We start from the raw sequence: 111,093 nt of genomic DNA, 5'->3' as shown, positions 1-111,093 counted from the left end.
CGTCGTGGCGCTCAGGAGCTCGCGGCTTTCCTCGTCGCTCAGGACGGTGATGAGTTGCTCGTCTTCCATATCTCCATCATGACCGCTCGAGGCGCGGCCCGCGCGACTTTTCCACAGGTGGATGCGCGGGTCCCCGCAGGAAACGCGGGACGGGCTGCTGCACAGCCCGCCCCGCATCCACTCAAGCCGAGACGAAGAAGAGGCGCTTGTTGGCGAACTCCCCGATGCCGATGGGGCCCATCTCGCGCCCGAATCCGGAGTTCTTGACCCCGCCGAACGGCAGCTCGGCGGCCTCGGCCGCGATCGTGTTCACGTGTGCCATGCCCACCTCGAGACGCTGCGCGACGCGAGTCGCGCGGGCCTCGTCCGTCGAGAAGACGGAGCCGCCGAGGCCAAGCGCGCAGTCGTTCGCGAGCTCGAGTGCCTCCTCGTCGCTGGAGACCCGGTACACGGTCGCGACGGGGCCGAAGATCTCGACGCCGTAGGACTCGGAGTCGCGCGGAACGCCAGTGAGCACGGCGGGCGAGTAGTAGGAGCCCGGCCCATCCGACAGCACGCCGCCGGCCTCGAGCGTCGCACCCTCCGCGACCGCCTTCTGCACCTGAGCGTCAACCGTCTCGGCGGCCGCTCGGCTCGACATGGGCGCAAACTCGCCGTCACCGAGATCCAGCTGGTCCCCAGGCACGAGGCCGGTCGCGAGCTTCTTCAGCTCCGCCACGAACTCGTCGTAGATGTCGTCCATGACGATGAGCCGCTTGTTCGAGTTGCAGACCTGGCCGACGTTGTAGACGCGGAAGTCCCACGCCTGCTTCGCGACGGATGCGACGTCGTCGGAGTCGAGCACCACCATCGGGTCGATGCCGCCGAGCTCGAGCACACACTTCTTCAGGTTGCTGCCCGCCTGCGCGCCGATGATGGCGCCCGCACGCTCCGAGCCCGTCAGCGAGATGCCCTGCACGCGGTCGTCCGCGATGAGCGTCGCGATCTGGTCGTGCGACGCGAAAATGTTCTGGTACCCGCCGACAGGAACACCCGCCTCCTCCATGATCTCCTGGATGGTCAGGGCGGACCGCGCGCAGATGTCGGCGTGCTTGAGCAGGATGGTGTTGCCGAGCACGAGGTTCGGGGCGGCGAAGCGGGCCACCTGGTAGTACGGGAAGTTCCACGGCATGACCCCGAGGAGCGTGCCCACCGGACGGTGCTCGATGAACGCCTTACCTGGAACCGTGCTCGGGATCTCGTAGTCGGTGATGAAGCTCGGGCCGTGGACGCCGTAGTAGTCGATGATCGATGCCGCGAACTCGACCTCGTCGATCGACTCCTGCACGGACTTGCCCATCTCGACCGCGATGAGGTTCGCGAGCTCGTCCTTGCGCTCGAGGAAAATCGCTGCGACGCGCCTCACGACGGCCGCGCGGTCCTGGACGCTGCGCTCCCGCCACTCACGGTAGACCGAGTCGGCACTCGCTACGGCCTGCTCGATCTGCGCATCCGTCGCGTCGTCGAAGGTCTCGACGACCTCGCCAGTTGCGGGATTCTGCACTCGGTACTTGGACATTTTGCTCCTCGGCTCGGTCGTGTTCTCCGTGCCAGTCTGACGCAAAACGTGTTGCCAGTTTGGTCGAATAGCGCCGAGCGCCTCTACAAAGCCGCCACTCGAGCGTCGGTGGCCGTCCGTAGTCTGACCTTGCTTCTGTTCAGCAGACACAGTCAGCCCCACCAGCCCAGCCCAGCTCAGCAAGCCCGAGGAGTATCACGTGGACTCTGCCCTTCCCACGATCCAGCACTGGATCGACGGCGCCCTCGCGACAGCGACCCCCACCCGCACTTCGCCCGTCTTCAACCCCGCGCTCGGTGTGGCCACCGCGCAGGTCGCGCTGGCGGAGCAGGCGGAGATCGACGCGGCCGTCGCCGCGGCGAAGGCCGCGTTCCCTGCTTGGTCGAACGCATCCGTCGCGAAGCGCCAGGGAGTGCTGTTCCGCTTCCGTGAGTTGCTGAACGAGCGGAAGTTCGAGCTCGCCCGCATCATCACGTCCGAGCACGGGAAGGTCGTCTCCGACGCCGCTGGCGAGATCCAGCGCGGCCTCGAGGTCGTGGAACTCGCGACCGGCTTCCCCCACATCATGAAGGGCGACTTCACCGAGAACGCCTCCACCGGCGTCGACGTGTTCTCCATCAAGCAAGCCCTCGGCGTGGTCGGCATCATCAGCCCCTTCAACTTCCCCGCCATGGTCCCCATGTGGTTCTTCCCCATCGCGATCGCCGTCGGCAACACCGTCGTCCTCAAGCCCTCCGAGAAGGACCCATCCGCCGCGATCTGGCTCGCCGAACTCTGGAAAGAAGCGGGCCTTCCCGACGGTGTCTTCAACGTCCTCCACGGCGATAAGCAAGCCGTCGATGGCCTCCTGAACCACGACGACGTCGCCGCGATCTCGTTCGTCGGCTCGACCCCGATCGCGCAGTACATCTACGAAACCGCGTCCAAGAACGGCAAACGCGTCCAGGCGCTCGGCGGCGCGAAGAACCACATGCTCGTGCTCCCAGACGCGGACCTCGACCTCGTCGCCGACCAGGCCATCAACGCCGGCTACGGGTCCGCGGGCGAGCGATGCATGGCCATCAGCGTGGTCCTCGCGATCGAACCCGTCGCCGACAAGCTCATCGAGAAAGTCACCGAGCGCATCGCGAAGCTCCGCATCGGTGACGGCACCCCCACCGACACCCACAAGGAACCCGACATGGGCCCCATCGTGTCGGAAGTACACCGCGACAAGATCGCCTCCTACATCCAGATCGCGAAAGACGACGGCGCCGACGTCCTCGTCGACGGCCGCACCATCCAGGCCGAAGGCGCGGACGGCGGGTTCTGGCTCGGACCGACCCTCATCGACAACCTCCCCACCACCAGCCGCGCCTACACGGAAGAGATCTTCGGCCCCGTCCTCGGCATCGTCCGCGTCAAGAGCTTCGAGGAAGGCGTTGAGCTCATCAACACCGGCCAGTTCGGCAACGGCACCGCGATCTTCACCAACGACGGCGGCGCCGCCCGCCGCTTCCAGAACGAGATCCAGGTCGGCATGATCGGCATCAACGTGCCCATCCCCGTCCCCGTCGCCTACTACTCCTTCGGCGGATGGAAAGACTCCGCCTTCGGCGACAGCAAGGCCTACGGCCTCCAAGGCTTCCACTTCTACACCCGCGAGAAAGCCGTCACCAGCCGCTGGCTCGACCCCGCCAAGCACGGCGGCATCAACCTCGGCTTCCCCGAAAACGACTAACCAGCCCAGCACGACTAGCCAGCTGGGGGCCCTGCGCCCCAGGGTTGTGGCGTTGTGTGGTTGGCCCGCGAGCCAACCGCACAACGCCACAACTATGACCAGCTGCTCGTGCAGGTGCCGTGCGGGAACGCGCGGGAGGATGCGTCCGTGCGCATCCTCCTGAAGCTCGAGCTCGACTGCCCCACCGAACTCCTCGCCGACGCCTTGCAGCGCCCCGAGGCGTTCCGGTCCGTCGCCGCTCCCCTCGCCGAGGTGCGCTCGCTCGAGCCCGGCGGCTTCCCGGAACGCTGGTCGCCAGACAGCCCGCACCGCGTCGAGATCAGTTTGCTCGGCGTCGTGCCGATCGGCACGCAGGTGATCGACGGCCAGTACCGCGAGCTGGGGAACGGGATGCACGAGCTCCGCGACCGCGGGTACCCCGAGTCAGGGCTGCTCGCCGTCATGACGACCTTCGAGCACACCATGGTGGTTGCGCCGCTGCCGGGCGGGCGCACCCTCTACCGCGACCAGCTCAAGGTGAGTGCCGGGCTCCTGACGCCATTCGTGTGGTTCGGGATGTGGACGTTCTGGCAGAAGCGGGCCATCAGCATGCGGCAGCTCGCGGCGAGACTCCGCGACGAGCGGTAGCCGCTGTCACGCAGTCACGCAGTCACGCAGTCACGCAGTCACGACGAAGCGCGTCACGCCTCGTCGAGGAGCCGCATCGCGGCCCACACCTCGGCGCGGCCGGCGAAGGTCTGCAGGTCGACGCCGAGGAGCTGCTCGGCCGTCGACACGCGGCTGCGCAGCGTGTGCCGGTGGATGCCAAGCGACTTCGCGACCGGATCCCACGCGCAGTTCCCCTCAGTCCAGGCCGCGAGCGTCTCCAGCAGCAGCAGCCCCTGTTCACCGTGCTCGAGCAGCGGCTGCAGGACCCGGCGGGCGGTGACCCGACCATCCGCGGCCTCGAGCGCCCCGAGCATCCCCGTCGTGGCGAGCTCTTCGAATCGCACCAACGGCCGAGTGGGGGTGCTGCGCTCTGCGGCCTTGCGCGCCTCGGACAGGAGACGGGGCAACTCGGGCCAACCGCCTGGCGCGGAAGCCCCAGCCGAGAAACCTGCGTCGTTCAACGCCTCGAAGAGGTTCGCACCGCCCGCCGCTGGCACGATCGCAATGAGCTCCTGCTCCCGCGCAGCGAAGAACAACGGCTCGCCGCCGGAACCCGCCAGTCGTTCGAGCCGGTCGAGGAGCGCCTGCCCCGGCTCGCCGCCTCGCACCTGAGTGACTCTGATCGGGGCCTCCGGCAGCTTTCCCCACACCGTCCCCGCCGTCCGCGTCGCGACCTCCATCTCACCCGCGAGCAGCAGCTCGAGCAGGCCAACCCGCAGGTGCCCGCGCGCCGCATCCAGTTCCCGGTTCTGCTCGAGCGCGATCGACGCGTGGCCGATGGCGCTCGCAACCAGGTCGTTGCCCGCGAGGTCGAGGGGCGCGCGTCCTCCGACCGCGAGCACCCCGCGCAGCTGTCCGTGCTGGCCGACCGTCTGCAGGGTCACGTCCCCACCCTCGCCGTGCAGCCGCGCGCCGGAACGGCCGCCGCGCGCGAGCAGGCTCTGCACCATCCGTTCGACTTCGGGGGCCTCGGTCTCCGGTACCTGGATGCGCGTCTGCGCCTCGACGCGGAGTCCGGTCGAGTCGTACAGCGCAACCCAGCTCTCCAACTGCCGTTCGAGCTCGACGAGAATCGCGCCGAGACCACCCGGCCTGAGCGCCGCCCTGGCGAGCTTGCGCTGCGCCTGCAGCGACCACTCGAGCCGCGCGCGCTGCTCGAGTGCACGCTGGTCGGCGAGGTAACGGATGATGCCGATGAACGGGGTGCGCTCGGTGACCTCGACGAGCGTCAGCCCGTGGCGCCGGCACGCAGCGACGAGGTCGGCGGGAACGGCCGCGTGGATGACCTCGGTCGCGAAGCCGAGCACCGCAACGTCGGCCTCTCGCAACCGCGCCACGTATGCGTCGAAGACGTCCTCGCTGGCGAGCGACTGGAAGCGAACCGTGGCGGTCGCGGAGACGGGAGAGCGCGAGCCAGCATCGGAGAGGTCCGTCGTGCCATCCGACCCCAGAGCCTCGGGCACCGCGAACTGCATCCCGTCGGTGAGCAGCAGTTGGCCTGCCTCGAGCCACGGGGTGGGGTCGACCAAGTCGGAGCTATGCGCCCAGACGAGCGGGCGGTCCAGCGCACCCCCGTCAGCGGCGTGCAGCACCCGCAGCTTGAACTCGGTCTCCTCCACAAGCTCGCGCAGCGTGACACTCATGACAGCCCCCTGTCCGCCAGAGCGTTCTGGCGCTTTTGTCGAGTCATGGCACCCATTCTCACCGATTTGCTGACCGACTCGGTGCATCCGCGGCTCCAAAGTGGATGCATGACCGCTTCAGCCCTCAGCACCTCCCTCAGCAACGCCGACGTCCGCGAGCGCGACCTCGCCTCGGTGTTCCACTCCTGGTCGGCCCAGGGGAAGATAACGCCGCTCCCCATCGCGCGCGGCGAGGGCGCGAAGCTGTGGGACTTCGACGGCAACGAGTACCTCGACTTCTCGAGCCAGCTCGTGAACGTCACCATCGGATACCAGCACCCGAAGGTCATCGCCGCCATCCAGGAGCAGGCGGCACAGCTCGTCACGATCGCACCGGCCCACGCCAACGAGACCAGGGCACGGGCCGCCAAGCTCATCCTGTCGCACGCCCCGGAGGGCTTCTCGAAGGTGTTCTTCACGAACGGCGGAGCGGATGCGATCGAGAACGCCATCCGCATGGCCCGCCTCTCGACGGGTCGCGACAAGGTCGTCTCGCTGTACCGCAGCTACCACGGCAACACGGGCTCGGCGATCGTCGCGACCGGCGACTGGCGCCGCATCCCGAACGAGTACGCGCGCGGCCACGTGCACGCGTTCGGGCCGTACCTGTACCGCTCGGAGTTCTGGGCGGAGACAGCCGAGCAGGAGAGCTCGCGCGCCCTGCACCACCTCGAGCGCGTTATCCAGGCGGAGGGGCCGGCCTCGGTCGCCGCGATCCTGATCGAGAGCATCCCGGGCACCGCCGGCGTGCTCCTGCCACCACCCGGCTACCTCGCGGGCGTGCGCGAGATCTGCGACCGCTATGGCGTGCGCCTGATCCTCGACGAGGTCATGGCCGGCTTCGGGCGAACGGGCGAGTGGTTCGCGTTCGACGCCTACGACGTTCGCCCAGACCTCATCACCTTCGCGAAGGGCGTCAACTCCGGCTACGTGCCGGTCGGCGGCGTTGTCATCTCCGAGGAGATCGCCGCGCACTTCGACGAGCAGGTCTTCCCCGGAGGCCTCACCTACTCGGGGCACCCGCTCGCAGCGGCCTCCATCGTCGCGACGCTCGAGACCATGGAAGAGGAGGGCATCGTCGAGAACGCGGCCCGCCTCGGCCGGGAGGTCATCGGCCCAGCACTGCACGACCTCGCCTCCCGCCACGACGTCGTCGGCGAGGTGCGCGGCAAGGGAGTCTTCTGGGCGGTCGAGCTCGTGAGCGACCCCGCGACGCGTGCCCCGCTCGCAGCCGCCGACATGGCGACCATCAAGTCGCAGCTCGTCGCCCGGGGGCTCCTGCCGTTCATCGCCGACAACCGCATCCACGTTGTCCCGCCCGCCGTCATCACCGACGCGGACGCACGCCGCGGCATGGCGATCATCGACGAGGTGCTCGCCGGCTTCTAGGCCTTCGGCCCGGCCCACCGCGCCGCCCGACGCGGATTCGGATGGCTTTCGCGCACGCAGAGGGGTTGCAAGCCATCTGCATGCGTGGAGGCCATCCGGAAACGCGCGGCGGTCACGGGCCCCGCGCTACTTGTCCTTGGGCGGCGGGATGAGCGCAAGCAGCGTCGTGAGACCGCTGATGACGAGGCCTGTCTTGGTATGTGCGGCGACGACCCCGCGCTCTGCCCGGCGCTCGCTGAACCTGTAGATGCCACGCTCGGCGGCAGCGATTCCGGCGGCCGTCGCGATCGCACCCGCGATGCCGAGGCCGCTCAGCCCCGCACGCCGTGCCGGCGTGAGCGAGAGCCAGAAGTCAGAGAACCCCTCCTGCGAGCCCGTGCCACCTCCGTCACGCCGACCCTCAGCCGGGTGCGGCTCGTCGTTCCGATCGCTCGGCCCGCCGATGAGCTCGCCGGGAGCCTGCGCCGCGGGCTGCGCGAGGAGGTCACCTCGCTGCACCGCCGCCTGCTTCTCGTCGCGGTACTCCAAAACTGCCAGCCCGGTGACGCCGAGCGTGATCGCCGTCTTCACGACACCGCGAGCCAACTTCGAAGGGATGAAGTCGGGGGTCGAGTAGTAGACGGCGGTCAGCACCCCCTGGCTGGTCGAGAGAATCGCGCGCTTGCCGAAGGCCTTGCTCTGAGCAGTCATTTGCCAAGTCTCGCGGTCGCACCTGACCGGCCCCTCTGCGCCGGAGCTGTCGGTTGTGCCTCCACCGACCGCACGGCACGGCCGGCGACCCCGAGTCGTGAGAACGGGAGGGACGCGAGCCCGGACGAGGCGGCGCGGGGACTACGCGGCGCCGCCGCCGGCTGCCATCCGCATGAGGTCGGAGTTGAGCTCGATGCCGAGCTCTGTTCCGCCAGCGCTGCCAAGCTCGTGCTGGTAGCCACCCCAGTTGTCGCCGCGGATCGTCTGCTCGATTCCGGCTTCCATGAGTGCGAGCAGCTCGACGGATGCACGCTCGATGCGGGAGCCGAGGCCGGAGTCCTGCCAGTCCTCGGTTGAGGCGAAGAGCGACGTCGGCACGGTCATGCTGCGCAGGTACGCGAACATCGACCGCATCTGCTCGTCGACGACAAGCGCGTGACGGGCGGTGCCGGCAGTTGCCGCGAGCACAACCGGCTTGGCGATGAGGAGGTCGTTGTCGAGGGTCTGGAAGAACGACGTGAAGAGACCGCTCGGCCCGGCCTTGTAGACGGGAGCCGCCGCGATGATGCCGTCCGCGTCGCGGAGCGCCGCGATCGCGCGCTCGAACTGGGGGCCGAAGCTCTGCGAGCCGAGGGCGGCGGGGAGCTCTGGCAAGAGGAGCCGTAGATCGATGTGCGTCGATACAACGTCGCGGCCTCGTGTGGCGGCGAGCTTCGCGACTCCGCGCTCGATGCGGTCTGCGAGGAGCTTGGTTGACGACGGGTCGCTGATGCCTGCGTTGACGACGACGACCCGGTAGGCGCCTTGTGCGTTGGTCATGGGAGTCCTTCCGAACGTGTGCGAGTCGAAGAGTGAGAAGACGAGCGGATGCGCGGGGCCAGCCAGCGGGGCCGGCCCCGCGCATCCACTTCGGGAGCTACGCGACGAGCTCGGTGTCTTGGTAGGGCGAGGAGCCGGTGACGTTGTCGCCGCGGTTCTCGTTGGGGCGAGGCTGGCGAGGAGCCGCGTCGCCGTACTTGGCGAGCACGAGCGACTCGTGCGTGGGGGCGTCCGGCACCTCGGCGGGGCGCAGCGCTTCGAGCTCGCGACGCAGCACGGGCACCACTTCGGAGCCGAGCAGCTCGAGCTGGTCGAGGACCATGCCGAGCGGCAGGCCCGCGTGGTCCATGAGGAACAGCTGGCGCTGGTAGTCGCCGAAGTGCTCGCGGAAGGTCAGCGTCTTGTCGATGACCTCCTGAGGGCTGCCAACCGACAGCGGGGTCTGCTGCATGAAGTCCTCCATGCGCGGGCCGTGGCCGTAGACGGGTGCCTCGTTGAAGTAGGGGCGGAACTGGTCCTTCGCGTCCTGCGAGTTCTTGGCGATGAACGCCTGCCCGCCGAGCCCGACGATCGCCTGCGACGCCTTGCCGTGGCCGTAGTGCTCGTAGCGCTGGCGGTAGAAGTCGATGAGGCGCATGTAGTGCTCCTTCGGCCAGAAGATGTTGTTCGCGAAGAAGCCGTCGCCGTAGAAGGCGGCCTGCTCGGCGATCTCCGGGGTGCGGATCGAACCGTGCCACACGAAGGGCGCCACGTCGTCGAGGGGGCGCGGCGTGGAGGTGAAGCCCTGCAGCGGCGTGCGGAACTTGCCCTCCCACTCGACGACGTCCTCGCGCCAGAGGCGGTGCAGCAGGTTGTAGTTCTCGAGGGCGAGGGGAAGCCCGGAGCGGATGTCCTTGCCGAACCACGGGTAGACAGGGGCGGTGTTGCCGCGGCCGAGCATGAGGTCCATGCGTCCCTTCGACAGGTGCTGCAGCATCGCGTACTCCTCGGCGATGCGCACGGGGTCGTTGGTCGTGATGAGGGTCGTCGACGTGGAGACGCGCAGCGTCTTCGTGAGCGCCGCGATGTGCGAGAGCAGCACGGCGGGCGAGGAGGAGAAGAACGGCGGGTTGTGGTGCTCGCCGATCGCGAAAACGTCGAGGCCGACCTCTTCGGTCTTCTGGGCGATCTTGACGATCGCGTCGATGCGCTCGGCCTCGCTCGGCGTCTCGCCGGTGACCGGGTTGCGCGTGATGTCGCTGACGGAGAAGATTCCGAACTGCATGATCAGCCCTTTCGTTGTGGATGCACGGGGCCGGTGGGTCCGGGAGGGGGAAGGATCCTGAGTCCCAACTCCATGCATATGCATACAACGTAGCGCGTGCGGATCTATTCCCGCGGTTTCGGAGCCGCCGGAACAACGGCCCCGGGCGCCTCGACATCGACCCGATTCCGCCGGCTCAGCGCGCGCATCCCTGGCATGCGCCCCTGGCTCGCGAGCACGCCGACCACGACAATGAGGCCGCCGAGCGGCTGGTTCCAGTGCACCGACTCGCCGAGCACCACGACACCGAGGACAACCCCGACCACCGGTGAAAGGTAGGTCACGGTGGATGCGCGCGCCGGGCCCCAGTCGCGCAGGATGCGGTTGTACCAGATGTAGGCGAACCCGGTCCCGAGCACCCCGAGACCGGCGACGGCCAGGAACACCGGCAGATCGATGGAGACCTCGCCCCGCGCGGTGAAGGGCGCGAGAAGCCAGACGATGACGGCAGCCAGGCCAATCTGGACGGTCGACAGCGTGATCGTGTCATAGCCCGAGTTGGTGAGGAACCGGCGCATGTAGAGTCCGGCGAAGCCGTAGGAGATGGTGGCACCGAGGCAGGCGAGCTGCGCGGGCAGCAGCTCTGGCGACTGGCCGACGCCGACGAGCTGCCAGGGCGCCGCGAGCACGACGACACCGCTGAGCCCCACGACGAGCCCGACAACCTGCGTGCGCGTGAGCCGCTCGCCGACGAGTACAAGCGGCATGAGCAGCAACGTCATGATGGGCGTCGTCGCGTTGTAGATGCTCGAGAGGCTGCTCGGCATGTACTGGCCCGCCCAGGCGAAGAGCGAGTAGGGCACAACCGCAAGCGCGAGGGACACGACAAGCATGTGCACCCAGATCGTCCGACCCCGTGGCCAGCGTCGGCGCGTGACCAGCATGATCGCAATGAGCGCTGCGGCCCCGAGCGTGAGGCGGCCGAGGACAAGCTGCGCGGGGCTCAGCCCCTCGAGCCCGACCTTCATGAAGAGGAAGCTCGCACCCCACACGAGCGACAGGACCACAAAGGCGGCGACGGTGCCGCGCGTGTTACCCGCGTCTCGGGTGTTGCCGGAAGGTCTCATGGGACTTATTGTTGGCCGCACCCCCGCATGAGGCAAATGCATTCGGCTCATTCCCACATGAAGAGAACTCATGACCGTCACCATCGCCCAGCTCCGCGCCCTTGTCACGGTCGTTGACCGTGCATCCTTTACAGATGCCGCCGCCGAGCTCGGCGTCGGGCAGTCGGCGATCTCGCACTCCGTGACCGGGCTCGAGAAGGCCGTCGGCGGTCGCGTCCTCCGACGCGACGGTGGGATCGCCCTCACCGCGCTCGGCCAGGGTGTCATCGAGCACGCGCGGGCGGCCCTCGCCTCCGTCTCCGCCCTGGAGAGCGCCGTGCGCCGGGACGAGACGCTGGCGGGCACCGTCCGACTCGGCGCGGTGGCCACCGTGTGCCAGGGGCTCGTGCCTGACCTGCTCGCCCTGTGGTCTGCGCGGCTGCCGGGCATCGCCGTGTCGATCTACGAGGGCGACGACGAGGAGATGCCGGAGTGGCTGGAGGCGGGACTCGTCGACGCCGCCGTCCTGGTCGAGCCGTCCCCCGTTCCGCCTGGAGGACTCCTCGTCGCGACGGATGAGTTCGCTGCGCTGGTACCTGCCGACCATCCGCTCGCGCAGCAGGACTCCATCCCGCTCGATGAGCTCGACGAGGACGGCCTCATCGTGTCGACCGGCGGGTGCGAGACGCACGTGAAGAAGATGCACGACGAGCTCGGTCTGCCCTACGTGTTCTCGCACCGAGTGCGCGAGATGAGCACGATGTTCCGCATGGTGCAGCAGGGCATGGGCGTCGCCGTCATCCCCTCACTGGGCCGCGGGATGCTCCCCGGCGACCTCCTGATGCGCCCACTCACGGCGCGTAGGCCGCGGCAGCTGGTGCTGTCCGGGCCGAACACGCGGCCGTGGCACCCACTCGTGGATGCGCTGGTCGATGCCACCGGCTCCGACTTCGCGAGCACGGTGAAGGTCGAGCTCTGACGGCGCGGCCTCAGGCCTCGGAATCTCCGGAGGGCGCGGGCCGCGCGAGGTACTCGGCGACCACATCCACGATCTCCGCGGGCGTTCCGGCCACGGGCACGACAACTCCGGCCTCCCACGGCGCGAGCGGCTCGAGCACCTCGAACTGGCTGTCGAGCAGGGTCGTCGGCATGAACTCGTGCTGCCGCGTCGCGAGGCGGGACGCGACGAGGTCGCGCTGACCGGCCAGGTGGATGAACTGCAGCTCTGGCACGCTCGAGCGCAGCAGCTCCCGGTACCAGCGCTTGAGCGCGGAACACGCGACGATCGTCGTGCGCCCCTCGGCGGCGTTCGCGACGATCGTCGCACCGACGATCTTGAGCCACGGCACGCGGTCTTCGTCCTCGAGTGGAGTGCCCGCCGCCATCTTGGCCTTGTTAGCGGGCGGATGCAGGTCGTCGCTGTCGATGAACGTCACGCCGAGCCGCTCCCCCAGCGCCGAGCCGATCGTCGTCTTCCCCGTGCCCTGCACGCCCATGACGATCATGGGCGGGTACGCGAGGGCGGGATGCGCGGCTGTGGTTGCGCGCGCCTGCCGCTCGGTCTGATCACAGCTCACGAGAGTGCCCCCTCTGCTGCCGGGCCGGTGCCCTCGGAAGCGAACGAGAGCAGCACCTTCGATGACTTCGACGCGTCGCCCGCGACGGCAAACGCGTCGAGCGCCTGCTCGACGGGGAACTCGTGCGTGAGTACGGCATCAACGACCAACGACCCGTCGGCGAGCGCCTCGATGACGGCGTCGATCTCGTCGCCGAAGCGGAACGAGCCGACGAGCGTGAGCTCGCGGGTGATCGCGAGCGAGAGCAGCGCCGGCACCTCGCCGCTGCGCTGCAGGCCGAGCAGGACAACCCGTCCCCCACGACCGGCGCCACGGATCGCGCTGGCGAGCCCCGGAACCGTGCCGGACGACTCGATGACGACGTCGGCATGCACTGCGGCGATCGCGTCGGCGTCTCGCGCGTTGATGACGCGGTGGGCCCCGAGCTCAGTCGCGATCGAGAGTGGCAGTTCGTGGAGGTCGCTCGCGATGATCTCGGCCGCGCCGTGGTGCTTCAGCACGGCGACGACAAGCGCGCCGATGGGACCAGCGCCGATGACAAGCACACGCTTGCCTCGCACGTCGCCCGCCTGTCCCACGCCGTGCCAGGCGACGGCGGCGGGCTCTGCGAGCGAGGCAAGCTTGAGGTCGAGGCCCTCCGGCAGCACGCGGAGCATGCGCGCCGGCAGGGCGACTCGACGCGCGAACGCTCCCTGCGTGTGCGGGATGCGCGCGGCCGAACCGAGGTAGGTACCGGCAGGCGAGAGGTTCGGCCGGTCGGCCGGGTAGGGCGTCACGCCGTCGTCGCCAGGCGTCGCGGGGTGGACCGCCACTCGCTGGCCGGCCGCGGGGCCGCTGCCGTCAGCCGCGGCTTCGAGAACGGTGCCGACGATCTCGTGGCCGAGGATGAGCGGGTCGCGGAGGATCGACTCCCCCGCGGCCCCGTGCATCCAGTAGTGCAGGTCGGACCCGCACACGCCGCCGTAGGCGATCGCGATGACGGCCTGGTCTGCAGTTGGCGCAGGCTCCGGCAGCCCGTCGAGCCGAAGGTCGCCCTTCCCGTGGGCAACAACCGCGAGATTCTCCTGGGTCACGACTGGCCTCCCTGTCGGTCCTGTCGGTCCTGCTTCACACGCACGATGTCCACACGCACGACGCTCACACGCACGGCGTGACCAGCGGCACACCGGCGACGGTGATCTCGATGAGGTCGCCCGGGTTGGCGGCGAACGCCGACTTCGGGGCGCCCGTCATGATGATGTCGCCGGGGCCGAGCGGCACCCAGCTCGTGACGTAGGCCACGCACTCGGCAACACCGGCCGGGAGCTCGTGGCTTCCGGTCAGCACCCTGCATTCGCCGTTGATGCGGACTTCGAGCTCGGCGTTGGCGAGGTCGGCGCCCGTCTCGATCCACGGGCCGAGCGGCGTGTACCCCACGCCGCCCTTGCCCTCGAAGTTGCGGGGGTCGACGCTGGCACGGTCAGGGTTGGAGATGTCGTTCACGGCGGTGAGGCCCAGGATGACGGTGTGCGCGTCCTCGACGGACACGTCGACCGCGTCTCGACCAATGACGACGCACACCTCACCCTCGACGACCACGTTGCCGACGTTCCGGCGCAGCTCGACGGGGGTCCCGCTCGGCACGACTGTGCGCGGGCTCTTCAGCCACGCCTGAATGGGTGAGGGATGCTCTGGCCCGTTCTGCGCGATGCCCACGACGATGCGCGGCTCGCTCGGGGCGAGCAGCGTCGCATCGGCGACGGCCTCCCCCTGCCGCGTCGGCTCGACGCCACGCGCGAACGCCTCGTACGGGTCGCTGCACGGCACCCACGAGTCGCCGTCGGCGAACGCGTGCGTGACGGTGCCGTCACTGGTCTGGATCCTGGAGATTCGCATCACACAACCGCCGTCATTCCGCCATCGACATAGATCGTCTGGCCGTTCACGAACGCCGAAGCGTCACTGGAGAGGAACACGAGCGTACCGACAAGCTCATCCACGTGGCCCCAGCGTCCCGCTGGCGTTCGCTGCGCGACCCAGGCAGAGAACTCGACGTCGTCGACCAGTGCTCTCGTGAGCTCGGTCGCGAAGTAGCCGGGGGCAAGCGCGTTGACCGTGATGCCCGACGGGGCGAGGTCGGCGCAGAGGCCCTTCGTGAGCATCACGATGGCACCCTTCGTCGCGCTGTACGGCGCGATCGAGGGGCGGGCGATCTGCGACTGCACGCTCCCGATGTTCACGATCTTGCCGGTGCCGCGAGCTTGCATACCGCGGGCCACACGGCGCGAAAGGAGGAACGCGCTCGTGAGGTTCGTGGCCAGCAGCTCGTGCCAGTCGGAGTCAGTGAACTCGGCGATGGGGGCACGGCGCTGGATACCCGCGTTGTTGACGAGGATGTCGACCGTGCCGATGCTCGCCTCGAGTTCGCCGATGCCGGCATCCACCGCGGACGCATCCGTGACGTCGAAGGTCGAGACGATCGGCTCGGCCGGGGTTCCTGCAAGACCGAGGGCGTCGGAGATGGATGCGGCGGCGCGCTCAGCCTTGGCGCGGTCGCGGCCGTGCACGACCACCCTTGCGCCTGCTGCGGCGAGGCCGCCGGCGAGGGCCCGGCCGATGCCCTGGCTCGAACCCGTGACGAGGGCGGTCCTGCCCGTGAGGTCGAAGGCCTTCAACCCGCCGGGGAAGCTCACGACTTGGCCCCCACGGTGGCAGCGGATGCAGCGCCGGCGCTCGGCGCGGCCTCGTAGATGTCCTGCAGGTCGATCAAGCCGGTGTCCTCTTCGTCGGTGGAGACGCGGATGGCGTCCTCCTTGCGGAGCAGGTCGCGCCCCTTCGTCTCTGGAACGAGGAACGTCGCTGCAGTGGTGATGGCGGCGAGTGTCGCGAGGTAGAGCCCCATGACGACCCAGTTGCCGCCCGTGAGCGTGAGCAGCCAGGTGCCGACGACTCCGGCGAGTCCACCGGCGAGCACGGCGGAGATCTCTCGGGCCATCGCGACGCCGAGGTAGCGGTGCTTATTGCCGAACAGCTCGGGGAGCATGGCGCACTGCGGTCCGAGCATCGAGTTGACGGCGACGCCGATGCCAACCGCGATGACCGCGATCGTGAGCGGCCCGTTGCCGAGCGACAGCATCCACCAGGCGGGGAACGCGAAGAGCAGCATGAAGACGGCGCCGAAGCGGTAGACGGCGCGGCGGCCGAGCTTGTCGGAGAGGTGCCCCGTGAGTGGCACCGAGAAGATGCCGATGAGCGAGCCGATCGTGACACCCCAGGTCGCGATGCCGCGGTCGACGGGGTTCGCGATGAACGTGCCTGCGACGAACGCGAGCGACACGTTCTGGAAGATGTACGAGCCGCCGTTCTCGGCCATGCGCAGGCCGACGCCCGTGATGACGCCTGGCATGCCGCGCGTGAAGATCTCGCGGATCGGGTGGTCTGCGACCTGGTCGCTCTTCTCGAGCTCGACGAACGTCGGCGTCTCGCGGAGGCGCATGCGTATGAACAGCGCGACGAGGATGAGCGCAAACGACCCGAGGAACGGGATGCGCCAGCCCCAGGACAGGAACGCCTCGTCTGGCATGAGCGTCAGCAGGCTGAAGACGACGGCCGCGAGGAGCGTGCCGGCCTGGATGCCCACGAACGGCAGCGCGGAGAAGAAGCCGCGACGCTTGACGGGCGCATACTCGGCCATGAGGACCGTGGCACCCGCCTGCTCTGCGCCGGCGCCGAAGCCCTGTGCGAGGCGGAGGAGCACGAGCAGCGCGGGAGCCCACAGCCCGATGGTCTCGTACGTCGGGAGGAGGCCGATGGCGGTGGATGCGCCGCCCATGAGCACGATCGTGATGACCAGCACACCCTTGCGACCGAGGCGGTCGCCCATCGTGCCGAAGAAGAGCCCGCCGAACGGGCGGGCGACGAAGCCGACGCCGTAGATCGCGAACGCGCCGATGACGGCGACCGCGGGGTCGCTCTGGTCGAAGAAGAGCTTGTTGAAGACGAGTGCGGTCATGAGGCCGTAGAGCGCGAAATCGAAGTACTCGAGCGCGGATCCGATGCTCGAGGCCAACGTCGCGCGGCGCAGGTTGTCTGCGTACTCCGGGTCGTCCGACGGCACTGGAGGCCTGGTGTTCTCAGTCACGAAACATCTCCTTTGATGTGCGGTGCGCCACAGCGTCGGTGTTCCCGAGCGACTCGCGGTGCATGCTTGCTCATCGCAAGCTAACACTCCGTTGGACGACGTTCAACACTTTGAACGCGACAGATGTCTCCGCGCGTCCGAACTATCGGCCCGCGAGCGGGTTAGTGAGCTCCCGGGCCGCCTCGATGAGCGCCTCCCCGACGCGCGCGACGTGCTCCGCGTCAGCGAGCTCTGTCGGCAGCGCTGCCCCGAGCGCAAACGGTGGGTCGCTCGGCGACCACGAGGCGAGCGGCACTGCGACGCCCGTCACGCCGCCGACCGAGCCGTTCGCGTCGATCGAGTAGCCGCGCTCTCGAGCGACCGCGAGACAGTCGAGCAGCTCCTGCATCGTCCCGATGCTCTCGGCGGTGAGCTTCGGGAAGGGCGCGGAGTCACCGACGAGCTCCACAACCTCCTCGTCGTCGAAAAGCATGAGCAGCGCACGCCCCGACGCCGTGAGCGCAGCCGGCAGCCGCGACCCGAGCGGTGTGCCGAGCTGGTACCGCCGACGCCCCTCATGACGCGCGAGGTAGACCGTATCCGGACCGTCGAGCATGACCACCTGCACCAGCTCGCTCCGGAGCACGGGCGACGCGTCGCACACGCCGAAGAACTCCCTGATCTGGTTGAACTGCTGCGCAAACGCGCCACCAAGCTCGGCCGTGCGCCTGCCGAGCTGGTACCCCTGGGGCACACGCTGCAGCATCCGCCCGTCCTCGAGCACAGCCACGAGGTTGGCGGTCGACGACTTCGCGATGCCGAGCGCACGTGCGATATCGCTCAGCGTCATGGGCGCACCGTCAGCCTCGGCAAGCAGGGTCAGGATGCGCAGCGAGCGCGTGACGGCGGGCGCGAGATCGCGCTCGGGCGCGTCTTGCCCGTCTGACTTCGTTGATGCATCCGGTTCGTCTGGCACGGTGCCGCTCCTCGCTTCGTCGCGCCCGCCTGCCCGCCGCCGATGCAGCGGGCCCACAGGTGGGGAATCAGTAGAACTCGACGATATCGACAACGTTCTTGAGCGGCTCACCATCGAGCAGTCGACGCGCGTTCTCGGCGAAGAGCTTTGCAATGCGGGACTCCTCGGCGCTCGAGAGCGCCGCCGTGTGCGGGCTGACCAGCACGTTCGGGTGCGACCAGAGCGGGCTCTCGGATGGGAGTGGCTCGACCTCGAAGACGTCGAGCGCCGCGAAGCCGACGCGGCCGTCGTCGAGCGCGCCGAGGAGTGCGGATTCGTCGATGACGGTACCTCGGCCGACGTTGGAGACGATGAGGCCCGGCTTCACGTTCGCGAAGACCTCCTCGCTGAGGAGCCCTGTCGTGGCGGCGGTACCCGGCAGGGTGACGACGATCGCGTCCGCCTCAGACACGGCCGATGCGAGCTGGTCGATGGGCACGAGCCTGTCGACGCCCTCGACAGCCTCCCCGCTTCGAGTCGTGCCGAGCACCGTCGCGCCGAGGGCCGAGAACTTGAGGGCGGCTGCCTTGCCGATACCGCCGAGGCCCACGATGAGCACGGTCATCTCATCGAGCTGGCGCATCTCCCAACGGTCCGTCCACTGCTTCGCGGACTGCTGCTGCTGGAGCCGCGGGAGGTCCTTCGCGCCTGCGAGCACGCCGAAGAGCGCGAACTCCGCGAGCGTTCCGCCGTGGACTCCGGCACTTGTCGTGAAGACGATGCGTTCGAGCGCCTCCTGATCGAGGCCGGCAGCCTTGACCTGCCCGCCGCCGCCCGCCGCCGTCGCGTGCACCCAGCGGAGGCGCGGGTTCGCCGCGACGGTGCGCGCGAGCGAGGCTGGGTCGACGTCCGGGAGCCCGAAGAGCACGTCGGCCGAGTCGACCAGTTCATCAAATGCGGCCTGCTGCGCTGAGGTTCGGGTGACACTCGGGTCGCCTGACCAGTCGGCGGGGCCGCGCATGGGGCGGTAGAAGGTGTGGTCACGCACGACCTCGAGTCGCGGCTCGAGGCGCTCGACGAGCTGGCAGAGCTCTTCGCTCAGGTCGACAGCGACGACCGCGCGCAGTTTCTGGGGACTGTCAGTCATGGGATCCTCTTCGATTCGTGGCGACAGGTGAAGCTTCTCGAGCTTGAGTCTACGGTGATTCAACACTGTGAACACTGTCCTACACAATGTCCATCAAGCTAGGGTGTGCTCATGACCACTGCTGCTCACACCCCTCGCGTCGGCGTTCTTGGCCTCGGAGCCATGGGCCTGCCCATGGCCGGCCACCTGCTTGCTGCCCACGGCAGCCTCCACCTCACGGGCCGTCGCCCCGAGCGAGCGGCCGAGCTCGTCGCGGCGGGCGCCACGTGGCACGAGTCACCCCGCGAACTGGCCGCAGCGAGTGACGCGGTCCTCGTCGTGCTTCCCGACCTTCCTGAACTTGAATCCGTGCTCGCCGGGGAGGACGGCCTCCTCGCGGGTGCAGACGAGCTGCTCATCATGGTCAGCTCCACGGTCTCCCCAACTGGCCTCCGCGAGCTCGCCGAGCGCCTGGCCACAGAGACCGACGGGCGCGTGGGAGTCATCGACTCACCCGTCTCCGGCGGCGAGGACGGCGCGAGGGCGGGAACGCTGTCCATCATGCTTGGCGGGCCAGCCGACGACGTCGCGACGGCCACGAGCATCCTGAGCCCGTGCGGTCGCCCCGTGCACCTCGGCCCACTCGGCGCCGGCGAGGTCGCGAAGGCCTGCAATCAGATGATCGTTTCGTCGACGATCCTGGCCCTCGGCGAGGCGAGCGTGCTCGCCGAGCGCAGCGGCATCGACCTTGCCGTGTTGTGGGATCTGCTCGGGGGCGGCTACGCGGGTTCGAACCTGCTCGAGAGCAGACGCGAGAAGCTCGTCACGGGCGACGACTCCCCTTCTGGCGTCGCGAAGTACATGGTGAAGGACCTGACCTTCGCGGCCGACGTCGCAGACGCGACCGGCACGCATCCGGTGCTCCTGCCCACCCTTCGGGCCGCCTTCGACGAGCTCGTGGATGCTGGCCTCGGCGAGCGGGACATCGCCGTCACGAGGCGGTTCGTCGCCGAGCGCTGAGCGGCCGTGCGACGACAACCCCGCTTCAGGAGAACGGCACCGCCGCCAGGATGCTGACGCGCTGCTGACCGGCAGGTGGGGTGAACGTCACCGTACTGCCCACTCGACTGCCCAAGATGGCCTCGCCGAGCGGCGACTCCAGCGAGTACACGTCGACAGCGACATTCGGATCCAAGCCAGCCAGCGCGCGGCTTCCGAGCAGGAACGTCGCCTCTCGCCCCACGTCCTCGAAGCGCACGGTGACCTGCATGCCTGCCTCGACGAGCCCGTCGTCGGGCTTCGCCGCGACCTCGGCGTGCTCGACGAGCTTGCGGATCTCCCTACCGCGCGACGTCGCGTCGGCTCCGCTACGCACCAGCGCCTCGAGCTCGTCCTGCAGAGCGCGCAGGGCCGTCGGCGTCATCCAGACCGTTTCCACGTTGGCCTCCTCGTCCGTGTCGCGAAGCGACAAAGGGTAAACACTCACCATAGCTCGAAAGTCGAAGAAAAGCCTTTTCCGCAGGGAGGCGAGAAACTTCTCGAAATGGACTATGGTCATCCGGATACCCGCCAGCTGAAAAAAGGGAAGCGAGCAAGAAAATGGCAGACCGGAAATCGAAGGAAAGCGCCAAGAAGGCGCCCCAGCTCAGCCTGAAGGAGCGCCGCGCGCTCAAGCGTGACAAGGCCCAAGCCGAGGACGTGTTCAAGCGCAAGAGCTAGAACAGGCGGCCGCCCGGCGCGGCCTGCATGGACGGGAGCGCGCACGCGGATCCCTGGCAGTTCTGAACGAGGTGTCAACCAATGTTTTCGTCGAAGCCCGGCGCCGAAACGGCGCCGGGCGCTCGTCACGCACGACCAGCAAATGGGCAAATTGCGCCCCGACTCATTATCCGGGGCGACGCTTTGTCGTGCTTCACCCTGCTACAAAGGCGATTCCGCACGGAAGTCAATGCGCCTCCGCAATTCGAGGCGGCTGGGGCGAACCCTGTTTCTCTCGTTATCGGCAGAGAAGCTTCCCGAATAACAAGTCGCCGAGGCCTTTCCATTCTCCTGCGCGAGGTCACGAACGAGTGCGTCGCCCTCTCCGCGAAGCTGCCGACGCTGCACCACGCCATCGTGGTGCTCGCGCACCCGGTTCTCGATGCACGGGTCGCGCTTGCCGCCTGCGAGCGGGCCGCCACACGACTCCACGAGCAGGTTGCGAGGGAGCACGGCGACTACCTTGTTGCCACCTTCCTGCTCCTCACCGACTGCGACGACCCGGACCTGCTCGCCCGGCGCATCCTCGACCGCGCCGCCCAGCCGCAGGCTACCGATTCGGCCTGCGCCCTCAGCTGGAGCGATATCAAGACCGTTTCGATCGAGTTCGCGGCCATGAACCAATACGTGTGACGCCCGCTCACCTTAGGGGCGACCGGCCTCATCGCTGAGGCCCACGCGCGACAGGCGCTGCCCCCAGCTCCGCAGCGCGTCGACGAGCTCGAGCGGGCCGACGACCTCGCACGAGGCGTCGAGCCTCGCGAGAAGGTAGACCACGTAGTCGAGGTCGTCGGTGCGCATTCGCACTTCGCTCCAGCCGCCCTCGCGCTCGCGCACCTCGCCCCACTGGCCAACCTCGGCGCGGATCTGGTCGGCGGGCACCTCGACTCGCACAACTGCCTCGTAGCGGGCAGGCAGGTTGCGGATACTCGACTGCACAAAGGCCTCGGCGGTCCCGCCAGGGATCGGCCGCGTGCCGAAGCTCTTCGGCCGGGACTCGACACCGCGCATCCGGTCGATGCGGAACGTGCGCCAGTCACCCGCTCCACCGTCGAACGCGACGAGGTACCAGCGCCTGGCGACCGGGACAAGCGCGTGCGGCTCGACCAGGCGACTCGAGAGGGATCCGCCTCGCTTCTCGTAGTCGAACGCCAGCATCGTGTGGTCGCGGCAGGCCGTCGCAACGCTCGCGAGGACGGCGACCTCGACCTGCGGGGCACCCTCGCGCGCCTGCCCGGCGGAGACCATCGCACCGATACCGGCGGCCAGTTTCCGCACGTGCATGGGCAGCACCGGGACGATCTTCGCGAGCGCGCCAACCGCCGCATCCTGCACCCCCTGGACACCGCTGGCCGTCACGGCCCTCAGGCCGAGCACGATCGCGAGAGCCTCCTCGTCGCTGACCATGAGCGGCGGCAGCGAGCCTCCCGCGCTCAGCCGATAGCCGCCGCCGACCCCACGCGTGGCCTCCACCGGGTAGCCAAGCTCGCGGAGCTGCTCCACGTCTCGGCGCAGGGTGCGTGGGCTCACGTCGAGCTTCGACGCGAGCTCGTCGCCAGCCCAGAACCGGTGGTTCTGGAGGAGCGTGAGGAGCTGCAGCATGCGGGAACCGGTGGACATGCATCCATCGTAGGGAAATTGTGGCCAGTATCTGGCCGTAATGACTGGCAACCTCATTCTTGCAACCATCACCCGAATGGCTTTCGAATGTCGGAGGTCAGGTGAATGATGAGATCACCGATTCACGAGACCAGGAACACGCATGACTGACAAGCCGACTCCGCCCGCCCTCCCCCACCAGGACGTCCCAACGCTGGCAACACTGCGCAGTTTCTACCAGGTGCTCGTCAACACGCTCATCGCCAACGTCACGACGAGTTACCTCTGGTTCGCGCTCACATTCTGGGCGTATCTCGAGACCGGCTCAGTGCTCGCCACCGCGATCATCGGCGGCAGCTACATGCTGCTCGTCGCAATCTTCGGCATGATCTTCGGCGCGATCGTCGACCACATGAAGAAGAAGGCCGTCATGCTCATCTCGAGCGCGGTCACCCTCATCACCTACCTGCTCGCCGGCGTGCTCTACCTGAGCTTCCCGGAGGAGTCGCTCATCGATTGGAACGGCATCTGGTTCTGGCTCTTCGCGGGTGTCATCCTCGTCGGCGGTGTGGTCGAGAACCTCCGCAACATCGCGCTCTCGACGACCGTCACGCTGCTCGTGCCGGCCGACCGCCGAGACAAGGCGAATGGCCTCGTCGGCACGGTGCAGGGCATCGCGTTCATGGTGACCAGCGTCTTCTCCGGGCTCTCGGTCGGCCTCCTCGGCATGGGCCCGACCGTGTTCATCGCAATCGTGGCGACGGCCGTGGCATTTGCGCACCTGCTGTTCGTCTCCATCCCGGAGCGCGGCATCGCGCACAACCCAGAGGGCGGCGCGGCCAAGGTCAACTTCCGCGGCGCGATCCCCGCTGTTCTGCTCGTGCCTGGTCTGCTGGCGCTTATCCTCTTCACGACGCTCAACAACCTCGTCGGCGGCGTCTTCATGGCACTCATGGACCCGTACGGACTGACGCTCTTCTCGGTGGAGATGTGGGGCGTCTGGCTCGGAGTCACGAGCATCGGCTTCATCGTGGGCGGTGGCCTGGTCGCAAAGTTCGGGCTCGGGAAGAACCCCGTGCGCACCCTGCTGCTCGTGAACACCGGCGTGGCTCTCCTCGGAGCGACGTTCACGATCCGCGAGTACGGCTGGCTGTTCATCGTGGGCATGTTCATCTTCATGGCGATCATGCCCATTGCCGAGGCGGCGGAGCAGACCGTCATCCAACGCGTAGTGCCGTTCGAGAAGCAGGGGCGCGTGTTCGGCTTCGCGGCAACGGTCGAGTCGGCGTCCACCCCGATCAGCGCGTTCATGATCGGCCCGATCGCCGAGTTCTGGCTCATTCCCTACATGGAGACGCGCGAAGGCCAGGATTCGCTGGGGTGGCTGCTCGGCGACGGCGACGCCCGAGGCATCGCCCTCGTGTTCCTGATCGCGAGCATCCTGCTGCTCGGGCTGGTCATCGTCGCGTTCGCGTCCCCGCAGTACAGGCTCCTGTCGAAGTCGTACGCGGAGACCCCGCCGCCGAACTCTGACGCGGCAGAGTCGGAGGCCGGCGCAGCCACCCCGGAGGTCAAGGAGCCAGAAGCCGAGCGTCGAAGCTAGGCGTCGCGCCAGGTCTTCGCCACGACTCGGAAGGCCCCGTCGATGCGCGCGATCGAGAGGTGATCCTCGAAGACCTCGTCGAGGATGCGCAAGCGCACTTTCGCCACGGCGAGGTCGGGCGAGAGGAAGTCGAGTGAGATGAGCTCATCCTGGCGCGGCTGCCCCACGGAGTGCGGCGAGGGTCGATTCGCGACGATCTCACGCCACTCGGCGAACGGCATCGCCGTGAACACTCCGTCGGTGACGTCGTAGAGGCTCGAAGTCTCGTGGAAGACCCTGTCGAGCTTCGTGACGTCGCACTCATGCAGCGCCTCGAAGTAGAGCTCGATGGCTGCCGCGGCTGACGGGACTGAATGAAGTGACATGCGGGTTCCTTCGCGTTAGTGGTCCCTACAATCCAAGCGCCGAGCAGGCAACTCCGAAAGGCCCACACAACGGCATCGACCCCATTCGGAAACGAATTCCACGGTAGTTTTGAGCTCATGCCAAACGATCAACGGCCCAAGCTGGACGGCACCGATCATGCGATCCTCGCGCACCTGCAGGCCGACGGCCGGGCCAGCATCACCGAGGTCGCTCGAGCCGTGTCGCTCTCGCCGAGCGCGACTGCGGAACGGGTGCGCCGCCTCACCGAGACCGGAGTCGTCACCGGCTGTTCGATCACCGTCGACCCAGAAGCCCTCGGGTACAACGTCATGGCGTTCGTCCGGCTCGCCTACCCCTCCGGCAACTACACGCCATTCGACGACCTCGTGGCGGCGACGCCGGAGATCATCGAAGCGCACCACGTGACCGGCGCGGACTGCTTCATCATCAAAGTCCTCGCTCGGTCGATGCGGGACCTCGAGCGAATCACGGGGCGCATCGCCGGGCTCGGCGGCATCACGACGAGCGTCGTCTACTCGAGCCACCTCCCGGCTCGCCACGTCTCACCGGCGTAACTCACCTGCTTCGGCGACAATCGCCGTCATGAGCGATCGAGTCTCCCCCAAGCAATTCCGCCAGGCCGACGGCACCGGCGACTGGCGCGTCGTCGGCGACGGTGCCCGCGCGAACTTCGCCACAGGCGACTTCACGAAGGGCGCCAAGTTCGTGGCCGAGATCGCGCGGGCCGCCGATGAAGCCAACCACCACCCAGACGTAGACCTGCGCTACGGCTCCGTGATGGTGCGCCTCATCAGCCACGACGTCGGGGACGTCAGCGAGCGAGACATCGCCATGGCATCGAGAATCTCCAAGATCGCACGCGGGCTGGGCATCGAGCCGACCCCGAGCACGGTGCAGAGCATCCAGCTCGCGATCGACGTCGTCGACCTCAACGCCGTGATCCCCTTCTGGGAGGCGGTCCTCGCCTACGAGCGCCGCGGCGGAGAAGACCTTGCCGACCCCATCGCCGTCGGGCCGAACATGTGGCTCCAGCAGATCGACGCACTCCGCGCGGAACGGAACACGATGCACATCGACGTCTACGTACCCCGCGACCAGATTGATGCGCGCCTTGAGGCCGCCCTCGCCGCTGGCGGCCACGTCGTCAGCGATGACAGCGCCCCCGAGTACTGGACGCTCACCGACCCTGAAGGCAACGAGGTCGACCTCGCACCGTGGCGCGACGACAGCCCCTGGAAGCCCGAGTAGCGCGCGACCCGCAACTGAAGCGCGTCAAGCTGAGAGTCGTTCGTCAAGCTGACGCCGAGCGACGAAAAGTTGAGCTGCGAGACACCCGGAGACACCCACCGTTTCGCATTCGACGACCTCCGCATACGTTGGCCCGACCGTGCCCCGTACCAGCGATGTGAGGAGTCCAGATGTCCGCGCTACCGAAACCCACCGCACTGATGTCGATGGGCACGCTTCGCCTGGTCGAGACGAGCGAACAGACGGAACCGCGGAGGCTTCCGCACGCCAAGACTGATGCGCAGTTGCTCTCAGAGCTCCGCGCGCTCCGGCGTGAGAATGCCGACCTCGCCGACAAGCTGCAGGACTCGGAAACCCGGCTTCGCGGGACGCAGAAGAAGCTCCGCGGACTCCAGAAAACGCGTGACGAGGCAACACCGAGCATCGACTTCGCCGACGCCGAAGAGTGGGTACGCCACCACGTGCACCTCGGCTGGCTCCAGAACTACTCTGCGATCGACCGGGCCGCGCATCCGCTCGGCGAGTACCTCGTCGGTGCGGCGTTCGCGGATTCGGTCAGGCCCCTCGCGCCCCAGTTGCAGGCGAAGGTGTGGCGGGCCGCCGTCGACGTCGTCACCCGGCGCGGACGGCACCTCCATTCCCGGGAGGCGCACCCCCTGCGCAGCGGCACCGGGGCACGCGCCCCCGAAGTCGTCCGCGCCGAGGACGATGCGAGGTGCTTCCGCTACTCGGTCGGCTTCAAGGCGGCCGGTGCCAGGCGCCTACACGCCTGGCACCTCCAAGACGGCCGGATCGAGCTCTGCCGCGTCGTCACTCACGGCGACATGTCACCGTGAGTACCAAGCGCTGGAACCAGCGCTGACGCTCAGACCGAGACTGCCACGTCGAGCACCCAAGTGACCCCGAAGCGGTCGCGCAGCATCCCGAAGCCTGCCGACCACGCGGATGCGGCGAGCGACTCGATGATGGTGGCCCCGGCCGAGAGCGAGTCCCAGTAGCCGCTGACCTCGTCGAGCGTCTCGCCACTCACCGCGAGGAAGAACGGCTGGGTCGTGACCGTCGTGCCCTGCTCGCGCTTGGTCTCCCCCGCGGGGCCCGCGAGCCCCGCGGCCGGCTGGCCCGGGGTGTCGTACGCGAGCACACGGAAGCCGTTCGGGGCATCCACTCGCCCGAACACGACGTTGGATGCGCCAGGCAGCTCGGCGGGTATCCCGAACTGCGCGTAGGTGGCGATGGAGACCTCACCGCCGAAGACCTCGGCGTAGAACTCGAGCGCCTCCCGCGCTGTGCCGGCGAAGTTGAGGTGGGTTGTTGTGGTGATGCTCATGATCTTCCGCTTTCTGGTTGGGGTGCTGACCGCGGCCCCGTGCCGCGACGCGAGCCTCCCAGCAGTAGAGGACTCCTTCGGTCCTCTACTTGAGCGAGACTGATCGCATGACTTCGGCAACGTCCTCGCGCATCCTCACCCTGCTGTCGCTGCTGCAGACCCGGCGCGGTTGGTCGGGGCAGGAGCTGGCCGAGCGCCTTGGCGTCACTCCCCGCACCGTGCGCCGCGACATCGACCGGCTCCGCGAACTCGAGTACCGGATCGAGGCGTGGAAGGGGCCGGCCGGCGGCTACCGCCTCGCCGCCGGCTCAGAGCTACCGCCACTGCGGTTCGACGACGAGCAGGCCGTCGCGATCGCCGTGGCACTCCGGGGCGCGCCGGCTTTGGGCGTCGACATCGACGAAGCCGCCGCCCGGGCCCTCGAGACCGTCCGGCAGGTCATGCCGTCGCGGCTGCGGCACCGCGTTGACGGCATCCGGTTCACCGGTCCAGCGGATGCGAGCCCCGCCGCCCGCGTCGCCCCCTCGGTGCTCGAGATCGTGAGCCAAGCCGCCCGCGAGCGCCACGTCCTCAGGTTCGACTACACGCCAAGCCCAGAGACCGCCCCGGCCGCGGCCGCGGAATCGACACCGGCCGCCCCCCGCCGGGTCGAACCGCACGCGGTCATCGCGCGGGGCGGGCGCTGGTATCTCGTGGCGTGGAACCTCGACCGCTCCGAGTGGCGCGTCTACCGCCTCGACCGCCTGACGCCCCGGTCTCCGCTCGGGGCGAGCTTCGACGAGCGGACCATCCCAACCGGGGACGCTGGCACGTTCCTCGAAGCCAGGTTCAAGGGCACGAGCGACGCCAACCAGTGGCCCTGCGCAGGGGACGTTCTGCTTCGGGTGCCCGCGCCCGAGGCGGCGAACTGGCTACCAGACGCGACTGTCATGGAAGTCGACGCTACGACCTGCAGAGTGCACTTGGGCTCTTGGTCGTGGACCGGCGTGCTTGCGTCCATCGCCAGGTTCGACGCCGACTTCGAGGTGCTCGGCCCGCCAGAGCTGGCCGTGGCATCCGCTGCCCTCGCCACCCGCTTCGCGCCCGCGAACGGGACAGCTCTGCGGAAGAGGCTCAGGGACGAGAGCGATGGCTGCGCCAGACCGAGCTCACTCGGCATCGCCGATTTAGGTGATACCCCGTGAGGTTTTGAACCGGACGACGTCGGCGTACGGCGGGTGTAGGACGGCGAGGAGCACCGTGAACTCGATGTCCTCGAGGCGGAGCATCCCACCGTTCTCGAGGTTCCAGAACGGTTGCTGCTGCTGAGCCCCGGTCGATCCTCAGGGTGCGCGGCCCGAACGAACTCAGCGCATGCTGGCCCGGGCGAGTTCCTCTTCGCGTTCGATCGTCGCGTACTCAGGCGAGAGGATGATCATGACGATGGAGGCAGCCTGCGCGAGGGACTTCACCCAGATCCGCCCTCAGTCAGGGTCGCGATGGCGGGGTAGCCGCCGCTCCATGGCGTTGTGAAGTCCGTGCCATTCTCATGATTCGGCGGCGCGCGTCCAGCCGAGCGAGGCAGCGATCGCGTCGACCGCAATGAGCTGAGTCCCATAGTTCTTGACGCCGACGGCGCTGAAGCTGCGCGGACCGGCATCCGTCGCATCTGCGATAAGCGACGCGCCCTCTGCGCGCAACGTCTCGTGAGCCGCGGCGATGGCAAGCTGCGAATTGGCCCGCCCGACGTCGACCGTGCTGCGACGCTCCTGCCAGGACGTCTTACGCAAGGATTTGATCAAGTTCAGCGACCGAGCGCGCGCCACTGCGTCATCGGCATGCTTGATAAGAGCGTTCGTGACGAGGATCTCGGTCGTGTCATCGATGCGTTCGGGCGTGAGCGACTCATGAGACATGCTTCCGCTGGGTTCCTTCCACGCCGGGGTGTCGCACGCTTCGACAAGCGAATCGATCCACCGCTTGTGACGCTAGCGACTCCTGGAGCGGAATCCCGCTTATCCACAGGGAAGTTTTCCCCGGATTCCACACACGACTTCGCGCTGCTCAAGGGCTGGATCGACCGCGTCTTCATCACGGGCTGGGCGTTCGCGCTCGACGACGAGCGCGTGCTGCCCAAACTCGGGCACCTGACCGCGCACCTGCTACCCGTGTCCGGCTTCTCGGAGGCCTCGTTTGCGCGCCACGGATATGAGGAGTCGTTCAGCACGCAGATCGAGCAGGCGTCTTCGACTACTGCGGCATGCCCCGAGGCGCGAAGGCGTTCATCCGCGAGTCGGAGGACGCGGATGCGGCGAAGGCCGGCCTCGAGGCCGCCGTCGCGCAGGTTGTTGCCGCGATCACATCACCCCGCACGAGCTGATCCGGGCGCGCTACGCTCGCCGCATGACTGACAAGCTCGTGTTTACCGGTGCAATCGTCAACCCAGAGTGGATGCCCACCTGGTCGGTCATCGAGGTGCCCGGCTCGAAGGAGTTCTTCGGGACCGGCAAGTCCGTGAAGGCCGACACGACCGTCGATGGCTTCGTGGTGACCTCAGCACTCATGCCGACAGGACAGGGCGACCATTTCATCTCGATGAGCGCCGCACTGCGGAAGAAGCTCAAGAAGGACGTCGGAGACAGCGTCGACGTGGTGATCGGGCGACTGAACGCATGACGGCCATCATGCGCCTGAAAACCGCGTCAGCGGTGGCGCGCGAGCAGCACGTCAAGTTGTTGCTGGGCGGCTGAACGAACACCGACGAGCACAAACGCGACCATGAGCGTGGCGAGCCCGACAAGGAACATGACGGTGCCCACCATGGTGGATGTCTTCGCCAGGTCGTAGGTGGCGAGCGTCGTGCCCGCCACGGTGAGCCCGCCGAAGACGATCAGCAACGGCGACACGATGAAGAAGGCAACGGCCAGCCAGTGCAGGCGCACGCGAGGGTGCCCGGGAGCGGCCACTTCGTGGAGCTGATTTGTCATGCCCCGAGACTAGCGACGAGGCCCGCGCCGTACGGTGAGAGGACCGATCGCCGCTACTGACGGTTCGCCTGATAGGCGGCGCCGAGCACGATGCCGAGCAGCATCCCGATGCCGCCGCCCATGGCGAGGTTGTCAAAATTAGAACTCGGCCGCGTCGCCGCAACTGTCGCAGCAGCGAAGACCGCCACCGACAAGGCGGATGACGCCAAGTTCGTGGCAGATGCGCGCGTCGCCTCCGCTGTCGTGGCGATGAGCCGTGAGCGGTACGCACGCGCCGACATCGCAATGATCCTCGAGATCGATCGCAGCCGCGTGGACGAGATTCTCCGAAGTAGCGACTCTCACTGACGGATTCCTGCGCCAGACCGTCAGTCGCTCGTCCCGGCTACCGCTGCGACATCGTCGAGAAGTCCCGGACCGCGGTGGTGGTCCGAATCATGGCGTCGGTGGCTATGCGGAACAGGCAGCCGTGGAGCATTCAAGGGGCTGTTACCCGCTGCCCGCCGCCCTCCGCAACGCCGAACGCACCTGCTCAACGAAGCGCGTCGGTGTCGGCCACAGCTGCGCAGTGGTGGCCCGGATCGCGAACCAGTCGATCTCCTGCAAGCGGTTGATGCGCCCGATGTCCTTCCGCCACTGCCGCTTGTCGGTGCGGTGATGATCGCCTTCGTACTCGATGGCGATCCTCTGAGCCCGATACGCGAGGTCGATCCGCCCGACGAACTCCGCCCCGTCCCAGACCTCGACGCCGACCTCCGGTTCCGGAAGCCCGGCGGCGACGATCACCAACCTGGTCCAGGTCTCCATCGGTGACTCGACCCCAGTGCGGATTCGCGCAAACGCCGCCCGCAGGGACGCCCCACCGACACCGTTGCCCCAGGTTCGCGCGATCTCCTCAAGCTCCTCCAGCGTCGCGAGGGGCGGCGCCGTCCGAGCTCCCTCCGGTGGCTGCTCGGGCCGCACGATGCCCTCGTAGTTCGTGGACGTAGCGACCAGCGCATCCCCCAGCACGACCAACTCGTTGACGTCGAGGTGCCGGGCACAGGTCGCCCAGGTCAGCGCGGGCGACGCGACCGGTGCGCCGCGCAGTTCGCGAGCGTCCCACAGCTGCGCCCTGACGCTTCGTGACGTGACACCCAGACCGGTCGGCCTGTTCCTCCCCGCCGGTACAAGCAGGTACACGGTCGAGTCGCCTTCAAATCGGCGTGGCACCGGCAAACCCCAGATTCTCGCGGCAGTCAGTCCGCCCAGCACGCAGCGATCCCTGACCCTCGGCACGAAGGCGCGCGCGATCTCGAGCGGAGACTGCACTGCCCCACGCATCCGCACGCCGCGGTGAGGTTTGGAGAATTCGCAGCCGTTCAGTTGCTGCCGTGTCAGGCCCGCGCGCAGCCCATCCCTGAACGCGAAGGGTTCGTTCCCCACTCCGGAGAGCATCTCCTCAGGCCCAGACATGGGCCAAGGGTAGAGGGATGCAGAGCTTGCCTTCCGAGATATCCACAGCCCGAAGGTGCGTTGAAAGTGACACCGAAGGTCGCGGCAGCCCGTCCCGGCGGACCATCCTGATGGGTTTCGCCGAGTCGTGATGGGAATCCCCCCATCGCGAGTCAGAGAAACCCATCAAGGTGAAGGATCGACTAGCCCTGCGCCAGACTTCGATGGGTTTTGCCGACCGGTGGTGGGTAACGCGCCATCACGAGTTAGAGGAACCCATCAAACGACGCGCTGGGGCCAGGCCCAAGCCCGCGTGCTGCGGACCGCGCCGCAGCAACCGGCGACCTAGCTGCCGCCCTCCACGAGGTACAGCTTCCGCAGTGGCGCGCCGGTGACGGTCCACCGGGTGCGCATCCCCTCGCCGAGGCGCACGATGGAGCCCGGTTCGAGGTCGATCGGCGGCAGCGCAGGCTCGAGGAACTCGACCGTCGCCGTGCCGCTGATGACGAGGAACACCTCGTCGGCTTCGACGTCGAACATCGATCCGGCCGACATCTCCCACAGCCCGAACTCCGCGCCCGCGAAGGCACCGAGCTCGAGCGCGGCGGTCGTCGGCTCACCACTCACCTTCTGCCATCCCTCGACGGGTTCGTGTGAGAGGGATGCGCCCCGCGCGTGCACAACCGAACCGGGCTGCATCCCGATCACGCCTCCCACCGAGATGTTTCTCGCGGCGCCATCAACTTCGCTCATACCGTCTCCCCCAGTAGCGCCCGTTTCGCTCACACCTTCCCCGCTCACGAGTCGAACCCCAGCCCGACCGCATCCATCGTCTTCAGCCACAGTCCGCGCTTGCCTTCGTTGCGGTCGGCGCGTGCCATCTCGGCGAGCGACACCTTCGCGCCGAACGACGCGAACGGCTCCGGCGGGAACGGCAGCGGCTTCTTCTTGACGAAGTCCATGCGCGTTCGCTCGGTCTCCTCGCCGCTGAGCAGGTCGAGGAGCACGTTGGCCGCGTACCTGGTCGCGCCGACGCCGAGGCCAGTGAAACCTGCGGCATGCGCGACCCGTCCGTCGTACTCGGTGTCGAAGAACGAGAAGAAGCGCGTGCACGTGTCGATGACGCCGCCCCACTTGTGCGAGAAGCCGAGGCCCTCGAGCTGCGGGTAGGTCGCGATGAAGTGCGCCGCGAGCTTCTCGAACGTCTCGGGCCGCTGGTCGTACTCCTTCTTGATGCGCCCGCCGTAGTTGTAGACGGCGTCGTACCCGCCGTAGAGGATGCGCGTCCGCCCGTCCGCGTCCTTCACAAGTCGCGAGTAGTGGAAGCGGTTGTTGAGGTCGGTGATGCCCTGGCGTCGCTTCCAGCCGATCGACTCGAGCTGCTCGTCGCTCAGCGGGTTCGTCATGAGCACGTAGTCGTAGACGGGGACCGTGTAGAAGCGGTCGCGCTTGATGAGCGCGGGGAAGGCGTTGGTGCCGAGCGCGACTCGCTGCGCGTAGACGCTGCCCTCGTCGGTTGTGACGGTGACGCCTCCGCCATCAGCGTCGAGCGAGCGAGCGGGGGTGTTCTCGAAGATCGCGACGCCCATGCCGAGCACCACCCGCCGGAGTTCCCAGACGAGCTTCGCGGGGTTCACGAGCGAGGTTCCCTCGCGTTCGTAGGCGCCGGCCAGATACAGCGGCGAGGCCACCTCTGCCTGCACGTGCTGGCGGTCGAAGTACTCGATGCTCGAGTCGCCGACTGCCTCTTCTTCGAGTTCCTTGACCTGGTGCGGCTCTGTGGCGACCCGCAGCACGCCGGTCTCCTCGTAGTCGCAGTCCATGCCGTACCGCTTCACCGTGTCGCCGATCTCGCGGAGGTTCTCGAGGCCGAGGGCCTGCAGTTTCGCGAATTCGTGAGGCAGGCGGTCTTTGCCGTTTGAGGCGCCGTGGGTGAGGCTCGCCTCGCAGAATCCGCCGTTGCGACCGGATGCGGCCCAGCCGACCCGCTGCCCTTCCAGGAGCACGACCTTCCGTTTCGGGTCGCGCTCCTTCGCGAGCAGCGCGGTCCACAGCCCCGTGTATCCGCCGCCGACGATCACGAGGTCGGCCGTGTGGTTGCCGCGAAGCGGAGGGAGGGCCGCCGGGCGGCCGGGGTCGTCGAGCCAGTAGGTCGCCGCCTTCGCACCGGCGAGGGACGCGGCAACGCGCTCCCCGCTGATCTCGGCTTCTGCTCGATCGAACGTGGTCATTGGTGTCCTCCGTTTGGGGGTGATGGCCATCTGTGTGCTGCTGCCTAGTCGTGTCTACCCTGCGTACCTACCGTTTGGGTGGACGCGCTGTCGGGTGTTGGTGGATGTGCTCGACGATCCGTCCCTCGCTGCACGAAGAACCAGATCACGACGCCCAGAGCTAGCAGCCCGAGCGCGATCCCGAGCTCGAGGAAGCCTCCGTAGCCGGTGACCGAGAAGCCCGTGGCTCCGACGACGAGGATGATCGCGAGGATCACGGAAAGGACGATCGAGAGTGGGACGAAGAAGCGGGGCAGCTTGATCGGTCGCTCGGCGTCTGGCCGATCCTTGCGGAGCAGGAAGAACCCGGAAACGGCGAGCAGGTGCGTGAGGATGTAGCCGAGGTTGCCCGTGACGATGATCGCGAGCGGGTTCTGGAGCACGACGAGGATGACGACGTTCATGACGAGCATCACGTTGAGCGAGCGCAGCGGCACGCCTCGCTTGTTGAGCACGCCGAGCCCGCGGACGGTCACGCCTTCCTTACCCATGTTGAAGAGCACGCGCGACGCATCCGCCACTGACGTGGTCATGATGAGCAGCAGCGATGCGATGAGGCACACGACCATGAAGTCGGATGCGCCGCCCACGAGGTTCGCGAAGCTCGCGACGAAGAACGTGGCGGGGTCCTCCGCGATGGCGGCTTCTCCTGCGTAGCCGCCCAGCGTGAGGGGCACGAGGAAGAACACGCCGAGGCAGAAAAGCACGGACGCCTTGATGGCGCGCGTCGTGTCCTTCACTGAATCGCGGTACTCGGGGGCAAAGGTCGCGCACACTTCGATGCCGAACGTGGTCCAGGCCATGATGTACAGCCAGACGATCGCCGTGTGGAGGCCCTCGATGCCGTGCAGGTTCCACGTGAGGTCCATGGGCGCCCAGTCCGACTGGAACAGCGGGAAGACGATGAAGACGAACAGGGGGATCATGAGGATGGCCGCGGTCACGTAGACGAAGGTCATGGTGACGCGAACGCCGATGACGTTGATCAGGTACATGATGCCGATGACGATGAGGCCCACCATGACGGGGAAGGTGATCGAGATCGGGCCGAGCTGCAGCACCCAGTCTTGGTCTGGGAACCACTGGGCCATGACGAGGGACCCGGTGACGGCACCGTAGGTCGCCAGGTTCGTGCCCCAGGGCAGCCAGTAGCCGACGCCTGCGAGCGGGGCGACCCACGGTGCCCGCTTCTTCCACGCCTCGGCCGCGTAGTGGGCGATGCCGCCTGACGAGTCGGGGAACATGGTCGCCAGCTCGGTGTAGATCCAGTTGACGCCCATCGCGAGCAGCATTGAGATTGCCCACAGCACGGCGGCGCCCCAGCCGCCGAGCCCTGCGATGGATGCGCCGAGCGTGGCGATGAGCGCGGCGGGCATCGTCATCGCCATGGCGAAGCCGTCGAACCATCGCATTCGCTTGGGGAGGTGCTCGGCTTGGGCCGCAGCGGTGATCTGTTCTGTCGACATGCGTGACTCCATCGATTCGGGGGCGGCGATGCTCTCGCCGTCGCGGTGCGCCAACTCTGACTCCGACTTCTTCGTCAGCGCAAGATATTGGCACCCAAGTTGCTCAAAACGTAACTGATGCGAAACATAACTGCTTGTTCGTGAGAAAGCAACGCCGTATGGTGAAGGAGATCGTTCACCACACAAGGAGGTGCGGAGTGACAACTCTGCCTGCAGCAACCCGTACCCAGCTCTTCCTCGCTGGAGACTTCGTCAATGGCTCCACCGGGGAGCAGACTGACGTCGTGAGCCCCGTGACCGGCCAGGTCATCGCGTCCATCGCAGTGCCGGGCCAGGCGGATCTCGACAGGGCCGTCGAGAAGGCTCGGACCGCCCAGAAGGCGTGGCGCAAGCTCGGCGTCTTCGAGCGCGCCAAGGTCTGCCACCGCATCGGCGACGCCATCGAACACCGCGTCGACGAGCTCGCGCGGCTCCAGACGCTCGAGCAGGGCAAGCCCGTCGCGGAGTCGATCGCAGATATCAAGGAAGCCGCACAGCTCTTCCACCTGCACGCCGAGGACGCACTGCGCCTCTACGGCGAGACGCTCCCCTCGAGCGACGTCGACAAGCGCATGTTCACCTACCGAGCGCCCGTCGGCACGTGGGGCATCATCACTCCCTGGAACTTCCCGCTCCTCATGTTCACGGAGTTCGTGGCCCCCGGCCTCGCGACCGGCAACGCGTGCATCGTCAAGCCGCCGAGCAACACGCCCCTCGCCGTCCTCGCAGCCATGGACTGCCTGCTCGAGGCGGGCGTTCCCGACGGACTCGTCAGCGTGCTCCCCGGCGACGGCCCATTCGGCGCCCAGCTCGTCTCGCACCCCGGCATCGACGCGATCGGCTTCATCGGGTCCTCCGCGACCGGCGCGAAGATCGTCCAGACGGCCGGCCTCAAGCGCTCGCTCATGGAGTGCTCCGGCAACGGGCCGATCGTGGTGCTCGAGGACGCGAACATCGAACGCGCCGCGAAAGCCGCTGTCGACTCCGCCTTCTACTGCGGCGGCCAGGTGTGCTGCGCGACCGAGCGCCTCATCGTGCACCACCGCGTGCACGACGCCTTCGTCGAGTCGGCGCTCGCCTACGCGAGCTCGCACGTTGTGCTCGGCGACCCGTTCGATGCATCCGTCAACCTCGGCCCGCTCAACAACGAGGGCGTCGCCGCCAAGATGGATCGGCACCTCGACGAGGCCCGGCGCCTCGGGTTCGACGTGCTCCTCGGCGGCGGTCGCGCAGCTGGGCACCCCACCGACCTGTACTACGACTTCACGATCGTCGACGGTGTCAGCGAAGCCAGCCTGCTCTCGCAGGAGGAGTCGTTTGGTCCCGTGCTGCCGATCCTCACCGCGAAAGACGACGACGACGCCCTGCGGATCGCGAACGCCGACCGCCTCGGCCTCCAGTCGGCCGTGTTCACGGAGAGCCTCAGCAAGGCGTACCGCTTCATCGAAGAGCTCGAGACCGGTCAGGTCATCGTCAACGACTCGAACGGCTGGTGGGACATCAACATGCCGTTCGGCGGTGCCGGCGGCAAGGGCACCGGATGGGGACGCATCGGAGGCATGTACACGCTGCACGACATGACCGACCTCCGCACCGGCGCCATCCACGTCGGCTCCTAGTTCGCCCCCCCTCGGCCGGGTCCTGCCTGCAGCATGCGCGCTGCGGCAGGACCCGCCCCGTCGTGCGAGCATGAAAGCAGGTCAGAACGTGATGACACCGCAGCACAGGAACCGAGGAGCAGCCGTGAACGAACTCGACGACATCGATCGGCAGCTCATCGCGATCCTCCAGAAGGACGGGCGACGGTCGTTCAAGGACATCGCCGATGAGACCGGCCACCCGGCGTCGTCGGTCAGGTACCGCGTGCAGCGTCTCGAGGACTCGGGAATTCTGCAGATCGTCGGCATCGCGAACCCGCTCTCCATCGGCTTCGATCACCTCGCCATGGTGGGCATCCACTGCGAACCCGGCTTTGCCCGCAGCGTCTGCGAAGCACTCTCCGCACTTCCCGAGACCAGCTACGTGGTGCTCACGAGCGGCGGCTTCGACGTCATGGTCGAGGTCATCTGCCGCGACATGGAACACTACAAGGAGCTGCTCCTCGAACGGCTCCAGACCACCGAGGGCGTGCGACGCACGGAAACGTTCTTCGTGCTCGAAGCCCACAAGCTCGCCTACGGGTGGGGCGTCGGATAGGCGGCGGCGAGAGTCCCGACGTCTCGTCCGAGATACATCCGCAGCTTACGGCGGATGCACCACCCCCACCGCTACCCTCTTGGACACGCGGCCCCATGATCGGTGCCGCGCCATCGATCAAGGGGAACTCATGACCGACATCTCAGAACTGCTCTCGCTCATTCCAGTCGACGACATCGCCAGCCAGCTGGGCGTCGACAAGCAGACCGCACAGCAGGGTATCCAGGCAGCGCTGCCGACCCTCATTGGCGGCCTCCAGGCGAATGCGGCGGACCCCGCGGGCGCCGCGTCGCTCGAGCACGCGCTCGAGCAGAAGGACACGTCGCTCATCGATGGCCGCGTCTCGCTCGCTGACATCGACACGACCGACGGCGAGAAGATCGTCAAGAACGTCTTCGGCGGCAACACAGATCAGGTCGCCGCCGCCCTCGGCTCGGCGCCGGGCGGCCAGACCTCCGGCCTCGTACAGAAATTGCTCCCGATCCTCGCGCCCATCGTGCTCGCGTGGCTCGCGAAGAAGTTCCTCGGCGGCCAGCAGGGCGCATCCACCACCGCAGGTGCGAGCACCGGCGGCGGGCTCGAGGACCTCCTCGGCGGAATCCTCGGCGGCGGTGCGAGCTCCGGGAGCAAGGCGGGCGGCTCAGCGGGTGGCGGCCTCGGGGACATCCTCGGCCAGGTTCTCGGCGGGGCGGCAGGCGGCTCAGGCGGTTCGGCCGGCGGCGGCCTCGGCGACATCCTCGGCGGACTGCTCGGCGGCGGCAAGCGCTGAGCCGCGGCTGAATTCGAGCGGCAGCGGATACGCGAGGAAGCGCCGGCCTAGAATCGGCTCGGCCCTTCCTCGCGTCTTCGCGTCCCGACCCGACGAACGCCCCGACTCCACCGCAGCTCCGAAACGAGTCCCGTATCTCCAACGCCGACTTCGAGAACCTCTGGCACACCCTCGCCCTCGTGGCACTCGCGCTCGTCGTGACCTCGGCGCTCGCGCTGTTCCTGACGAAGCTGCCGATCTGGTCGCGCTCCCGACTCCTGCTCACCCCGCTCGCCGCGCAGCACCGACTCACGCGCCTCGACGAGGACCTACGCGGATGGGAGACGGCGTTCGCCGGGGAGGTGACCTGGCTCGCGCACCGCGGGGTGCTGCGCATCCACGAAGTCGAAGACTCGGGCGCGGCCGCCCGCATCACGACCGCCGGGTACCGCGCACCACGCTCGAGCGGATGGGAGGTCGAATGGCTGGGCGACGACCCGTCGCTGCCAGCGTGGTCCAGTGCCGTCATCGACGCCTACTTCCCGGGCGGGCGGCGGAGCCGCGGGAACCGGGCCAGAGTCGATCGCACCGGCGCGGACGATCCGGCACGCCGCTCCGCGCTCAAGACCACTGTCGTCGCCGAGCTCGATCGCGCACGCGTCGATCACACCGACCGGGACTCATGGGTGACGCTTCTGCTCGCGAGCCCGTACAGCCGAGCCTCGGCGGGACTTCTCTTCGTGCCGCTGGCGCTCGTGCTGCTCGCCCCGTGGCTGCCGTCGTGGGCCGTTCCGCTCTACCTCGTCGGGCTCGCCTCCCTCGCTGCGCTCACGCTCATCCGCCCGCCGCTGCAGCGCCGGTGGACGAAGCTGTGGGAGCGGTACCGCACCGAGACCCGGCATCTGCACGAGCTGCCACTCGCCGAGCGCGGCATCGGCGCAACCCGCGTCACCTACCTCGATGCCTTCGCTGAGAACCTCGGCTTCGCCGACATCGTCATGTTCGGCTCTTCAGAAGACGTGGCACGCGGATACGCGCAACAGGCCGACATCATGGTGCGGGAAGGGCTGCTCGACGACATTCGGCCCGACTGGCTGACGCCGCTGCACGAACAGCTCACTCCCGAGCAGCTTGTCGACCTCATCGACGGGTACCTGTTCACGGTGCGCTGAGGCCGCTCCACCGAGGGCGCTTCGAATCTCGTAGCGGGACGTGATCGCCCGCGAATTGAGGACGGCTGCGATACACCCGACCTTGTTTCTTCTTCATTCCACGAAATGCGATCTGAGGTAACGCGAACACGTCGCTTTTCGAGGCACTCCGCTCCCCCGTGGGTCTGCGCTGTCGCGCAGGATTGCTGCAACCCAGCAAAGGACCCACATGACTCAACTGCGACCCGCTCAACGGGGCAAGGCAGCACAACCCAAGCCGACGCCAGATCAGCGCAGCTCAGGCAACGCCGCCGGCTACCTGCTGATCCTGCCAGCCGCCCTCGTCATCCTCGCGCTCGTGATCCTGCCGATGCTCCTCATCATCCGGGACAGTTTCGCGATCAGCGACCCGCTCGGCGGTGACCTCGGCGGCTTCACCCTCGACAACTACCTCACTCTGCTCGACCCCGTCTACGCGAAGACGATCGGATACAGCCTCGGCATGGCGCTGCTCAACGCGGTGCTGTGCGTCGTGCTCGGCTACGCCGTGGCCGTGTACATCACGACACGGCCCGCGCGCGTCCAGCCGATTCTGCTCGTGCTCGTGATCATCCCGTACTTCACCGACTTCATGGTCCGCAGCTTCGCCTGGATCAACATCCTCGGCAGCGCCGGCCCCATCGTGTGGCTCGTGAGCCTGACCGGCCTGCCGGCCGAGTCGCTCGTCCCATCGCAGTTGGCGGTGACGCTCTCGCTCATCTACGCGTTCCTGCCGGTCGCCGTGTTCCCCATCTACGCGTCCATGCGCACGATCGACCCATCGCTCCGAGAGGCGGCGGCGGATCTCGGGGCGGGCTGGTGGCAGACCCACGCGCGCATCTTCGTACCGCTCTCTGCTCAGGGCATCGCCGGCGCCGTCATGCTGACCTTCGTGCCGACGCTCGGCGTCTTCGTCATCCCCGTGTTGCTGGGCGGCGGCAAGGATCCGCTCGTCGGCAACCTCATCGTGACCCTCTTCACCGAGTTCCGCAACGAGCCGCTCGGTTCGGCGCTCTCCGTGGTCGTCTTCGTGCTCATGCTGCTGTCGGTCGTCGCAGCGGGCCTCGTGCTGCGCGCCATCTCCAGGAAGAAGGCCAAATGATGGACCGCCTGCTGAACTGGATCGCGCGCCTCGCGTTCGTCTTCCTCTACGTGCCGATCGTCGGCCTCATCGTCTACTCCTTCAACGCGTCAGAAGTCAGCTACCGCTTCGACGGCTTCAGCCTCCGCTGGTACGCAGAGCTCTTTCAGGACACGCTCCTGCTCAACACTCTGCAGACAAGCGCGATCGTCGGAGTGGTCTCTGCGGTGCTCGCGACCGCAATCGGCTTCGCGACGGCCCTCGCAGTGAATCGCTACCGCATCAGTGGCCGCGGCTTCTTCCTCGGCGCGATCCTCGTGCCGCTCATCGTCCCTGAGATCGTGCTCGGCGTCTCTCTGCTCTCGATCTTCCAAGGGATCGGCGTGCCGATGGGCTACCTGACGCTTGTGCTCGGCCACCTCGTGGTGACGCTGCCGCTCGCAACGCTCATCATGATCGGTGCGCTCAGTGCGCTCGACCCGAGCCTTCCGGAGGCTGCGAACGACCTCGGGGCAAGCGGCTGGACGAGCTTCCGACTCGTCACGCTCCCCCTGGTGCTGCCATCTGTGCTCGCTTCCTTCCTCCTCGCCTTCACGACCTCGTTCAGCAACATCGTCATCTCCACATTCACCGCGGGCGTCGGAACCACGACGCTTCCGTTGCGTATCTACAGCTCGGTCCGCACCGGCCTCAGCCCCGAGCTGAATGCGCTCGGAACGCTCATGGTCGTCGCAACCGTCGTCCTGATCCTCATCATCGGCGTCGGGCAGCTCCGACGCATCCTCGCCGGCACACCCGCCAAGTAGTCCGCACATTTCACCCTTCTGCTCACCGTTAGGAACTCGCATGAAGCACACCACTCGAGCTGCGTCCGTCGCAGCTGTCGCCGCCGCCCTGGTCCTCACCGGATGCTCAGCATCCGGTAGCACCGAAGGCGCGCCCAATTCCCTCAGCATCTACGCCTGGGCCGGGGAGATCCCAGACTCCGTCATCGCCGGGTTCGAAGCCGAGACCGGTATCAGCGTGACCGTCGACACGTTCGACAGCAACGAGACCATGATCGCCAAGCTCCAGGCAGGCGGCAGCGGCTACGACATCGTCGAGCCGAGCCAATACGCGGTCGGTCTGCTCGCAGAGCGAGAACTCATTCAGAAGCTCGACGAGAGCAAGATCGAGGGCTTGGACAACATCGCGGAGAAGTTCCGCGACCCGTCGTTCGACCCCGGCAATGAGCACAGCATCCCGTGGGCGTGGGGCACGACGGGCATCCTCTACAACGAAGCCTGCACGGGGCGCGAGATCACCTCCTGGGAAGACTTCTGGGACCCGAAGTTCGCCGGCAAGGTCTACATGCTCGACAACATGCTCTCGGCCTACATCGCCGGCTTGCAGGTGAACGGATACTCGGCCACTTCGACGTCCGAGTCCGAGATCAGCACAGCCACCGACTCGCTGCTGGAGCAGAAGCCGAACCTCGCCGGCTACAACAGCACGAACTACGCCGACCTGGTCGGCGCCGGCGACGCCTGCATCGCGCAGGCCTACAGCGGCACGGTCGCGGCAACAGCCGTCGATGCCAACCCCGACGTGCGCTTCACCCTGCCAACGGAGGGCGGAACGCTCTGGACCGACAGCTTCTCGATCGTCAACGACTCCGATGCGACGGATGCCGCCTACCAGTGGATCAATTACACGCTCCGCCCGGAAGTCGCAGCCCTCGTGACCGACGACGCCAGCCTCGCGAGCACCAACGCGGCCGCCCTGGAGGTCATCGCCAACCAGGACCTCGTCTCCAACCCCGCCATCTACGCCCCGGAAGAGCAGCTCACCAACGCCGAGTTCATCACCGATCCAGGTGCTGCCCTCAGCTTCTACCAGGCCGGCTGGACGCGCGTTCGCGCGTCCTGAGCCAGAAACGAGTCTCGAACATGGCACTCACAATCCAGAGCGACCAAGGCGCCTCCGCGTCAGCACACACCACTCCGAAGGTCGCTGTCCGACTCCGCGGTCTCACGAAAACGTTCGGAGACCACCAAGCAGTCGCACCCACCGACGTCGACATCTACGAGAACGAGTTCTTCAGCATCCTCGGCCCCTCTGGATGCGGCAAGACCACCCTCATGCGCATGATCACGGGCTTCGAGGCGCCGACAGCGGGCTCCATAGAGCTGGACGGCCGAAACGTCGATGGCGTCAGCACACGCGACCGTGATCTGAACATGCTCTTCCAGAGCTACGCCCTCTTCCCTCACCTCACCGTCTACGAGAACGTGGCGTTCGAGCTGCGGGTCCGCAAGACGGCGAAAGACGAGATCGACGGTCGGGTTCGGGATGCAATCGAGCTCGTGCGTCTGGGAGATTTCGCTCAGCGCAAGCCGAGCCAGCTCAGCGGAGGGCAGCGTCAGCGCGTCGCGCTTGCGAGAGCCGTCATCGGCCGCCCAGCCGTTGTCCTCCTCGACGAGCCGCTCGGCGCGCTCGACCAGAAACTCCGCAAGGAGATGCAGTTCGAGCTGAAACGCATGCAACGTGAAGTCGGCATCACCTTCATCTACGTCACACACGACCAGGAAGAGGCGCTCACCATGTCAGACCGCATCGCGGTCATGTCGGAAGGGCGAATCCTGCAGCTCGCAAGCCCCACGGAGATCTACGACAAGCCCAACTCCAGGTTCGTCGCCACATTCATTGGCGAGTGCAACATCGTCGAGGGCGTCGCGCTCGAGTCCGGCGTCGAGATTCCCGAGGTTGGCCCGGTGCCCACGACAACAAGCATTCCGACGAGCGCCGGCTCGGCCGCGGCTGTCGCCATCCGACCCGAGCGCGTGCAGATCTCAGTACTGCCTCCCGACGACCGCCTCGCGCTGCGAGCGACCGTGAAGGAGCGCGTCTTCCTCGGCGACGAATGGATGTACCGGGTCACCCTCGACGGTGGGCAGCTGCTGAGCGTTCGCGTCGCGAGCAACGAGGTGATGGCCGACGTGATAGCGCTGCCGAACGGAGCCTCAGCCTGGATCACCTGGAGCGCCGCCGACGCGCAAGTGCTCGCCGACGACTCAACGACCGCAGTCTCACCCCTCAGCGAAGAGGTCGCCGCATGACCAGCAATCCTTCCCTCACCGTCGCCGTCGCCCAGATGGCGCCGACCGTCGACGCCGAAGTCAACCTGCAGACGATCGCTCGGCTCACCGCCGAAGCCAACGCCGACGGCGCCCGCCTCGTGGTGTTTCCCGAAGAGGCCATGATCCTCGCCTCCGACGTGCCGGACCTCCAGACCGCGGTCGCGGACGCGTGGCCGAAGTTCGTGGCCCGACTCTCAGCACTCGCCACCGAACACGATGTCTGGCTCATCGCCGGCGGGTACGAAGACAACAGCTCTCCGCGTCCGTTCAACACACTCGTCGTGATCGACCCGACCGGAGCGATCATCGACAGCTACCGCAAGCTGCACCTCTACGACGCCTTCTCCTACCGGGAATCCGACTACGTCACCAGCGGTACCGAAATGCCGCCCGTGGTGATGATCGAAGGCGTGGCCGTCGGCCTCGTCAACTGCTACGACATCCGTTTCCCCGAGCTGAGCCGGGACCTCGTCACTCGAGGCGCTGATGCGCTCGCCGTATCTGCAGCCTGGGTTGCGGGGCTCCGCAAGGAAGAGCACTGGTCGACGCTCCTGCGCGCCCGCGCCATCGAGAACACCTGCTGGGTGCTCGCGGCGAGCACGTCGTCCGAGGACTGCATCGGCCAGAGCTCGATCATCGATCCCCTCGGCACCGCGCGCGCATCGCTCGGCCCTCGAGGCGACGGCGTCATCCACCAGGTGATCTCACTCGACGAGACCGCAGCCGTGCGACACACCGTGCCCTCCCTTGCGAACCGGCGCATCATTTCCACCGTCACCATCGAACAGGAGGCCTAATGGCCATCGTCATCGGCGATTCCCCAGCACCGCTGAACCCCGAGCTCGTCAGCAAGCTCGCCCGCGCATCCGTGCCAACTTTCGGGCACTACCTCGAGGTCGGATTCGTATCGCCCGAGATCCACCGCCTCTGCGGCGCGGGCCGCCTCGTCGGTCGCGCTGTGACCGTGCGCCTGACTGCCCAGGACTCAACGCTGCTGCACCACGTCGTCGGTCAGCTCGAGGCTGGCGATTTCCTCGTCATCGACACTGGCGGCGACCGGACGCACGCGCCAGTAGGCGAGATGATCGCGAGAGCTGTCGCGGCACGCGGCGGCCTCGGCGTGCTCGTCGACGGAGCAGTCACCGACCTCGACGAGATCGAGGCGCAAGGCATCGCCGCGTATGCGCGTGGCACGAGCGCTCTCACGACCAAGCTGCTGCACCTCGACGAGGGAGGCATCAATGTCCCTGTCGTCGCAGGTGGAGTGCTCGTGCGCCCCGGAGACGTGGTGCTCGCCGACCGCAACGGCGTATTCGTGGCCCCCGCTGAGCTCCTCGAACCTCTTGTCGACGAGATCCTCGCCGACGACGACGACGAGATCGATCTCGCGCAGCAGATCGCAAACGGCGCCAGACTCGGCGAACTCACGGGCGCGAGCGAGGCCGTCGAACGCCTGACCGCGCGGCGGGAGAGGGCGTGATGACTAACACACAGCGCACGCTGATCAAGGTCGCGGTCAACGGCGGCCGCACGAAGTCAGAGCACTCAGCGACGCCGGTCACGGCGCAGGAAGTGGCGATCGACGCGGCTGCGGCCATCGCTGCCGGAGCCGACGTCATCCACGCGCACGCCAGGACCAGCGATGGCGGACAGACGATCGACGCAGACGCCGTGCGAGAGCTCGTCCAAGCCTCGCACGCGGTGAACCCGGGAATCCCGATCGGGACGACAACGGGCCTCTGGACCTGCGACGGGCACGAAGACCGGATGCGGACGCTGCGTTCGTGGCACGACGACGGCCTCCCCGACTTCGCCTCGGTCGCATTCTGCGAGGAGGGGGCCGCGGAGGCCGCCGACTACCTCATCGAGCGCGGAATCGTGCTCGAGAGCGCTGTCTGGTCGGTTGAGGATGTCCCAGCTCTGCTCGCCGCTCCATCCCTGCACCACAACGTGCGCATCCTCATCGAACCGGAAGACGAGGACCCCGCGGCAGCTGTGGCGCACGCGCGCCGCATGGCCGCGCTCATCCGGGATGCGGGCGTGACGACGCCCCTGTGCTATCACGGCTTCGACGGGGCCGCATGGGCGGTCGTCGCCGCGGCCTTCGAAGACGGAGCGGAGACCCGCGTCGGGTTCGAGGACATGCTCGTCGCACGGGATGGCAGCCTGTCGCCGAGCAACACTGCCATGGTGCTGGGAGCTCGAGCGCTCGAGGCTGAGATGCGCGCTAGGGAGTATCGTCATCAACCATGACTGGTGCTCCACGTGGCTGTTGATGAACTCGATCGCAGGCTCATCGACCTGCTGGCGACCGACGGTCGGCGAGCGTTCACCGACATCGCCGTAGAGCTGGGGGTCTCCGAGGCCACGATCCGCACGCGCGTCAGCAGACTCACGTCTGACGGCACGCTGCGGATCGTGGCGCTCTGCAATCCGTTGACGCTCGGACATCAGCCAGTCCGCTTTCGGATCACCGTCCGCGATTTCACGCCAGCAGATGTCGCGCGCACCATCGCGGACATTGCGATGGTCGGCCACGTGGCCCTCATAGCGGGCCGCAACGACATCTACCTCGAGGCGACCGCGCGAGATCTGGACCAGCTCATGACGTTGCTCGATGAGCTCCGCCAGATTCGCGGAATCGCGGACATCGAACCCAATGTCATCTCGCGTCTCTACAAGGACTACTCCTGGCGTGGGCTCCGCAATCGCTCAGGTGACTGGTCGCTCGGCGGTTCGGGCGAACGCGCGCACACCTAACGTCAGGGCCGCGCCCTACCCGACTTGCCCGGTACTCGGGTGCGGGCGCGTCCCGCGCCGGACCGGGTCGCGGAATCCCGCCCACACGTACTCGTCCTTGACGACTTCCAGCACCGTCTCGACCTCGACGCGCTGAACTCCAGGGACCCTCCGCAACGTCTGGGACAGGAACGTGGCCATATCTGCCGCGGTCGCGCACCGAACATCAACGGAAAGGTCATAGCGACCGACGCAGGCCGCCACGAACTTCACCTCGTCGAAGGCCGACAACGTCGCAGCCACGGTCTCGAGCTCGGCACCACGCACCTGCAGGAAGACGTGCACCTCTGACTGACCGAGTCGCAGACTGTTGGGCATGCCGACGACCTGAACGACTCCGAGAGCGAGAAGCCGCTTGTAGCGGGTTCGAACGCTGGCCTCAGAGAGACCGACGTATCGACCGATCTCGCTGAGGGAGCGACGACCGTCCACGCGAAGCTGGTCGATGATCTTTCGGTCGATGACATCAATAGCTTCCAAGCCCATGCCGACAGTCTCCCCCACTCCGGCATTCGCACCTACCGGTGCGAAGGTATCCGGAACTTCTTCACCTTGTCGCCCTCGACGGTCACGAACGCACGCGATGTGCCGTTGAAGCAGTTGCTGCGCCAATCGAAGAACAGCTCCGTCGTGTCGTCCTCGGTCGTGGCCTCCTTGATGACCATCTGAGCGCTCTGCCCGATCGCGTCGCTCTGCGCCCAACTGCTGACGCCCTCGCGACCTTCGAGCACGCGACCCCAGTCATCGACCGAGCCGTCTTCGGTGAACGCGTCGACAAATGCGTGCTCGTCACCGCTGTTGATCGCATCAACAAGAGCCTGCACCGGCGCAGGCACTGTGATTTCAGTCATGGGACCCCATCTTTCTGCGGGCGATGGACGCCCGAACGGCCACAATGTAGCAAGGCAGCCTCCGGATTCCCGGGCATGGCCGTAAGCTCGGAATCTCGGGATGTGCGGCGAACCGACCCGCGCATCCGCCCTGCGGCTCCACAAAGGCAAGCCCGGCTGGTCAAAAACTGGCCCCGTCAACAAGCAGAAGGTGAACTGAGCATGAGCGACTTCTCGCCCCTTGAAGTATTTGACCGTCGCGAGTCAGAAGTCCGCGGATACATCCGCTCGTTCCCCGTGGTGTTCGACCGCGCACTCGGCTCGACCCTCGTGACTGCCGACGGCGACGAGTACCTCGACTTCTTCGCGGGGGCAGGCGTGCTCAACTACGGGCACAACAACCCGCTCTTCACGAAGGCGCTCGTCGAGTACATCGAGCACGGCGGCATCCTGCACGGCCTCGACATGGCAACCTCCGCGAAGCGCGCCTTCATCGAGGCGTTCGAGCAGTATGTGCTCGAGCCGCGCGGCTACGACTACAAGATCCAGTTCACGGGCCCGACCGGCGCGAACGCAGTGGAAGCGGCCCTCAAGGTCGCCCGCCAGGCCACGGGACGCACCAACGTCGTCGCGTTCACGAACGGCTTCCACGGCCTCAGCCTGGGCGCCGTGGCCGTCACGGGAAACAAGAAGTACCGCGACGCCGCGGGCACGACCCTCGGCGATGTCACGCGCCTCCCCTTCGAGGGCTACCTGGGCGACAAGCTCGACACGCTCGACCTCTTCGAGAAGATGCTCGACGACACCGGCAGCGGCCTCGACCTGCCTGCAGCCGTCATCGTCGAGGCGATTCAGGGTGAGGGTGGCATCAACGTCGCGAGCCCCGAGTGGCTGCAGCGTCTCCGCAAGATCACCGAGGAGCGCGGCATCCTGCTCATCCTCGACGAGATCCAGGCAGGAATCGGCCGCAGCGGTTCCTTCTTCGCGTTCGAGGAGTCGGGCATCGTCCCCGACCTCGTGACGCTGTCGAAGTCGATCTCCGCCTCCGGACTCCCCATGTCGCTGGTGCTGCTGCGTCCAGCCGTGGATGTGTGGAAGCCGGGCGCGCACACGGGCACGTTCCGAGGCAACAACCTCGCGTTCGTCACGGCACGTGTCGCCCTCGAGAACTACTGGGCCGACGACGCCTTCATGACGACGGTCGCCGAGCGCTCAGCAGAACTCCGCGCCGGCCTCGAGGCGATCGCCGCCGACTACCCGCAGCTCGCCTTCACCGTGCGCGGCCGAGGCCTCATGTACGGCATCGTCAGCTTGAACGACCGAGACCTTCCGTCGCGCATCTCCGCTGAGGCGTTCCAGCGCGGCCTGGTCATCGAGACCGCCGGCGCGTTCGAGGAAGTCCTCAAGTTCCTCCCAGCGCTCACGCTCACAAGCGAAGAACTGCAGTCCGGCCTCGGCATCGTGCGCGAGAGCCTCGACGCCGTCCTCGCTGGCGACGACACCGAGGCCCAGCACGCCGTCGAGGACCACGTCGCGTCGCACGCGTAGCACTGCGGTCACTGCTCCGCCGGGCCCGGCCGCATCCACACGAGAAATGCATGTTCGCTCTCGCGCGAACATGCATTTTTCGTGTGGATGCCCGCTGAGTGGAGAGCGCTCGAGGGCGTTCAGCTTCTGCTGGTGCCGCCGCCGGAGAACGTCGAGCCGTAGGAGTGCGGTGCCGGGTGAGCGGCCGGTGCCGAGTCAACCGGCTTGGGCGCCACTCGGGGCGAGGGAGAGGACGGCGCCTGCTGCACTGAAGGCGCTCCCGCCGGTGGCGCCGTGCTCGACGCTTGCCACGCTGGCGGCGGAGGGCCCTGCCGTTGCGGCCCGGGCTCCGCTCGCCCAGACGCCTGCTGCACCGAGGCCGGCAGCCAAGCGGCTGGCCGTTCGACTGGCCGGGGCGCCGCCGCCCAGGGCGATGGGGCTGGCGGCGCGACTGCCGACGAGTCGGGCACGGCCTGCTGCACGGACAGCCCGAGGAGCGAGATGCCGCCGCTCGTTGCAGTGTCTTCATGGAGTCCCGCGACGCCCAGCTCCGCGGCTCTCAGCCGTTCGGCCTTGCGCTGCGCAGATGCAGCCTTCGCTTTCTTCGTGCGCCGACGCTGCACGAGGATAGCGACGAGGAGGCCGAGGCCGAGCACAAGCACGACGAGCAGCGCAAACGCGACGATGGTGAAGATCTGATTGGTGCCGGCCATGACGTGGTGCGTCCGATCAGCGCATCGGGCGGATCTTGAGTTCGTCGACCGCCCCGCCTGCCGGGGTATCGACGGCGAGGCGCACGGCCTGCGCGACGGCTTGCGGGGTGAGGTAGCGTTCCCGCTCGTAGCTGCCCTGCTCGAGTTGCCGCAGTTCCCGCTGCATGTCGGTGTCGACGCGGCCGGGGTGGATGCTCGAGACGCGCACTCCGTGCTGGCGTTCCTCTTCGCGGAGCGCATCCGTCAGTGCGCGCAACGCGAACTTGGTGCCGCTGTACACGCTTGTGCCCGCGCCGCTCGCGTAGCCGGAACCCGAGTTGATCATGACGATCGTGCCCTTGCTCGCGCGGATGAGCGGTAGGAGGAGGCGTGTGAGGTCGGCCACCGCGAACACGTTGAGCTCGAACGCGCGGCGGAATCGCTCACGGGAGCTCTCGGCGATTGCGTCGTGCCCGCCGAGCACGGCAGCCGAGTGCACGAGCACGTCGAGGCGCTGGATGCTGCGGGTCGCCTCGGCGAGCTGACGTTCGTCGGTGAGGTCGGCGACAAACGGCGTTGCGCCCGGGATTCGAGCGGCGGCCTCGGCGACGGCTCGCGGCTCGCGACCACCAACGAGGACGTGGTGGGTCCGTCCCAGCTCCTGGGCGATAGCTTCGCCGATGCCGCGCGTTGCCCCCGTGACGAGCGCGACGGGCCGTCGGCCCTTGTCTTGGGTCTCAACAGGTGCGGCGAACTGGCCTGCTTCAGTCATGGTCTTCCCCCGGGGTTCTGCGGTGCGTGACCGCGGACAGCGGTGGCCTGAACATTCTGCCACCGTCCTGCTACGCGCTCCCTCCGAGGATGCCGCCGTGTGGAGGACGCGCGCCCCGCATCGGCTGCCGCGCCCTGTGGCAGTCTTGTGCGGCAGACCCGCTCGAGAAAGTTCCCAGTGCTTCCCATTTCTTCTTCCAAGGCCGCCACTCGCCGAGCCGGCCGCATCCTGCTCGCGACCATCGCTCTTGTCGGCGTCGCGAGCCTGCTCGCGGGGTGCACGCCCCTTGCCACGCAGTCGACGCGCTCCACCTCCGGCACCGCCTCACCGCCTGCGAGTCAGCTGGTTGCGCTGTCCGAGGAGGTCGAGGCCGCGACCGCGGAAGGCGACGCGTCGACGTCGTTTGCGTCGGACGCACTCGACGTGCTCGGCAAGCTCCCCATCGCCCCGCGTGACGAGTGGGAGGAGTTCGACCGTGAAGGTTCGTTCGGCGAGGGCTGGCAGGACCCGGACGGCAACGGCTGCGACGCACGCAACGATGCTCTCGCCGCATCCATGACCGACGTCGAGCGCAACCGTGATGCGTGCCGCGTTGACACCGGCGTCTTCGTGGACCCGTACTCGGGTGACGAGATCGACTTCGAGCGCGGGCCGAACACGAGCCCGCTTGTGCAGATCGACCACGTCGTGGCGCTCGCGAACGCGTGGAGGACGGGTGCGAAGGAGTTGTCGTTCGAGGAACGCGTCGAACTGTCGAACGACCCCATGAACCTGCAGGCGACGGCCGGGTGGGTGAACGACGACAAGAAGAGCCAGGATGCGGCGAACTGGTTGCCCCCGCAGGAGTCGTACCGCTGCACCTACGTGGCACGGCAGATCGTGGTGAAGGCCACCTACAACCTGTGGGTCACGCAGGCCGAGCACGACGCGATGCGCGACGTACTCGCGGACTGCGCGTAGCAGCTCACACCACGAGCAGCGTCGACACGAGGATCACCACCACAACCGCGAGGCCGACCCAGCTGAGCCACGCCCATCTCTTCGGCTGGAAGCGGAGCGTCGGTGAGCGCAGGATGCCGACGACGAGTACCGCGAGCGCGGGGGCAAGCGCGAGCCCGAACGCCCAGCCGCCGACGCTCGCCCAAGGACCCGCAACCCAGAGGCTCACGAGACCAGACACTGCGAGCAGCAGCCAGTTCACGATGGGGAGCGCGGCCTTCGAGCGGAACGCGAAGAGCAGCGCGAGACCAGAGGCGACAACTGCGAACCCGAACGTCACCCAGAGCAGCAGCGAGCCCTGCGCGCCAAGGTCTGGCACCTCGGCCTCCGTGAGCAGCGCGACTGCGATGGGGTCGACGATCTGCTGCGTGTTGCCGAGCACCACGACGGCCCTGTCTGCCTCGCGATCGAGCATGACGACGGACGTGAATCCGCCAGTGCCACCGTTGTGCCATGTGAGGGTCGGGTTGCTGTCGGCGCTCGGGTTGGTGACCTGCGTCGACTGCCAGATCCAACCGATGCCGGAGCCCTCGGCGAACTCGGCGGTCGGCTCGAGCGCGGCGCTGCCAGGCGCGGTCCCGTCGAGGTTCGCGGCTGCCCACGCCGCGAGGTCGTCGATGTTCGTCGTCGTGGAGGAGCCGGTGGGCGCGTAGCCCTCACCCCACCAGTGGTCGGTCGGGGCCCCGTTCGTCAGGAAACCGGGAGTGGTCTCCTCCGGCACTTCGGCCTCGGTCGTCGCGATGCTCGTCGAGTCCATGCCGACTGGGCCGAGGACCCGCTCGTCGAGGAGCGCCGAATAGCTCTCAGCGCTGGCGGCGTTGGCGAGCGCCTCACCCAGGAGCGCAACCCCGAGATTCGAGTAGACGGGCCCCTGCGCGGGGTCGACCGGCGCGGCCGCCGCATCCTGGATCAGGATCTCGGTCGTCTGCGGCCCGTAGGGGTTGCCGCCCGAAAGCGATGCCGCGAGCGACTCGATGGCGAACGCCGGGCCGAGCCGCGGGAGGCCGGAGCTGTGCTGCGCGAGGCTCGCGAGCGTCACCCCACCCGCAGGAGTTCCGTCGAGTTCAGGGATGTGCGTTGAGAGCGGCTCCTCGGGACTGGCCTCGCCGCGCTCGATCGCGTCAGCGAACAGCGACGCCGTGAACGTCTTGGTGACCGAACCGAGCTCGTAGAGCGTCTCGTCGGTCGGCGCCGGCCCGTCGCGTCCGTCGCCCGTCTTGCCGACCCCTGCCCACGTTGTGCCGGCGGGAGTGACCTCGGCGACGACAACGGAGCGGTAGCCACCGTGGCCTCCAACCGCATCCACAACCCTCGCCGCGAGCGCCTCGTCGCCGGAGACCTGCGTGCTGAGCGCCTGCCGCTGCGGCCCGATGAGCATCCCGAGCACCACCGCGGCGAGCCCCGCCACGATTGCCGCGATGACGAAGATGCGCTTGGCGGGGCCGCGGGGAGCCTCCACCACCTCGAGTGGGTGGTGCTGCTGACACTCGTCTGACATTCGTTTCCCCTGCCTTCAGTGCCGACTCTCGACCCGTGCTTCAACGCTACGAGCGACCACCGACGTTGATGCTTATAGGGCCTCGTTTTGGTCTGACTCTGCCACCGACTGACTTCGTGTCTTGCGCTTGATCCGTCGGCTGGGACGGGGCGCTTTGTGAGTGCGCCGACCAGGCGGACATGACCTCATAGGAGCCTGGTCGAAGAGGCCCCATCAACGTCCTGTCTGCCCGCCCGGTCGGCTGCCGATCCGATCAAGAAGGGCAGGACCATCATGACAACAAGACTCGAGAAAATCTTCGCGGGTGTCGATACGCACGCGGACACGCATCATGCCGCGGTGATCGATAGCAACGGGAAACAACTCGGTGATGCGCAGTTCCCGACCACACCGGCCGGCTACGCGGCGCTGGCCGCGTTCCTGACCGCCTTCGGGATGGCCGTGCGCGTCGGGGTCGAGGGGACCGGTTCCTACGGTGCTGGCCTGGCGCGCCACCTGGGAGCGGCTGGGTTCGTGGTTGTTGAGGTGTTGCGGCCGAATCGACAGCTCCGTCGAACGCGCGGGAAGTCTGACCCGTTGGATGCCTACGCGGCGGCGCGGACCGCGCTCGCGCAGGACGAGCATGCGACACCGAAAGCGGGGGCCGGGCAGGTCGAGGCGATCCGGTATCTGCTGGTCGCGCGTCGCAGCGCGGTCAAGGCGCGCACCGCCGCGATAGTCCAGATCAAGTCTCTCCTGGTCACGGCTCCGGACCTGATCCGGGAGCGTTACCGGTCGCTGGGCGACAAGGCACTGATCGCGGCGCTGGCCCGGTTGCGGCTCTCGACCGATCCGTTACTCGCCGCGGTCGGGCAGGGCCTGCGATCGCTCGCGAGGCGTCACCAGCTGTTGGGCGAGGAGGTCAGCGACCTCGATCAAGCGCTGGCGGCGTTGACTGCGGCCGCGAACCCGGCTCTTGTCGCGGCGAAAGGCATCGGCACGATCACGGCTGCGCAGTTGTTGGTCACCGCGGGCGACAATCCGGACCGGCTCCGCAGCGAGGCCTCATTCGCGGCGCTGGCCGGGGTCAGTCCGATCCCGGCTTCGTCGGGGAAGACGACGCGTCACCGGTTGAATCGAGGCGGGGACCGGCAAGCGAACGCCGCGTTGCACCGGATCGCGTTGGTTCGTATGTCGTACGAGCCCCGCACGCGCGACTACGTCGCTCGTAAACGCGCGCTGGGCCACAGCAACAAGGAGATCATCCGTTGCCTGAAGCGAGCGCTCGCGCGCGAGGTGTTCACGCTGCTCACCACGAGGGTCGAGGTTCCGGTGATCGATGATCTCCGCCCGCTGCGACAGGCACGGAAACTGAGCCTCACGACCGTCGCGGAACACTTCAACGTCTGGCCCGCCACGATCTCGAAACTCGAGCGCGGAAAACACCGCGATGACGACCTCGCGAACAGCTACCGCGAATGGCTCACCGCGGCTTGACAACCAATAGAAGCATCACTGTCCTCGGCCGTGGGCGGGAGATGCATCCGCCGCGCGCCGGAGATCTGACCGAGATGCGCGGTTTCGACTCACGGGGTCGCGCGGCTGCACGGCCACGAACGGCGTGGCAAGATCGGGGGATGAAGATCCTGTCGATTCAGTCGTCGGTCGCCTACGGGCACGTGGGCAACTCGGCTGCGGTGTTCCCGCTGCAGCGACTTGGACACGAGGTGTGGCCGGTCTCGACGGTCGTGTTCTCGAACCACACGGGGTACGGCGCGTGGCGTGGCCCGCTGCTGCCCGCATCCGACGTTCGCGACGTCATTCTCGGTGTCGAGGAGCGCGGCGCGCTCGCGCAGGTCGATGCGGTGCTGTCCGGCTACCTGGGCGGCGAGGAGATCGTCGACGTCGTCGTCGACGCGGTGAAGCGCACCAAGGAGCTCAACCCCAAGGCGACCTACACGTGCGATCCCGTCATGGGGAACGCGAAGTCGGGCTGCTTCGTGGCGCCCGCGATCCCGGAACTCATTCGCGAACGCGTCGTCCCGGTCGCCGACATCCTCACGCCGAACCAATTCGAGCTCGGCTTCCTCACGCGCACGACGCCCGCGACGATCGACGAGACCCTGGAGTCCGTCGACCTCGCTCGCGAGCTCGGACCGCGCACCGTGCTTGTCACGAGCGTGGAGCGCCCCGACCGCCCAGAGGGCACCATCGAGATGATGGCAGTAGACAACTCGGGCGCCTGGATCGTGCAGACGCCGTACCTTCCGTTCAAGGCGAACGGCTCCGGCGACGTCACGTCGGCGCTCTTCACGGCGCACTACCGCACGTCGGGCTCCGCAGCCGAGGCGCTCGCAGCAACGGTCTCGAGCGTCTTCGACCTGCTGCAGGCCACGCTCGACTCGGGCGAGCGCGAGCTTCAGATCGTCGCAGCGCAGGATGCGTTCGCGAACCCGCGCATGCAGTTCGAGGTGCGGCAGATCCGGTAGCCACTGCGCTCGGCTCCAGAGCCCGCGTTTTCCGCTTCGCCGTTCGGCCAAAGTTGTGGCGAAGTGCTGTCCGCGCAGGCCCAGACAGCACTTCGCCACAACTCTTGCGAGAGTTCTCTGTGCTCATCGACCCCGAGCGGCAGAGTAGCGCCGGCCGAGGAAGCTGGTCCGCGAGCGCGAGTTCAGAACATGGGGTGGTCGTGCACGCTCGTCCCGGGCACCGGCTGGAGCACGTCCCAGTGCTCGACGATGCGGCCGCCCTCGAAGCGGTAGATGTCGGCGACGGCCGCATCGGCGGTGCCCGGCCGGGAGGCGCGCACGTGCACCATGGCCAGGTCGCCGTCGACGAGGATGCGCTCGACGCTGAACGTCGCATCCGGCGACCCGTCGAACTTCGGGGTCAGCGCTTCGACGGCCGCCGCCGGCCCATCCGGGATGTTCGGGTTGTGCTGCCGGTAGTCGTCGGCGACGAGGTAGTCGAACGCCTCGGCCACGCGCTTCCGCGTGTAGAAGAGTTCGACGAAGTGGTCGAACGCTGCGCGGTTGTCCGTCATCGGTGGGTCTCGACCTTCAGTCGGCGGGCGTGAGCGGGCATCGCGCCGGTGCCGACGCTGGCGACTCCAGCTTGCCCGTCGCCGTCCCGAAACACACATCACGAGTGCGGATGCGGGGCATCAGCCTGCGAGACCGTCATCGTCCCGACCGCCGCTCACCCCTTCGGATGAAAGGAAGCGGCGGATGCACGCCCCGGCCATGCCTGTCGGACGCATCGCACGGGGTGCCTCCCCGGCCACGGAACCGGTCGAGATCGCGCCCCGCCCCGACCTCGCGATCGCGGCCCTCTCGCCACGCGAGCGCGAGATCTTCCTCCTCGCAGCGAAGGGCCTGCGCAACAGCGAGATCGCGGCCGCCGCGTTCGTGAGCGAGGCGACCGTGAAGACCCACGTGCGCAACGTGCTCGCGAAGCTGGAGCTCACGAGCCGCGCCCAGATCGTCGTGTTCGCCTACGAGCACCGCCTCGTCACGGGGTGATGGGTCGCCGCTTCCGCACCTTCCGATAGGGGTGCTCCTCCACTCGCTGGATGATCGCCACGACTGCCCGGTCGCCGCGACCCTGCCGACGTGAGACGGCGAGGAGACGGCGCGTTGTCCGAGTGGCCGCCCGCAGACTCATGGGCCGCCCCTCGATGCCGTACAGCTGGCGAGCCCACTCGGGCAGGATCGCGAGGATCCCGTCCTGGATGGAGACCCCGATCAGCACGGCGACGGGGTTCCCCTTGAGGCTCGGCTTGCGCAGGTTCCTCGCCAGCTCGTTCGCGGCCATCGTCAACGCCATGTGCTCACCCTGGCGCTGAACCTCGGCGTCGAGCTCGGCCCAGGTCGAGGGCAGCCTGAAGGCGTCCATGCCGAGGAGCCTGGCGGAGGCGTGCTGCTCGCGGACGAAGCGGTCGCGTTCGTCGCCCGTCAACGCGGGGCCATAGAGCGCCGCCGCCCGCACGATGGACCACACGAGCGTGTTGTGGGTCCAGTCCTGCCAGCTCTCCGTATCCGCCTTCCACTCCAGCCCGGTCTCCGGGTCGACCCAGCGCGCGTGCGCGTGCATCCGCCGGACGGACCTGGCCGCGGCGTCAGCGTGAGCTCGATCCCCGTAGGTGATCGTCTCGAGGTAGCGACCGGTCCGCTCCGAGCGGCCGGCGGCGTCGCCGTAGAAGTCGCTCACCTTCGTGAAGAGCCGCATCATGTCGGGGTTGAGCGCCTGCAGCAGGATGGCCGCGATGCCGCCGAGGGAGAGACTCGGGTCGGCGAACAGCCGCCAGGTGACGCTGCCCGGCCCGAAGTAGCCGTCATCCTCTCTCGGCTGCCCAGCCGCGCCGGGCGGCCTGGCAGTCACGCTTGTCATCTCTCGCCCGCTCGCTTGCGACTGGCCGCGACGACCGCCGCGATGCCAGCGGCGAGCGCGAGCGCTCCGGCAAGTACGCCGAGGCCGAGCGTCGCATCCGCACCCGTGGATGCGAGCTGCTTGTCACCTGCCGCTGGTGTCGGTGTCGTGGTCGCCGGCGTCGGCGTCGGCGTCACCACGCCTGGCACTGGAACTCCGGTCGGTGTGACGGGCACAGCAGTCGAGGTGGGGGTCGGGGTCGGGGTCGGCGTCGGCGTCGGCGTCGGCGTCGGCGTCGGCGTCGGCGCGACCCCTGGCAGCGCCGCGAGGAACCCGACCGCATCCACAAGACCGGCTCCCGCCGAGTCAGCAGCCGAGACGGACTCGACGATGCTGTCGATCGGGGTGGCAGTGTCCGTCAGCGCAACCCGCACGTCCTGGGGCGTGAGGCCGGGACTGAGCTGCATCCCGAGCGCGGCTACGGCCGCGGCCGATGGTGCTGCCGCCGAGGTTCCGGTGAAGGAGTACGCGCCAGCCTGGCCTTCGACTTCCCGTCCGAAGAAGTTCGTCCAGCCACCGTCCAGCGAGGTCACCGTCGGTGCGCCGGCGATGGGTTCCGGGAGCGCGTTTGTGCTCGGGAACGGCTCGAAGTACAGCGTCATGGGCCCCGTACCGCTGAAGCGTTCGAGCTCGGTCGGCGTCGCCGCGTCGGCGGCGACGATGCTGAATCCACTCGGCGTGCCTGCGTGTCCGTAGATGGACGGTCCGACGATATCGCCGCCCTCGCTCTGCGAGTACTCCGCTGCCCGGAGGTGGCTGCTGGCGAAGATCGTCTTCACCCGCGGGTTGGCCGAAGGAACCTCATCGCTCGTGTCGCGCACGATGGTGTAGTCGTAGTCGCCCGCGGAAGGTTGGAATGCGGCGATCTGCACCGCCGAGCCGGCGGCGGCGAGCGGGCTGCCCGCGACGAGCTGACCGGCGGCATCCGTCACTGCGATCAGGAGACCGTTGGTGGCTGCCCCGGCAGGCTCGGCCCACTGCAGCATGAAGAACGCGGTGAGGTCGTTCGCCTCGAGATCGGGGTAGGTGAGCGTGTTCGTGGGGTCCTCGCCCGTTCCCGGATCGAAGTCCATGCAGTCAAAGCTGGTCATGCCGCTCTGAGCCAGAGTCTCTGTCAGGGCTGCGGGGCACTCCGTGGGCCGGTACTCTGGCGCCTCCCACGAGGAGATGACGCGCCCGTCGCTGTCACCGATGCTTCCGATGGACGTGTCATTTCCGGCAGCGGTGAAGAACGGGATGCCGAGCGCTACCGCGTCGTTCATTGCATTCGCGGCGACACCGTCTTGGAACATGGTCTCGTCGTAGTAGCCGAGGTCGTCGACGATGATGTCGGCGCCGGCACCGGAGAGCGTTTCGACGGCGTTCGCGAAGCCCGCTTGTCCGCCCGCTCCGGATGCGAACAGCAGCGTCGCGCCTGGCGCGATCGAGTAGACGAGCTGCGCCATTGCACGCCCCTCGTCTGCGGACGGGGTTGGGCTCTCGCGCAGCACCTCGACGGGCTGCGCGTCCCCACAGGGGTTTCCTGGTCCGGGGAGGAGCCCCGCCGCGATGTCGTCCGCGGGAGTCGATGGCAGGGGTTCGGGCGAGAAGTCGTACGAGTCGGAGATGATCCCGATGCGGACGCCCTCGCCGTCGACGCCGTACAGCTCGCGGGCGAGGGGCACGTTGAGCGGCTCCGTGAGGTTGGCGGGCACGGCTCGGCACGAGTCTTCCGTGACCTCCGTGCTGGGCTGCGCGGGCGCATCCGTGTCAGTGTCCGTCACCTTCAGCGCGTTCGCCGTGTTCCATGCAGACCCACTGGAGGCGGGAGTGAGCGTCTCCTGGACGGATTGCACGTTGCCGAGGGCGGCAACCGCCTCGAGGTTGCCAACCGGAACCGTCGCGCCGATGACGAGGTACTTCGCGGCGACGGAGTCGACGGTGCCGAGTGCCGCGAGCGCGTCGATGTCCGCGGCAAGCGGCGGCGTCGAGTAGTAGACGGTGACCGCCACGCTGCCGCCATCGAGCTGCAGGCTCGCGGGGCCAGACTCTGGCAGCGCGAGCTCGGCGGGCGACGCTGTTGCGAGCTGCTGCTCGGCCACAGCCGGGTCGGAGGAGACGTCGACTGCCGCAAGCGCGGTCAGTCGCCCGGACAGTTTCTCGCTGCTGTCGGATGCGGGTGCCGCGGTCGCGGCCCCGACCCCGAAGCCGCCGACAACAAGGCCGACTGTCAGCGCGGCGACTGTGACGCGGGAGAGATTTCGAACGATCTTCACGTGAACACCTTTGGGGGTAGGTACTGCACCGTTGCGGGTCATCGCTCGCCTGTCCGTCGGCGGAGCGTCAGGATCGTGATGCCCGCCGCGAGGACAAGCGCACCGACGAGTGCGGCAAGCCCAAGAGGGGCGTCTTCTCCAGTGGATGCGAGCTTGTCGTCTGCCGAGGGGGCGGGCGTTGAGGTCGCGGGAACCGGTGCCACTGTCTCGACGCCGGGCACGGGGACTGCTGTTGGGCTCACGGGCACGACGGTCGGAGCCGTGGTCGGCTCGACGGTCGGCGAGACCGTCGGCGAGACGGTCGGCGTGACGGTCGGGGTCGGGGTCGGCGTCGGAATGGGGGTCGACGAGGGGAGGGCCGCGAGGAGCCCAACCGCATCCACGAGTCCGGCACCAGCTGAGTCGGCCACTGTAACGGACTCGACGATGCTGTCGATCGGGACGGCCGTGTCCGTGAGCGCATCCCGCAGTTCTTGCGGCGTTGCACCGGGGTCGAGCTGCAGCCCGAGCCCGGTCACAGCGGCCGCGGCCGGAGCAGCCGCGGAGGTGCCCGTGAACGAGTAGACCCCCGGCTGACCGTCGACGGGGTTGCCGAAGAAGTTCGTCCACCCGCCATCAAGCGAGGTCAGGGTGGGTGCGCCCGAGATGGGCTCCGGCAGCGCGTTCGTGCTGGGGAAGGGCTCGAAGTAGAGCGTGGTCGGCCCGGTCGAGCTGAAGCGCTCGAGCTCCGTGGGCGTGGCCGCGTTCGCTGCCGAGACGCTCACGACGGCGGGCGTGCCGTTGTGCCCGAAGATGGACGGGCCGACGATGTCGCCGCCCGTGCTCTTCGAATATTCCGCGGCCTGGAGGAAGCCGCCCATGAAGATCATCTTCACGCGCGGGTTCAGCGCGGGGACCCCGTCGCTCGTGTCACGGACGATCACGAAGTCGTAGTCACCAGCGCTCGGCTGGAAACCTGCGATCTGGATCGGGGAGCCCGCGGTACCGGCGAGGCTTAGCCCGACGACCGTTCCCGAGTCGTCGAGGACGAAGACGGCGAGTTCGTTGGTTGCAGCGCCCACCGGCTCAGCCCACTGCAGCATCGTGATCGCGGTGAAACCGCGACTTTCGAGGTCCGGGTACGTCAGCGTGTTTGTCGAGTCCTGGCCGGCACTAGGGTCGAAGTCCATGCAGTCGACGCTCGCGGCACCAGACTCGGGCAGCAGATCGGTCACCACCGCCGGGCAGGCCGTGGGCCGGTACTCTGGGGCCTCCCATGAGGAGATCACGCGCCCTGCGCTTTCACCCTGCGTGCCGATGCTGGTGGTGTTGCCAGCCGAGCTGAAGAAGGTGACGCCAAGAGCAACCGCATCGTTCACGGCGTTGGAGGGAACCCCGTCCTGGAAGATCGGTTCGTCGAAGTAGCTGACGTCGTCGACGATGATGTCTGCACCGGCTGCGGTCAGACGCTCAACGGCCTCCGCGAATCCGGCCTGGCCGTCCCAGCCGGACGCGAACAGTAGCGTGGCACCCGGGGCGATGGAATGCACCAGCTGCGCCATGCCGCGACCCTCGTCGCTGGCCGGGTCCGTGCTTTCCATGAGGACCTCGACAGGCTGCTCGTACCCACACGGGTTTCCCGAGCCGGGGAGCATGCCAGCAGCGACGTCCTGTGCCGGTGTGCTCGGGAGCAGCTCGGCTGCGTGATCAAACGAGTCGGAGATGATCCCGATGCGGACCCCCTCGCCGTCGAGCCCGTAGAGCTCGCGTGCGAGGGGCACGTTGAGCGGCTCGGCGAGGTTCGCGGGCACTGCGCGGCAGGTGTCGGCATCGGCCGACGCCTCGGACGGCGCATCCGTTTTGGTATCGGTCTCTGTCACCGTTGGCGCGATGGCGCCGTCCCATGCGGTTCCGCTCGAGCCGGGGGTCAGCGTCTCCTGCACGGACTGCACGTGCTCGAGCGCGGCGACCGCTTCGAGGTTACTCGTCGGGATCGTGGCGCCGATCACGAGGTACTTGGCTGCCACGGAGTCGACGGTTCCCAGCGCTGCGAGCGCCTCGATGTCGGCGGCGACTGGCGGCGTCGAGTAGTAGACGGTGACGGCGACGCTGTCGCCGGTCACACGCATACTCGCAGGCCCGGAGTCGGGAAGGGCGAGCTGCTCGGTCGTCGTCGACTTGAGTTGCTCTTCAGCGACTGCCGGGTCGGACGAAACGTCCACTTCGGCAAGGGCTGCGAGCCTGCCAGAGAGCTTCTCGCTGTCATCGGGCGCTGGAGCCGCGGAGGCCGCTCCGACGCCGAAACTTCCGGCGACGAGGCAAGCGGCGAGCGCGACGACAGTGGCGCGGAAAAGGGTACGGAAAGGTTTCACCAGAACACCTCGGGGGTAGGCACTGAAACAGGGGCAGAGCTGGAGCAGGAGCTGATGGAGCGGCGGTGCAGGGGGAAGCAGAACGTGCGGGTCGAGCAGGAAGCGCGGTCGGAAAGAGGCTACGAGTGGGGCGGGGAGTGCGGAAGGGCGCGGTCAGTCGAGGACGACGCGCACTGCGTCGAATGCGCTCGTGATGTCGTCGTCGCTGACTTCGAGGTCGCCGAGGTTCGAGGCGGCGTCGACCATGATGGAGCTGAAGGCGGCGTGGCAGAGGCCTGCCGCGATGACGGCTTCCCGCCCGGGGTCACCTGGCAGGCGCGCATACTCGGGGCGACGGACGAGCCAGCCGACCCCGACTTCGAGGAGCTGCGTCCCGATCGCGAGGAGCGTTCCCGTCGAGCGGGTGATGGTGTCAGGCTGCTCTGCGCTGAGCTGGGCTCGCTTGCGTGCCACGTCACTGTTGATATGGGCGTGGCCGATGGATGCGAGGACCAGCGCGAGCATGCCGTGTGCGAGGTCCGGCGCATGTTCGTCGAGGATGCGGTCGGCGTCGTCGCCGCGCAGGAGCTGCACCATTCGCCCCGTGATGGCCGTCTCACGGCTGGGGAAGTAGTTGAAGAACGTGGACCGCGAGATGCCGGCGCGCTCGCAGATCGCCTCGACCGTCGTGGCGTCGAAGCCCAGCTCAAGGGCCAGGTCGACGGCGGCGTTCTCGATGGCATTCTCGGTCTCTCGCTTCTTACGGGCACGGAGGCCACCAGAAGGCGAGTTGGGTGCATTCATGGTGTGCTTCCGAGAGTAGTGAGAAGTTTGGACTCTGGTCAAGTTTGGACTTCGTCCAAAGATTTGCCCGGGTGCAGCCCCGGGGATACGTGGCCACCCTCCAGAACCAGGCCGAGTACGCCTCGACGAGCGTAATCGAAGCCCTCAGGCCCGGCCTCCGCCCGCCACTTTCGACTTGACACCGACGCGCGCACGAGCAAAAGTACAACTGGTACAGACCAGTGAGCCGAACCCTCGAAAGACGGAGCTAGCAGAATGATCGTCAGCGCTGCAAACGTCATCACTCCGAGTCGTCTCCTCTCGCCAGGCTGGGTCGAGATCGACGGCGCTTTTGTGCACAACGTCGGCGCGGGGCAACCTCCAGCCGGGCGGAGCGACGTCATCGACCTCGGGGATGCGACGATCGTGCCCGGATTCGTGGATGGGCATGTGCACGGCGGCGGCGGCGCCTCGTTCGACGGAGGCGCCAGAGAGACAGCCGAAACTGCGGCCCGCACGCACCTTGAGAGCGGCACGACCTCGATCGTGGCGAGCCTCGTCACGGAAGAGGTCTCCGCACTGTGCGACTCAGTCTCCGGGTTGGCCACGCTCGTCGAGGAGGGGACGCTCGCGGGCGTCCACCTCGAGGGCCCCTGGCTCAGCCCGCTGCATCCGGGCGCGCACGCGCAGCAGCACCTCATCGAACCCAACGATGAGGATCTCGCCGCCCTCCTCTCGGCCGGGCGTGGCCAGGTGCGCATGGTCACGCTCGCGCCCGAGCTGCCTGGTGGCCTCGAGGCCGTCAGCGCGCTCACCGAAGCCGGCGTCATCGCCGCGATCGGACACACGGACGCGAGCTACGACATTGCGCGCGACGCACTCGATCACGGCGCGACCGTCGGCACCCACCTCTTCAACGCGATGCGCGGACTGCACCACCGCGAACCGGGCCCAGTTGCCGCACTGCTTGAGCATCCGGATGCGGTGATCGAGCTCATCGCGGATGGCACCCACGTGCATCCCGCGACCCTCAGACTTGCGGCGGTCGCCAAGCCGAACCAGTTCATGCTCGTCACCGACGCCATGTCGGCGGCGTGCATGCACGACGGCGACTACGTACTCGGCTCGCTCGACGTCGAGGTGCGCGACGGCGTTGCCCGCCTCACCGAGGGCGGCGCCATCGCGGGGTCGACACTCACGATGGCGCAGGCCGTGCAGTACGCGGTTGCCGTAGTTGGGCTGCCGCTCGCCGACGTCGTGCGCGCCGCGACCGCGACCCCCGCCGCAACCCTCGGGCTCGACAGAGTCGGCGCGCTCGCGCCGGGAAACTACGCAGACCTTGTTGTCCTGGACGCCTCTCTGGGCGTCCAGCGCGTCATGCGTCACGGCACGTGGGTGCGCTGACCGCGACCCACGGGACGCCGACACGCGCGAACTCCGATACACGGAGGACCGCGATGCGCGAGAATGACCCGTCCGATCGCGGCGCGTGTGATGGGTTCCGACGACTGGTCATGGGTTTTTACCCATCACCCGTCACCAAAACCCATCACTTGTATCCCGAAACCCATCAGGGTCGCTAACACCACGAGTGCTAACCATGGCGCAGCACGTCGCCAGAGCTGCAGCCCCGACTACGCCTCCGGCTGCACGCCCGCTCGGTGCTCGACCGTGTACCGGTAGTAGTCGGCCATGGCGAGCTCGGCGGCTGCGGCCTCGTCGATGACGATCGTCGCCCTACGGTGCAGCTGGAGGACGGAGCCCGGCCACATCGAGGAGACTGGTCCCTCGACCATGGCGGCGACCGCGCGCGCCTTGGAGGCGCCCTGCGCGACGAGCACGACGCTTCTCGCGTCGAGGATGGTGCCGAGCCCCTGCGTGAGGCAGTGCACGGGGACGTCTTCGGGCCTGTCGAAGAAGCGCGCGTTGTCGGTGCGGGTCTTCGGGGCGAGGGTCTTGACGCGGGTGCGCGAGGAGAGTGAGGAGGTGGGCTCGTTGAAGCCGATGTGTCCATTCGCGCCGATGCCGAGGAGCTGCACGTCGACGCCTCCCGCGGCGAGGATCTTGGCCTCGTAGTCTGCGCAGGCCGCGTCGAGGTCGTCCGCGAGGCCGTCGGGAACGTGGACTCGCGCGGGGTTGAGGCCAAGCGGCTCCACAACCTCGCGCCCGACCACGGCGTGGTACGACTCGGGATGCGATCGGTCGATCCCGACATACTCGTCGAGCGCGAAGGCGCTCACCCGGCTGAAATCGAGCCCCGCCTCCCGTCGGGCGGCAAGCGCCCGGTACGTCTCCAGGGGGCTCGAACCGGTGGCGACACCCAGCACTGCCTCCGGGTTCGCGTCAACGACATCCGAGATGCGTCCTGCTGCGAAGGCACCGACTTCTGCCGGCCCGGCCATGATGACAACTTCCATGTGCTGCTCCTAGAGATCGACGACGATCGGGATGCCTCAGTCCAGTCTCATGGAGTTGCAGTCTGATCGGTGAGGCGTGTTGCGCTTCACAATACCGGCAAACCACGGCGTGGTCTAGTCCACCATGGCAGAAGGGGTGAGCTCCCGAGTCCGGAAGCCCACCCCTTGCCGTTGAGCGATTGTCGCTGAGCGGGCGGTTAGACCTCGCGCAGCTTCAGCTCGACGTCGGCACCCCCGAGCACGATGACGGGAGTCACGGCAGGATGCCCGGCCGCGCGGATCGCGTCGAGGTCGAACCGCAGGAGCGGCGTTCCCTCTGCGACCTCGTCCCCGACGGAGACGAGGGTCTTGAATCCCTCGCCCTTCATCTCCACGGTGTCCACACCGACGTGGACGAGGAGCTCGGTGCCATCGGTGAGCTTCAGCGCGACCGCGTGGCTCGTTGGGAAGATGTGCGCGACAGTGCCGTCGGCCGGGGCCCACACGGTGTCACCCGTAGGCTCCACTGCCACGCCTTGACCCATGATCCCCTCGGCGAACGTCGCATCCGGTACCTCGGACAGCGCGACGACGCGACCCGCCAGCGGCTGGCGCACGGTGAGCACGGTCTTCGTAGCCACACCGCCCTGCGGGACCTCGGCCACAGCAGCATCAGCGGCGACAACCGTCGCGACTGGCGCCTCGACGCGACCGGCGATGAGGTCCTCCATCGCATCCTTGACGAACTGCACTTCGAGGCCGTAGATGACCTGCACGGACTTTCCGCCGGGCTTCATGATTCCGGCAGCACCCGCGCGACGGATCGCCGCGTCGTCGACCTTCGACACGTCAGCAACCTCCATGCGGAGTCGCGTCGCGCAGTTGTCGAGCTCGAGCACGTTCTCCTTGCCGCCGAGCCCCTTGAGGATCGCGGAGGCCTGGTTGAGGAACTTCGACGACCCTGTCGACGCCTCGTCCACCTCCACCTCTTCGTCTTCACGACCCGGCGTCTTCAGGTCGAAGCGCTTGATGATGAAGTAGAAGGCCGCGAAGTAGATGACAAACCAGACGGCGCCGGCAAGGAAGATCATCCACGGGTTCTGCGCCAGCGGATTGACCCAGCCGAGCATGAGGTCGATGAAGCCACCCGAGAACCCGAAGCCCATGCGCACCGGCAGCAGCGCCATGATGAACATCGAGATGCCAGTGAAGATCGCGTGGACCACGTACAGGGCAGGCGCGAGGAACATGAAGGCGAACTCGAGCGGCTCGGTGACGCCGACGAAGAACGACGCGAAGGCGCCGGAGAGCAGGATGCCCGCGGTGACCTTGCGGCGGTGCGTCTTGGCCGTGAGGTACATAGCGAGGGCGGCACCCGGCAGGCCGAACATCATGATCGGGAAGTAACCGGTCATGTACTGGCCGGTGACACCTGCCGTGCCAGTGCCGTTCAGGAAGTTACCGAGGTCGTTGATGCCGGCGACGTCGAACCAGAACACGGCGTTGAGCGCGTGGTGCAGGCCGAGCGGAATGAGCAGGCGGTTGAAGAAGCCGTAGAGGCCCGCGCCGACCGGGCCGAGCCCGACCATCCACTCACCGAATGAGACGAGGCCGCCGAACAGGATCGGCCACACGAAGTACAGCACGAGTGCGACAGCCAGGGATGCACCGGTCGTGACGATCGCGACGGAGCGCTTGCCGGAGAAGAACGAGAGCGCCGATGGGAGCTTCACGTCCTTGAACTTGTCGTAGCAGTAGGCGCCGATGAGGCCGCAGATGATGCCGACGAACGCATTCTCGATGCGCCCGAAGCCGATGTTGACGTCCTCAACCGCGATGCCCTGTAGCGTCGCGACCGTCTCAGGACTGAGGAGCCGAGTCACCACGAGCCAGGACACGAGGCCTGCGAGTGCGGCGGTACCGTCTGGCTTCGATGCCATACCGATCGCCACACCGAGCGCGAAGAGCAGCGGCAGATTGTCGAGCAGCGCGCCTCCTGCCGCGGTGAAGAAGGCCTGGACGAAGTTCTCGCCCGCTGTGTTGAGGATCCAGTACCCAATACCGGACAGGATCGCCGCTACCGGCAGGACAGCCACCGGCAGCATGAGCGACTTGCCGAGTTTCTGGAGATATTTCATGGCGTGACTCCATGGTCAAAGGAAAAGTTAGGGGGACTCTACTTGGAAAATCCGCCCTGGTATAGACCAGAGTTCGCCAGTGGTTCGGTTTGGGTCAGGAGTGGGGCAGCGAGAGGCGCTCCACGAGAGGGAACGTCAGCTCGAAACGGTCGGCCGGGAACGTCGCCCGCGAGTAGGACATCGGCAGCCCGCGGGCGATCGCGGCGCGCGAGAGACGCAGAACGGGGTAGCTCGCCGCGATACCGAGCAGCTCGATCTCCTCGGAGCTCGGCAATGTGGCCGTGACGACCTCGACGCCCTCCGTCGGCAGGAGGTCGAGACCCTCGAGCATCTCGTAGATGCTCCCCTTCGCGGTCTCCTCTTTGAGCTGCGGAACGAGCGCCGCGGGCAGCCATTCGTCTTCGAGAGCAAGCGGACGGTCATCCCCGAGGCGCAGCCTGCGCAGGTGGATGGTCTCAGCGCCCGGAGGGAGCTGCAGGTGCTCCTCAACTTCGGGCGGGCGCTCGGTGCTGCGGACGAACGAGAGCACCTGCGTCTCGGCGCGCATCCCGTGCTCGCGGACGGCACTGGCAAACGACCGAAGCCGAACCTGCAGGGAGACGGGTGGTGCGAGCTTCTCCGTGCCGATGCCTCGTTTCGTGCGGACGAGACCCTCACGCTCGAGCACATCGATTGCCGCGCGGACCGTCATGCGCGCAACCCCAAGCTGCGCGGCAAGCGTGCGTTCCGACGGCAGCAGCTCGCCTGGCGAGAGCGTTGCGGCGAGGGCGCGGACGCCCTCGAGAGCTGTTGACCCACTAGCACTTGCCATGTCGTAAGTATCCCATCGCGCAATCAACCCTTCTCGCGGGGGCGTCACAGACGATGCACTCACGCCGAGCACTCACACCGGGACACGAGGGGCCCGTTGCCGACCTCACTCCAGGTCCGCTAGCGTCGCCGCATGGGAACAGGAGCGAGGAAACGTCAAGCGCTACCTGTCTTCGCTGCGCTCATGGCGACGGCCCTGCTCGCCGGCTGCGCTCCTGAACCTGATCCCGTCGACCTGCCACTTCCAATCGACTACGAGAACCTGGAATGGCCGCCGGGGTATGCCCCGACACTCATGTGGACGGCTGACCGGAAGAGTGTTGCCGTCCAGTTCCCGGATAGCTTGCTGACGTCATGCTCGCAAGAGCACGCCGCAGACATCACTCAGGCCGATGACCACAACTTCACCATCGAGATCAAGACCACATCGGACTCGACTGCGTGTCTCGGTCTTGGGCATATCTACTCTGAAACGCTGGACTTCCCGAGCGGTCAGGTGCCCGATGTCCCGGTTTTCGTCGACTTAGTCTTCCCCGACAGCGGCAAGGGGTTCGAGCTCACGATGAGCTAGACCGGCCAAGGCTCCGCACCGAGCACGTCACCCTGAGCACGGGCGTCAGCCGATGCTGACCTGCGACTTGTCGAAGGCGACGTAGCCGGCGAAGTCGTGTCCGACCCGCTCGGTCGATCCATCGAACGGCTCCGGGTAGCTCCAGGCGGCGTCGCGGTGCACCTCGCCGTCGACCACGACGTCCCAGTATTGTGCGTGCCCCTTCCATGGGCAGGTGTACTGCGTGTCGCTCTTCGTGAACGACCCGGAGTTCAGCGACGCCGGCGGGAAGTAGTGGTTGCCCTCGATGCCGACGAGCTCGGACTCGGGCGCTTCGGCGATGACGGTTCCGTTGACGGTTGCCTTCATGGTGGTTCCTCCGGTGGGGATCGAGTGGGGAGACGGGAAGCGTCGCCCCACAGGCTGGGAGAACGGTGATGCCCGTGGATGCGCGCCGCGCGTACCTGGGAGAACGTCGGCAGAGCCGCCCCGCGCCTGCCTTACTCTCAACGGCGGGGTTCCGCGCCAGGGCCCCGATCCCCCGCCACTGGAAGGCCTTCCGTTGCCGCACTCCGATCGCTCCCGCCCGTATCCGCTCGGCTTCAGCACTGTCGACGGCCGATCGAACTTCGCCGTCTACTCGGAGACCGCCGACGCGGTGTACGTGAGCACGTTCGACGAGGCCGGGGCTGAGACCCGCACGCGCCTTGACCAGCGCACGGGGCACGTGTTCCACGGATTCGTCGACGAGCTGCAACTCGGCTCCCGCTACGGACTCCGGGTCGACGGCCCGTGGCAACCGGAGCATGGCCTCCGCCACAACGTCAACAAGCTACTCCTGGACCCGCACGCCACGGCGATCGAGGGCCAGTACGCCTGGTCGCAGGCAGTGTTCGGCCACGACATGAACGAGCCAGAGCAGCGCGACGACACCGACTCGGCGGGCTCCGTGCCCCTGAGCGTCGTCACCGACCCCAGCGTCGACTGGGGCGATGACGCGGCTCCCCGCATCCCGCTCGACCAGACCGTCATCTACGAGGTGCACGTCAAGGGCTTCACGCAGCTGCACCCCGACGTGCCGGAGGAGATCCGCGGAACGTACGCCGGGCTGGCGCACCCCGCCGCCATCAAGCACTTCGTCGACCTCGGCGTGACCTCCGTCGAGCTGCTCCCCGTGCAGCAGTTTGTGCAGGACAGCCACCTCGAGGAGAAAGACCTGCGCAACTACTGGGGCTACAACTCGATTGGCTTCTTCGCACCCCACGGCGACTACTCCTCGACGGGTGATGGCGGCGGACAGGTCGCCGAGTTCAAGGAGCTCGTGAAGGCTCTGCACGCCGCGGGCCTCGAAGTGATCCTCGACGTCGTCTACAACCACACCGCCGAGGGCAACCACATGGGCCCGACGCTGTCGTTCAAGGGCCTCGACAACGCCGCCTACTACCGGCTCGTGGAGGGAGACGAGGGCCACTACTTCGACACGACAGGTACCGGCAACAGCGTCAACGTGGGCCACCCGGCGGCGCTCGGCCTCATCATGGACTCGCTCCGCTACTGGGTAACCGAGATGCACGTCGACGGGTTCCGATTCGACCTTGCGACGACCCTCACCCGCCAGGGTGGCGACGCCGAGCTGCACAGCGCGTTCCTCACGCTCATCCAGCAGGACCCGGTGCTCGCACCGGTCAAAATGATCGCCGAACCGTGGGACACCGCCGGCTACCAGGTGGGCGGGTTCCCCGCGGACTGGTCGGAGTGGAACGGGAAGTTCCGCGACGACGCCCGCGACTTCTGGAACGGCAGCGACGCGACGCTCGGGACGACGGCCCAGCGCATCCTCGGCTCACCGGATGTGTACGAGCTGAGCCGACGCTCGCCGCTCTCGAGCGTGAACTTCATCACCGCGCACGACGGGTTCACGCTCGCCGATCTCACGTCCTACAACGACAAGCACAACGCCGCGAACGGCGAGGACAACCAGGACGGCGAGAGCGACAACCGCTCCTCCAACGGCGGCGCGGAGGGCCCCACTGACGACGAATCGGTGAACGAGCGCCGCGGTCGCAAGCGCCGCAACCTCCTCGCCACGCTGCTGCTCTCCGCGGGCGTGCCGATGATCCTCGGCGGCGACGAGCTCGGCCGCACGCAGGGTGGCAACAACAACGCCTACTGCCAGGACAACAAAATCTCCTGGTTCGATTGGGAGGCCGTGGATGCCGACCTGCTCGAGTTCACTCGGACGCTCATCTCGCTGCGTGCCGAGCATCCCGCGCTTCGGCCAGCCTGGTTCCGACAGGCACCGGATGCGGACGCACTCGACACCGTCGACGTCCTCCGATCGGATGCGCGCGGCTTCGACGACGCCGACTGGGAGAACCCGGACGCCCGCTCGATCGCGTTCGTGTTCTCACACACGGGCGCCGACTCGTTTGCTCTGCTGTTGAACGCCGCGGAGAACGCGGTCGAGTTCACGGTTCCAGATGCGCCTCTCGGCACCTGGGAGCTGGCACTCTCGAGCGATGGCGATCAGCGGGTGAGCGACCCGGTGACGACGCTCATGGTCAAGGAGGGTTCGTTCACGCTGCTCCGTTCGCTCGCCCAGCGCTGACCCTCATTCCGCCCGCGTGGCCTCTCCGGTGTGCACCCTCCGGAGAGGCCCACGCGTGCCCCACGTTCCCCAGCGCCAGAGCCATTCGAGTGGGCCCTGCGTGAAGAACCGGAGCCAGAGCGTGCTCGCGATCCACTGCAGCGCGAGGATCACAATCGCGCAGCTCAGCAGCAGCCCCCACGAGGTGCTGTGGGAGAGATCGAAGAGCGCGCCCGCCGCGAGCATGAGCGGGGCGCCAACGACGTAGTTGGTGAGCGCCATCTTGCCGAGTGGCGCGAAGACGACCTCCAGCGGACGTGCGAGGCCCGTCGTCATCATGAGGGAGAGCAGGGCCACGTAGGCGCCGGCCATCGCGAGCCCCGCCAGCCCCGAAGCGAGGTCGAAGCCCGACATTCTGATATCGCCCGCCTGCCAGATCGCGAGTGGCACCGAGGCCACGGCGAAGGCGATCAGCGCGACGACCGAGCCGCCGCGCGAGCGGCCGATCGAGCGCACCACGCCGTATCGGGTCAGGCTCGCGCCGAGCAGGAAGAGGCCGGGGATGAGGCTGATGCCGCCGCCCGTGAGCGCGAAGCTCGCGACGATGAGCACGACTGCCCCGGCGGCGCTGACCCAGCGTGGCAGCCAGGTGCTCGGCAACAGCACGATGAGGCCCGCGACTGCATACGGCCACAGGGCTGATCCAGGCTGGAGGAAGTCGAAGGGGATGCCGATCGCGAGCAGCAGCAGAAGCCGTCGGAGGAGGAGCACCCTCGGCCGCGCGGACCGCCTCGCGGCGGATTCGAAGAACAGGGCGAAGCCGATTCCGAAGAGCAGCGAGAAGATCGGGAAGAAGCGCTGCTGCACGAACAGCTGCAGCCACCCAGTCGGGTCGCCGAGGTTGGTGGGCTGGGGCACGCCGGTGTCGTAGCCGAAGTGCACGAGCGGCCCGATGTTGACGAAGAGGATGCCGCAGATGGCGGCTCCACGGATGACGTCGAGCGCCGCGATCCGCCCGCCGGATGGGGGAGTGCGGTGGGTGCAGTGTGTGCGGAGGAGGTTCGCTCGGGGGAGGAGAGGGAGGTCAAGACGTGCCTTTCGCGGCGCGGCCCGGATCTCAGGATTGGCGCGACGACCCATCATGGGCCGACTGCGCGCCGGACCGCGTCGTGCCCGGGATGGACCGGCGTCATCCTCTGGGGTGACGTCGCGACCACAGCTGCCCGAAGCCCAGCCGGGCCTCGCCGCGCAGGCTCGCAACTCGTGCCACTAGCTTGACTGCCATGGCATCCCCCGCGCACGCATCCCCGGACCTCCTCCCGACCCGAGTGATCATCGTGCATGGCTTCCGCGCGCACGTCGACGCGCACTGGTTCCCGTGGCTGCGGAGTGCGCTCGCTGATCGGGGCATCGACGCGATGAGCGTCGACCTGCCGCTTGCGGACTCGCCGAACGCCGCCGACTGGGAGCGCGAAGTCTCGCTCGCCCTCGGCACCCCGGACGAGAAGACCTGGATCGTCGGGCACTCGCTCGGAGCTGTCACCAGCCTCCGCGCGCTGGCCGCCCAGCTCGGCGACTGGCGACTCGGCGGCGTGGTCTTCGTCGCCGGCTTCACCGGCAGGCTCGACACGCTCCCCGCCCTCGACGACTATCTCGCCGGCGACGTCGACGCGGAATCGGTCGCCGAGAACATCGGCACCCGAGTCGTCATCCGCTCGGACAACGACACGCTCGTGCCAGCCGCGGCCGGCGACGCGCTCGCGGAGCGCCTCGGCGCGGAGGTGCTGGTCGTGCCGGGAGCCGGGCACTTCCTCGAGGTAGACGGGATGACCTCCCTCACCGTCGTGCTCGACGCCCTCGTAGGTCGTGGCTCGGACCGCTGAAGCTGAGCGCTCCCTGTGAGCACAAAACGGGTTTGTGACACATCGGGGGTTGGTTGCGTCTCACCTGTACAAGCCCACACGGTGCAGCCGCACCGGGGCAGAGACCAGAAAGAAGAGCATCATGGCGAACACGACCCCCAACACCGCTTCCGCCCCCAAGACGGTTCAGACTTCAAGCAGCGTCGTCCCCACGGACCACTCGGATGGACGCGGAACGACGACGATCGTCGACAGTGTTGTGGCCCGCGTTGCTGGCATCGCCGCACGCGACGCTCGCGGCGTCTACGACCTCGGCGGCGGCGCGGCACGTGCCATCGGCGCCATCCGTAACGCCATCAACGCCACCGACCAGAGCCAAGGCGTGAACGTCGAGGTCGGCGAGAAGCAGGTCGCCGTCGACGTGACCATCGTCGCCGAGTACCCCGTCTCGCTGCAGGACGTCGCAGACGGCGTCCGCGCCGACGTGATCCGCGCCATCGAGACCATCGTCGGCCTCGAAGTCACCGAGGTCAACGTCACGGTCAACGACGTGCACCTCCCCTCCGAAGACGACAACAACGACAAGACGGAAGAAGCGCGAGTCCAGTGAACACCGCATCCCTCACACGAACCGGCATCCTGATCGGCGCGGTCCTCGCGCTCACCTGGATCATCCTGGGCTTCTGGGCGTTCTTCTTCGTGGCGATCGCGATGATTGTCGGCGGCATCATCGGGCGCATCCTCGAAGGCAAGCTCGACGCCACCGCGCTCGTTGACGTCATCCGAGGACGGAACACCTCCTCATGAGCGCGGCCGCGACCACACTCAGCGGCGCGGCGCAGCGAGGCACAACACGACTCACCGCGAAGGCCCTGACTCGTCTCGTGTCAGCTGTCGCCGGTGACGCGCTCGGGGTCGACGCTGGCAGCGTCAGCGTCGACCTCGACGACCACAACGGCAAGCTCGCACTCCGCCTGCGGACCCCCATCCGGGTCCCATCGCTCGCCCGCATCCGCGAGCAGCCAGGCGCACTCGAGCGCAGCGGCGGCCCACTCCTCGAGCGAGTCGAAACCGCGAAGACCACCATCCGCGATCGCGTGCAAGCCCTCACCGGCTCGCACGTCAGCCTCGTCACCATCCGAGTGACCGGGCTCAACATCAAAGCCGAGGAGCGAGTCAGATGAGCACCCCCACGTCGCTCTACTCACGCATCTCGCGACGAGAGACGCACTCCCCCCGGTCGCTGCTCGCGATCATCCTCGCGGTACTGCTCATCATCGTCGCGGCCTGGATCGGCACGGAGATCGTGCTCTCGCTCCTCGCCCAGCCGGCGTTGCTCGTCGCCCCTGTCGACATGTTCAACTCGGCGCTCGGGATACTCGAGAAGCCCGCACAATACGTCGGGATCGCCGGTGTGATCGCCGCCGTCGTCGGCCTGATCCTGCTCATCGCGGGGCTCGCCCCCGGACGACGCGCACGCCACACCCTGAACTCCACTCGCACCGCGACGATCGCCGACAACGCGGTCATCGCATCTGCCCTCGCCCGCCACGCGGCTCGCGCCGGCCACGTCAGCCCGGACAACGTCACCGTCTCGGTCTCGCACCGACGCGCGGATGTCCATCTGGTACCCGCTTCTGGCGTGCCCGTCGATGCGGCTGCGATCTCCGCGGCGGTCAACGAGCAGCTCGAGCAGTACAACCTGAAGCCCAGCGTCACCGCGAAGGTGCGCATCGCAGAGAACGGGAAGGTCGGCGCATGAACAGCACGAACCGAGGCCTCAACCGCCTCCTCATCGTCGCCCTCGGCCTCCTCCTCCTCCTCGTCGGCGCGGCAGCAGCAGTCGGCGCGTGGGTTCCCGGCGCGAAGGACACCTGGACCCCCATCGCAGACGGCGTGAACACGCAGGTCACGAGCTGGCTCCAGCAGACTCCGCTCGCGAACACCGGGTCCAGCTGGCTCCTGATCGCCCTCGTCGCGGTGATCGTGATCGGCATCATCCTGCTCCTCGCGTTCAGCCTCCGTCAGGGGCAGGGCAGGACGGGCACCATCATCAGCGACCGCACCCCCGACACGGGGCGCACGATCGTCGATGTCACCGTCGCGAAGGATGCACTCTCGGATGCGCTCAGCGAGCGTGACGAGTTCCTCACGACAAGCGTGTCTGCCTACGACGTGAAGCACACCCCAGTGCTCAAGGTCTCGGCGACCTGCCGACGCGGCGTCTCGCCCAGAGATGCGACGGCGATTGTGGAGCAGAACCTCGAGGCCCTGGATACGCTCCTCGGCCGGGAGATTCCTGTTCTGCTGCAGCTGAGCGGCGGGTTCCGAGCCCGAGTGCAGCAGTCGACGCGCCTGCAGTAACCACGACTCCCTCACCGCGGCACCCCGATTCCGAGGCACCGCAACCCCCAACAGAAAGGAACTGCCATGAGCGCAGGAGACAAGATCAAGAACGCAGCTGAAGAGTTCGGCGGCAAGGCCAAGGAAGCACTCGGCAAGGTCACCGACAACGACAAGCTCGTCGCCGAAGGCAAGGCTGACCAGGCCAAGGCCGACGTGAAGCAGGCTGGCGAAGACGTCAAGGACGCCTTCAAGAACTAGCTCCCACCGGCACAGCGCAGCGGCAGTCGACCCTCGGGTCGGCTGCCGTTTTGCTGTACCGAGAATCAGCTCGGCAGCACCGCTGCGACCTGCGCGCGAACCCGGTCGATGATCTCGTCGTTCGTCAGCGAGACGTTGATCGACGCCGCCATGGTCGTGAACATGATGGCGGAGATGACCTGCGCGAGGGTGCTCGCCGTGTCGGCAGTTGCCGCGGTCTCGCGCTCGATGACCTCGGCCACGAGCACCTGGGTCTGCAGCGTCAGCGTCAGCGCCTCTGCATGCCTCGGCTCCTCCGGGTCACCGAAGACCATCTCACGCAGGTAGGTTCGGCCGTTGTCGATCTGCTTGCGGTTGCAGGCGACGACAGGGTGAAGCACGGCGAGCACGGAGTCGAGAGCGCCGTCTGCCTTCGCCGCGGCGGCCCGACCCTCTTCGAGCGCGGTCTCGTACATCGAGTTCTGCACGAGCAAGAGCAGCTCACCCTTGGTCTTGGCGTAGAGGAATAGCGTTCCGGTACCGATGTCGGCCCGGTCCGCGATCTCCTGCGTGGTGACGTCGCCGACCCCGCGCTCAGCGAAGAGCTCGCCAGCCGCCGCCGTGATGCGCTCGAGCTTGTCGAGTTTGTTTCGCTCGCGGCGACCCATCGGACGGGCGTCGGTGGTCATCCAGATCTCCCCGGGAAGAATTCGTGAGTATGCTCACTTATGAGCTTAGTCGCTAACGCGTGGAATCAGTATCTGTGCCGATTCTTCCACGTCCGGTCGACGACCTCATCGACCGGACACCAGGGACGCATCCCGATCGCGACTGAAGGAACACCACCATGCCATCACTCTCTGGAGCAGTTGTCCTCGTCACCGGCGCGAACGGGGGCATCGGTACGAACTTCGTCCGCGAGGCCCTCGCGCGCGGCGCCGCCAAGGTCTACGCCACGGCCCGCACGCCACGCACCTGGGACGACGATCGCGTCGTCCCGATCACCCTCGACGTCACCGACTCGGCATCCATCGCGGCCGCCGTCGGGGCGGCGCCCGACGTGACCGTGCTCATCAACAACGCCGGCACCTCGGTCTCGTCCCCAGGCATCCTGTCGCACAGCGACGAGGAGATTCGGGCTAACGTCGAGACCAACTTCCTCGGCCCGCTCTTCCTCGCGCGCGCCTACGCGCCGCTCCTCGCGAACCGTGAGGGCGCAGCCATCATCGACGTACACTCAGCCCTCAGCTGGTACGCGGTCAACGGCATCTACAGCGCCACGAAGGCAGCACTCTGGTCGGCGACGAACTCGCTGCGCCTCGAGCTTCAGCCAGCAGGTGTGCACGTCGTCGGCGTCCACGTCGGCTGGGTCGACACAGCCACGGCCGCGCACACGGATGACCCGAAGACCGACCCGGCCGTGCTCGTCTCGAAGGTCTTCGACGCGACCGAGGCTGGTGAGTACGCGGTGCTCGCCGACGAGACGTCCGTCCAGCTGAGGGCAGGGCTCAGCGCCCCGCCCGAGGCTGTCTACCCGCAACTCAACCGCAGCTAGATCACGACCAGCGCCCGCCTCCCCAGTGGGCACGACGAGGCGCCGCCCGGAGCATCGGCTCCTGGCGGCGCCTCGTGCATGCGGAGTCGCAACGGGCTGAGCGCGTCCGTCCTGCAGACACCTCAGCTAGGCAACTGGCTAGGCTTCGCGTGTGCAAGCAGTGCGATACGACGCGTACGGCGTCCTCCCCTCGCTCGTGGAGGTCCCGGATCCGGAGTGCCCAGACGATGGTGTTGTCATCAATGTGCGGGCCACGGGAGTGTGCCGGTCGGACTGGCACGCCTGGCAAGGGCACGACCCCGTGGCGCTGCCACACATCCCGGGTCATGAATTCGCCGGCGTCATCGTCGCCGTGGGCGCACGAGTGCGTTCGCACGCCATCGGCGACCGGGTGACCGCCCCGTTCGTCTGCGGGTGCGGGAAGTGCTCGTGGTGCCTCTCCGGCGACGCCCAGATCTGCCCCGACCAGTCGCAGCCCGGTTTCACGATCGACGGCTCATTCGCCGAACTCGTCGCGATCCCCGCCGCCGACTTCAACGTCGTGCCCCTCCCCGCCAACCTCGATTTCGTCGCGGCAGCCTCTCTTGGATGTCGTTTCGCCACGGCCTATCGCGCGATCACTGTGCACGGCCGCGTCGAGGCGCGCCAGTGGGTGTCGGTCTACGGATGCGGTGGGTCGGCCTGTCAGCGGTCATGATCGCCTCCGCCATGGGCGCGCGAGTCATAGCCGTCGACCGGTCGCCCGCGGCGCTGGAGCTTGCCAGCGAGTTCGGCGCCGAATGCGTGCTCGAAGCCGAAGGCGACACCAGCCGACGCGTCGTGGAGCTGACGGACGGCGGCGCCCACGTCTCCCTCGACGCCGTGGGCTCCACCGACACATCGATCGCGTCGGTGAGGTCGTTGAGGCCGCGCGGTCGGCACATTCAGGTAGGCCTCCTACTCGGCGCAGATTCGACGCCACCCCTGCCGATGGGTGAGGTCATCGCCAAGGAACTCGAGATCTACGGATCCCACGGAATGCCCGCACACGACTACCCGGGAATGCTGGAATTGGTCGCATCCGGCACCCTCAGGCCCGATCGCCTCGTGGGCGAGCGAATCGAGCTGAGCGAAGCGGCAGAAGCCCTGGCCGATATGAGCGCCCCCTCGGCTGGCCACGGCGTCACCGTGATCGAGATGCCGTAGTTCCTGCACGACAACCCCGCAGCGCTACGGGTTGCTAATGACCACCTTGCCACGGATGCCGCCAGCCTTCAGCGACTCCAGCGCCTGCACCGCCTCAGCGAACTGGAAAATTCGCCCCACCACGGGCCTCAGCGCGCCACCGTCGACGAGCTCGGAGATCTCGCGCAGCTGCTCGCCGCTCGCCCGCATGAAGAGGAAGCGGTAGTTGACGCCGAGCCGTTTCGCCTGCTTGCGGACCTTGCCACTGAGCCCGGCGATCGCGAGGCGAAGCACGGGGTTCAAGCCGGCGCTCCGGGCGAATTCGGGGGTGGGTGGACCGGAAATGCCGACGGCGATTCCGCCAGGCCTCAGGATGCGGAGCGACTTCTCGAGGTTCTCGCCGCCGAGGCTGTCGAGGACGAAGTCGTAGCCGGCGAGGCGCTGCTCGAAGTCCTCTGACCGGTAGTCGACCAGATGGTCTGCACCCAGCTCGCGAACGAACGCCTCATTGGCGGCGCTTGCGGTGGTCGCGACCTCGGCCCCGAGGTGCTTCGCGAGCTGGATCGCGATGGACCCGACCCCACCGGCACCGGCGTGGATGAGAACCTTCTGCCCGCGCTGCACGTTGCCGATCTCGACGAGCGCCTGCCAGGCGGTGAGGGCGACGAGGGGCAGCGAGCCCGCCTGCTCCATGGAGATGGAGGACGGTTTGGGCGCCGCATCCGCCTCGTCGATTGCGATGCGCTCGGCGAACGTGCCGATGCGGTGGTCGCGGGGCCTCGCGTAGACCTCGTCTCCCGGGCGGAACCCGCGAACTGCGGCGCCGACCCGGAGCACCGTACCGGCGACATCGTGCCCGAGGGTCAGCGGCAGTTTGTACGGCAGGATCTGCTTGAACTCGCCGATGCGGATCTTCTCGTCGAGCTGGTTCACGCCGGCGGCCTGGACTTGGACGAGCACGTCGTGGTCACCCACGATCGGCTCTGCGACGTCGGCCTCGCGCAGAGGCCCCTTGTAGTTGGAGAAGGTGAACGCTCGCATGGGTGAGACTCCGGATTCCGGATCGCGTGGGTGAATCGCTCCGCAACTACCGAGTCTACTCAATTCTGAGTCAACTCAGTTTCTTTGTCAATGACGACGAAGGGCTCGACAGCAGCGTCGAGCGTTCCACCCGTGGCGATGGCCCCAGCACCGGTCGCGGTGCCCGCCTGCAGCGCACGCGAGCGGCGTACGACCTCACCCCGTCAGGCCACGAGCCGAGCGCTGTCCTCTTCGCCATGAAGCAGTGGGGTGAAACACATGTGCCCCGAGAGGTACCGGCGAAGGTGGATGCCCGCGTCCGCGACGGCGAGAGCTCCGTCACCTCCCAGCTCGTGGACGAACACGATGTCGCCGTCCCGGCAGACGAAGTCACGTTCGTGCGGAGCTAGGCCTCACTATGCCCCGCCCCTCCTGTTGGGCCCCCGTTCTCAACCCTCACCTTCCGCGCGCGCCGTGCGCACCGCCGAGGCCCAGGCTTCCGCATCGATGAGCAGCAGTTGCGCGTTGAGGTCACCCCTCGGCCAGGGAGGAGACGACACCGCGTCGGCGCCGGGGACACCTCCCTGAGTCTTCTCGAAACGGAGCTGCCGCATCACGAGGTTGTGCCTGGTCACGTAGGGCTCGGTGTAGGTGAATCCGAGATAGTGCTCGTTGTGCGCGGCGGCGTATGTCGCTTGGAAGACCCGCTCCATCCGGATCCGGAGAGACTCCTCAACGCTCATCGGCCAGCACTCGATGCCTTCGATATCCGCGAGCAGTGAGGCGTTGTCGCGATGCAAAGCCGGTTCGGCCACCCCCGCCGCGGTTGCCTCTCCGTACTGGACTCGCCAACCACCATCCACCTGTGCGATCCGTGTTGGCATCAGCCACGGAGTCGGCTCTGGCTCCCCCAACCTCGCCCGGTCTCGGGTCACCACGGCAGGTTCTGGGGGTCGCCTCCCGTAACCATGGGGTGCCGTCGGCGGCCAGAAGAACTCCATCGGCTGGTCATCCTCGACCCGAGCGTCAGTGACCGCCCAACCGCGCGCTAGCAGCGCGACCTGGACTTCCTGGCGCATCTGCCGCACGGTCTCACTCAGCCTGCGCGCTTCCCCGCCAAAAAGACCCATTGCAATACACCGCCCCGTTCGATTCGTTGCCGCCAGTATGTTGCCCACCACCGACATTCTGAGTTCGGCGCTGAGCACTCACCCAGGGATCGGGAATCCCTGGATGAGCGAGTCCTGAATCGAAGAAGATCGAAGCATCACACTGGTTCCAGCAGCCAGACTGCACTGCAGATTCACTTCACCACCACTCGCGAGCTTTGCGCCCGCACAATTCAGGAGAATCCCGTGCCGAAGAACATCGACATCCAGGTCCCGTCCCTCAACGGCAAGCTCGCTCTCGTCACGGGCGCCAGCGACGGCATCGGGTTCCACATCGCAGCGCGTCTGGCCCGCGCTGGCGCCGAAGTGATCATGCCCGTGCGCAACCGCGAGAAGGGCGAGAAGGCTGCCGAGCGCATCCTGGGCTCGAACCCGAGCGCGAAGCTCGAGCTGCGCGACCTCGACCTCTCCTCCCTCGCATCGGTCACGGCCCTCACCGACGAGCTCGTCGCGGAGGGGCGCCCCATCAACATCCTCATCAACAACGCCGGGGTGATGACGCCGCCCGAACGACGCGCGACCAGTGACGGCTTCGAGCTGCAGTTCGGCACGAACCACCTCGGCCACTTCTCGCTCACGACCGGCCTCCTCCCGGTACTCAAGGAGGGCAAGGCGCACGTCACGACGCAGATCAGCGTCGCCGCCAGCCAGGGCGCCGTGAACTGGGACGACATCAACTGGGAGCGCAGCTACAGCAACATGGGCTCGTACAGCTCGTCGAAGATCGCCACGGGGCTCCTCGGGATGCACCTGCACCGACTCAGCGAGGCGAACGGCTGGGGCATCACGAGCAACCTCTCGCACCCCGGCATCTCCCCCACGAACCTGCTGTCGGCGCAGCCTGGCATGGGCCGCACGAGCGACACCACCGAGGTGAAGGTCATTCGCGTCCTCTCCCGCATCGGCATCGCCGGGACCCCGCAGAGCGCTGACCGCCCCGCCGTTCTCGCGGCAACGAGCCCAGACGCGAAGGGCGGCCGCCTTTACGGCCCCAAGGGCCCGGGCCACATCGGTGGCGGCCCCGCCGAGCAGAAGCTCTACTCGCGAGTCACGAGCGAAGCGGATGCGCGTCGCCTGTGGGAGCTGTCCGAGCAGCTCGTCGCCGAGCACGTAGCCCGCTAGCCTCGCCTCATGGACAGAGCCCAGCTTGCCGACTTCCTGCGCAGCCGCCGCGAGGCGCTGCAGCCGGAAGACGTTGGCCTGACGAAGGGGCCGCGCCGCCGGACGGCGGGCCTGCGGTGGGAGGAGGTCGCCGCGCTCAGCGACATGACGGTCGACTACTACAGCCGACTCGAGCAGAGCCGTGGCCCGCAGCCGTCCGAGCAGATGCTCGCCGCCATCGCGCGCGGCCTGCACCTGACTGTCGCGGAGCGCGACCACCTCTTCCACCTCGCCGGCCACCAGCCGCCCGCACGCACCTTCAATGGTGAGCACGTCTCGCCTGGGCTCATGCGCATCCTCGACCGCCTCGCCGACACTCCGGCCCAGGTGATGACCTCGATGGCCGAGACGCTGGTGCAGACACCGGCGGCCAGGGCGCTCTTCGGCGACGAGACCCGCTTCACCGGCAATGCCTGCAACGCCGTCTACCGCTGGTTCACGGATCCCAGCACCCGAGGCGTCTACCCGGAGTCCGACCACACGAAACTGTCGCGCGCGTTTGTCGCCGACCTGCGCGGTTTCGCGGCACAGCAGGGGCCAGGCTCCCGGGCGCACCGGGTGGTGGATGCGCTCCACCAGGAGAGCCCCGAGTTCGCGGAGATCTGGGCCGACCACGAGATCAACGCGGTGCACGACATGGAGAAGCAGGTGCAGCATCCGGAACTCGGGGTCATGACCGTGCAGTGCCAGTTCCTCGTGGACCCGATGCAGGGGCAGACCCTGCTGGTACTCACGGCGACTCCGGGCACGGACAGCTACGACAAGCTCCAGCTGCTCGCCGTGCTCGGCACGCAGCGCCTCACCGCCGACGCTTGAGCCCGCGCCGCCTCCGCGCGCCCTCCCGCAGACACAGTTGTGGCCCGATGCTCTTCCCGTTTCCGGGAACAACATCGGGCCACAACTCTCTGGGCTTCGGCGTCGGCGTCAACCGCAGCGGCGCCTACTCGCTCGCGGGCTCCTTCGCGGTGGGCCGGCGCCTGCGGACCGTGCGCGGACGCTCCGCAGCGTCGACGTCCGATCCGGCATCGTGCATCCGGGCAGGCCGCCACACGACGACCTCCGTGCGGCGTGCAGTGCGACGCCCGTGTGCGAGAGGTACAACGTCGCCGCGCTCACCGGCCGCGAAGATGCGGCCGCCGAGCCTGGTGAGGCGCTCGTCGGCCAGCTCACCCTCGAGCGCGCGGACGCGGCGGCGCAGGCCGAGCACCTCACGTTGCAGCTCGAGCACGCGGGCGATGCCCTCGAGGCTCACGCCCTCGTTCGAGAGCACCGCGATTTCGCGCAGCTGCGCCACGTCGCGGAGCGAGTAGCGGCGCAGACGGCCAGCCGTGCGCTGGGGCGTGACAAGGCCCATCCGGTCGTACTGCCGCAGGGTCTGCGGGTGCATGTTCGCGAGCTCGGCCGCCATCGCGATCGCGAAGATCGGGGAGTCCTCGTCGAGGTCGGAGGGGAAAGCCATGAGGGCTCCTTACCTGCCCTGGCGGGCGAGGCGGAGGAGGTCTTCGCGCGGGCTCTCGTCACCGGATGCGGCGACGAAGTCGGCGAGCGCCTTCTCCTGCGCGCTCGAGAGGTGGTTGGGAACGGCGACCTCAAGGTGAACGAGCAGATCACCCTTGCCCTTCTTGGACTCGATTCCTCGACCCTTGACACGCAGCGTCTTGCCGTTCGGGGTGCCGGGCGCGACCTTGACGCGCACGGTCTTGCCGTCGACAGTCGGCACCTCGATGGTGGCGCCGAGCACTGCCTCCGCGAAGGAGACGGGCACGGTCACCTCGAGGTTGAGACCCGAGCGGGTGAACACCGGGTCGGGGCGCACGGTTACGGTGAGGATGAGGTCTCCGGGCTCGCCGCCGTTGGGGCTCTGCCCGCCCTTGCCACGAAGTCGGATCTTCTGCCCGTCCTCGACACCAGCGGGAATGCGCACCTTCACGACACGCCCATCCTGACCCTGCAACTCCACGGTGTCGCCCTTGATGGCGGTCATGAACCCGAGAGTCGTGGATGCACTCTGGTCGCGGCCCTTCCGCGGCCCCGTCTGGAACCCGGCAGGTCCGCCAGCGCCTCCGCCGAAGCTGCCTGCGCCGAATCCGCCGCCACCTCCGCCGAACATGGAGCCGAGGAGGTCCTCGAAGTCGGCGTTGGACGCCCCGCGGCGCCCACCACCGCCGCCGTTGAACATCCCGCCGAACACATCCTCGAAGCCCGCGCCGCCTGGCCCGCCTGGGCCCTGTTGGAAGCGGGCGCCTGAGCCCATGGCACGCATCTGGTCGTACTCTGCGCGGTGCTCTGGGTCGGAGATGACCGAGTACGCCTCGGAGATCTCCTTGAACTTCGCCTCTGCTGCGTCGTCGCCCGGGTGCGAGTCAGGGTGATACTGACGCGCGAGCTTCCGGTACTGCTTCTTGAGGTCTTTTTCGTCTACGTCCTTCGATACGCCGAGCACCGCGTAGAAGTCCTTGTCGAACCAATCTTGACTGGCCATATGGTCCTTCTGTTCCTAGATATGAGCACAAGAGGGGGCCCGCATCAGCGGTGCCCCCTCCCGTGTTCGATCGGAGCGGATGCGCCGATCGCGGTGCTTATGAAGCGGGTACGAAGACCGCTGCCTTCGCGACGCGGACCACGCGGTCGCCGACCGTGTAGCCGCGCTCGACGACGTCGGCGACCGTGTCGGTCGTGACGCTCGGGTTGGGCAGCTGGGCGATCGCCTCATAGCGCTGCGGGTCGAACGCTTCGCCGGCCGCGCCATAGGCGGTGAGGCCGAGGCGCTCGACTGCGGTGCGGAGCTTGTTCGCGATGACTGCCATGGGCGTGTCCTCGACGAGGTCGCCGTGCTTCTGGGCACGGTCGAAGTCGTCGAGCACCGGGAGGAGGGAGCGGAGCACTTCAGCCTTGGTGGCGTCGTATGCTTCGGCCTTCTCGCGGTCGGTGCGACGGCGGTAGTTGGCGTACTCCGCCTGGACGCGCTGGAGGTCCTGCAGGCGCTCCTGGGCGAGATCGCTCTCACCAGGGGCACCCTCGGTTGGTGCGTCCTCCGCACCTTCGCCACTGAGGAGCTTCTCGAGATCCTCAACGCTCAGGCCTTCAGCCGCGGCGTCAGCAGCCTGGCCGGCGGCCGGGTCGGCGGCGTCCGTGGTGGACTCCGCCGACTCGGCTCCGGCAGCCTTGCCGAGGTCGCGAACTTCGCCAGTCTCCGGGTCGATCCGACGCTTGTCGTTGATGATCGGCTCGTTTGCTTCGCCCGAGTTCTCGGGACCGCGTGCTTCTGACTCGTTTCGCTCTTCAGCCATGACTACTTGTTGTCCTTGTCGTCCTCGTCGTCCACGACCTCGGCGTCGACGATGTCATCGTCAGCTGCCTGATCTCCGGCGGGTGCGTCAGCCGCGGGGGCTTCTGCTGCCTGCTCAGCCTGGGCTGCGGCGTAGATGGCCTCGCCGAGCTTCGTCTGGCTGGTGTTGAGCTTGTCGAGCGCCGACTTCACTGCTGCGTCGTCGTCGCCGGCGAGGGCCGTCTTGAGGGCGTCAACATCGCCCTGGACCTCGTTCTTGACGTCGGCGGGGAGCTTGTCGTCGTTCTCCGTGAGCACCTTCTCGACCTGGTAGACCGTGGTCTCGGCGATGTTGCGCTGCTCGGCGCCCTCACGACGCTTCTTGTCCTCTTCTGCGTGCTCTTCAGCTTCGCGGACCATGCGCTCGATGTCTTCCTTACCGAGGCTGGAGCCACCGGTGATCGTCATCGACTGCTCCTTGCCCGTGCCCTTGTCCTTTGCGGAGACGTGCACGATGCCGTTGGCGTCGATGTCGAACGTGACCTCGATCTGCGGCATGCCGCGCGGGGCGGGTGCGATGCCGGTGAGCTCGAAGGTTCCGAGGTTCTTGTTGTCGCGGGTGAACTCACGCTCGCCCTGGAAGACCTGGATCTGCACGGAAGGCTGGTTGTCGTCAGCCGTCGTGAAGGTCTCGCTGCGCTTGGTCGGGATGGCCGTGTTGCGCTCGATGAGCTTGGTCATGATGCCACCCTTGGTCTCGATGCCGAGGGAGAGAGGCGTGACGTCGATGAGGAGGACGTCCTTGCGCTCGCCCTTCAGCACACCAGCCTGGAGTGCGGCGCCGACGGCGACGACCTCGTCAGGGTTGACACCCTTGTTGGGTTCCTTGCCGCTGAGCTTCTTGACGAGCTCGGCGACTGCCGGCATACGGGTGGAGCCACCGACGAGCACGACGTGGTCGATCTCGTCGACCTTGATGCCTGCTTCGCGGATGACGTCTTCGAACGGCTTGCGGGTGCGCTCGAGGAGGTCCTTGGTGAGGTCCTCGAACTTCGCGCGAGTGATGCTCGTGTCGAGGTTGGCTGGGCCGTTCTCCGTGAGGGAGAGGTAGGGCAGCTGGATGCTGGCGCTCGTGGAGCTGGAGAGCTCCTTCTTCGCCTGCTCAGCGGCTTCCTTCAGACGCTGGAGTGCGATCTTGTCGTTCGAGACGTCGACGCCCGTCTGCGACTTGAACTCCGTGATGAGGTACTTGACGAGACGGTCGTCCCAGTCGTCGCCACCGAGGCGGTTGTCGCCGGCGGTCGCGCGCACCTGGATCGTCGAGAAGTCGTCGTCCTTGCCCACTTCGAGGAGGGAGACGTCGAACGTTCCGCCACCGAGGTCGAACACGAGGATGAGCTCGTCTTCCTTACCCTTGTCGAGGCCGTACGCGAGTGCCGCGGCGGTGGGCTCGTTGATGATGCGGAGCACGTTGAGGCCAGCGATCTCGCCGGCTTCCTTCGTAGCCTGACGCTCGGCGTCGTTGAAGTACGCGGGGACCGTGATGACCGCGTCGGTCACCTTGTCGCCCAGGTACTGCTCTGCGTCGCGCTTGAGCTTGCCGAGGATGCGCGCGGAGATCTCCTGCGCGGTGTACTTCTTGTCGTCGATGGCCTTGGTCCAGGTGGTGCCCATGTGGCGCTTGACGGATCCGATGGTGCGGTCGACGTTTGTGACGGCCTGGCGCTTGGCAGTCTCGCCGACCAGGACGTCGCCGTCCTTCGTGAATGCGACGATCGACGGGGTGGTGCGGAAGCCCTCGGCGTTTGTGATGACCTTCGGCTCGCCACCCTCGAGGACTGCGACGCAGGAGTTCGTGGTTCCGAGGTCGATTCCAACAGCACGTGACATGTGTGGTTCTCCTTTTGTTGAGCTGCTTGTGTGAGTCTGAGTCGGCTCGAGCTGCTGCCTCGTGGTGATTGAGATTGCTGCAGACCTGAGCCGTATGCACTCAAGTTTACTCATCGAGTCGCGACCGTCAAGCTCACTGGCTGAGAGTTGAGTGTGAGCGACTCAAGTCTTAGCGCGGTCACGCGGGGCAACCATTCCGCGCGCATAGTCACAAGACTTCAGCCCCGGCCCCTCTGTTACGCGCTCCCTGGACGCCGCCGGAGCTTCCTGCCACGCTCTCGCCAGCCCGCCGCACCAGGCGGAGGCGCCGCAGCGCCACCCCGCGCATCCACTCACGACAGGACCGTCATGACCAGACGCCGCTCCATCTTCTCCGCCGCCGTCATCGGCGCGGCCCTCACCTCCCTCCTCCTCAGCGGATGCGCCACCGGGCAGAGCAGCGCGAGCGCAGGCTCGGACACCCCCGTTGAGGGCGGCGACCTCGTGCACGCCGTCACAGCGATCGCTGACGGCTGGCAGCAGCAGCAGGCGAACAACTGGCACAAGAGCCAGGTGTGGACGCAGCTCGTCGAGACGCTCGTCTGCGTCGACAACACGGGTGAGGTTCATCCGTGGCTCGCCGAATCGTGGGAGGAGAGCGAAGACGGCCTCCAGTTCACGCTGAAGCTGCGCGACAACGTGACCTTCTCCGACGGCACCGCGCTGAACGCCGACATCGTCGCGAAGAATCTCGAGGTGCTCGGCCTCGGCGACGAGAGCAAGGGCATCACGCGCTCTCCCATCGTGCCTGGCGAGTTCGCGAGCGCGGAGGCCGTCGACGATTCGACCGTGCTCGTGACCCTCAAGTCCCCGAACCGCGGGTTCATCCCGAGCCTCGGCTTCTTCGCCGCCGGCTTCTTGGGCGAGAGCACGATCAACCTGTCGCTCGAGTAGCAGGCGAAGCTCGAGAACGTCGTCGGCACGGGTCCTTTTGTCTTCGAGTCGCAGGTGCCGGAGCGAGAAATCGTGCTCACGAAACGAGACGACTACAACTGGGCGAGCGAGGCGTTTGACCACGAAGGTCCCGCCTACCTCGACTCCATCACCTTCAACGTGCTCGAAGAGGATTCCGCTCGCCAGGGCGCCCTCGAAGCCGGCCAGGTTGACTCCGTCCACTTCGTGCAGCCGAGCGAGGAGCAGCGCCTCATCGACGACGGCTTCAACGTCATCTACGGCGAGTACCTGGGCACGCCCATCAACTTCGTGCTGCGCCCCAACGCCGAGATCACGAACGACGTGAACGTGCGCCAGGCCATCCAGCACGGCGTGAACCGGCAGGAGATCGTCGACACAGTCTTCAACTCCAACTGGAAGCCGGCGACCTCCTCCGTGCAGGCGGCGACGCCGGGCTGGGTCGACCTGAGCGAGAACCTCGCCTTCGACCAGGATCTCTCGAGCACGCTCCTCGATGAGTCCGGCTGGACGGAGAAGGATGCGGAGGGCTACCGCGTCAAGGACGGCACGCGCCTCACGATCCCCGCATACACCTCGCCGTTTGTGAACGGCTCCGGGCAGATCCTCGAGCTCGCCGCGCAGCAGCTCAAGGCGGTCGGTATCGAGCTCGAGATCCGCCAGACGGATGCGAGCACGTACAGCGACATCTTCGCGGCGGGAGGCACGCCGATCTTCCCCGTCGCCAACTCGTTCCTCGACGCCACCACACTCCGCCAATACTGGGGCCAGGACTACACGAACCAGTTCCAGTTGAAGAACGGCGAGCTCGAGGAGCAGCTGCTCGGCGTCTCCGAGACGGCCAACGGCACCGACGAGCGGGCCGCGAACCTCGCGAAGCTGCAGGAGACCGTCCTCGAAGAGGCGTACACGGTGCCGATCGTCGACAACTACCAGGTGTTCGTCACGAGCCCCGAGGTGCACGGCATCGAGACCAACGCCGTGGGGCGTCCGTACTTCTACGACACCTGGATCGGCCAGTAGGAGCACGCCGGCGCTCGCCGCCTGGGCTGCGCCCACACCGTCGAACTTCGGTGACAACTCTGCCTTTCCTGCTCGTTTCGAGCGGGCTCGGTGGAGTTGTCATCGAAGTTCGCAGGCGGCCCACTCGCCCGTTCGCCTCCGCGCCGCCTCCCGCGCATAGAATCCGCGCATGGCACTCCCCGGCCGCGCCGACGAAGGCGCACCCTCCCCCAGCGACCCCACCCCGAGCGGACGGGTCGAGACCGTCGACGGCGGGGCGGCGGTCACGCCGAAGGAGCTGAAGAAGCGGGCGACCGCCTGGGCGCTGTGGGACGTCGGCAACTCCGCCTTCCAGGCCGTCGTCGTCACCTTCGTCTTCGCGACCTACCTCGCGAGCGACCTCTTCATCGACCCGCAGGTCGCGGCGCTCGGCGACGCGAACCCGCTCGACCCGCAGTACCTGGCAGCTCAGGCCGCATCCACCAACGTCATCGCGAACCTGAGCACCGTCGCCGGTCTGCTGGTCGCGCTCATCGCGCCCGTGCTCGGCCAGCGCTCCGACGGCTCCGGCAGGCGCAAGCTGTGGCTCGGCATCTTCACGGCCGTCACGGTCGTGATCATGCTGGCCATGTTCTTCATCCAACCGGGCGAGGAGTACCTCTTCTGGGGCGCGCTGCTGCTCGCGGTCGGCACGATCTTCGCCGAGCTGAGCGGCGTCAACTACAACGCCATGCTCTCGCAGGTGTCGACGCCGAAGAACGTCGGCCGCATCTCGGGCATCGGCTGGGGCCTCGGCTACCTCGGCAGCATCGTGCTGCTTGTGCTCCTGCTCGTACTGTTCATCCAGTCGTTCGGCGTCGAAGGGCGAAACGGCGTGCTGGCGGTGCCGAGCGGGGTGGATGGGGGCGCGCTCGACATCCGCTTCGCCATCGTGCTCGCGGCGGTCTGGTACGTCGTCTTCGCACTGCCGGTCATGTTCAAGGTGCCCGAGATCCCGAAGGACACGAACCGCCCGAAGGTGAGCTTCTTCGCCTCGTACGGTGTGCTATTCAGGGTGATCGGGAAGCTCGCGAAGAGCGACCCGAAGCTCCTGCTGTTCCTCGCCGCGAGCGCCGTGTTCCGCGACGGGCTGCAGGCGATCTTCGCGTTCGGGGCGATCCTCGCGGCCCAGGTGTACGGCTTCGCGCCGAGCGAAGTCATTTACTTCGCGGTCGCCGCGAACCTCGTCGCGGGGCTCGGGACGCTCGCCGCCGGCTGGTTCGACGACCGCTTCGGGCCGAAGCTCGTCATCATGGCGTCGCTCGTCTCGCTCACCGCGTTCTCCGTGGTGCTCATCTTCCTTCCCTCAGAGCAGACCGTGTTCTGGATCTTCGGCCTCGCCCTCTGCCTCTTCGTGGGACCTGCGCAAGCCGCGAGCCGCTCCTACCTCTCCCGAGCCACGCCTCCCGGCCGCGAGGGCGAGCTGTTCGGCCTCTACGCGACCACGAACCGGGTCGCGAGCTTCATCACGCCCGCCCTCTTCAGCCTCTTCGTATTCCTCTCGGGAAACCCGAAGATGGGCATCATCGGCATCGGCATCGTGCTCGCCGTCGGCTTCCTGATGATGCTCCCCGTGCCAAGCAAGGTGAAGCAGGCGAGCGCGTAGCTACTGTTACCCCCGGGGCAGGGCCCGCTGGCGGAATGTCGGTGGTGCGCACGACACTTGATGCATGACGCACGAGACGAACGGCCCCGCAGCTGAACTCCCCACGACCCTCCTCGGCGACGGCCTCGTGACGACGGTGCAGGGCTACGGCGCCATGAGCCTCAGCGACGCGTACGGCCCCATCGACGATGAACAGGCCCTGCGCACGCTCCAGCACGCGGTGGATGCAGGCATCACGTTCATCGACACCGCCAACATCTACGGCGACGGCCGCAGCGAGCTCACGATCGCGAAGATCTTGCCGGCGCAGCGGGAGCGCATCCAGCTCGCCACGAAGTTCGGCATCACGAAGGGCGACGGCGTCGGAAAGCGCGGCGTGCGCGGCGACCGCGAGCACGTGCGCGAGCAGGTCGAGCTCTCCCTCAAGCGCCTCGGCACCGACTACATCGACCTCTACTACCAGCACCGGGTCGACCCGAACGTGCCCATCGAGGAGACTGTCGGCTTCGTCTCCGAGCTCGTCGCCGACGGCAAGGTGCGGCACATCGGGCTGAGCGAGCCGACGGGTGCCGAGATCCTCCGCGCCGCCGCCGTGCACCCCATCGCGGCCGTGCAGAGCGAGTACAGCATCTTCAGCCGCGACCTCGAGGCGCACGTTATCCCCGCCATCCGCGAGGTTGGCGCGGGCTTCGTGCCGTACTCCCCGGTCAGCCGTGGCCTGCTCACCGACTCGTGGGCTGAGCTCGGCGCCGAGAAGCCCAACGTACGCGCCAACTTCCCCCGATTCTTCCCTGAGAACCTGCCCACCAACCGCGCCCTTGCCGGCGAGGTCGCGGCCGTCGCGCAGCAGCTGAGCGAGCAGCACGGCCAGCACGTCTCGGTCGCCGAGGTCGCCATCGCCTGGGTGTACGCGAAGTCGGCCGAGTTCGGCGTGCGCGTCTCCCCTATCCCGGGAACCCGCAGCCCGGAACGCATCGACGAGAACCTGCGCGCCATCGGCCTCGAGCTGTCCGGCCAGCAGCTCCAGCAGCTCGACGGGCTCGCGGAACGTGTTGTCGGCCACCGTTCGGCCGACCCCGCGTGGACGTCGCAGGGCAGAGAAGAAGGCGTTCTCTCAGCTCTCTGAATTGCATGCAAACGAAAGCTCACTAGAATCTCCCCTCATGGAAGACCCTCCTAGTCATAGTCCCAAGCCTCTCGACGTTCCGGCCGCACTCTCAGCCGCCACAGTCTGGAGGCACCACGCATGAACGAATGGGTGATGCTCGGCATCGGCCTCGTTCTCACAGTCGGAACCGGGTTGTTCGTCGCGAGTGAATTCGCTCTCGTCAACCTCGACCGAAACGAACTCGAAAAACGGCAAAGCCGCGGAGAGAAGCGACTCGGGCCCACCATCAAGGCCCTGAAGATCACGTCGACGCACCTCTCCAGCGCGCAGCTCGGAATCACGCTCACGACCCTGCTCACGGGATACACGTTCGAGCCGGCCGTCAGCTCTCTCCTCGAGGAGCCCCTCACTGGCCTCGGGATCCCCGCGGGCCTCGTGCCCGTCGTGGGAGCAATCGTCGGCATCGTCCTCGCGACGCTGTTCTCGATGATCATCGGCGAGCTCGTCCCCAAGAACTTCGCGCTCGCCCTCCCCCGGGCGACGGCGAAGATCGTCATCCCGTTCCAGGCGCTCTTCACGACGGTGTTCAAGCCCGTGATCCTGCTCCTGAACAACACGGCGAACGCCATCATCCGCTCCATGGGCATCGAGCCCAAGGAGGAGCTCTCCGGCGCCAGAAGCGCCGACGAGCTGTCGTACCTCATCCGCCACTCGGCGCTCTCCGGCCTCCTCGAGGAAGACGACGCAGCCCTGCTGCGCCGCACCCTCAAGTTCGCCGAGCACGACGCATCCGACGTCATGACACCCCGCGTGCGCATGGCGAGCGTTGAGGTCTACGACACCGCGCAGGCGATCATCGCCCTCGCCATCGAGACCGGGTACTCCCGGTTCCCTGTCGTGGACGGCACCCCCGACAACATCACGGGGTTCGTGCACGCCAAGCAGGCGTTCGCGGTCGCCGTCGAGCAGCAGGCCGAGGTCACGGCCCGCGACCTGCAGACCGAGGCGCTTCGCGTGCCCGAGTCGATGGGGGCATCCGCCCTGCTGACCCTGCTGCGCGCCGAACGCCACCAGGTGGCCGTCGTCGTGGATGAGCACGGCGGCACGGCCGGCATCGTCACGCTCGAAGACCTCGTCGAGGAAATCGTCGGCGAGCTCGAGGACGAACACGACCGACACCAGACCGGATTCATCCGGCGCGGCCGCTCGGTCACGTTCGACGCCTCCTGGCGCCCGGACGAGGTGCTCGACCGCCTCGCCATCGAAGTGCCGGAAAACGGCGACTACGACACGGTCGGCGGATTCATCACCGACACCCTCGAGCGCCTCCCCGAGCTCGGCGACGAGGTCGCCATCGAGACGGGTACGCTGCGCGTCGAGCGCATCGACGGCACCCGCATCGTGCGGGTCCGCTACCTGCCCAACGAACCGGACGGCGACCAGAGCCTCATGACCAATCAGGAGCTCGCGCACGACAGAGCGCACGAACGAGTCAAGGAGGTGATGACCAATGAGTGAGTACCTGCCAGGAATCCTGTGGCTGTTTGTCCTCCTCATCGGCAACGCCTTCTTCGTCGGCGCCGAGTTCGCGGTCATCTCCGCGAAGCGATCCCAGATCGAGCCGCTCGCCGAGCGGGGCAGCCGGGCCGCGAAGACGACCCTCTGGGCGATGGAGCACGCGACGCTCATGCTGGCGACGAGCCAGCTGGGCATCACCGTCTGCTCGCTGCTCATCCTGAACGTGTCGGAGCCGGCCATCCACCACCTCCTCGAGATCCCGCTCGGACTCACCGCGCTGTCGTCCGAGGTCATCAGCGCTATCGCGTTCATCGTGGCGCTTGTGCTGGTCACGTTCCTGCACGTCGTGTTCGGCGAGATGATCCCGAAGAACCTCGCGTTCTCGGTGCCGGACCGCGCATCCCTCCTCCTCGCCCCGCCCCTCGTTGTGGTGTCCAAGATCTTCAACCCGATCATCTGGAGCCTCAACACGATCGCGAACGGCGTGCTCCGCCTCTTCAAGGTCGAACCGAAGGACGAGGCGACAAGCACGTACACGCTCGAGGAGGTGGCCGGAATCGTCGAGCAGTCGACCCGCGAGGGAACCCTGAACGACACTTCGGGCACGCTCGCGGGCGCGTTCGAGTTCACGGAGAAGAAGGTCAGCGACGTCGACGTGCCGATCGCCGAGATGGTGCTCCTGCCGGCAGGCGCTCGCCCCATCGACGTGCAGAAGGCAGTCGCCGAGCACGGCTTCTCGCGCTACGTCGTCACCGACGAGCGCGGCGAGCCGACCAGCTACATCCACATGAAGGACGTCATGGACCTCATGGGGGCAGACGCCTTCACGGCGCCGATCCCGCAGAAGCGCCTGCGGAGCCTCGTCTCCGTGTCGCGCGACGCGGAGCTCGAGGACGCCATGGCGGTGCTCCGCAACCGCGGGGCGCACGTCGCGAAGGCCCTCGACTCCGAGGGCAACGTGACCGGCCTCCTGTTCCTCGAGGACGTCCTCGAGGTGCTGGTCGGCGAGGTCAACGCGACCGCCGCGGCCGCCTAGCGGCAGCTTCGAAACCAACCACGGGATGCCCCCGCTCGGAGACGGGCGGGGGCATCCTCGTTTCTCTCACGCATCCGCGTCGTCGCGTCTGTGTGCCTGCGGGTCGTTGCTCGTTGACAGCGCACCCAGCGAAACGAGAGGGTGGGTCCGTGCAGCTCACCTCGCTGACCGCCAAGACCACCCCCGCTGCGAGCGGACGGGAGAAGCTCGCGATCGGCGTCTTCCTCGCCTTGGCGTTCGGCCTTCCATGGCTCGTGACGTTGCCTCTCTGGCTTGGCGAGGGCCTCGCGCACCCCTGGTTCACGGTCATCTCCATCGCGATGATGCTGACGCCCGCCATCGCGGCTCTGGTCGCGGTCTTCATCGTCGAGCGGCCAGCGCGGCCGTGGCGTGCGCTCGGCATCGTCCCCCTCAAGCCGGCTCGAAGGCTCATCGCGTACCTCGCGCTCGCCGTTGTCGTCCCGTCGCGCTTGTCCTCATCGCGCTCCCTATCGGGGCGCTCTTCGGCGTGTACTCGATGGACCTCGTGAACTTCTCCGGCTACCAGGAGAACCTCGACGAGCAGCTCGCCGCCGCGAGCGCCGCCACCGGAACGGAGATCCCCGAGATCGCCCTCCCGATCGCGCTCCTTGTCCTGCTGCAGCTTGCGAGCATCCCGCTCGGCGCCGTCATCAACGTCATCCCCGCGCTCGGCGAGGAGCTGGGCTGGCGCGGCTGGCTGCTCCCGAAGCTCCTGAAGTTCGGCATTGTCCCCGCGCTGCTCATCTCCGGTGTGATCTGGGGCCTCTGGCACGCCCCGCTGATCCTGCTCGGCTACAACTATCTGGATGCGCCTGGCTGGCTCGGACTGACCATGATGACCGGGATGTGCATCCTGGTCGGGTCGGTGTTCGACTGGTTGCGCATCCGCTCGGAATCGGTGTGGCCTGCGGCCCTCGCGCACGGTGCGTTCAACGAGGCCGGCGGCTCCTACCTGCTGTTCGCGGCGGCCGGAGAGCGCGTCGACACGACGCAGGCGACGATCGTCGGCTGGACCGGCTGGATCGTGCCGCTCATCTTCGTCGGCGTGCTGCTCGCGACAAAGCAGTTCGCGCCCCCGAAGCCACTCCCCGCGCCACCCCTAAGCCCTCACCCAACCGCTCCCCCAAACCATCACCCAGCCGCGCCCCTGCGACAGGAGTGGGTGAGATGCAGGTTCGCTGGCGCGCGAACCTGCATCTGCCTCTCTCTTGCGGCCGGTTCTGGTCAGGGCGGAGCCAGGCCGGGCGCAAGGCCGGGCGCAGGCCGGGCGCAAGGCGGAGCCAGGGCGGGCGCAGGGCGGGCGCAGGCGGAGGGCACAGACTTGGCGGATGAAGTCCCCCACACCAGCAGGCAGCACTGAGCCAGGCGCCCGCACGTCACGCATGCCAAGTACGCCAAGCTCACCGGGCACGCCCCGCACTTCGCTGCCGCGGACGCTCGCGCGCGTGGTGCTCGGCGGGTTCCTGCTCTTCGCCGGGACCGCACACCTGACGTTCGCGCGGGCCGATTTTCAGGCTCAGGTGCTGACGTGGCTGCCGCTCGACGCCGACTTCGTGGTGCTCGCGTCCGGCGTCGTCGAGGTGCTGCTCGGGCTTGCGCTCATCGTTGCCTGGCGCTGGAGGGTCGCGGTCGGCTTCACCGTGGCCGCGTTCTTCGTCGCGGTGTTCCCCGGCAACATCTCCCAGTACGTGACGGGAACGGATGCGTTCGGGCTCGATACCGACGCGGCCCGGCTCATCCGCCTGCCGTTCCAGGTGCTGCTCATCGGGCTCGCGCTCTGGTCTACGGCCGCCTGGCGCGACCGCCGCTTGCTGCTCACGCCATTCCGCCGCCGCGACGCCGAGCATCCCAGCTGACACGTCAGCCCCAGCACGTCAGCCCCAGCATGTCAGCCCCAGCCCGCCCGGCCCGGCTCGGCCCGTCAGCACACGAGAATCGCTGGCTTGTTCGCGTGTGAGCCTGCATATCCCGCGCGGTTGAGCGGATGGCGGTCAGGTACGCGAGCGCTCTCCTAGTCCGGCAGCACCCAGTCGAACGCCGGCGCCTTCGACCGCGCTCCCTGCCGAGCCTTCGAACGGTTCGGCTCGTCGAGTTCGGTGAGCAAGCTCTCGGATGATCGCACGATGCGCGCGAACCGGTCTAGTGTGAGCCACTCGGGTCGCATCGCGAAGAGCAGGTCCTCGGTGGCGGTGTTGCCGCTCGCGCCGGGAGCGAACGGGCAACCGCCGAGCCCGCCGAGCGCCCCGTCGACGACGCTCGCCCCCGCCTGCACCGCGGCCAGCGCGTTGGAGACACCGGCGCCCCAAGTGTCGTGGCCGTGGAAGACGATCTCGCGCTGGGGTGTCTCGGCGACGACTCGCGAGATGAGCGACGACACCTGCCCCGGATGTGCCTGGCCGAGGGTGTCGCAGATCACGATGTCAGCGGCGCCCTCGGCTCGTGGGTCGTTCGCGATGGCGATGACCCGGTTGGGGTCCACCTGCCCATCGAAGGGGCACGTGAACGACGTCGCGATGCACAACTGGATGCGCCCGCCCGCCTGCTGCGCGAGGGCCATCGCGTCTGGCATGGCCGCAAGACTCGCCTCGGTGGACCGCCCGATGTTTGCTTCGTTGTGGGCGTCGGATGCCGAGAAGCAGTACTGGAAGTTGCGGGCTCCAGCAGCGGCGGCCTTCTCGACGTGCCTTGGGGTAGCGACCCACACCCAGCAGCGTTCAAGCTCCTCGGGAGTGAGCGCCTCGATCACCTCGAGCGTGTTGGCCATGGGAGGCACGAGGTCGCCCCTCGCCATGGAGCCGATCTCGAGCTCCGGGATTCCAGCCGCGAAGAGCTCCCGCGCGAGCTCGACCTTGCGCTCGGCCCCGAGCATCCGCCCTGTGAGCTGCAGTCCGTCGCGCAGGGTCACGTCGCGGAGTCGCGCCGCGGCGAGTGGCGTCTGCCTCATCGTGTGTCTGCTCCTTCGTCGTCGTGGTCAGCACCTGGGCCGCCTGAGTCGCCTGGGCCGCCCGGTGCGATCGGTGCGGAGGGAAGCCCGAGGTAGGCGGCGAGCACGGCCGCAGTGTCCTGCCCGAGTTCGGGTGCGAGCGAGCGGATCGGGAGGGAAGAGGGGCCAAGCACGGGCACGATACCGGGGAAGCCGACACCCTCGATGGTCCGTTCTCCGTCGGCGACGTCGAACTTCTGGATCATGTCCCGCGCCTCGTATTGGGGGCTCTCGCTGATGTCGGCGGCCGTGTAGATGGGGCCGGAGGGAACGCCGGCCTCGTCGAGGATGTCCAGCACCTCGTCGGCCGCGAGCGTCGCCGTCCAGGCCCCGATCGCTGCGTCGAGCTCGTCACGACGCTCCCAGCGGAGGTTGTTCGTCGCCAGCCCCGAGTCTTCCGCGAGGTCGTTCCTGCCGATGATCACCATGAGGCGCTGGAAGATCGCATCCGCATTGCCGGCGATGACAACGTTCTTCCCTTCGGCGCACACGTACGCGTTGGTGGGCGCGATGCCCTCGATCCGACCGCCGACCCGCTCGCGGACAACTCCGTGCGCCTGGTAGTCGGGAATGAGCGACTCCATCATCGAGAACATGGCCTCGTTGAGGGCGACGTCGATGACTCGCTCCTCGAGGGGCGCGGGCTCGAGGCCGGTGCCGCGGCGTCGCTCGCGCTGGAACATCGCCATCATGACCCCGTAGGCGGCATAGACGCCTGCGATGGAGTCGCCGATCGAGACGCCGACGCGCACGGGGGCACGGTCTGGGTCGCCGACCAGGTTCCGGAATCCGCCCATGGCCTCAGCGACCGCCGCGAACCCTGGCCTGCTCGAGAGCGGGCCCGTCTGGCCGAACGCGGAGATCCGCCCGATCACGATCTCCGGATTGATCGTGTTGAGCACGTCGGGCCCGATGCCCCAGCGTTCGATCGTGCCCGGTCGGAAGTTCTCGAGGATCACGTCGCAGTCGACCGCGAGCGCTCGGACCGCGTCCCGCCCCTCCTCCGTGCGGAGGTCGAGGGTGATCGACTTCTTGTTGCGGTTGATCGTGTGGAAGAGCATCGACGTCGTCGATCCCGGATGCAGGCGCCAGGAGCGCAGCTCGTCGCCGGTCCCCGGCCGCTCGACCTTGATGACCTCCGCGCCGAAGTCGGCGAGCATCCGCCCGGCAGTTGGGGCCGCGATGAAGTTGCCGAGTTCGAGCACTCGGACCCCGTCGAGTGGGGCGATTCGACCTGCCGAGCTCATCGTGTGCCTAGCGCCAGCGCGGCTCGAGGAAGCCGAGCGCGACGAGTTCTCGCACGTCGGGGACGAGGCTTGCGCGCAGCGCCTCTTCCTCGACGTCGACGAGCGAGGCGATGGCGGTGACGATCTGCGACCCGACCAGCTCGCCGTCACACACCGAAACGAAGCCAGTGAGCTCGGTCGACATGGACATGGTGCGGCGGAAGCCTGCCCCCTGACGGAGCATGATGATGCTCGGGTCCTCGTCGCCCGGCCGCGAGTGCCGCTCCTCGGTGACGTCTCCGGCAACGACGAGCGGCTCGTCGAAGAGCTCGGCGTCGTCCACGCCGCGAAGCCAGGTGATGGCCTCGAAGCCGTCGCGGATGTGCTCGGCCAGCGGGTGACCAAGCGCGTGCGTGAGGTGCTCGAAACGACGCAGCGGGCCGCCGACCGCGCCCTCGTGGGTGCGACGCAGGAAGAACATCCCCATTCCGATCCGTTCGACGTCGCGACTCGCGAAGTCCTGGAGGTACCGGCGGAACGCGTGCTGCCAGCTCGACAGCTCGGCGTTCTCTGCCGCATCCTTCAGCCACATATCGGCGTACTCGACCGGGGTCGCGTCTTCTCGCTGCACAACCCACAGGTCGACGTCGTTTGCTGGCCACGCCTCGAGACGCGAGTGCCAGTTCGCGTCGCCCTGGCGCACCTCCCAGTTGCCGAGCATGCACGCCACTCCGCCGGGCGCGAGCACCGTTCCGAGCTCGCGCACGAGGCCCTCGACGATGCTGTCGCCTGGCTTGCCGCCGTCGCGGTACGTGTATTGGTCGCTGCCCTCCTCGCCCTCACGCCGAGGCGTGATGACAAACGGCGGGTTCGAAACGAAGAGGTCGAACTGCTCGCCTGCAACGGGCTCGAGCATGTTGCCGAGGCGCAGGCTCACGCGTTCGTCGAGGCCGCCGGGTGCGATGCCGAGAGCCGCGGCGTTGAGCAGCAGGTTGAACTTCGCGAACGCGAGAGCGCGCTCCGAGATGTCGGTCGCAACGACGTGGCGCGTGTGCGCGAGGAGGTGCATCGTCTGCACGCCCATGCCGACGCCGAGGTCGAGTGCGCGGGCCACCGGCTCGCGCGGTGTGAGCTGCGCGAGCAGCGTCGTCGCGGGCCCGATGCCGACGACGTGGTCGCGGCGCAGCGGCTGGTCTCGCCCGAGCTGCACGCCGCCGAGGTCGGACGCGACCCACATCTCGACGCTGCCGTTCACGCCCTCGCTCGCGTAGGGCCGCACGTCGACGAGCGCCGTCACGAGCTCGTCGGCGAGCTGCTCGGTGCAAGCCTCGCCGGACGCATCCACTGCCGACTCGCCCCGCACACGCGGGAGGCGTTCGACGAGGCGTGCCGCGAGCAGCGCGTCGAGTGCCGGCACGTCGCCCGGCTCGACGGGCTCGGCAAGCACGAACAGGCGGATGAGCGCGGCGAGCGCGTCGTCAGGCTCACGCGACAGGGCGAACGAAGCGGGCTCGAGCAGGTCGCGGTGCAGCGCATCCGCCGCCTCAGCACCGAGGCGCGACTCGACGCCGTCAACGGTGAAGCCCACCTCCGCGAACGTCACCGCGAGCGCGCGGAGGAGTGCCTCGTCGGTGCTGTCTGGGGCGTCGCTCGGGTCATCGAACGTGAAGGCCTCCGGGACGGAGTCCGCAGTTGGGAGATCAGAGCTGGCATGGCGCGCGTGGGAAGTCACCTGTCAATTATGCGGATGCGCACCGACACTCGTGCGCGGCTCCCAGGCTGCGGGGTCGCGCAGCTCCGCGAGCGCCTCGATCGTGCGGATGCGCACCTCGACGTCGTGCGTCGTGGCGGCGAGGATCACCTCGTCGGCACCCGTCCGCTCGACGAGCCGGTCGATGCCGTCCGCCACCATCTGGGGTGTCCCAACCAGCTGGGTTCCGGTGGTCGCGTCGTACAGCGAGCGGTCCTGCATGCGTGTGGCGTACGCCGCCGCCCCCTCCGGGGTGAGGACCCGAGTGGGCTTGCCGAAGCGGATCTGGTGCATCGCGGCGCGGCTCGGGAGAGCGAGGCGCGTGGCCTCTTCGACGGTCTCGGCGGCAATAGCCGACACCGACACCATGAAGTGCGGCTCTGCGAGAACTGGCGACGGAACGAAGTGCGCGCGGTAGTGGTCCGCGGCGGCTTTCGGGTCGGCGTGCATCGCGAAGTGGTGCGCAAACGTGTACGGCAGGCCGAAGGCCGCCGCGAGCTCAGCCCCGTAGAGGCTCGATCCGAGCAGCCAGATCTGGGGGTGCGTCGCCGCGTCTGGTGTCACTCTCAGGCGCGCCAGCACCTCCCGGTCGTGCTCGTCGCGCACGTCGCCGAGGAAGCCCATGAGCTCGAGCACGTCGTTCGGGAACTCGTCGACGCGGTCGCGTGCCAGGTCGCGGCGGAGGGCCGCTGAGGTGAAGGGGTCCGTGCCAGGCGCTCGCCCGAGCCCGAGGTCGATGCGCCCGGGATACAACGATTCGAGCGCCGCGAACTGCTCGGCCACGACAAACGGCGCGTGGTTCGGCAGCATCACGCCGCCAGAGCCGAGGCGGATACGCTTCGTTCCAGCGCCGAGGGCCGCGAGCAGCACGGGCGGGGTCGTCGACGCGACGAGCTGGGTGTTGTGGTGCTCAGCGACCCAGTACCGGTGGAAACCGAGCTCGTCCGCGCGCTGCACGAGGCGGCGCGACGCGGCGATAGCTTCGGCGCTCGACTGCCCCTCGGCAACCGGGATGAGGTCGAGCAGGGAGAGCTTGGGCGTTCCTGGCATAGCAGGGGCAACGTGCGCCCCCACAGCCCTATTCCTCTCCCCGCCCCTCCCCTTCGTCTCGCGGCGCACCGCCAAGCAGGGGAGAACTCCCCGTCACCTGGGTTTTCGGCCAGTTCGCGGCCGGACTGTCGGTGGCCCTGCGTAGCATGACAACGAACGGCATACCCAGCGTGCCGAAGGAGAACCCATGACTCGACACCGCCGCCGACCGCGGGCTCTGCTCGCGAGCATCGGAGCGCTTGCCGCGGTTGTCCTGCTAGCCGGATGCTCGGTGAGCGCGACGGCCGTCCCGTCGGCCAACGGGTACGACGCCGTCGACGCTCCCATCGAAGGCGGCACGGTCAGCCTGCGCGACTCGTTCGAGTCGTCCCCCCAGGAATCGCACGACTTCTGGTCAGACCCCGACATGTTCAAGAACGCCGAGGGGTTCGACTACACGTCGCCAGACAATGGCATCACCGTCGGCGTCGGCGACCCCGCCACTGGTGCGTTTGTCGCCCCGACGACGGCTGTGCCTGCGGCCGAGTCGGCCAACGGCTACGGCGACGTCTCGGAGGCGGTACCGTTCGACCGGGCTGGACTCGGCGCATCCACGTTCGGGCGTCTCTACATGTCGTTCGCGAGCGGCCTCGCCGTCTGCTCGGCGACCGTTGTGAACTCGGGCGAGCGCAACATCGTCGTCACGGCGGCGCACTGCCTCGTCGACTTCGAGAGCAACAAAGCCGTCGCGACCAACGTCGTCTTCATCCCCGGCGACCGCGGCGACGGTGCCGAGCAGCCGTACGGGCGCTGGGCAGCGACCGACTACAGCATCCCGCAGCACTTCCTCGACAACGCCAACTACGGCGACCAGGGCGTGTACGGCGACGGCTGGAACAACGACTTCGCGTTCCTCGTCATGGAAGAGAAAGACGGGCAGCGCATCCAGGACGTGACGGGCGGCCAGGGCATCGCGTTCGGGGTTCCAGCCAAGGCGATCACGCAGGTCGGCTACCCGAGCGCCAGCCCGTACGACGGCTCGGAGGAGTACATGTGCGCCTCCAGCCAGTGGAAGGAAGGCTCAGCGGGCGGGTACACGCACATGTGCAGCATGACCCCGGGTGGGTCCGGCGGGGCCTGGCTGGTCTACTACGACAAGGTCATCGGGGCGGGCTACCTCGCAGCCACCTCGTCGACCGTCCTTTCATCGGCGAACCCGCCGTTCCGCTGGGAGGGCTCGGTGCTCGGGCAGACCGCGCTCTCGCTCTACAACGAGCTCGGGGGCTCCTGATGCGCACTCAGCGACTGATCGCGGGAGCAACGACTCTGCTCGTTGGGCTGGTGCTCACAGGATGCGCGACAACCACGCCGACGGCCGTCGCCAACCACGAGGCGAAGCTCGAGTACCACGCAGACACTGGCGCGGAGCTGCTCGGCGACTCCCTCGTCGAGGGCCTTGCGGGGGTCGAGAACTTCTCGGCTACCGCCTACACGCACGGCAAGGCCTCGACCGGGGCGACGCTCAGCACGCAGCACGAGACGACCGTGGTCGGTGCCTCCTACGTCACGAAGGAGTCGACGGCCGAGCCAGGCATGTCCATCGACGAAGTCCACATGGCGGGTAGCGGCTACACGTACTACCTGTTCGGCAGCGCGTACACGACGGTCGTCGCAACGCCGTGGGCCCGCCTCCCAATGGGCGACCTCGACCGGGCAGGCGACCCGCAGCGCACGTGCATCCTCGGCACCGTCATCTTCATGTGCAATCTCGTCGAGGCGTGGCAGCTGTCGAAGGAGACCAAGGGCGAGGAGCTGCCAGAGAAGCTCGAGGTCTCGGCCGACGGCAGCAGGCACTTCACGTCGGCTGTCACCTTCGACTCACTCGAGGAGGCCGGGCTGTACACGCTGGGCGACGACCTGCGCTCGCAGCTGAGCGAGGAGGAGCTGGGCACGCTCCTCCCCCTGCACGTGTGGGTGGGCGCAGACGGCATCATCCAGAAGATCGAAGTCAACGGAACGATGGACGCGGCCTCGCTCGACGTCGAGGTGCAGTTCGGCTTCGAGATCACGGGCACACCGACGACGGACGACCTGCCGGACGACCCTGCGTCGCTCGCGCCGCAATACGTCACGAACGTCACCTCAGACCAGGCGAGCGCGTTTTGGGATGCCATCGGGAACGCGAGGACCGGCTAGGCGCCGGGCAGAGCTCATGAACGCAGCAGCAAGCAAGCTGGAGGAAGCAAGATGACCTTCCCACCCCAAGGCGGCCCGCAGGGGCCGTTCGACCCGCGCAACCCCAACGACCCACAGAATCAGCAGGACCCTCGCAACCTCCAGCCGGGTCAGCAGGCTCAGGGGCCTCAGCAGCCGGGGCAGGGGCGTCCGGGTCAAGGGCAGCAGCCGAACCACGGGCGGCAGGGCCCATCGGGACCAGGCGCGTACGGCAGCCAGCAACCGCAGTCAGGGCAGCAACCGCAGTACGGGCAGCATGGCGCACCCGGCTCGAACTCGAACTCGAACTCACCCTTCGGGTCGGGCGCTGCCTCCGCGTACGGTCAAGGCGTTCCGTCGGCCGGTGTGCCGCCGACCGGCGCCGCCACAGGAAGCGGCTACGGCCCAGCAGCAACCAATGCCTCCGGCTATGGCGGAGGCGCGACCTCCGCCTACGGTGCACCGTCGGCGGTGACTCCTGGCTATGCCACCCCGAATGGCACCTACGCCAGTCCGAACAGCACCTACGGGGTTCCGGGAACTGGCTACGGCGCGCCAACTGGGGCGCCTCCGGTCGGGAATCAGCCGGCCCAGGGGTTCGGGTACCAGCAGCAACCTTCGGGCTACCTCACGCCGGGTGCTCCCGGCTCCGAGTTCGGCGCGGGGTCCGCTGCGGCGCAGCCGGGCAAGACGAAGCGCAACTCTCGCCTGCTGCTTGTCCTCGCGATCCCGGCCGCGGCACTCATCGCGGGCCTCGGCGGTTACTTCATCGGCGAGAGCAACGGCAGCGTGCTCGCGGCGGAGCCGCTCCAGGCGGAGGTCACTCGCGTGCTGCAGGACGACTTCGGCCTCGTCGAGGTCAGCGACGTCGTCTGCCCTGAACAGGTGAAGGTCGACCAGGGCTCCGAGTTCCAGTGCACGTTCACGTATGCGGAGCAGGACCAGTCGGTGACCGTCACGGTCTCCTCCGCAGACGGGCAGGTAGTGGTCGGCGCCCCCGAGTAGGACTCCCCGAATCGGCTACCCGACGTTGCTCGGACCCACGATCGGCAGCGCGACCCCGTCAACCAGCAGCTCGCACTCCGGCCTGTCGGCGACGGCGACCGCGACGCGCGACGAGAGGTGCTCCGGCATTTCGGGGAGCGCATCCACTGGGAACCAGGCCACGTCCACCGACTCGTCGTCACCGACGGCCGCCTCGCCCGAGATCCACGAGCAGCGGAACACGAGGTCGCAGTACTGGGCACGGTCACCCGTGGCGTGCACGATCTTGGGCGACACACTGAGGCGCACGAGCCGGTCGACGCGCACCTCGACCATTGCCTCCTCGAGACTCTCGCGCACGGCGGCGGTCGCGGGATGCTCGCCAGGGTCGACGATCCCCGTCACGGGGCTCCACACTCCGTTGTCGGAGCGCCGAACGAGTAGCACCTCGTCGCCGGCCGCGCCCGCGCGCGGGCGGATGATGACAGCCGTGGCCCCGGCCAACCACAGCGGGTGCTCAGGCCCGATCTTGGCTCGGAGGTCGGCGACAAATTCAGGAATCGGCATGAGCCCTATCCAATCGCAACGCCGAAGACGAGGCCGAGCACGTAGGTGACCGCTGCCGCCCCGTAGCCGATGAGGAGCTGGCGACCAGCCCGACGCCACGGCGGACCGCCAGACAGCACGCCGACGATCGCGCCGGTCGTGAGCAGTGCGATTCCGACCACAACGGCGGAGACGACGACAGCCGCGAGTCCGCTCATGCCGAAGATGTAGGGCAGCACCGGCAGGAGCGCACCGCCGGCGAAGAAGCAGAAGCTCGAGAGGGCGGCGGTCCACGCCGTGCCGAGCTCCTCGTGCTCGTCGTCGCCCGAGTGCAGGGCGATGGGGCCGGACTCCGGGTCGGCGCCCTGTAGCGCGAAGACCCGGTGGGCGTACCGGCGGGCTTCGCCCTCATCCATGCCTCGAGCCCGGTACACGAGCTCCAGCTCATTGGCGTTGACGTCGAGCTTCTGAATGGTCTGCGGAGTATCCGGGCTCGGAGTGGAAGCCTGCAGCAGCTCGCGCTGCGACCTCACCGAAACGTACTCGCCGGCAGCCATCGAGAGCGCACCGGCGAGCAGGCCGGAGAGGCCGGTCGCGAGGATGATGACGGTCGGTGCGCCCGTCGCGCCGATCCCGAGCACGAGGGCGAGGTTCGAAACGAGACCGTCGTTGGCGCCGAACACCGCGGCGCGGAACATGCCGGACATGCGGGAGCGGCTTCGCATCGCGAGACCGCGGACGACTTCCTCGTGGATGCGCTCATCTGCGGCCATCTCTGGCGTCGCATCCGCTTCCCGCTCGTACGGGGAACGCGACTCCGCTCGCTGGATGAGCGCAAGCACAAACAGCGAACCGAAGCGGCGCGCGAACCACCCGAAGAGGCGCGTACCGAGCTGGGCGCGCACGCCACCGTCTCCGGCGGCGCCAAGGAGGCGCAGCCAGTGCTCTTCGTGACGGACCTCAGCGTTGGCGAGGCCGAGGAGGATCTCTCGCTCTTCACCGTCCCTCTTCGCGGCGAGGTCACGGTAGACGGCCCCCTCGGCACGCTCGTCCGCGAGGTAGCGGCGCCAGCGCTTGATGTCTGCGGGGCTCGGTTCCCGAGTGAGGTCCCCTGTTCCTGGAACCTGGGGCGGCGTCTGTGGCATGACCGTGCATCCTTCGTGCGGAAGCCTCGAGCCCAGTGGAGCACGGGCATCGTTGACAACGTGGGCTCCACGCTACGGGCGGGCCACCCGGTTTCCGCAACCTCTCGCAGATGTTCGGCGCACCGAAGCAACCGCGAGCATCCGCCACCCCAGACGACCCGACCCCTAGGCTCGCCATGCTTTCGGACTACAGGCCTATCGTTCTCGGGGTTCACTTCCTCGGCCGTCGCTCTGAATTTCGAGCCACAGTTCGGACCGATCTAAGGCATATGGGACGCCAGTCAGAGTTCTTTTTGACTCACGGCTCCAGACCGTTTTGAGGCCAGCGTCCGCAGGGGGATAGATCACTGTGCAAGAAAACAAGGCCATCAGCCGTCGAACACTCGCGAAAGCGTCAGCTTGGGCGGTGCCAGTGCTCGCAGTCGCCGCTGCGGCGCCCGCCCATGCCACATCCACCGACGTCGAAATTCCGTGCCCGGACAACGTCTTCCCGGGCAGCGGGTGGGTGACAACATTCGGCGGCAGCACGAACAGCGCCGGGACGCGGTGGAACGGGGAGACCATCTCCGTCATCACGGATGCTGACGACGACAAAACCGGTTTGATCACCACGACCAACACGTTCCAGGCCGTTGCGGGTCGCACGTACAAGCTGCGCTTCAGGGGCCAGACGAAGAAGGGCTACATGTACCCGAGCTCGTCCTGCACCACGGTGAACTCCAAGATGACCATCAGCCTCATCTCGGCGGGCTCGACTCTGCCCGCGTTCCGTGGCCACACGCAGTCCGGACCGGCGGGTAGCGTCCTCGTTCAGCCGCCCACGAACTGCTCATCTGGGTCGCCCCACAACGGCAGGCCCGTCCGCGGAGCCAACGGCACCTCTGGACTTTTCCACACTGTGAACTACACCTACACGGCCACGGTCACGGTCACGGGAACCACAACCGTGCAGATCCGCCTCGACATGGATGCAACTTCGTCGGGAAACAACGACGACTGGCACATCACGCCGAGATTCACCGAGTGCACGCGACCGGCTTGGCGTCGGCTCGCGTAACGCCGAACGTGCCGTGGCAACCCTCCTGGGTTTGCTACGGCACGTTTTTGGTTGACCCACGATCAAGTCTCGCCACATGAACGGGAAGCCCCGGCCGGCGCCTAAGGCAGACTTAGCCGCCGGCGGAACCCGCTTCAGTCACCGAAACGTCGGCGCGCGTGAAGTTCATGAACGACCTGGATGCGGTCGGGCCCCGCTGCCCGAGGTACCTGGAGCTGTAGATGGCGGAGCCGTACGGGTGTTCGGCAGCGCTGGACAGTTGGATGAAGCAGAGTTGCCCGATCTTCATGCCTGGCCACAGCTTGATGGGCAGCGTCGCGACGTTCGAGAGCTCAAGGGTGACGTGTCCCGTAAAGCCGGGGTCGATGAACCCCGCCGTCGAGTGCGTGAGCAGCCCGAGGCGACCGAGCGAGCTCTTCCCCTCGAGACGAGCAGCGACGTCGTCGCCGAGGGTGACGCGCTCGAACGTCGAAGCGAGCACGAACTCGCCGGGGTGCAACACGAACGGCTCGTCGGGTTTCGATTCCACGAGCCTCGTCAGCTCCGGCTGCTCTTCCGCTGGGTCGATGAACGGGTACCGGTGGTTGTCGAACAGCCGGAAGTACCTGTCGAGCCGCACGTCGATGCTCGACGGCTGAATAAGGTCAGGCTCGTACGGCTCAAGGCCGATGCGGCCCGACTCGACGCCCTGCTTGATGTCCCGATCACTGAGAAGCACGTCGCCAGCCTAGTTGCTTGGTGGATGCACGCGGCAGGTTCCGCTGCGCCTACGAGGGCGACAGCGAAGCGTCGATCTCTTCCGCCACCGCTTCTGCCGTCCGCGACGACCGTCCGCCCGGGATAGAGGGCGGCAGGTTGGGCGGAGTGTTGTCGTTGAGCGGCGTGTAGTCGAGCTGGTCGCGTCCGCGGCGGAACGCGAGCTCTACACCGTCGACAACGACGTAGCGGTCGATGTAGTGCGACGGCTTCGTGTCGAACGTCATCCTGCTCGCCTCGAAGTACATGTCGTTCTGGATCTTCGTGACCCCGTCGGTCGGAACGACGGTGCCGATGTAGTCCATCCGGTGCGACTGGTGCTCGACACCGTCGATGACGGTCGTGCCGACCGGCACGAGGTCGCTCCAGTTGGAGGCCGGCACTCGGACAGACCAGGACTCTGGTGCAGGAAGGTAGTGCAGGAAGATTCTGATGTTGGTCACTGACGAGGAGGCCGTCGTGTTCGTCACCCAGAGCCCGTAGGTCCCGTGAGGGTGGGCGCCACTGTTGTAGCCGCGGACGGTGTAGCGAGACGTCGACCCTCGCTCGGGGTGGTGGAACGCTATCCACCCCTGCAGACCCGGAGGCTGCGCCGCGGGCGACCCGGCGTGCGCCGGCGCGGCGACCGCAAACGCGATGGTCGGAGCTGCCCAAGCCGCAGCCTTCGCAACAGATCGACGGCTCGGCAGATTCGTTTCGGAGCGCGTTGAATCGCTCATGAGTTCCCCCCAGAGTTCATGAAAGTCGCCGCTCAGTTCCCCCTGCGCAAGCAACTTAGTACCGGTCCAGAGTTTCATGGGGCAGGTAGGTTCGCAACCGCCAGGGCAGTTCGAAGGGGACTTGGGGATCAGGCCCGCCGGACTACGCTCGACGCGTGAGCAAAAACGTGTGGACCGTCGTCGGAGTCGTCGTTGCGGTAGTGATCGCCTGGTGGCTCGTCGATGTGCTGTTCCACTTGGCGTGGATGGTCGCCCGGCTCAGCATCGTCGCGGTCGTGGCCGTCATCGTGTTCTTCGTGATCCGAGCGCTTGTCTCCAAGCGCGACTGAACCCGCCCGGCACGCAGCCGGTCGGGTTCATGGCTTGCCGCGTCAGCCGAGCGCCGCGTTCTCTCCGAGGGGCTCGAAGTCCTCGGAAGCCGAGGACGAGCGACGCCCCCCGGGGACAGTTGGCGTGTTTGGCATGTTCGGCGGGGTGTTCGTGTTGAGCGGCGTGTAGATGTTGGTGCCGACCTTGCGACGGAAAGCGAGCTCCACACCATCCACAGTCACGTAGCGGTCGATGTAGATCGACGGCGTGTTGTTGCCAACACGAACGTTGCCAGTGAAGCGGAGGTCGTTGACGAGGTTTGTGACGCCCTCAGCCGGCGAGATGGGCCCTGTGTACGTCATCTCGTAGCTCTGGTGCGTGCCCTCAAGGAAGGCGTGTGTTCCGATGTGGCTGAGGTTGGACCACGCCGACGAGGAGCTTGCCGACCAAGAGTCCGGACCGGGTCGGTAGTGCAGGACGATTCTGATGTCTTCGATCACAGAGGAGCTCGTCGTGCTGGTGACCCAGAGCCCGTAGGTGCCATACTCGTGCGACCCACCCGAGCGACCGTCAACACCGTACGAACCGTTGCCGTTCCGTCCGGGCCAGGTGAAGTGGATCCATCCATTCAGCCCAGGAGGCTGAAGGCCTGGACCGGAGCTGGCCTGGGCCGGCGCGGCCACCGCGAGCGCGATCGTGGGTACGGCCCAGGCTGCTGCAGTTGCTACAGCCCGACGGCTTGGCAGTTGATTTTCGGCGCGCGAAATATCGCCCATGAGATCCCCCTGGAAGTTCGGAGCAGTGAACCCGCGTTTCCCCTTGCCGGGCCCACAGCTATGTTTCTCCACACTCCCAGATCCAAGATTGGACCGCAACATTGCGGGGAGTTCGACGGGCACCCGGGGAAGAGTGCTCGAAATGAGTGTTTCTCACCTACGCACGGCTTCGATGTACGATGGTCGAGTTCGCGGGCGGATCCCGTGAATGCGCGGATGTAGTTCAATGGCAGAACTTCAGCTTCCCAAGCTGATAGCGCGGGTTCGATTCCCGTCATCCGCTCCAGTTCTCAACTCCGGTAGCGCCGCTCAGGTGGGCCAACAAGAAACGCCCCTCGCCGAGGGGCGTTTCTTGTTGGCGACGCGAGTCAGAAGTCGGCGATGACGAGCTTCTTCATCTGCATCATGTGCTCGTAGCCGTCAGGCCTTGCCATGAGCTCACCCATGTTGGCGGGCACGATCTGCCACCTGACGCCGAACTTGTCGGCCAGCCACCCACACTGCTCGGCCTCGGGTACAGCGCTCATCGCGTCCCAGTAGCGGTCGATCTCGGCCTGGTCGGCGCAGTCGACCTCGAGCGAGACTCCACAGTCGAAGCCGAACTCCTGGTCGGCGCCGTTGTCCATGGCCACGAACCGCTGACCGGCGAGCTGGAAGTCGGCGTACATGATCGCGCCCGCGGGCGCCGGACCCGACTGGGCCGGGTACTCGGCGATGTTGCCGATGCGCGCATCCGGGAACAGAGAGACGTAGAAGTCGATGGCCTCGCGCGATCGGTTCTGCGCTTCACGGCCGAAGAGAAGACTCGGCACGATGAAGGGGCGCGCCTCGCCAGCAGCACTCAGCGCGCCGGAGTCGACGAGCATGAGCTGCCAGCTCACGCCGTAGCGGTCCTCGACCCAGCCGTAGTGCGGGCTGAACGGGTACTCCTGCAGCGGCATGAGCGCCCTGCCGCCCTCGCTGAGCTTTGCCCAGGCGTTATCGAGGGCTTCCCGCGCAGATGCGGCGTCTCCCCCGAGCACGCGCGGGTCGAAGTTGAGCATGAACGAGATGGACGGGTTCGGCCTGAACTGGTCACCCGCGTTGATGAGAGTGAACCGGTAGTCGTCGATCTCCACGCCGACCACGAGGGGCAGCCCCGCGAAGTCTTTCAGGAAGTCGAGGAGATCGGTCTCCGGGTAGCGCGCCTCCACTGACGTCGTCGTCTTCGGGAAGACGGAGGCGTAGAACTCGCCCGCTTCTTCGGCGTTCTTGTTGAACCAGAGGTTCGGAATGATTTTCTGCATGCCTCGTTACTCCTGCACGCGTCGGCCGTTCTGGGCTCGATCGAACCCAAGCGCAAAGTTACTCCCGGCTACCGACATTCGCGGCGCGCCCCGCATCCACATTGGAGCGAACACCCAGGCAGCCCCTACTGCAGCCCCGCCGTGAGCCTCGCGAGGTTGTCGAGCACGGTCGAGCGGAGCGGCTGCTTGCGCCACTCGAACATCGTGAGCTCGCGCGAGTTCTCGCGGTAGTCCTGCTGGACTTCCCGGAGGTCCTCGACGAAGTCCGCGCTGCGCACCATGAGGGAAACCTCGAAGTTCAGCGAGAACGAGCGCATGTCCATGTTCGACGAGCCGATGACGGCGACCTCGTCGTCGATCGTGAAGTGCTTCGCGTGCAGGATGGTCGGCGACTTGTACATCCAGATGCGCACCCCGGCCAGCAGCAGAGCTTCGTAGTAGGAGCGCTGCGCGTGGTACACCATCGCCTGGTCGCCGATCTCGGAGACGAAGAGCTCCACGACCACCCCACGCGCCGTGGCGGTGGTGATGGCGTAGAGCATCGACTCGTCCGGCACGAAGTAGGGGCTCGTGATGATGATCGACTTCTGCGCGACGTAGAGGAGGTTGAGGAAGAGGCGGAGGTTGTTCTCGCTCGGGTAGCCGGGGCCGCTCGGGACGATCTGGCAGTCCATGCGCGCCTCCTGTGGCATGGTCTCGAAGTCGGCGAGATCCTCGGGGATGATCGTGCCCGACTCGGAATACCAGTCGGTGATAAAGACGGCGCTGACGGCGTGCACGGCCGGTCCCTCGAGGCGCACCATGAGGTCGTGCCAGTGGAGGCCGCGGCGGATGTTGCCGCGCTTATTGTAGGTGGAGTCGACGACATTCTGCGAGCCGAGGTAGGCGGAGTTCCCGTCGACGATGAGGAGCTTGCGGTGGTTGCGCAGGTCTGGCCGCTGGTA

111 protein-coding genes, 1 tRNA gene and 5 pseudogenes (2 of these 117 only partly in view) are annotated in these 111,093 nt (G+C 67.4%); 59 read left to right on the top strand and 58 right to left on the bottom strand.

What is annotated here, in order from left to right:
- Positions 1-69: the 5' portion of a pyridoxamine 5'-phosphate oxidase family protein gene (locus FHX72_RS10715; RefSeq protein WP_068480997.1), read on the bottom strand. 387 nt of this gene lie to the left of the window's left edge; the window shows 69 of its 456 coding nt (coding positions 1-69); it begins with the start codon at positions 67-69; its stop codon lies beyond the left edge, outside the window.
- Positions 70-181: 112 nt separating this feature from the next.
- The gene (locus tag FHX72_RS10710; protein WP_183624978.1) at positions 182-1,558 is read right to left on the bottom strand and encodes an NAD-dependent succinate-semialdehyde dehydrogenase; all 1,377 of its coding nucleotides are present in this window, start codon (positions 1,556-1,558) and stop codon (positions 182-184) included.
- 199 nt (positions 1,559-1,757) lie between these two features.
- Between FHX72_RS10710 and FHX72_RS10705 the strand changes: the two genes are divergently transcribed.
- Positions 1,758-3,278 carry a CoA-acylating methylmalonate-semialdehyde dehydrogenase gene (locus tag FHX72_RS10705; protein WP_183624976.1) on the top strand — a complete coding sequence of 507 codons (1,521 nt, stop codon included), beginning with the start codon at positions 1,758-1,760 and terminating at the stop codon, positions 3,276-3,278.
- Between the two features lie 147 nt (positions 3,279-3,425).
- A complete protein-coding gene (locus FHX72_RS10700; RefSeq protein ID WP_183624974.1) occupies positions 3,426-3,905 on the top strand; it encodes a hypothetical protein in 480 nt (159 codons plus the stop codon).
- A 53-nt stretch (positions 3,906-3,958) separates the two neighbouring features.
- Here FHX72_RS10700 and FHX72_RS10695 read toward each other — a convergent pair whose 3' ends face one another.
- Positions 3,959-5,569, bottom strand: coding sequence for a PucR family transcriptional regulator (locus tag FHX72_RS10695; protein WP_183624972.1), 1,611 nt, complete (start codon positions 5,567-5,569; stop codon positions 3,959-3,961).
- A gap of 108 nt (positions 5,570-5,677) precedes the next feature.
- Between FHX72_RS10695 and FHX72_RS10690 the strand changes: the two genes are divergently transcribed.
- A complete protein-coding gene (locus FHX72_RS10690; RefSeq protein WP_183624970.1) occupies positions 5,678-6,997 on the top strand; it encodes an aspartate aminotransferase family protein in 1,320 nt (439 codons plus the stop codon).
- Positions 6,998-7,123: 126 nt separating this feature from the next.
- On the opposite strand, the gene FHX72_RS10685 is transcribed toward FHX72_RS10690, so the two are convergent.
- From FHX72_RS10685 to FHX72_RS10670, 4 genes are all read right to left on the bottom strand, one after another.
- Positions 7,124-7,687, bottom strand: a complete 564-nt coding sequence (locus FHX72_RS10685) for a hypothetical protein (RefSeq protein ID WP_183624968.1) — start codon at positions 7,685-7,687, stop codon at positions 7,124-7,126.
- A 141-nt stretch (positions 7,688-7,828) separates the two neighbouring features.
- Entirely contained in the window at positions 7,829-8,506 is a 678-nt protein-coding gene (locus tag FHX72_RS10680; RefSeq protein WP_183624966.1) for a CE1759 family FMN reductase, read from the bottom strand.
- A gap of 97 nt (positions 8,507-8,603) precedes the next feature.
- Positions 8,604-9,770 (bottom strand): LLM class flavin-dependent oxidoreductase, encoded by a 1,167-nt coding sequence (locus FHX72_RS10675; RefSeq protein WP_183624964.1) that lies wholly within the window; start codon positions 9,768-9,770, stop codon positions 8,604-8,606.
- Between the two features lie 104 nt (positions 9,771-9,874).
- The gene (locus tag FHX72_RS10670; protein WP_183624962.1) at positions 9,875-10,876 is read right to left on the bottom strand and encodes a DMT family transporter; all 1,002 of its coding nucleotides are present in this window, start codon (positions 10,874-10,876) and stop codon (positions 9,875-9,877) included.
- Between the two features lie 70 nt (positions 10,877-10,946).
- Here FHX72_RS10670 and FHX72_RS10665 point away from each other — a divergent pair, with 70 nt between their 5' ends.
- Positions 10,947-11,834, top strand: coding sequence for a LysR family transcriptional regulator (locus tag FHX72_RS10665; protein ID WP_183624959.1), 888 nt, complete (start codon positions 10,947-10,949; stop codon positions 11,832-11,834).
- Between the two features lie 10 nt (positions 11,835-11,844).
- On the opposite strand, the gene FHX72_RS10660 is transcribed toward FHX72_RS10665, so the two are convergent.
- From FHX72_RS10660 to FHX72_RS10630, 7 genes are all read right to left on the bottom strand, one after another.
- Positions 11,845-12,432: a gluconokinase gene (locus tag FHX72_RS10660; RefSeq protein WP_338110111.1), complete on the bottom strand. Its 588-nt coding sequence runs from the start codon at positions 12,430-12,432 to the stop codon at positions 11,845-11,847.
- A complete protein-coding gene (locus FHX72_RS10655; RefSeq protein ID WP_183624957.1) occupies positions 12,429-13,505 on the bottom strand; it encodes an L-idonate 5-dehydrogenase in 1,077 nt (358 codons plus the stop codon). Before FHX72_RS10655 ends, FHX72_RS10660 begins: the two co-directional genes overlap by 4 nt.
- Before the next feature lie 64 nt (positions 13,506-13,569).
- Positions 13,570-14,307 (bottom strand): fumarylacetoacetate hydrolase family protein, encoded by a 738-nt coding sequence (locus FHX72_RS10650; protein ID WP_068493561.1) that lies wholly within the window; start codon positions 14,305-14,307, stop codon positions 13,570-13,572.
- Positions 14,307-15,104, bottom strand: a complete 798-nt coding sequence (locus tag FHX72_RS10645) for an SDR family oxidoreductase (RefSeq protein ID WP_338110110.1) — start codon at positions 15,102-15,104, stop codon at positions 14,307-14,309. Before FHX72_RS10645 ends, FHX72_RS10650 begins: the two co-directional genes overlap by 1 nt.
- Complete coding sequence (locus FHX72_RS10640) at positions 15,101-16,552, bottom strand: MFS transporter (protein ID WP_068477112.1); 1,452 nt, start codon at positions 16,550-16,552, stop codon at positions 15,101-15,103. The genes FHX72_RS10645 and FHX72_RS10640 overlap by 4 nt, the downstream gene beginning before the upstream one ends.
- A gap of 142 nt (positions 16,553-16,694) precedes the next feature.
- On the bottom strand, positions 16,695-17,507 hold the full coding sequence (locus tag FHX72_RS10635; RefSeq protein ID WP_338110109.1) for an IclR family transcriptional regulator: 813 nt from the start codon (positions 17,505-17,507) through the stop codon (positions 16,695-16,697).
- A 67-nt stretch (positions 17,508-17,574) separates the two neighbouring features.
- Positions 17,575-18,633 (bottom strand): D-2-hydroxyacid dehydrogenase, encoded by a 1,059-nt coding sequence (locus FHX72_RS10630; RefSeq protein ID WP_183624953.1) that lies wholly within the window; start codon positions 18,631-18,633, stop codon positions 17,575-17,577.
- Positions 18,634-18,744: 111 nt separating this feature from the next.
- Here FHX72_RS10630 and FHX72_RS10625 point away from each other — a divergent pair, with 111 nt between their 5' ends.
- Complete coding sequence (locus FHX72_RS10625) at positions 18,745-19,632, top strand: NAD(P)-dependent oxidoreductase (RefSeq protein ID WP_068493599.1); 888 nt, start codon at positions 18,745-18,747, stop codon at positions 19,630-19,632.
- 25 nt (positions 19,633-19,657) lie between these two features.
- Here FHX72_RS10625 and FHX72_RS19430 read toward each other — a convergent pair whose 3' ends face one another.
- Complete coding sequence (locus FHX72_RS19430; RefSeq protein WP_208596801.1) at positions 19,658-20,050, bottom strand: GreA/GreB family elongation factor; 393 nt, start codon at positions 20,048-20,050, stop codon at positions 19,658-19,660.
- A gap of 362 nt (positions 20,051-20,412) precedes the next feature.
- On the opposite strand from FHX72_RS19430, the gene FHX72_RS10615 reads away from it, so the two are divergent.
- The gene (locus FHX72_RS10615; protein WP_183624951.1) at positions 20,413-21,003 is read left to right on the top strand and encodes a hypothetical protein; all 591 of its coding nucleotides are present in this window, start codon (positions 20,413-20,415) and stop codon (positions 21,001-21,003) included.
- A 12-nt stretch (positions 21,004-21,015) separates the two neighbouring features.
- On the opposite strand, the gene FHX72_RS10610 is transcribed toward FHX72_RS10615, so the two are convergent.
- Positions 21,016-21,990: a helix-turn-helix transcriptional regulator gene (locus tag FHX72_RS10610; RefSeq protein ID WP_183624949.1), complete on the bottom strand. Its 975-nt coding sequence runs from the start codon at positions 21,988-21,990 to the stop codon at positions 21,016-21,018.
- Positions 21,991-22,132: 142 nt separating this feature from the next.
- Here FHX72_RS10610 and FHX72_RS10605 point away from each other — a divergent pair, with 142 nt between their 5' ends.
- Complete coding sequence (locus FHX72_RS10605) at positions 22,133-23,572, top strand: MFS transporter (protein WP_276510501.1); 1,440 nt, start codon at positions 22,133-22,135, stop codon at positions 23,570-23,572.
- On the opposite strand, the gene FHX72_RS10600 is transcribed toward FHX72_RS10605, so the two are convergent.
- On the bottom strand, positions 23,569-23,937 hold the full coding sequence (locus FHX72_RS10600) for a nuclear transport factor 2 family protein (protein WP_068477124.1): 369 nt from the start codon (positions 23,935-23,937) through the stop codon (positions 23,569-23,571). The genes FHX72_RS10605 and FHX72_RS10600 overlap by 4 nt on opposite strands.
- A 117-nt stretch (positions 23,938-24,054) precedes the next feature.
- On the opposite strand from FHX72_RS10600, the gene FHX72_RS10595 reads away from it, so the two are divergent.
- The 3 genes from FHX72_RS10595 to FHX72_RS10585 all read left to right on the top strand — a co-directional run bounded on the left by FHX72_RS10595 (position 24,055) and on the right by FHX72_RS10585 (position 26,043).
- Positions 24,055-24,513 carry an Lrp/AsnC family transcriptional regulator gene (locus FHX72_RS10595; protein ID WP_068477126.1) on the top strand — a complete coding sequence of 153 codons (459 nt, stop codon included), beginning with the start codon at positions 24,055-24,057 and terminating at the stop codon, positions 24,511-24,513.
- A gap of 28 nt (positions 24,514-24,541) precedes the next feature.
- A complete protein-coding gene (locus FHX72_RS10590; protein ID WP_068477128.1) occupies positions 24,542-25,207 on the top strand; it encodes a VOC family protein in 666 nt (221 codons plus the stop codon).
- A gap of 170 nt (positions 25,208-25,377) precedes the next feature.
- The gene (locus tag FHX72_RS10585) at positions 25,378-26,043 is read left to right on the top strand and encodes a hypothetical protein (protein ID WP_183624947.1); all 666 of its coding nucleotides are present in this window, start codon (positions 25,378-25,380) and stop codon (positions 26,041-26,043) included.
- Positions 26,044-26,072: 29 nt separating this feature from the next.
- On the opposite strand, the gene FHX72_RS10580 is transcribed toward FHX72_RS10585, so the two are convergent.
- The gene (locus tag FHX72_RS10580; RefSeq protein ID WP_183624945.1) at positions 26,073-26,534 is read right to left on the bottom strand and encodes a VOC family protein; all 462 of its coding nucleotides are present in this window, start codon (positions 26,532-26,534) and stop codon (positions 26,073-26,075) included.
- A gap of 107 nt (positions 26,535-26,641) precedes the next feature.
- Between FHX72_RS10580 and FHX72_RS10575 the strand changes: the two genes are divergently transcribed.
- Positions 26,642-27,718 (top strand): helix-turn-helix transcriptional regulator, encoded by a 1,077-nt coding sequence (locus FHX72_RS10575; protein ID WP_183624943.1) that lies wholly within the window; start codon positions 26,642-26,644, stop codon positions 27,716-27,718.
- 342 nt (positions 27,719-28,060) lie between these two features.
- On the opposite strand, the gene FHX72_RS10570 is transcribed toward FHX72_RS10575, so the two are convergent.
- On the bottom strand, positions 28,061-28,429 hold the full coding sequence (locus tag FHX72_RS10570; protein WP_183625459.1) for a hypothetical protein: 369 nt from the start codon (positions 28,427-28,429) through the stop codon (positions 28,061-28,063).
- Between FHX72_RS10570 and FHX72_RS18995 the strand changes: the two are divergent.
- Both FHX72_RS18995 and FHX72_RS10560 read left to right on the top strand, forming a co-directional pair.
- Positions 28,352-28,693 (top strand): annotated as a pseudogene (locus tag FHX72_RS18995) (hypothetical protein); the annotation flags it as partial. The gene FHX72_RS10570 and the pseudogene FHX72_RS18995 overlap by 78 nt on opposite strands.
- A 223-nt stretch (positions 28,694-28,916) precedes the next feature.
- On the top strand, positions 28,917-29,189 hold the full coding sequence (locus tag FHX72_RS10560; RefSeq protein ID WP_183624941.1) for a DUF1905 domain-containing protein: 273 nt from the start codon (positions 28,917-28,919) through the stop codon (positions 29,187-29,189).
- Positions 29,190-29,215: 26 nt separating this feature from the next.
- Here the strand turns inward: FHX72_RS10560 and FHX72_RS10555 are convergent, their stop codons facing one another.
- The 6 genes from FHX72_RS10555 to FHX72_RS10530 form a co-directional block, all read right to left on the bottom strand.
- Entirely contained in the window at positions 29,216-29,500 is a 285-nt protein-coding gene (locus FHX72_RS10555; RefSeq protein ID WP_183624939.1) for a hypothetical protein, read from the bottom strand.
- A 53-nt stretch (positions 29,501-29,553) separates the two neighbouring features.
- Entirely contained in the window at positions 29,554-29,781 is a 228-nt protein-coding gene (locus FHX72_RS10550; protein ID WP_183624937.1) for a hypothetical protein, read from the bottom strand.
- 208 nt (positions 29,782-29,989) lie between these two features.
- The gene (locus FHX72_RS10545; RefSeq protein WP_183624935.1) at positions 29,990-30,712 is read right to left on the bottom strand and encodes a hypothetical protein; all 723 of its coding nucleotides are present in this window, start codon (positions 30,710-30,712) and stop codon (positions 29,990-29,992) included.
- A gap of 567 nt (positions 30,713-31,279) precedes the next feature.
- Positions 31,280-31,687 (bottom strand): cupin domain-containing protein, encoded by a 408-nt coding sequence (locus FHX72_RS10540; protein ID WP_244964190.1) that lies wholly within the window; start codon positions 31,685-31,687, stop codon positions 31,280-31,282.
- Positions 31,688-31,731: 44 nt separating this feature from the next.
- Complete coding sequence (locus FHX72_RS10535) at positions 31,732-33,165, bottom strand: NAD(P)/FAD-dependent oxidoreductase (RefSeq protein ID WP_183624933.1); 1,434 nt, start codon at positions 33,163-33,165, stop codon at positions 31,732-31,734.
- A 44-nt stretch (positions 33,166-33,209) separates the two neighbouring features.
- Entirely contained in the window at positions 33,210-34,670 is a 1,461-nt protein-coding gene (locus tag FHX72_RS10530; RefSeq protein ID WP_235812596.1) for an APC family permease, read from the bottom strand.
- A 197-nt stretch (positions 34,671-34,867) separates the two neighbouring features.
- Here FHX72_RS10530 and FHX72_RS10525 point away from each other — a divergent pair, with 197 nt between their 5' ends.
- The 12 genes from FHX72_RS10525 (at position 34,868) to FHX72_RS10470 (ending at position 45,803) form a co-directional block, all read left to right on the top strand.
- Positions 34,868-36,328, top strand: coding sequence for an aldehyde dehydrogenase family protein (locus FHX72_RS10525; protein ID WP_235812597.1), 1,461 nt, complete (start codon positions 34,868-34,870; stop codon positions 36,326-36,328).
- A gap of 124 nt (positions 36,329-36,452) precedes the next feature.
- Positions 36,453-36,905, top strand: coding sequence for an Lrp/AsnC family transcriptional regulator (locus FHX72_RS10520; RefSeq protein WP_235812598.1), 453 nt, complete (start codon positions 36,453-36,455; stop codon positions 36,903-36,905).
- Between the two features lie 130 nt (positions 36,906-37,035).
- Entirely contained in the window at positions 37,036-37,674 is a 639-nt protein-coding gene (locus tag FHX72_RS10515; protein ID WP_183624931.1) for a DUF937 domain-containing protein, read from the top strand.
- A gap of 179 nt (positions 37,675-37,853) precedes the next feature.
- Positions 37,854-38,825, top strand: coding sequence for a hypothetical protein (locus FHX72_RS10510; RefSeq protein WP_183624929.1), 972 nt, complete (start codon positions 37,854-37,856; stop codon positions 38,823-38,825).
- Between the two features lie 208 nt (positions 38,826-39,033).
- A complete protein-coding gene (locus FHX72_RS10505) occupies positions 39,034-39,945 on the top strand; it encodes an ABC transporter permease (protein ID WP_183624927.1) in 912 nt (303 codons plus the stop codon).
- The gene (locus FHX72_RS10500; protein WP_244964189.1) at positions 39,942-40,730 is read left to right on the top strand and encodes an ABC transporter permease; all 789 of its coding nucleotides are present in this window, start codon (positions 39,942-39,944) and stop codon (positions 40,728-40,730) included. Before FHX72_RS10505 ends, FHX72_RS10500 begins: the two co-directional genes overlap by 4 nt.
- A gap of 40 nt (positions 40,731-40,770) precedes the next feature.
- Positions 40,771-41,832 carry an ABC transporter substrate-binding protein gene (locus FHX72_RS10495; protein WP_183624925.1) on the top strand — a complete coding sequence of 354 codons (1,062 nt, stop codon included), beginning with the start codon at positions 40,771-40,773 and terminating at the stop codon, positions 41,830-41,832.
- Positions 41,833-41,852: 20 nt separating this feature from the next.
- Complete coding sequence (locus tag FHX72_RS10490; protein ID WP_183624923.1) at positions 41,853-43,022, top strand: ABC transporter ATP-binding protein; 1,170 nt, start codon at positions 41,853-41,855, stop codon at positions 43,020-43,022.
- Entirely contained in the window at positions 43,019-43,840 is an 822-nt protein-coding gene (locus FHX72_RS10485; RefSeq protein ID WP_183624921.1) for a carbon-nitrogen hydrolase family protein, read from the top strand. The genes FHX72_RS10490 and FHX72_RS10485 overlap by 4 nt, the downstream gene beginning before the upstream one ends.
- A complete protein-coding gene (locus FHX72_RS10480) occupies positions 43,840-44,523 on the top strand; it encodes an RraA family protein (protein ID WP_183624919.1) in 684 nt (227 codons plus the stop codon). The genes FHX72_RS10485 and FHX72_RS10480 overlap by 1 nt, the downstream gene beginning before the upstream one ends.
- Positions 44,523-45,296 carry a 3-keto-5-aminohexanoate cleavage protein gene (locus FHX72_RS10475; RefSeq protein ID WP_183624917.1) on the top strand — a complete coding sequence of 258 codons (774 nt, stop codon included), beginning with the start codon at positions 44,523-44,525 and terminating at the stop codon, positions 45,294-45,296. Before FHX72_RS10480 ends, FHX72_RS10475 begins: the two co-directional genes overlap by 1 nt.
- Positions 45,297-45,308: 12 nt before the next feature.
- Positions 45,309-45,803, top strand: a complete 495-nt coding sequence (locus FHX72_RS10470) for an AsnC family transcriptional regulator (RefSeq protein ID WP_183624909.1) — start codon at positions 45,309-45,311, stop codon at positions 45,801-45,803.
- A gap of 15 nt (positions 45,804-45,818) precedes the next feature.
- Here the strand turns inward: FHX72_RS10470 and FHX72_RS10465 are convergent, their stop codons facing one another.
- Both FHX72_RS10465 and FHX72_RS10460 read right to left on the bottom strand, forming a co-directional pair.
- Positions 45,819-46,328: an Lrp/AsnC family transcriptional regulator gene (locus FHX72_RS10465; protein WP_183624907.1), complete on the bottom strand. Its 510-nt coding sequence runs from the start codon at positions 46,326-46,328 to the stop codon at positions 45,819-45,821.
- 32 nt (positions 46,329-46,360) lie between these two features.
- Entirely contained in the window at positions 46,361-46,693 is a 333-nt protein-coding gene (locus FHX72_RS10460; RefSeq protein ID WP_183624905.1) for a nuclear transport factor 2-like protein, read from the bottom strand.
- Between the two features lie 201 nt (positions 46,694-46,894).
- Here FHX72_RS10460 and ectB point away from each other — a divergent pair, with 201 nt between their 5' ends.
- The gene (gene ectB, locus FHX72_RS10455) at positions 46,895-48,220 is read left to right on the top strand and encodes a diaminobutyrate--2-oxoglutarate transaminase (protein WP_183624903.1); all 1,326 of its coding nucleotides are present in this window, start codon (positions 46,895-46,897) and stop codon (positions 48,218-48,220) included.
- 119 nt (positions 48,221-48,339) lie between these two features.
- Here ectB and FHX72_RS10450 read toward each other — a convergent pair whose 3' ends face one another.
- Together FHX72_RS10450 and FHX72_RS10445 are read right to left on the bottom strand one after the other, a co-directional pair.
- Positions 48,340-48,912, bottom strand: coding sequence for a hypothetical protein (locus FHX72_RS10450; protein WP_183624901.1), 573 nt, complete (start codon positions 48,910-48,912; stop codon positions 48,340-48,342).
- A gap of 16 nt (positions 48,913-48,928) precedes the next feature.
- Complete coding sequence (locus tag FHX72_RS10445; RefSeq protein ID WP_183624899.1) at positions 48,929-49,663, bottom strand: SDR family oxidoreductase; 735 nt, start codon at positions 49,661-49,663, stop codon at positions 48,929-48,931.
- A gap of 177 nt (positions 49,664-49,840) precedes the next feature.
- On the opposite strand from FHX72_RS10445, the gene FHX72_RS19705 reads away from it, so the two are divergent.
- Positions 49,841-50,623 (top strand): GmrSD restriction endonuclease domain-containing protein, encoded by a 783-nt coding sequence (locus tag FHX72_RS19705; RefSeq protein ID WP_221186895.1) that lies wholly within the window; start codon positions 49,841-49,843, stop codon positions 50,621-50,623.
- 4 nt (positions 50,624-50,627) lie between these two features.
- Here the strand turns inward: FHX72_RS19705 and FHX72_RS10435 are convergent, their stop codons facing one another.
- Complete coding sequence (locus FHX72_RS10435; protein ID WP_183624897.1) at positions 50,628-52,160, bottom strand: serine hydrolase domain-containing protein; 1,533 nt, start codon at positions 52,158-52,160, stop codon at positions 50,628-50,630.
- A gap of 273 nt (positions 52,161-52,433) precedes the next feature.
- On the opposite strand from FHX72_RS10435, the pseudogene FHX72_RS10430 reads away from it, so the two are divergent.
- Positions 52,434-53,459: pseudogene (locus FHX72_RS10430) on the top strand (IS110 family RNA-guided transposase); the annotation flags it as partial.
- 317 nt (positions 53,460-53,776) lie between these two features.
- Positions 53,777-54,628, top strand: coding sequence for a pyridoxal kinase PdxY (pdxY, locus tag FHX72_RS10425; RefSeq protein ID WP_183624893.1), 852 nt, complete (start codon positions 53,777-53,779; stop codon positions 54,626-54,628).
- A 182-nt stretch (positions 54,629-54,810) separates the two neighbouring features.
- Here pdxY and FHX72_RS10420 read toward each other — a convergent pair whose 3' ends face one another.
- The gene (locus FHX72_RS10420) at positions 54,811-55,182 is read right to left on the bottom strand and encodes a nuclear transport factor 2 family protein (RefSeq protein WP_183624892.1); all 372 of its coding nucleotides are present in this window, start codon (positions 55,180-55,182) and stop codon (positions 54,811-54,813) included.
- Between the two features lie 274 nt (positions 55,183-55,456).
- Between FHX72_RS10420 and FHX72_RS10415 the strand changes: the two are divergent.
- Positions 55,457-55,660, top strand: a pseudogene (locus tag FHX72_RS10415) (response regulator transcription factor); the annotation flags it as partial.
- Here the strand turns inward: FHX72_RS10415 and FHX72_RS10410 are convergent.
- From FHX72_RS10410 to FHX72_RS10395, 4 genes are all read right to left on the bottom strand, one after another.
- Positions 55,650-56,528: an oxygenase MpaB family protein gene (locus FHX72_RS10410; RefSeq protein ID WP_183624888.1), complete on the bottom strand. Its 879-nt coding sequence runs from the start codon at positions 56,526-56,528 to the stop codon at positions 55,650-55,652. The pseudogene FHX72_RS10415 and the gene FHX72_RS10410 sit on opposite strands and share 11 nt — an antisense overlap.
- Positions 56,525-58,822, bottom strand: a complete 2,298-nt coding sequence (locus tag FHX72_RS19700; protein WP_183624886.1) for a S8 family serine peptidase — start codon at positions 58,820-58,822, stop codon at positions 56,525-56,527. Before FHX72_RS19700 ends, FHX72_RS10410 begins: the two co-directional genes overlap by 4 nt.
- Positions 58,823-58,860: 38 nt before the next feature.
- On the bottom strand, positions 58,861-61,173 hold the full coding sequence (locus FHX72_RS19695) for a S8 family serine peptidase (protein ID WP_183624884.1): 2,313 nt from the start codon (positions 61,171-61,173) through the stop codon (positions 58,861-58,863).
- 153 nt (positions 61,174-61,326) lie between these two features.
- A complete protein-coding gene (locus FHX72_RS10395) occupies positions 61,327-61,956 on the bottom strand; it encodes a TetR/AcrR family transcriptional regulator (protein ID WP_183624882.1) in 630 nt (209 codons plus the stop codon).
- A 255-nt stretch (positions 61,957-62,211) separates the two neighbouring features.
- Here FHX72_RS10395 and nagA point away from each other — a divergent pair, with 255 nt between their 5' ends.
- Complete coding sequence (gene nagA, locus FHX72_RS10390; RefSeq protein WP_183624880.1) at positions 62,212-63,339, top strand: N-acetylglucosamine-6-phosphate deacetylase; 1,128 nt, start codon at positions 62,212-62,214, stop codon at positions 63,337-63,339.
- A gap of 230 nt (positions 63,340-63,569) precedes the next feature.
- Here nagA and nagB read toward each other — a convergent pair whose 3' ends face one another.
- From nagB to FHX72_RS10375, 3 genes are all read right to left on the bottom strand, one after another.
- Positions 63,570-64,352: a glucosamine-6-phosphate deaminase gene (nagB, locus tag FHX72_RS10385; protein WP_183624878.1), complete on the bottom strand. Its 783-nt coding sequence runs from the start codon at positions 64,350-64,352 to the stop codon at positions 63,570-63,572.
- Positions 64,353-64,549: 197 nt separating this feature from the next.
- Positions 64,550-66,469, bottom strand: a complete 1,920-nt coding sequence (gene nagE, locus FHX72_RS10380) for an N-acetylglucosamine-specific PTS transporter subunit IIBC (RefSeq protein ID WP_183624875.1) — start codon at positions 66,467-66,469, stop codon at positions 64,550-64,552.
- Between the two features lie 94 nt (positions 66,470-66,563).
- Complete coding sequence (locus FHX72_RS10375) at positions 66,564-67,280, bottom strand: GntR family transcriptional regulator (protein ID WP_183624873.1); 717 nt, start codon at positions 67,278-67,280, stop codon at positions 66,564-66,566.
- A gap of 183 nt (positions 67,281-67,463) precedes the next feature.
- Between FHX72_RS10375 and FHX72_RS10370 the strand changes: the two genes are divergently transcribed.
- Positions 67,464-67,850 (top strand): hypothetical protein, encoded by a 387-nt coding sequence (locus FHX72_RS10370; RefSeq protein ID WP_183624871.1) that lies wholly within the window; start codon positions 67,464-67,466, stop codon positions 67,848-67,850.
- 45 nt (positions 67,851-67,895) lie between these two features.
- Here FHX72_RS10370 and FHX72_RS10365 read toward each other — a convergent pair whose 3' ends face one another.
- The gene (locus tag FHX72_RS10365) at positions 67,896-68,198 is read right to left on the bottom strand and encodes a DUF427 domain-containing protein (RefSeq protein WP_183624869.1); all 303 of its coding nucleotides are present in this window, start codon (positions 68,196-68,198) and stop codon (positions 67,896-67,898) included.
- A 193-nt stretch (positions 68,199-68,391) separates the two neighbouring features.
- On the opposite strand from FHX72_RS10365, the gene glgX reads away from it, so the two are divergent.
- Complete coding sequence (gene glgX, locus FHX72_RS10360) at positions 68,392-70,437, top strand: glycogen debranching protein GlgX (RefSeq protein WP_244964188.1); 2,046 nt, start codon at positions 68,392-68,394, stop codon at positions 70,435-70,437.
- Positions 70,438-70,440: 3 nt separating this feature from the next.
- Here the strand turns inward: glgX and FHX72_RS10355 are convergent, their stop codons facing one another.
- A complete protein-coding gene (locus tag FHX72_RS10355; RefSeq protein ID WP_183624865.1) occupies positions 70,441-71,559 on the bottom strand; it encodes a DUF418 domain-containing protein in 1,119 nt (372 codons plus the stop codon).
- 140 nt (positions 71,560-71,699) lie between these two features.
- On the opposite strand from FHX72_RS10355, the gene FHX72_RS10350 reads away from it, so the two are divergent.
- From FHX72_RS10350 to FHX72_RS10320, 7 genes are all read left to right on the top strand, one after another.
- The gene (locus FHX72_RS10350) at positions 71,700-72,299 is read left to right on the top strand and encodes an RBBP9/YdeN family alpha/beta hydrolase (RefSeq protein ID WP_183624863.1); all 600 of its coding nucleotides are present in this window, start codon (positions 71,700-71,702) and stop codon (positions 72,297-72,299) included.
- A gap of 121 nt (positions 72,300-72,420) precedes the next feature.
- Entirely contained in the window at positions 72,421-72,888 is a 468-nt protein-coding gene (locus FHX72_RS10345; protein WP_183624855.1) for an Asp23/Gls24 family envelope stress response protein, read from the top strand.
- Positions 72,885-73,085 carry a DUF2273 domain-containing protein gene (locus FHX72_RS10340; RefSeq protein ID WP_104285408.1) on the top strand — a complete coding sequence of 67 codons (201 nt, stop codon included), beginning with the start codon at positions 72,885-72,887 and terminating at the stop codon, positions 73,083-73,085. Before FHX72_RS10345 ends, FHX72_RS10340 begins: the two co-directional genes overlap by 4 nt.
- Positions 73,082-73,462, top strand: a complete 381-nt coding sequence (locus FHX72_RS10335; RefSeq protein ID WP_068477047.1) for a hypothetical protein — start codon at positions 73,082-73,084, stop codon at positions 73,460-73,462. The genes FHX72_RS10340 and FHX72_RS10335 overlap by 4 nt, the downstream gene beginning before the upstream one ends.
- Positions 73,459-74,040: an Asp23/Gls24 family envelope stress response protein gene (locus tag FHX72_RS10330; RefSeq protein ID WP_068477049.1), complete on the top strand. Its 582-nt coding sequence runs from the start codon at positions 73,459-73,461 to the stop codon at positions 74,038-74,040. Before FHX72_RS10335 ends, FHX72_RS10330 begins: the two co-directional genes overlap by 4 nt.
- The gene (locus FHX72_RS10325) at positions 74,037-74,642 is read left to right on the top strand and encodes a hypothetical protein (protein WP_068477051.1); all 606 of its coding nucleotides are present in this window, start codon (positions 74,037-74,039) and stop codon (positions 74,640-74,642) included. The genes FHX72_RS10330 and FHX72_RS10325 overlap by 4 nt, the downstream gene beginning before the upstream one ends.
- 66 nt (positions 74,643-74,708) lie before the next feature.
- Positions 74,709-74,882 carry a CsbD family protein gene (locus tag FHX72_RS10320; protein ID WP_068477054.1) on the top strand — a complete coding sequence of 58 codons (174 nt, stop codon included), beginning with the start codon at positions 74,709-74,711 and terminating at the stop codon, positions 74,880-74,882.
- A 65-nt stretch (positions 74,883-74,947) separates the two neighbouring features.
- Here the strand turns inward: FHX72_RS10320 and FHX72_RS10315 are convergent, their stop codons facing one another.
- Positions 74,948-75,550 (bottom strand): TetR/AcrR family transcriptional regulator, encoded by a 603-nt coding sequence (locus tag FHX72_RS10315; RefSeq protein ID WP_068477056.1) that lies wholly within the window; start codon positions 75,548-75,550, stop codon positions 74,948-74,950.
- Between the two features lie 158 nt (positions 75,551-75,708).
- Here FHX72_RS10315 and FHX72_RS10310 point away from each other — a divergent pair, with 158 nt between their 5' ends.
- The gene (locus FHX72_RS10310) at positions 75,709-76,416 is read left to right on the top strand and encodes an SDR family oxidoreductase (RefSeq protein WP_183624853.1); all 708 of its coding nucleotides are present in this window, start codon (positions 75,709-75,711) and stop codon (positions 76,414-76,416) included.
- Between the two features lie 151 nt (positions 76,417-76,567).
- A pseudogene (locus FHX72_RS10305) lies at positions 76,568-77,601 on the top strand (zinc-dependent alcohol dehydrogenase family protein).
- Between the two features lie 24 nt (positions 77,602-77,625).
- Here the strand turns inward: FHX72_RS10305 and FHX72_RS10300 are convergent.
- Positions 77,626-78,621: an NADP-dependent oxidoreductase gene (locus tag FHX72_RS10300; RefSeq protein WP_068493478.1), complete on the bottom strand. Its 996-nt coding sequence runs from the start codon at positions 78,619-78,621 to the stop codon at positions 77,626-77,628.
- 26 nt (positions 78,622-78,647) lie between these two features.
- Between FHX72_RS10300 and FHX72_RS10295 the strand changes: the two genes are divergently transcribed.
- Positions 78,648-79,010, top strand: coding sequence for a hypothetical protein (locus FHX72_RS10295; RefSeq protein ID WP_183624851.1), 363 nt, complete (start codon positions 78,648-78,650; stop codon positions 79,008-79,010).
- Positions 79,011-79,049: 39 nt separating this feature from the next.
- On the opposite strand, the gene FHX72_RS10290 is transcribed toward FHX72_RS10295, so the two are convergent.
- Positions 79,050-79,484, bottom strand: a complete 435-nt coding sequence (locus FHX72_RS10290; RefSeq protein WP_156479690.1) for a hypothetical protein — start codon at positions 79,482-79,484, stop codon at positions 79,050-79,052.
- A 471-nt stretch (positions 79,485-79,955) separates the two neighbouring features.
- On the opposite strand from FHX72_RS10290, the gene FHX72_RS10285 reads away from it, so the two are divergent.
- The gene (locus FHX72_RS10285; protein WP_183624849.1) at positions 79,956-80,891 is read left to right on the top strand and encodes an SDR family oxidoreductase; all 936 of its coding nucleotides are present in this window, start codon (positions 79,956-79,958) and stop codon (positions 80,889-80,891) included.
- A 9-nt stretch (positions 80,892-80,900) separates the two neighbouring features.
- Complete coding sequence (locus FHX72_RS10280; protein WP_183624847.1) at positions 80,901-81,746, top strand: helix-turn-helix transcriptional regulator; 846 nt, start codon at positions 80,901-80,903, stop codon at positions 81,744-81,746.
- A gap of 124 nt (positions 81,747-81,870) precedes the next feature.
- On the opposite strand, the gene FHX72_RS10275 is transcribed toward FHX72_RS10280, so the two are convergent.
- The 4 genes from FHX72_RS10275 to dnaK all read right to left on the bottom strand — a co-directional run bounded on the left by FHX72_RS10275 (position 81,871) and on the right by dnaK (position 86,088).
- Complete coding sequence (locus FHX72_RS10275; protein ID WP_183624845.1) at positions 81,871-82,389, bottom strand: heat shock protein transcriptional repressor HspR; 519 nt, start codon at positions 82,387-82,389, stop codon at positions 81,871-81,873.
- A gap of 9 nt (positions 82,390-82,398) precedes the next feature.
- Positions 82,399-83,412 carry a DnaJ C-terminal domain-containing protein gene (locus FHX72_RS10270; protein WP_183624843.1) on the bottom strand — a complete coding sequence of 338 codons (1,014 nt, stop codon included), beginning with the start codon at positions 83,410-83,412 and terminating at the stop codon, positions 82,399-82,401.
- A gap of 97 nt (positions 83,413-83,509) precedes the next feature.
- Entirely contained in the window at positions 83,510-84,220 is a 711-nt protein-coding gene (locus FHX72_RS10265; protein ID WP_183624841.1) for a nucleotide exchange factor GrpE, read from the bottom strand.
- Between the two features lie 2 nt (positions 84,221-84,222).
- Positions 84,223-86,088 carry a molecular chaperone DnaK gene (gene dnaK, locus FHX72_RS10260; RefSeq protein ID WP_068493468.1) on the bottom strand — a complete coding sequence of 622 codons (1,866 nt, stop codon included), beginning with the start codon at positions 86,086-86,088 and terminating at the stop codon, positions 84,223-84,225.
- 348 nt (positions 86,089-86,436) lie between these two features.
- On the opposite strand from dnaK, the pseudogene FHX72_RS18975 reads away from it, so the two are divergent.
- The 8 genes and pseudogenes from FHX72_RS18975 (at position 86,437) to FHX72_RS10220 (ending at position 95,225) form a co-directional block, all read left to right on the top strand.
- Positions 86,437-88,062 (top strand): annotated as a pseudogene (locus tag FHX72_RS18975) (ABC transporter substrate-binding protein).
- A gap of 169 nt (positions 88,063-88,231) precedes the next feature.
- On the top strand, positions 88,232-89,686 hold the full coding sequence (locus FHX72_RS10245; RefSeq protein ID WP_183624837.1) for an MFS transporter: 1,455 nt from the start codon (positions 88,232-88,234) through the stop codon (positions 89,684-89,686).
- A gap of 64 nt (positions 89,687-89,750) precedes the next feature.
- Positions 89,751-90,812: an aldo/keto reductase gene (locus FHX72_RS10240; RefSeq protein WP_183624835.1), complete on the top strand. Its 1,062-nt coding sequence runs from the start codon at positions 89,751-89,753 to the stop codon at positions 90,810-90,812.
- Between the two features lie 120 nt (positions 90,813-90,932).
- Complete coding sequence (locus tag FHX72_RS10235; RefSeq protein ID WP_183624833.1) at positions 90,933-92,312, top strand: hemolysin family protein; 1,380 nt, start codon at positions 90,933-90,935, stop codon at positions 92,310-92,312.
- Positions 92,305-93,348: a hemolysin family protein gene (locus FHX72_RS10230; protein ID WP_068477082.1), complete on the top strand. Its 1,044-nt coding sequence runs from the start codon at positions 92,305-92,307 to the stop codon at positions 93,346-93,348. Before FHX72_RS10235 ends, FHX72_RS10230 begins: the two co-directional genes overlap by 8 nt.
- Positions 93,349-93,497: 149 nt before the next feature.
- A complete protein-coding gene (locus FHX72_RS18970; protein WP_244964187.1) occupies positions 93,498-93,878 on the top strand; it encodes a hypothetical protein in 381 nt (126 codons plus the stop codon).
- Positions 93,866-94,729 carry a CPBP family intramembrane glutamic endopeptidase gene (locus FHX72_RS10225; protein ID WP_244964186.1) on the top strand — a complete coding sequence of 288 codons (864 nt, stop codon included), beginning with the start codon at positions 93,866-93,868 and terminating at the stop codon, positions 94,727-94,729. Before FHX72_RS18970 ends, FHX72_RS10225 begins: the two co-directional genes overlap by 13 nt.
- 22 nt (positions 94,730-94,751) lie before the next feature.
- Positions 94,752-95,225 carry a DoxX family protein gene (locus FHX72_RS10220; protein ID WP_183625402.1) on the top strand — a complete coding sequence of 158 codons (474 nt, stop codon included), beginning with the start codon at positions 94,752-94,754 and terminating at the stop codon, positions 95,223-95,225.
- Positions 95,226-95,380: 155 nt separating this feature from the next.
- Here FHX72_RS10220 and FHX72_RS10215 read toward each other — a convergent pair whose 3' ends face one another.
- The 4 genes from FHX72_RS10215 to FHX72_RS10200 are packed head-to-tail and all read right to left on the bottom strand — an operon-like array spanning position 95,381 to position 100,378.
- Positions 95,381-96,313, bottom strand: coding sequence for a beta/alpha barrel domain-containing protein (locus FHX72_RS10215; protein WP_183624831.1), 933 nt, complete (start codon positions 96,311-96,313; stop codon positions 95,381-95,383).
- Positions 96,310-97,599, bottom strand: a complete 1,290-nt coding sequence (locus FHX72_RS10210) for a CaiB/BaiF CoA transferase family protein (RefSeq protein WP_183624829.1) — start codon at positions 97,597-97,599, stop codon at positions 96,310-96,312. Before FHX72_RS10210 ends, FHX72_RS10215 begins: the two co-directional genes overlap by 4 nt.
- Before the next feature lie 7 nt (positions 97,600-97,606).
- The gene (locus tag FHX72_RS10205) at positions 97,607-99,310 is read right to left on the bottom strand and encodes a DUF7059 domain-containing protein (protein WP_183624827.1); all 1,704 of its coding nucleotides are present in this window, start codon (positions 99,308-99,310) and stop codon (positions 97,607-97,609) included.
- A 3-nt stretch (positions 99,311-99,313) separates the two neighbouring features.
- The gene (locus FHX72_RS10200) at positions 99,314-100,378 is read right to left on the bottom strand and encodes an LLM class flavin-dependent oxidoreductase (RefSeq protein WP_068483827.1); all 1,065 of its coding nucleotides are present in this window, start codon (positions 100,376-100,378) and stop codon (positions 99,314-99,316) included.
- Positions 100,379-100,565: 187 nt separating this feature from the next.
- Here FHX72_RS10200 and FHX72_RS10195 point away from each other — a divergent pair, with 187 nt between their 5' ends.
- Genes FHX72_RS10195 through FHX72_RS19425 form a run of 3 tightly spaced genes read left to right on the top strand, consistent with a single transcriptional unit; the run spans position 100,566 to position 103,576 of the window.
- Complete coding sequence (locus tag FHX72_RS10195) at positions 100,566-101,648, top strand: trypsin-like serine peptidase (RefSeq protein ID WP_183624825.1); 1,083 nt, start codon at positions 100,566-100,568, stop codon at positions 101,646-101,648.
- Positions 101,648-102,553 (top strand): hypothetical protein, encoded by a 906-nt coding sequence (locus FHX72_RS10190; RefSeq protein WP_183624823.1) that lies wholly within the window; start codon positions 101,648-101,650, stop codon positions 102,551-102,553. Before FHX72_RS10195 ends, FHX72_RS10190 begins: the two co-directional genes overlap by 1 nt.
- Positions 102,554-102,604: 51 nt before the next feature.
- Complete coding sequence (locus FHX72_RS19425; protein WP_183624821.1) at positions 102,605-103,576, top strand: DUF4333 domain-containing protein; 972 nt, start codon at positions 102,605-102,607, stop codon at positions 103,574-103,576.
- Between the two features lie 15 nt (positions 103,577-103,591).
- Here FHX72_RS19425 and FHX72_RS10180 read toward each other — a convergent pair whose 3' ends face one another.
- Entirely contained in the window at positions 103,592-104,122 is a 531-nt protein-coding gene (locus tag FHX72_RS10180) for an NUDIX hydrolase (RefSeq protein ID WP_183624819.1), read from the bottom strand.
- A gap of 5 nt (positions 104,123-104,127) precedes the next feature.
- Positions 104,128-105,246 carry a VIT1/CCC1 transporter family protein gene (locus tag FHX72_RS10175; protein WP_183624817.1) on the bottom strand — a complete coding sequence of 373 codons (1,119 nt, stop codon included), beginning with the start codon at positions 105,244-105,246 and terminating at the stop codon, positions 104,128-104,130.
- Positions 105,247-105,652: 406 nt separating this feature from the next.
- On the opposite strand from FHX72_RS10175, the gene FHX72_RS10170 reads away from it, so the two are divergent.
- The gene (locus tag FHX72_RS10170) at positions 105,653-106,303 is read left to right on the top strand and encodes a hypothetical protein (protein WP_183624815.1); all 651 of its coding nucleotides are present in this window, start codon (positions 105,653-105,655) and stop codon (positions 106,301-106,303) included.
- Between the two features lie 112 nt (positions 106,304-106,415).
- Here the strand turns inward: FHX72_RS10170 and dcd are convergent, their stop codons facing one another.
- On the bottom strand, positions 106,416-107,021 hold the full coding sequence (gene dcd / locus FHX72_RS10165) for a dCTP deaminase (protein ID WP_068483839.1): 606 nt from the start codon (positions 107,019-107,021) through the stop codon (positions 106,416-106,418).
- 49 nt (positions 107,022-107,070) lie between these two features.
- Positions 107,071-107,778 (bottom strand): hypothetical protein, encoded by a 708-nt coding sequence (locus FHX72_RS10160; RefSeq protein ID WP_183624813.1) that lies wholly within the window; start codon positions 107,776-107,778, stop codon positions 107,071-107,073.
- A 155-nt stretch (positions 107,779-107,933) separates the two neighbouring features.
- On the opposite strand from FHX72_RS10160, the gene FHX72_RS10155 reads away from it, so the two are divergent.
- Positions 107,934-108,107: a hypothetical protein gene (locus FHX72_RS10155; RefSeq protein ID WP_183624811.1), complete on the top strand. Its 174-nt coding sequence runs from the start codon at positions 107,934-107,936 to the stop codon at positions 108,105-108,107.
- 42 nt (positions 108,108-108,149) lie between these two features.
- Here FHX72_RS10155 and FHX72_RS10150 read toward each other — a convergent pair whose 3' ends face one another.
- Positions 108,150-108,587: a hypothetical protein gene (locus FHX72_RS10150; RefSeq protein ID WP_183624809.1), complete on the bottom strand. Its 438-nt coding sequence runs from the start codon at positions 108,585-108,587 to the stop codon at positions 108,150-108,152.
- A gap of 488 nt (positions 108,588-109,075) precedes the next feature.
- On the opposite strand from FHX72_RS10150, the gene FHX72_RS10145 reads away from it, so the two are divergent.
- A tRNA-Gly gene (locus FHX72_RS10145) sits at positions 109,076-109,149 on the top strand.
- A gap of 82 nt (positions 109,150-109,231) precedes the next feature.
- Here the strand turns inward: FHX72_RS10145 and FHX72_RS10140 are convergent.
- Together FHX72_RS10140 and cls are read right to left on the bottom strand one after the other, a co-directional pair.
- The gene (locus FHX72_RS10140; protein ID WP_183624807.1) at positions 109,232-110,149 is read right to left on the bottom strand and encodes a VOC family protein; all 918 of its coding nucleotides are present in this window, start codon (positions 110,147-110,149) and stop codon (positions 109,232-109,234) included.
- A 125-nt stretch (positions 110,150-110,274) separates the two neighbouring features.
- Positions 110,275-111,093: the 3' portion of a cardiolipin synthase gene (cls, locus tag FHX72_RS10135; protein ID WP_183624805.1), read on the bottom strand. The gene runs 660 nt beyond the window's last position; only the last 819 of its 1,479 coding nucleotides appear in the window; its start codon lies beyond the right edge, outside the window; its stop codon occupies positions 110,275-110,277.

It is taken from the genome of Pseudoclavibacter helvolus (assembly GCF_014191305.1).
GTDB classification, from domain to species: Bacteria; Actinomycetota; Actinomycetes; order Actinomycetales; family Microbacteriaceae; genus Pseudoclavibacter; species Pseudoclavibacter helvolus.
This window is presented reverse-complemented; position numbering and strand designations above follow the sequence as displayed.

Excerpts from the sequence above, each read along its gene's own strand:
- FHX72_RS10180 (WP_183624819.1), bottom strand. The coding sequence starts at position 104,122 with ATGCCGATTCCTGAATTTGTCGCCGACCTCCGAGCCAAGATCGGGCCT.
- FHX72_RS10220 (WP_183625402.1), top strand. The coding sequence starts at position 94,752 with ATGCCAAGTACGCCAAGCTCACCGGGCACGCCCCGCACTTCGCTGCCG.
- FHX72_RS10450 (WP_183624901.1), bottom strand. The coding sequence starts at position 48,912 with ATGGCCGGCACCAATCAGATCTTCACCATCGTCGCGTTTGCGCTGCTC.
- FHX72_RS10685 (WP_183624968.1), bottom strand. The coding sequence starts at position 7,687 with ATGACTGCTCAGAGCAAGGCCTTCGGCAAGCGCGCGATTCTCTCGACC.
- FHX72_RS10325 (WP_068477051.1), top strand. The coding sequence starts at position 74,037 with ATGAACAGCACGAACCGAGGCCTCAACCGCCTCCTCATCGTCGCCCTC.
- FHX72_RS10275 (WP_183624845.1), bottom strand. The coding sequence starts at position 82,389 with ATGGCTTTCCCCTCCGACCTCGACGAGGACTCCCCGATCTTCGCGATC.
- FHX72_RS10215 (WP_183624831.1), bottom strand. The coding sequence starts at position 96,313 with ATGAGGCAGACGCCACTCGCCGCGGCGCGACTCCGCGACGTGACCCTG.
- FHX72_RS10605 (WP_276510501.1), top strand. The coding sequence starts at position 22,133 with ATGACTGACAAGCCGACTCCGCCCGCCCTCCCCCACCAGGACGTCCCA.
- FHX72_RS10535 (WP_183624933.1), bottom strand. The coding sequence starts at position 33,165 with ATGACCACGTTCGATCGAGCAGAAGCCGAGATCAGCGGGGAGCGCGTT.
- FHX72_RS10590 (WP_068477128.1), top strand. The coding sequence starts at position 24,542 with ATGAGCGATCGAGTCTCCCCCAAGCAATTCCGCCAGGCCGACGGCACC.
- FHX72_RS10485 (WP_183624921.1), top strand. The coding sequence starts at position 43,019 with ATGACCAGCAATCCTTCCCTCACCGTCGCCGTCGCCCAGATGGCGCCG.
- FHX72_RS10560 (WP_183624941.1), top strand. The coding sequence starts at position 28,917 with ATGACTGACAAGCTCGTGTTTACCGGTGCAATCGTCAACCCAGAGTGG.
- FHX72_RS10330 (WP_068477049.1), top strand. The coding sequence starts at position 73,459 with ATGAGCACCCCCACGTCGCTCTACTCACGCATCTCGCGACGAGAGACG.
- FHX72_RS10370 (WP_183624871.1), top strand. The coding sequence starts at position 67,464 with ATGGCGACGGCCCTGCTCGCCGGCTGCGCTCCTGAACCTGATCCCGTC.
- FHX72_RS10550 (WP_183624937.1), bottom strand. The coding sequence starts at position 29,781 with ATGTCGGCGCGTGCGTACCGCTCACGGCTCATCGCCACGACAGCGGAG.
- FHX72_RS10570 (WP_183625459.1), bottom strand. The coding sequence starts at position 28,429 with ATGTCTCATGAGTCGCTCACGCCCGAACGCATCGATGACACGACCGAG.
- FHX72_RS10500 (WP_244964189.1), top strand. The coding sequence starts at position 39,942 with ATGATGGACCGCCTGCTGAACTGGATCGCGCGCCTCGCGTTCGTCTTC.
- FHX72_RS10320 (WP_068477054.1), top strand. The coding sequence starts at position 74,709 with ATGAGCGCAGGAGACAAGATCAAGAACGCAGCTGAAGAGTTCGGCGGC.
- FHX72_RS10235 (WP_183624833.1), top strand. The coding sequence starts at position 90,933 with ATGAACGAATGGGTGATGCTCGGCATCGGCCTCGTTCTCACAGTCGGA.
- FHX72_RS10310 (WP_183624853.1), top strand. The coding sequence starts at position 75,709 with ATGCCATCACTCTCTGGAGCAGTTGTCCTCGTCACCGGCGCGAACGGG.
- FHX72_RS10175 (WP_183624817.1), bottom strand. The coding sequence starts at position 105,246 with ATGCCACAGACGCCGCCCCAGGTTCCAGGAACAGGGGACCTCACTCGG.
- FHX72_RS10460 (WP_183624905.1), bottom strand. The coding sequence starts at position 46,693 with ATGACTGAAATCACAGTGCCTGCGCCGGTGCAGGCTCTTGTTGATGCG.
- FHX72_RS10335 (WP_068477047.1), top strand. The coding sequence starts at position 73,082 with ATGAGCGCGGCCGCGACCACACTCAGCGGCGCGGCGCAGCGAGGCACA.
- FHX72_RS10610 (WP_183624949.1), bottom strand. The coding sequence starts at position 21,990 with ATGTCCACCGGTTCCCGCATGCTGCAGCTCCTCACGCTCCTCCAGAAC.
- FHX72_RS10315 (WP_068477056.1), bottom strand. The coding sequence starts at position 75,550 with ATGACCACCGACGCCCGTCCGATGGGTCGCCGCGAGCGAAACAAACTC.
- FHX72_RS19425 (WP_183624821.1), top strand. The coding sequence starts at position 102,605 with ATGACCTTCCCACCCCAAGGCGGCCCGCAGGGGCCGTTCGACCCGCGC.
- FHX72_RS10225 (WP_244964186.1), top strand. The coding sequence starts at position 93,866 with ATGGACCTCGTGAACTTCTCCGGCTACCAGGAGAACCTCGACGAGCAG.
- FHX72_RS10140 (WP_183624807.1), bottom strand. The coding sequence starts at position 110,149 with ATGCAGAAAATCATTCCGAACCTCTGGTTCAACAAGAACGCCGAAGAA.
- FHX72_RS10540 (WP_244964190.1), bottom strand. The coding sequence starts at position 31,687 with ATGAGCGAAGTTGATGGCGCCGCGAGAAACATCTCGGTGGGAGGCGTG.
- FHX72_RS10555 (WP_183624939.1), bottom strand. The coding sequence starts at position 29,500 with ATGACAAATCAGCTCCACGAAGTGGCCGCTCCCGGGCACCCTCGCGTG.
- FHX72_RS10245 (WP_183624837.1), top strand. The coding sequence starts at position 88,232 with ATGGCACTCCCCGGCCGCGCCGACGAAGGCGCACCCTCCCCCAGCGAC.
- FHX72_RS10680 (WP_183624966.1), bottom strand. The coding sequence starts at position 8,506 with ATGACCAACGCACAAGGCGCCTACCGGGTCGTCGTCGTCAACGCAGGC.
- FHX72_RS10375 (WP_183624873.1), bottom strand. The coding sequence starts at position 67,280 with ATGGCAAGTGCTAGTGGGTCAACAGCTCTCGAGGGCGTCCGCGCCCTC.
- FHX72_RS10230 (WP_068477082.1), top strand. The coding sequence starts at position 92,305 with ATGAGTGAGTACCTGCCAGGAATCCTGTGGCTGTTTGTCCTCCTCATC.
- FHX72_RS10490 (WP_183624923.1), top strand. The coding sequence starts at position 41,853 with ATGGCACTCACAATCCAGAGCGACCAAGGCGCCTCCGCGTCAGCACAC.
- FHX72_RS10355 (WP_183624865.1), bottom strand. The coding sequence starts at position 71,559 with ATGATGGGTCGTCGCGCCAATCCTGAGATCCGGGCCGCGCCGCGAAAG.
- FHX72_RS10300 (WP_068493478.1), bottom strand. The coding sequence starts at position 78,621 with ATGCGAGCGTTCACCTTCTCCAACTACAAGGGGCCTCTGCGCGAGGCC.
- FHX72_RS10210 (WP_183624829.1), bottom strand. The coding sequence starts at position 97,599 with ATGAGCTCGGCAGGTCGAATCGCCCCACTCGACGGGGTCCGAGTGCTC.
- FHX72_RS10530 (WP_235812596.1), bottom strand. The coding sequence starts at position 34,670 with ATGTCGACAGAACAGATCACCGCTGCGGCCCAAGCCGAGCACCTCCCC.
- FHX72_RS10625 (WP_068493599.1), top strand. The coding sequence starts at position 18,745 with ATGACCACTGCTGCTCACACCCCTCGCGTCGGCGTTCTTGGCCTCGGA.
- pdxY (WP_183624893.1), top strand. The coding sequence starts at position 53,777 with ATGAAGATCCTGTCGATTCAGTCGTCGGTCGCCTACGGGCACGTGGGC.
- FHX72_RS10265 (WP_183624841.1), bottom strand. The coding sequence starts at position 84,220 with ATGGCTGAAGAGCGAAACGAGTCAGAAGCACGCGGTCCCGAGAACTCG.
- FHX72_RS10595 (WP_068477126.1), top strand. The coding sequence starts at position 24,055 with ATGCCAAACGATCAACGGCCCAAGCTGGACGGCACCGATCATGCGATC.
- FHX72_RS10435 (WP_183624897.1), bottom strand. The coding sequence starts at position 52,160 with ATGTCAGACGAGTGTCAGCAGCACCACCCACTCGAGGTGGTGGAGGCT.
- FHX72_RS10190 (WP_183624823.1), top strand. The coding sequence starts at position 101,648 with ATGCGCACTCAGCGACTGATCGCGGGAGCAACGACTCTGCTCGTTGGG.
- FHX72_RS10480 (WP_183624919.1), top strand. The coding sequence starts at position 43,840 with ATGGCCATCGTCATCGGCGATTCCCCAGCACCGCTGAACCCCGAGCTC.
- FHX72_RS10290 (WP_156479690.1), bottom strand. The coding sequence starts at position 79,484 with ATGCCAACACGGATCGCACAGGTGGATGGTGGTTGGCGAGTCCAGTAC.
- FHX72_RS10445 (WP_183624899.1), bottom strand. The coding sequence starts at position 49,663 with ATGACTGAAGCAGGCCAGTTCGCCGCACCTGTTGAGACCCAAGACAAG.
- FHX72_RS10650 (WP_068493561.1), bottom strand. The coding sequence starts at position 14,307 with ATGCGAATCTCCAGGATCCAGACCAGTGACGGCACCGTCACGCACGCG.
- FHX72_RS10395 (WP_183624882.1), bottom strand. The coding sequence starts at position 61,956 with ATGAATGCACCCAACTCGCCTTCTGGTGGCCTCCGTGCCCGTAAGAAG.
- FHX72_RS10665 (WP_183624959.1), top strand. The coding sequence starts at position 10,947 with ATGACCGTCACCATCGCCCAGCTCCGCGCCCTTGTCACGGTCGTTGAC.
- FHX72_RS10350 (WP_183624863.1), top strand. The coding sequence starts at position 71,700 with ATGGCATCCCCCGCGCACGCATCCCCGGACCTCCTCCCGACCCGAGTG.
- dnaK (WP_068493468.1), bottom strand. The coding sequence starts at position 86,088 with ATGTCACGTGCTGTTGGAATCGACCTCGGAACCACGAACTCCTGCGTC.
- FHX72_RS10580 (WP_183624945.1), bottom strand. The coding sequence starts at position 26,534 with ATGAGCATCACCACAACAACCCACCTCAACTTCGCCGGCACAGCGCGG.
- FHX72_RS10195 (WP_183624825.1), top strand. The coding sequence starts at position 100,566 with ATGACTCGACACCGCCGCCGACCGCGGGCTCTGCTCGCGAGCATCGGA.
- FHX72_RS10600 (WP_068477124.1), bottom strand. The coding sequence starts at position 23,937 with ATGTCACTTCATTCAGTCCCGTCAGCCGCGGCAGCCATCGAGCTCTAC.
- FHX72_RS10695 (WP_183624972.1), bottom strand. The coding sequence starts at position 5,569 with ATGAGTGTCACGCTGCGCGAGCTTGTGGAGGAGACCGAGTTCAAGCTG.
- ectB (WP_183624903.1), top strand. The coding sequence starts at position 46,895 with ATGAGCGACTTCTCGCCCCTTGAAGTATTTGACCGTCGCGAGTCAGAA.
- FHX72_RS10160 (WP_183624813.1), bottom strand. The coding sequence starts at position 107,778 with ATGAGCGATTCAACGCGCTCCGAAACGAATCTGCCGAGCCGTCGATCT.
- nagB (WP_183624878.1), bottom strand. The coding sequence starts at position 64,352 with ATGGAAGTTGTCATCATGGCCGGGCCGGCAGAAGTCGGTGCCTTCGCA.
- nagA (WP_183624880.1), top strand. The coding sequence starts at position 62,212 with ATGATCGTCAGCGCTGCAAACGTCATCACTCCGAGTCGTCTCCTCTCG.
- FHX72_RS10200 (WP_068483827.1), bottom strand. The coding sequence starts at position 100,378 with ATGCCAGGAACGCCCAAGCTCTCCCTGCTCGACCTCATCCCGGTTGCC.
- FHX72_RS10410 (WP_183624888.1), bottom strand. The coding sequence starts at position 56,528 with ATGACAAGCGTGACTGCCAGGCCGCCCGGCGCGGCTGGGCAGCCGAGA.
- nagE (WP_183624875.1), bottom strand. The coding sequence starts at position 66,469 with ATGAAATATCTCCAGAAACTCGGCAAGTCGCTCATGCTGCCGGTGGCT.
- FHX72_RS10615 (WP_183624951.1), top strand. The coding sequence starts at position 20,413 with ATGTTTTCGTCGAAGCCCGGCGCCGAAACGGCGCCGGGCGCTCGTCAC.
- FHX72_RS10420 (WP_183624892.1), bottom strand. The coding sequence starts at position 55,182 with ATGACGGACAACCGCGCAGCGTTCGACCACTTCGTCGAACTCTTCTAC.
- FHX72_RS10670 (WP_183624962.1), bottom strand. The coding sequence starts at position 10,876 with ATGAGACCTTCCGGCAACACCCGAGACGCGGGTAACACGCGCGGCACC.
- FHX72_RS10365 (WP_183624869.1), bottom strand. The coding sequence starts at position 68,198 with ATGAAGGCAACCGTCAACGGAACCGTCATCGCCGAAGCGCCCGAGTCC.
- FHX72_RS10270 (WP_183624843.1), bottom strand. The coding sequence starts at position 83,412 with ATGGCCAGTCAAGATTGGTTCGACAAGGACTTCTACGCGGTGCTCGGC.
- FHX72_RS10630 (WP_183624953.1), bottom strand. The coding sequence starts at position 18,633 with ATGACTGACAGTCCCCAGAAACTGCGCGCGGTCGTCGCTGTCGACCTG.
- FHX72_RS10575 (WP_183624943.1), top strand. The coding sequence starts at position 26,642 with ATGACTTCGGCAACGTCCTCGCGCATCCTCACCCTGCTGTCGCTGCTG.
- FHX72_RS10690 (WP_183624970.1), top strand. The coding sequence starts at position 5,678 with ATGACCGCTTCAGCCCTCAGCACCTCCCTCAGCAACGCCGACGTCCGC.
- FHX72_RS10345 (WP_183624855.1), top strand. The coding sequence starts at position 72,421 with ATGGCGAACACGACCCCCAACACCGCTTCCGCCCCCAAGACGGTTCAG.
- FHX72_RS10240 (WP_183624835.1), top strand. The coding sequence starts at position 89,751 with ATGACGCACGAGACGAACGGCCCCGCAGCTGAACTCCCCACGACCCTC.
- FHX72_RS10475 (WP_183624917.1), top strand. The coding sequence starts at position 44,523 with ATGACTAACACACAGCGCACGCTGATCAAGGTCGCGGTCAACGGCGGC.
- FHX72_RS10675 (WP_183624964.1), bottom strand. The coding sequence starts at position 9,770 with ATGCAGTTCGGAATCTTCTCCGTCAGCGACATCACGCGCAACCCGGTC.
- FHX72_RS10495 (WP_183624925.1), top strand. The coding sequence starts at position 40,771 with ATGAAGCACACCACTCGAGCTGCGTCCGTCGCAGCTGTCGCCGCCGCC.
- FHX72_RS10280 (WP_183624847.1), top strand. The coding sequence starts at position 80,901 with ATGGACAGAGCCCAGCTTGCCGACTTCCTGCGCAGCCGCCGCGAGGCG.
- FHX72_RS10465 (WP_183624907.1), bottom strand. The coding sequence starts at position 46,328 with ATGGGCTTGGAAGCTATTGATGTCATCGACCGAAAGATCATCGACCAG.
- FHX72_RS10585 (WP_183624947.1), top strand. The coding sequence starts at position 25,378 with ATGTCCGCGCTACCGAAACCCACCGCACTGATGTCGATGGGCACGCTT.
- FHX72_RS10505 (WP_183624927.1), top strand. The coding sequence starts at position 39,034 with ATGACTCAACTGCGACCCGCTCAACGGGGCAAGGCAGCACAACCCAAG.
- FHX72_RS10710 (WP_183624978.1), bottom strand. The coding sequence starts at position 1,558 with ATGTCCAAGTACCGAGTGCAGAATCCCGCAACTGGCGAGGTCGTCGAG.
- FHX72_RS10515 (WP_183624931.1), top strand. The coding sequence starts at position 37,036 with ATGACCGACATCTCAGAACTGCTCTCGCTCATTCCAGTCGACGACATC.